102 protein-coding genes, 1 tRNA gene and 1 pseudogene (2 of these 104 running past the window's edge) are annotated in these 113,480 nt (G+C 63.1%); 46 read left to right on the forward strand and 58 right to left on the reverse strand.

The window, feature by feature from the left end; all coding sequences use genetic code 11:
• The 8 genes from AC07VU_RS08845 to AC07VU_RS08880 all read right to left on the reverse strand — a co-directional run.
• Positions 1-1,424 carry the 5' portion of an SPOR domain-containing protein gene (locus AC07VU_RS08845; protein WP_495029744.1) on the reverse strand. The gene continues 166 nt to the left of window position 1, outside the view, so 1,424 of the gene's 1,590 nt are visible here — the first part of the coding sequence; the start codon lies at positions 1,422-1,424; the stop codon falls past the left edge of the window.
• Positions 1,425-1,434: 10 nt separating this feature from the next.
• Positions 1,435-2,535 carry a 3-dehydroquinate synthase gene (aroB, locus tag AC07VU_RS08850; protein ID WP_087089784.1) on the reverse strand — a complete coding sequence of 367 codons (1,101 nt, stop codon included), beginning with the start codon at positions 2,533-2,535 and terminating at the stop codon, positions 1,435-1,437.
• 148 nt (positions 2,536-2,683) lie between these two features.
• Positions 2,684-3,202: a shikimate kinase AroK gene (gene aroK, locus AC07VU_RS08855; RefSeq protein ID WP_009041824.1), complete on the reverse strand. Its 519-nt coding sequence runs from the start codon at positions 3,200-3,202 to the stop codon at positions 2,684-2,686.
• A 4-nt stretch (positions 3,203-3,206) separates the two neighbouring features.
• Positions 3,207-5,279, reverse strand: a complete 2,073-nt coding sequence (locus AC07VU_RS08860) for a type IV pilus secretin PilQ (RefSeq protein WP_495029745.1) — start codon at positions 5,277-5,279, stop codon at positions 3,207-3,209.
• A gap of 13 nt (positions 5,280-5,292) precedes the next feature.
• Entirely contained in the window at positions 5,293-5,820 is a 528-nt protein-coding gene (locus AC07VU_RS08865; protein WP_274305308.1) for a pilus assembly protein PilP, read from the reverse strand.
• Positions 5,817-6,434 (reverse strand): type IV pilus inner membrane component PilO, encoded by a 618-nt coding sequence (locus AC07VU_RS08870; RefSeq protein WP_007925847.1) that lies wholly within the window; start codon positions 6,432-6,434, stop codon positions 5,817-5,819. The genes AC07VU_RS08865 and AC07VU_RS08870 overlap by 4 nt, the downstream gene beginning before the upstream one ends.
• Positions 6,431-6,997: a PilN domain-containing protein gene (locus AC07VU_RS08875; protein WP_277587696.1), complete on the reverse strand. Its 567-nt coding sequence runs from the start codon at positions 6,995-6,997 to the stop codon at positions 6,431-6,433. Before AC07VU_RS08875 ends, AC07VU_RS08870 begins: the two co-directional genes overlap by 4 nt.
• Entirely contained in the window at positions 6,997-8,049 is a 1,053-nt protein-coding gene (locus AC07VU_RS08880; protein ID WP_495029746.1) for a pilus assembly protein PilM, read from the reverse strand. Before AC07VU_RS08880 ends, AC07VU_RS08875 begins: the two co-directional genes overlap by 1 nt.
• A 216-nt stretch (positions 8,050-8,265) precedes the next feature.
• Here AC07VU_RS08880 and AC07VU_RS08885 point away from each other — a divergent pair, with 216 nt between their 5' ends.
• Positions 8,266-10,701, forward strand: coding sequence for a penicillin-binding protein 1A (locus AC07VU_RS08885; protein ID WP_172963018.1), 2,436 nt, complete (start codon positions 8,266-8,268; stop codon positions 10,699-10,701).
• 142 nt (positions 10,702-10,843) lie between these two features.
• Here AC07VU_RS08885 and AC07VU_RS08890 read toward each other — a convergent pair whose 3' ends face one another.
• From AC07VU_RS08890 to rpmE, 3 genes are all read right to left on the reverse strand, one after another.
• Positions 10,844-12,112, reverse strand: coding sequence for a malic enzyme-like NAD(P)-binding protein (locus AC07VU_RS08890; protein WP_495029747.1), 1,269 nt, complete (start codon positions 12,110-12,112; stop codon positions 10,844-10,846).
• 184 nt (positions 12,113-12,296) lie between these two features.
• A complete protein-coding gene (locus tag AC07VU_RS08895; RefSeq protein WP_274305305.1) occupies positions 12,297-13,079 on the reverse strand; it encodes a thermonuclease family protein in 783 nt (260 codons plus the stop codon).
• Positions 13,080-13,120: 41 nt separating this feature from the next.
• The gene (gene rpmE / locus AC07VU_RS08900) at positions 13,121-13,339 is read right to left on the reverse strand and encodes a 50S ribosomal protein L31 (RefSeq protein ID WP_007925855.1); all 219 of its coding nucleotides are present in this window, start codon (positions 13,337-13,339) and stop codon (positions 13,121-13,123) included.
• 169 nt (positions 13,340-13,508) lie between these two features.
• On the opposite strand from rpmE, the gene AC07VU_RS08905 reads away from it, so the two are divergent.
• From AC07VU_RS08905 to AC07VU_RS08950, 10 genes are all read left to right on the forward strand, one after another.
• Positions 13,509-15,728 (forward strand): primosomal protein N', encoded by a 2,220-nt coding sequence (locus AC07VU_RS08905; protein ID WP_150048581.1) that lies wholly within the window; start codon positions 13,509-13,511, stop codon positions 15,726-15,728.
• Between the two features lie 191 nt (positions 15,729-15,919).
• On the forward strand, positions 15,920-17,656 hold the full coding sequence (gene argS, locus AC07VU_RS08910; protein ID WP_495029748.1) for an arginine--tRNA ligase: 1,737 nt from the start codon (positions 15,920-15,922) through the stop codon (positions 17,654-17,656).
• A gap of 1 nt (position 17,657) precedes the next feature.
• Positions 17,658-18,377 carry an SPOR domain-containing protein gene (locus AC07VU_RS08915; RefSeq protein ID WP_007925864.1) on the forward strand — a complete coding sequence of 240 codons (720 nt, stop codon included), beginning with the start codon at positions 17,658-17,660 and terminating at the stop codon, positions 18,375-18,377.
• A gap of 200 nt (positions 18,378-18,577) precedes the next feature.
• Entirely contained in the window at positions 18,578-19,108 is a 531-nt protein-coding gene (gene hslV, locus AC07VU_RS08920) for an ATP-dependent protease subunit HslV (RefSeq protein ID WP_007925866.1), read from the forward strand.
• Between the two features lie 57 nt (positions 19,109-19,165).
• A complete protein-coding gene (gene hslU / locus AC07VU_RS08925) occupies positions 19,166-20,506 on the forward strand; it encodes an ATP-dependent protease ATPase subunit HslU (RefSeq protein ID WP_007925868.1) in 1,341 nt (446 codons plus the stop codon).
• Between the two features lie 79 nt (positions 20,507-20,585).
• Entirely contained in the window at positions 20,586-20,963 is a 378-nt protein-coding gene (locus AC07VU_RS08930) for a gamma-butyrobetaine hydroxylase family protein (protein WP_007925870.1), read from the forward strand.
• Positions 20,964-21,221: 258 nt separating this feature from the next.
• On the forward strand, positions 21,222-22,901 hold the full coding sequence (gene phaC, locus AC07VU_RS08935; RefSeq protein ID WP_087089764.1) for a class II poly(R)-hydroxyalkanoic acid synthase: 1,680 nt from the start codon (positions 21,222-21,224) through the stop codon (positions 22,899-22,901).
• Between the two features lie 96 nt (positions 22,902-22,997).
• Entirely contained in the window at positions 22,998-23,855 is an 858-nt protein-coding gene (phaZ, locus tag AC07VU_RS08940) for a poly(3-hydroxyalkanoate) depolymerase (protein WP_007925872.1), read from the forward strand.
• A 106-nt stretch (positions 23,856-23,961) separates the two neighbouring features.
• A complete protein-coding gene (phaC, locus tag AC07VU_RS08945; protein WP_457275476.1) occupies positions 23,962-25,644 on the forward strand; it encodes a class II poly(R)-hydroxyalkanoic acid synthase in 1,683 nt (560 codons plus the stop codon).
• A gap of 57 nt (positions 25,645-25,701) precedes the next feature.
• Positions 25,702-26,322 (forward strand): TetR/AcrR family transcriptional regulator, encoded by a 621-nt coding sequence (locus AC07VU_RS08950; RefSeq protein ID WP_277587693.1) that lies wholly within the window; start codon positions 25,702-25,704, stop codon positions 26,320-26,322.
• Positions 26,323-26,397: 75 nt separating this feature from the next.
• Here the strand turns inward: AC07VU_RS08950 and AC07VU_RS08955 are convergent, their stop codons facing one another.
• The 3 genes from AC07VU_RS08955 to AC07VU_RS08965 form a co-directional block, all read right to left on the reverse strand.
• Entirely contained in the window at positions 26,398-27,213 is an 816-nt protein-coding gene (locus AC07VU_RS08955) for a phasin family protein (RefSeq protein ID WP_274305302.1), read from the reverse strand.
• 10 nt (positions 27,214-27,223) lie between these two features.
• On the reverse strand, positions 27,224-27,646 hold the full coding sequence (locus AC07VU_RS08960; protein WP_007925877.1) for a phasin family protein: 423 nt from the start codon (positions 27,644-27,646) through the stop codon (positions 27,224-27,226).
• A gap of 207 nt (positions 27,647-27,853) precedes the next feature.
• Positions 27,854-28,129 (reverse strand): polyhydroxyalkanoic acid system family protein, encoded by a 276-nt coding sequence (locus tag AC07VU_RS08965; protein ID WP_007925878.1) that lies wholly within the window; start codon positions 28,127-28,129, stop codon positions 27,854-27,856.
• A 155-nt stretch (positions 28,130-28,284) separates the two neighbouring features.
• On the opposite strand from AC07VU_RS08965, the gene ubiE reads away from it, so the two are divergent.
• The 11 genes and pseudogenes from ubiE to AC07VU_RS09020 all read left to right on the forward strand — a co-directional run bounded on the left by ubiE (position 28,285) and on the right by AC07VU_RS09020 (position 36,422).
• Positions 28,285-29,055 (forward strand): bifunctional demethylmenaquinone methyltransferase/2-methoxy-6-polyprenyl-1,4-benzoquinol methylase UbiE, encoded by a 771-nt coding sequence (gene ubiE, locus AC07VU_RS08970; RefSeq protein WP_007925879.1) that lies wholly within the window; start codon positions 28,285-28,287, stop codon positions 29,053-29,055.
• The gene (locus AC07VU_RS08975; RefSeq protein ID WP_007925880.1) at positions 29,055-29,678 is read left to right on the forward strand and encodes a ubiquinone biosynthesis accessory factor UbiJ; all 624 of its coding nucleotides are present in this window, start codon (positions 29,055-29,057) and stop codon (positions 29,676-29,678) included. The genes ubiE and AC07VU_RS08975 overlap by 1 nt, the downstream gene beginning before the upstream one ends.
• Positions 29,675-31,279, forward strand: a complete 1,605-nt coding sequence (ubiB, locus tag AC07VU_RS08980) for a ubiquinone biosynthesis regulatory protein kinase UbiB (RefSeq protein WP_277587692.1) — start codon at positions 29,675-29,677, stop codon at positions 31,277-31,279. Before AC07VU_RS08975 ends, ubiB begins: the two co-directional genes overlap by 4 nt.
• An 81-nt stretch (positions 31,280-31,360) precedes the next feature.
• Positions 31,361-31,753, forward strand: a complete 393-nt coding sequence (hisI, locus tag AC07VU_RS08985; protein ID WP_007925882.1) for a phosphoribosyl-AMP cyclohydrolase — start codon at positions 31,361-31,363, stop codon at positions 31,751-31,753.
• Positions 31,754-31,755: 2 nt separating this feature from the next.
• Positions 31,756-32,088 (forward strand): phosphoribosyl-ATP diphosphatase, encoded by a 333-nt coding sequence (locus tag AC07VU_RS08990; protein ID WP_007925883.1) that lies wholly within the window; start codon positions 31,756-31,758, stop codon positions 32,086-32,088.
• 25 nt (positions 32,089-32,113) lie between these two features.
• Complete coding sequence (locus AC07VU_RS08995) at positions 32,114-32,392, forward strand: twin-arginine translocase TatA/TatE family subunit (protein WP_007925884.1); 279 nt, start codon at positions 32,114-32,116, stop codon at positions 32,390-32,392.
• Positions 32,393-32,402: 10 nt separating this feature from the next.
• Positions 32,403-32,843 carry a Sec-independent protein translocase protein TatB gene (gene tatB, locus AC07VU_RS09000; RefSeq protein ID WP_274305300.1) on the forward strand — a complete coding sequence of 147 codons (441 nt, stop codon included), beginning with the start codon at positions 32,403-32,405 and terminating at the stop codon, positions 32,841-32,843.
• Complete coding sequence (tatC, locus tag AC07VU_RS09005; RefSeq protein WP_053259344.1) at positions 32,840-33,634, forward strand: twin-arginine translocase subunit TatC; 795 nt, start codon at positions 32,840-32,842, stop codon at positions 33,632-33,634. Before tatB ends, tatC begins: the two co-directional genes overlap by 4 nt.
• Positions 33,631-34,338 carry a 16S rRNA (uracil(1498)-N(3))-methyltransferase gene (locus AC07VU_RS09010; RefSeq protein WP_009041803.1) on the forward strand — a complete coding sequence of 236 codons (708 nt, stop codon included), beginning with the start codon at positions 33,631-33,633 and terminating at the stop codon, positions 34,336-34,338. Before tatC ends, AC07VU_RS09010 begins: the two co-directional genes overlap by 4 nt.
• 167 nt (positions 34,339-34,505) lie before the next feature.
• Positions 34,506-35,567, forward strand: a pseudogene (locus tag AC07VU_RS09015) (methyl-accepting chemotaxis protein); the annotation flags it as partial.
• Positions 35,568-35,708: 141 nt separating this feature from the next.
• On the forward strand, positions 35,709-36,422 hold the full coding sequence (locus AC07VU_RS09020) for a methyl-accepting chemotaxis protein (protein ID WP_371858163.1): 714 nt from the start codon (positions 35,709-35,711) through the stop codon (positions 36,420-36,422).
• 168 nt (positions 36,423-36,590) lie between these two features.
• Here AC07VU_RS09020 and AC07VU_RS09025 read toward each other — a convergent pair whose 3' ends face one another.
• The 19 genes from AC07VU_RS09025 to hutC form a co-directional block, all read right to left on the reverse strand.
• Positions 36,591-37,325 (reverse strand): amino acid ABC transporter ATP-binding protein, encoded by a 735-nt coding sequence (locus tag AC07VU_RS09025; protein WP_087089752.1) that lies wholly within the window; start codon positions 37,323-37,325, stop codon positions 36,591-36,593.
• Positions 37,318-38,277, reverse strand: coding sequence for an amino acid ABC transporter permease (locus AC07VU_RS09030; RefSeq protein WP_371858164.1), 960 nt, complete (start codon positions 38,275-38,277; stop codon positions 37,318-37,320). The genes AC07VU_RS09025 and AC07VU_RS09030 overlap by 8 nt, the downstream gene beginning before the upstream one ends.
• A gap of 153 nt (positions 38,278-38,430) precedes the next feature.
• On the reverse strand, positions 38,431-39,228 hold the full coding sequence (locus tag AC07VU_RS09035; RefSeq protein ID WP_053259340.1) for a transporter substrate-binding domain-containing protein: 798 nt from the start codon (positions 39,226-39,228) through the stop codon (positions 38,431-38,433).
• A gap of 233 nt (positions 39,229-39,461) precedes the next feature.
• Positions 39,462-42,032 carry a glucans biosynthesis glucosyltransferase MdoH gene (gene mdoH, locus AC07VU_RS09040; RefSeq protein ID WP_037034706.1) on the reverse strand — a complete coding sequence of 857 codons (2,571 nt, stop codon included), beginning with the start codon at positions 42,030-42,032 and terminating at the stop codon, positions 39,462-39,464.
• The gene (locus AC07VU_RS09045) at positions 42,025-43,818 is read right to left on the reverse strand and encodes a glucan biosynthesis protein G (protein WP_007925899.1); all 1,794 of its coding nucleotides are present in this window, start codon (positions 43,816-43,818) and stop codon (positions 42,025-42,027) included. Before AC07VU_RS09045 ends, mdoH begins: the two co-directional genes overlap by 8 nt.
• Positions 43,819-44,095: 277 nt before the next feature.
• Positions 44,096-44,533: a D-aminoacyl-tRNA deacylase gene (gene dtd / locus AC07VU_RS09050; protein ID WP_457275472.1), complete on the reverse strand. Its 438-nt coding sequence runs from the start codon at positions 44,531-44,533 to the stop codon at positions 44,096-44,098.
• Positions 44,530-45,501 carry a prolyl aminopeptidase gene (gene pip, locus AC07VU_RS09055; RefSeq protein WP_007925901.1) on the reverse strand — a complete coding sequence of 324 codons (972 nt, stop codon included), beginning with the start codon at positions 45,499-45,501 and terminating at the stop codon, positions 44,530-44,532. Before pip ends, dtd begins: the two co-directional genes overlap by 4 nt.
• 282 nt (positions 45,502-45,783) lie before the next feature.
• Positions 45,784-46,587 (reverse strand): N-formylglutamate deformylase, encoded by an 804-nt coding sequence (gene hutG / locus AC07VU_RS09060; protein WP_495029749.1) that lies wholly within the window; start codon positions 46,585-46,587, stop codon positions 45,784-45,786.
• A 10-nt stretch (positions 46,588-46,597) separates the two neighbouring features.
• Complete coding sequence (gene hutI, locus AC07VU_RS09065) at positions 46,598-47,803, reverse strand: imidazolonepropionase (RefSeq protein WP_274305295.1); 1,206 nt, start codon at positions 47,801-47,803, stop codon at positions 46,598-46,600.
• A 16-nt stretch (positions 47,804-47,819) separates the two neighbouring features.
• A complete protein-coding gene (locus tag AC07VU_RS09070) occupies positions 47,820-49,229 on the reverse strand; it encodes an amino acid permease (protein ID WP_007925907.1) in 1,410 nt (469 codons plus the stop codon).
• Between the two features lie 155 nt (positions 49,230-49,384).
• The gene (gene hutH / locus AC07VU_RS09075; protein WP_495029750.1) at positions 49,385-50,917 is read right to left on the reverse strand and encodes a histidine ammonia-lyase; all 1,533 of its coding nucleotides are present in this window, start codon (positions 50,915-50,917) and stop codon (positions 49,385-49,387) included.
• Positions 50,918-51,075: 158 nt separating this feature from the next.
• On the reverse strand, positions 51,076-52,599 hold the full coding sequence (gene hutH / locus AC07VU_RS09080) for a histidine ammonia-lyase (RefSeq protein WP_495029751.1): 1,524 nt from the start codon (positions 52,597-52,599) through the stop codon (positions 51,076-51,078).
• A gap of 99 nt (positions 52,600-52,698) precedes the next feature.
• Positions 52,699-53,529, reverse strand: a complete 831-nt coding sequence (locus AC07VU_RS09085) for a quaternary amine ABC transporter ATP-binding protein (protein WP_495029752.1) — start codon at positions 53,527-53,529, stop codon at positions 52,699-52,701.
• A complete protein-coding gene (locus AC07VU_RS09090) occupies positions 53,526-54,377 on the reverse strand; it encodes an ABC transporter permease (RefSeq protein ID WP_007925913.1) in 852 nt (283 codons plus the stop codon). Before AC07VU_RS09090 ends, AC07VU_RS09085 begins: the two co-directional genes overlap by 4 nt.
• Positions 54,378-54,448: 71 nt before the next feature.
• Complete coding sequence (locus AC07VU_RS09095; RefSeq protein ID WP_102678385.1) at positions 54,449-55,417, reverse strand: ABC transporter substrate-binding protein; 969 nt, start codon at positions 55,415-55,417, stop codon at positions 54,449-54,451.
• 74 nt (positions 55,418-55,491) lie between these two features.
• Entirely contained in the window at positions 55,492-56,955 is a 1,464-nt protein-coding gene (locus tag AC07VU_RS09100; protein WP_007925916.1) for a purine-cytosine permease family protein, read from the reverse strand.
• Positions 56,956-57,072: 117 nt separating this feature from the next.
• Positions 57,073-58,755 (reverse strand): urocanate hydratase, encoded by a 1,683-nt coding sequence (gene hutU / locus AC07VU_RS09105; protein ID WP_038582787.1) that lies wholly within the window; start codon positions 58,753-58,755, stop codon positions 57,073-57,075.
• 480 nt (positions 58,756-59,235) lie between these two features.
• Complete coding sequence (locus AC07VU_RS09110; protein WP_495029753.1) at positions 59,236-59,808, reverse strand: HutD/Ves family protein; 573 nt, start codon at positions 59,806-59,808, stop codon at positions 59,236-59,238.
• Positions 59,809-59,817: 9 nt separating this feature from the next.
• On the reverse strand, positions 59,818-60,486 hold the full coding sequence (gene hutC, locus AC07VU_RS09115) for a histidine utilization transcriptional repressor HutC (protein WP_238437480.1): 669 nt from the start codon (positions 60,484-60,486) through the stop codon (positions 59,818-59,820).
• A 188-nt stretch (positions 60,487-60,674) separates the two neighbouring features.
• On the opposite strand from hutC, the gene AC07VU_RS09120 reads away from it, so the two are divergent.
• Positions 60,675-62,039, forward strand: coding sequence for a formimidoylglutamate deiminase (locus AC07VU_RS09120; protein ID WP_495029754.1), 1,365 nt, complete (start codon positions 60,675-60,677; stop codon positions 62,037-62,039).
• Positions 62,040-62,082: 43 nt separating this feature from the next.
• Here AC07VU_RS09120 and AC07VU_RS09125 read toward each other — a convergent pair whose 3' ends face one another.
• A complete protein-coding gene (locus AC07VU_RS09125) occupies positions 62,083-62,652 on the reverse strand; it encodes a lipocalin family protein (protein ID WP_007925922.1) in 570 nt (189 codons plus the stop codon).
• A 36-nt stretch (positions 62,653-62,688) separates the two neighbouring features.
• Entirely contained in the window at positions 62,689-62,943 is a 255-nt protein-coding gene (locus tag AC07VU_RS09130) for a hypothetical protein (protein WP_007925924.1), read from the reverse strand.
• Between the two features lie 283 nt (positions 62,944-63,226).
• On the opposite strand from AC07VU_RS09130, the gene AC07VU_RS09135 reads away from it, so the two are divergent.
• The 3 genes from AC07VU_RS09135 (at position 63,227) to AC07VU_RS09145 (ending at position 65,811) form a co-directional block, all read left to right on the forward strand.
• Positions 63,227-65,119: a methyl-accepting chemotaxis protein gene (locus tag AC07VU_RS09135; protein ID WP_457275469.1), complete on the forward strand. Its 1,893-nt coding sequence runs from the start codon at positions 63,227-63,229 to the stop codon at positions 65,117-65,119.
• 90 nt (positions 65,120-65,209) lie between these two features.
• Positions 65,210-65,482: a type II toxin-antitoxin system Phd/YefM family antitoxin gene (locus tag AC07VU_RS09140; RefSeq protein WP_007925927.1), complete on the forward strand. Its 273-nt coding sequence runs from the start codon at positions 65,210-65,212 to the stop codon at positions 65,480-65,482.
• Positions 65,479-65,811: a type II toxin-antitoxin system RelE/ParE family toxin gene (locus AC07VU_RS09145; protein WP_277587685.1), complete on the forward strand. Its 333-nt coding sequence runs from the start codon at positions 65,479-65,481 to the stop codon at positions 65,809-65,811. The genes AC07VU_RS09140 and AC07VU_RS09145 overlap by 4 nt, the downstream gene beginning before the upstream one ends.
• A 124-nt stretch (positions 65,812-65,935) precedes the next feature.
• On the opposite strand, the gene AC07VU_RS09150 is transcribed toward AC07VU_RS09145, so the two are convergent.
• The 3 genes from AC07VU_RS09150 to AC07VU_RS09160 all read right to left on the reverse strand — a co-directional run bounded on the left by AC07VU_RS09150 (position 65,936) and on the right by AC07VU_RS09160 (position 70,200).
• Positions 65,936-66,538: a DUF924 family protein gene (locus AC07VU_RS09150; protein ID WP_053259326.1), complete on the reverse strand. Its 603-nt coding sequence runs from the start codon at positions 66,536-66,538 to the stop codon at positions 65,936-65,938.
• Between the two features lie 3 nt (positions 66,539-66,541).
• On the reverse strand, positions 66,542-67,552 hold the full coding sequence (locus tag AC07VU_RS09155; protein ID WP_007925933.1) for a class 1 fructose-bisphosphatase: 1,011 nt from the start codon (positions 67,550-67,552) through the stop codon (positions 66,542-66,544).
• A gap of 197 nt (positions 67,553-67,749) precedes the next feature.
• Entirely contained in the window at positions 67,750-70,200 is a 2,451-nt protein-coding gene (locus AC07VU_RS09160) for a glycogen/starch/alpha-glucan phosphorylase (RefSeq protein ID WP_457275467.1), read from the reverse strand.
• A 265-nt stretch (positions 70,201-70,465) separates the two neighbouring features.
• Between AC07VU_RS09160 and AC07VU_RS09165 the strand changes: the two genes are divergently transcribed.
• The gene (locus AC07VU_RS09165) at positions 70,466-70,909 is read left to right on the forward strand and encodes a YkgJ family cysteine cluster protein (RefSeq protein WP_023970087.1); all 444 of its coding nucleotides are present in this window, start codon (positions 70,466-70,468) and stop codon (positions 70,907-70,909) included.
• A gap of 268 nt (positions 70,910-71,177) precedes the next feature.
• Here the strand turns inward: AC07VU_RS09165 and typA are convergent, their stop codons facing one another.
• Entirely contained in the window at positions 71,178-72,998 is a 1,821-nt protein-coding gene (gene typA / locus AC07VU_RS09170) for a translational GTPase TypA (protein ID WP_009041779.1), read from the reverse strand.
• 139 nt (positions 72,999-73,137) lie between these two features.
• Positions 73,138-74,592, reverse strand: coding sequence for a tRNA uracil 4-sulfurtransferase ThiI (thiI, locus tag AC07VU_RS09175; protein WP_007929954.1), 1,455 nt, complete (start codon positions 74,590-74,592; stop codon positions 73,138-73,140).
• Positions 74,593-74,922: 330 nt separating this feature from the next.
• Here thiI and glnA point away from each other — a divergent pair, with 330 nt between their 5' ends.
• The 4 genes from glnA to AC07VU_RS09195 all read left to right on the forward strand — a co-directional run bounded on the left by glnA (position 74,923) and on the right by AC07VU_RS09195 (position 79,771).
• Positions 74,923-76,329, forward strand: a complete 1,407-nt coding sequence (gene glnA, locus AC07VU_RS09180; protein WP_007929953.1) for a glutamate--ammonia ligase — start codon at positions 74,923-74,925, stop codon at positions 76,327-76,329.
• A gap of 175 nt (positions 76,330-76,504) precedes the next feature.
• Positions 76,505-78,538: a toxin-antitoxin system YwqK family antitoxin gene (locus tag AC07VU_RS09185; protein ID WP_457275466.1), complete on the forward strand. Its 2,034-nt coding sequence runs from the start codon at positions 76,505-76,507 to the stop codon at positions 78,536-78,538.
• A gap of 86 nt (positions 78,539-78,624) precedes the next feature.
• Entirely contained in the window at positions 78,625-79,167 is a 543-nt protein-coding gene (locus AC07VU_RS09190; protein ID WP_053259323.1) for a chorismate mutase, read from the forward strand.
• A gap of 88 nt (positions 79,168-79,255) precedes the next feature.
• Positions 79,256-79,771, forward strand: a complete 516-nt coding sequence (locus AC07VU_RS09195; RefSeq protein WP_274305287.1) for a DUF4124 domain-containing protein — start codon at positions 79,256-79,258, stop codon at positions 79,769-79,771.
• Here AC07VU_RS09195 and AC07VU_RS09200 read toward each other — a convergent pair.
• The 6 genes from AC07VU_RS09200 to AC07VU_RS09225 all read right to left on the reverse strand — a co-directional run bounded on the left by AC07VU_RS09200 (position 79,743) and on the right by AC07VU_RS09225 (position 87,566).
• Positions 79,743-80,858 (reverse strand): bifunctional transcriptional activator/DNA repair enzyme AdaA, encoded by a 1,116-nt coding sequence (locus AC07VU_RS09200; protein WP_495029755.1) that lies wholly within the window; start codon positions 80,856-80,858, stop codon positions 79,743-79,745. The two genes, AC07VU_RS09195 and AC07VU_RS09200, sit on opposite strands and share 29 nt — an antisense overlap.
• Positions 80,859-80,998: 140 nt before the next feature.
• Entirely contained in the window at positions 80,999-82,201 is a 1,203-nt protein-coding gene (locus AC07VU_RS09205) for a 3-oxoadipyl-CoA thiolase (RefSeq protein ID WP_495029756.1), read from the reverse strand.
• A 35-nt stretch (positions 82,202-82,236) separates the two neighbouring features.
• On the reverse strand, positions 82,237-83,763 hold the full coding sequence (locus AC07VU_RS09210; protein WP_495029757.1) for a 3-hydroxyacyl-CoA dehydrogenase: 1,527 nt from the start codon (positions 83,761-83,763) through the stop codon (positions 82,237-82,239).
• A complete protein-coding gene (locus AC07VU_RS09215) occupies positions 83,760-84,554 on the reverse strand; it encodes an enoyl-CoA hydratase (protein WP_274305283.1) in 795 nt (264 codons plus the stop codon). Before AC07VU_RS09215 ends, AC07VU_RS09210 begins: the two co-directional genes overlap by 4 nt.
• A gap of 70 nt (positions 84,555-84,624) precedes the next feature.
• The gene (locus AC07VU_RS09220) at positions 84,625-85,812 is read right to left on the reverse strand and encodes a CaiB/BaiF CoA transferase family protein (protein WP_274305282.1); all 1,188 of its coding nucleotides are present in this window, start codon (positions 85,810-85,812) and stop codon (positions 84,625-84,627) included.
• A gap of 32 nt (positions 85,813-85,844) precedes the next feature.
• Positions 85,845-87,566, reverse strand: a complete 1,722-nt coding sequence (locus AC07VU_RS09225) for an acyl-CoA dehydrogenase family protein (RefSeq protein WP_274305281.1) — start codon at positions 87,564-87,566, stop codon at positions 85,845-85,847.
• Between the two features lie 112 nt (positions 87,567-87,678).
• Between AC07VU_RS09225 and AC07VU_RS09230 the strand changes: the two genes are divergently transcribed.
• The 4 genes from AC07VU_RS09230 to ntrC all read left to right on the forward strand — a co-directional run bounded on the left by AC07VU_RS09230 (position 87,679) and on the right by ntrC (position 93,064).
• Positions 87,679-88,578, forward strand: coding sequence for a LysR family transcriptional regulator (locus AC07VU_RS09230; protein WP_274305280.1), 900 nt, complete (start codon positions 87,679-87,681; stop codon positions 88,576-88,578).
• A gap of 196 nt (positions 88,579-88,774) precedes the next feature.
• Positions 88,775-90,187 carry an MFS transporter gene (locus AC07VU_RS09235; protein WP_277587676.1) on the forward strand — a complete coding sequence of 471 codons (1,413 nt, stop codon included), beginning with the start codon at positions 88,775-88,777 and terminating at the stop codon, positions 90,185-90,187.
• Between the two features lie 358 nt (positions 90,188-90,545).
• Positions 90,546-91,631, forward strand: a complete 1,086-nt coding sequence (glnL, locus tag AC07VU_RS09240; RefSeq protein ID WP_007929942.1) for a nitrogen regulation protein NR(II) — start codon at positions 90,546-90,548, stop codon at positions 91,629-91,631.
• Positions 91,628-93,064 (forward strand): nitrogen regulation protein NR(I), encoded by a 1,437-nt coding sequence (ntrC, locus tag AC07VU_RS09245; protein ID WP_007929941.1) that lies wholly within the window; start codon positions 91,628-91,630, stop codon positions 93,062-93,064. The genes glnL and ntrC overlap by 4 nt, the downstream gene beginning before the upstream one ends.
• Positions 93,065-93,875: 811 nt before the next feature.
• Here the strand turns inward: ntrC and AC07VU_RS09250 are convergent.
• Positions 93,876-94,316 carry a hypothetical protein gene (locus AC07VU_RS09250; RefSeq protein WP_101336593.1) on the reverse strand — a complete coding sequence of 147 codons (441 nt, stop codon included), beginning with the start codon at positions 94,314-94,316 and terminating at the stop codon, positions 93,876-93,878.
• Between AC07VU_RS09250 and trmL the strand changes: the two genes are divergently transcribed.
• Positions 94,315-94,770 carry a tRNA (uridine(34)/cytosine(34)/5-carboxymethylaminomethyluridine(34)-2'-O)-methyltransferase TrmL gene (trmL, locus tag AC07VU_RS09255; protein ID WP_274305278.1) on the forward strand — a complete coding sequence of 152 codons (456 nt, stop codon included), beginning with the start codon at positions 94,315-94,317 and terminating at the stop codon, positions 94,768-94,770. The two genes, AC07VU_RS09250 and trmL, sit on opposite strands and share 2 nt — an antisense overlap.
• A gap of 214 nt (positions 94,771-94,984) precedes the next feature.
• On the opposite strand, the gene secB is transcribed toward trmL, so the two are convergent.
• The 3 genes from secB to AC07VU_RS09270 are packed head-to-tail and all read right to left on the reverse strand — an operon-like array spanning position 94,985 to position 96,193.
• Positions 94,985-95,467 (reverse strand): protein-export chaperone SecB, encoded by a 483-nt coding sequence (secB, locus tag AC07VU_RS09260; protein WP_007930826.1) that lies wholly within the window; start codon positions 95,465-95,467, stop codon positions 94,985-94,987.
• A gap of 56 nt (positions 95,468-95,523) precedes the next feature.
• Entirely contained in the window at positions 95,524-95,778 is a 255-nt protein-coding gene (gene grxC, locus AC07VU_RS09265; RefSeq protein WP_007930824.1) for a glutaredoxin 3, read from the reverse strand.
• A gap of 1 nt (position 95,779) precedes the next feature.
• Entirely contained in the window at positions 95,780-96,193 is a 414-nt protein-coding gene (locus AC07VU_RS09270; protein ID WP_007930821.1) for a rhodanese-like domain-containing protein, read from the reverse strand.
• A 415-nt stretch (positions 96,194-96,608) separates the two neighbouring features.
• Here AC07VU_RS09270 and gpmI point away from each other — a divergent pair, with 415 nt between their 5' ends.
• The 4 genes from gpmI (at position 96,609) to AC07VU_RS09290 (ending at position 101,828) form a co-directional block, all read left to right on the forward strand.
• Entirely contained in the window at positions 96,609-98,138 is a 1,530-nt protein-coding gene (gpmI, locus tag AC07VU_RS09275; RefSeq protein ID WP_007930819.1) for a 2,3-bisphosphoglycerate-independent phosphoglycerate mutase, read from the forward strand.
• 136 nt (positions 98,139-98,274) lie between these two features.
• Entirely contained in the window at positions 98,275-99,561 is a 1,287-nt protein-coding gene (locus tag AC07VU_RS09280; RefSeq protein WP_495029758.1) for a murein hydrolase activator EnvC family protein, read from the forward strand.
• A 31-nt stretch (positions 99,562-99,592) separates the two neighbouring features.
• Positions 99,593-100,903: a S41 family peptidase gene (locus AC07VU_RS09285; protein WP_009041761.1), complete on the forward strand. Its 1,311-nt coding sequence runs from the start codon at positions 99,593-99,595 to the stop codon at positions 100,901-100,903.
• 166 nt (positions 100,904-101,069) lie between these two features.
• Positions 101,070-101,828 (forward strand): divergent polysaccharide deacetylase family protein, encoded by a 759-nt coding sequence (locus AC07VU_RS09290; protein ID WP_495029759.1) that lies wholly within the window; start codon positions 101,070-101,072, stop codon positions 101,826-101,828.
• Between the two features lie 151 nt (positions 101,829-101,979).
• On the opposite strand, the gene AC07VU_RS09295 is transcribed toward AC07VU_RS09290, so the two are convergent.
• From AC07VU_RS09295 to AC07VU_RS09325, 7 genes are all read right to left on the reverse strand, one after another.
• Positions 101,980-102,735 carry a substrate-binding periplasmic protein gene (locus tag AC07VU_RS09295; protein WP_009041759.1) on the reverse strand — a complete coding sequence of 252 codons (756 nt, stop codon included), beginning with the start codon at positions 102,733-102,735 and terminating at the stop codon, positions 101,980-101,982.
• A 63-nt stretch (positions 102,736-102,798) separates the two neighbouring features.
• On the reverse strand, positions 102,799-103,569 hold the full coding sequence (hisF, locus tag AC07VU_RS09300; protein WP_007921812.1) for an imidazole glycerol phosphate synthase subunit HisF: 771 nt from the start codon (positions 103,567-103,569) through the stop codon (positions 102,799-102,801).
• A 9-nt stretch (positions 103,570-103,578) separates the two neighbouring features.
• Positions 103,579-104,316, reverse strand: a complete 738-nt coding sequence (hisA, locus tag AC07VU_RS09305) for a 1-(5-phosphoribosyl)-5-[(5-phosphoribosylamino)methylideneamino]imidazole-4-carboxamide isomerase (RefSeq protein ID WP_019093879.1) — start codon at positions 104,314-104,316, stop codon at positions 103,579-103,581.
• Positions 104,317-104,358: 42 nt separating this feature from the next.
• On the reverse strand, positions 104,359-104,616 hold the full coding sequence (locus AC07VU_RS09310) for a DUF2164 domain-containing protein (RefSeq protein WP_009041757.1): 258 nt from the start codon (positions 104,614-104,616) through the stop codon (positions 104,359-104,361).
• Positions 104,617-105,255, reverse strand: coding sequence for an imidazole glycerol phosphate synthase subunit HisH (gene hisH / locus AC07VU_RS09315; protein WP_025808284.1), 639 nt, complete (start codon positions 105,253-105,255; stop codon positions 104,617-104,619).
• Positions 105,255-105,848 carry an imidazoleglycerol-phosphate dehydratase HisB gene (gene hisB, locus AC07VU_RS09320; protein ID WP_007921806.1) on the reverse strand — a complete coding sequence of 198 codons (594 nt, stop codon included), beginning with the start codon at positions 105,846-105,848 and terminating at the stop codon, positions 105,255-105,257. Before hisB ends, hisH begins: the two co-directional genes overlap by 1 nt.
• Before the next feature lie 332 nt (positions 105,849-106,180).
• Positions 106,181-107,842 (reverse strand): OFA family MFS transporter, encoded by a 1,662-nt coding sequence (locus AC07VU_RS09325; RefSeq protein WP_087089685.1) that lies wholly within the window; start codon positions 107,840-107,842, stop codon positions 106,181-106,183.
• Between the two features lie 378 nt (positions 107,843-108,220).
• Between AC07VU_RS09325 and AC07VU_RS09330 the strand changes: the two genes are divergently transcribed.
• The 5 genes from AC07VU_RS09330 to AC07VU_RS09350 all read left to right on the forward strand — a co-directional run bounded on the left by AC07VU_RS09330 (position 108,221) and on the right by AC07VU_RS09350 (position 112,440).
• Positions 108,221-108,631: an acetyl-CoA sensor PanZ family protein gene (locus AC07VU_RS09330; RefSeq protein ID WP_495029760.1), complete on the forward strand. Its 411-nt coding sequence runs from the start codon at positions 108,221-108,223 to the stop codon at positions 108,629-108,631.
• 68 nt (positions 108,632-108,699) lie between these two features.
• Positions 108,700-110,928, forward strand: a complete 2,229-nt coding sequence (locus AC07VU_RS09335; protein ID WP_053259305.1) for an AsmA family protein — start codon at positions 108,700-108,702, stop codon at positions 110,926-110,928.
• Entirely contained in the window at positions 110,925-111,992 is a 1,068-nt protein-coding gene (gene mutY / locus AC07VU_RS09340) for an A/G-specific adenine glycosylase (RefSeq protein ID WP_495029761.1), read from the forward strand. Before AC07VU_RS09335 ends, mutY begins: the two co-directional genes overlap by 4 nt.
• The gene (locus AC07VU_RS09345) at positions 111,989-112,261 is read left to right on the forward strand and encodes an oxidative damage protection protein (RefSeq protein ID WP_007921798.1); all 273 of its coding nucleotides are present in this window, start codon (positions 111,989-111,991) and stop codon (positions 112,259-112,261) included. Before mutY ends, AC07VU_RS09345 begins: the two co-directional genes overlap by 4 nt.
• Before the next feature lie 103 nt (positions 112,262-112,364).
• Positions 112,365-112,440 (forward strand) — tRNA-Phe (locus AC07VU_RS09350).
• An 88-nt stretch (positions 112,441-112,528) separates the two neighbouring features.
• On the opposite strand, the gene AC07VU_RS09355 is transcribed toward AC07VU_RS09350, so the two are convergent.
• Positions 112,529-112,987 (reverse strand): hypothetical protein, encoded by a 459-nt coding sequence (locus AC07VU_RS09355; protein WP_007921797.1) that lies wholly within the window; start codon positions 112,985-112,987, stop codon positions 112,529-112,531.
• A gap of 365 nt (positions 112,988-113,352) precedes the next feature.
• Between AC07VU_RS09355 and AC07VU_RS09360 the strand changes: the two genes are divergently transcribed.
• A protein-coding gene (locus AC07VU_RS09360; RefSeq protein WP_495029762.1) for an alpha/beta hydrolase family protein crosses the window boundary here: on the forward strand, positions 113,353-113,480 show its start. Its footprint extends 841 nt past the window's final position; the window shows 128 of its 969 coding nt (coding positions 1-128); the start codon lies at positions 113,353-113,355; its stop codon lies beyond the right edge, outside the window.

Below are 113,480 nucleotides of genomic sequence, written 5' to 3' on the forward strand. Positions count from 1 at the left end.
TTGAAATAACGGTACTGAGCACCCTGTTCCTTGACGAAGCTCTGCGCCGCGGCTTCGGAACTGGTGCCCAGGATCTGCACGACGTAGTTGCCTGGCGCCTGACCGGCGTACCAGCTACCGCCGGTGGCGGCCTTGGCTACGGTGACAGGTTTCTCGGCTGGTTTGGCGGCCGGTGCAGCCGGCTTGCTGACCGGAGCAGGCGCAGGCTTGACCACTGGAGCCGGCTTGGCAGCAGCGACCTGGGTCGGTGCCGGGGTCGGACGGGCTTCAGGCGTCGGCGCCGGACCGGCCGGCACGCCGGCTGGCGGTGCAATGGTGGTCACGGTCGGCGGCGTGGCGCTGGAGCCTTCCACCGGCACGCCATCGTCACCCTCGGTGATCCCGCCGGCGGCTTCGGCCAGAGGGCCGCGCATCACCGGTTGCGACTGGCCGACCAATGGCAGCGGCATTGGCTGGGAAGAACCGGCGAACTCGACAGCCGGGCTGCCATTGCTGTTCGGTTGCGGTGTCTGGCCCAGCGGCAGCTGCGCCTGTTCGTTGGCTGGCGCACCGGTGGTACTTGGTGCCTTGCTGCGACCCGGCATCAGCCAGGCAGCGGCAACGGCCACCACTACGACTGCGGATATCGCCAATACGTGTTTCTTCGGCATGTTGAACCCCATACTTGGACGCTTGACCGCTGAGCGGCTGGCAATCATGGCTTCGATCATTGCATCCCGGGCGACCTGGTTGATGTTGCCAGGCCAGCCATCGGAGCCTTCGTGAATATCACTGATCTGATCCGCGGAGAAAAGTTCGATACCCCGTCCTGCGCCTTCGAGACGCTGCGCCAGGTATTCGCGGGTTTCCTCTTCGGTGTAAGGCTGCAGTTCGATGACATGGAAGCGCTCTTCTTCCGCGCTCAGCAGCTCCAGGCCGGCAATCAGCGACGACTCGCCGAACAGGAACACATGCGGACGACCTTCCGGTGCGCCGGCGGCGAGCGCCAGCAGTGCCTCGAGCGCCGACTCGTCGAGCTGCTCAGCGTCATCCACCAGCAGATAGACTTCCTGGCCGGTCAGGGCCAGTTGCACCACTTGCGCCAGGATCGGGCCGATTTCGGCCTGCTCGACGTTCAGCGCCTGGGCCACCTGCCGCAGCACGCCCGCCGCGTCGCCGGCACCACGGGCGGAAACCACCACGCTCTGCACCGACTGCTTGTTGGTGCTGGCTACCAGCGCCTGACGCAGCAGCGTCTTGCCGCTGCCCTGCGGGCCGGTCACGACCAGCAGCAGCTGGCTGTAGCGCGCCAGGTGATGCAGCTGCCCCAGCACCGGCTTGCGCTGGGCGGGGAAAAACTTGAAGCCAGGCACCCGTGGAGCGAAAGGGTCATGGCTCAATTGATAGTGGCCGAGGAAAGCCTCGTCGGCATGCAAACTAGTCATGGGGATCTTATTAACCTTTAAGCTGAGCCAGGGCGCGGTAATCCGCTCCCAGCGTGGCCTGTAAAACCTCTTTCGGATAATCGTCGGTCACTACGGCTTCGCCCATACGGCGCAACAGCACCAGACGCAAACGACCATCGATCACTTTCTTGTCAATTGCCATGTGTTCGAGAAAATCCGCTTCGGTCATTTCCTCGGGCGGAATGACCGGCAAGCCTGCGCGCTGGAACAGGCGAATGCCGCGGTCACGCTCCTCGGCGGTGATCCAGCCAAGGCGTGCGGACATCTCCAGCGCCATTACGGTGCCAGCAGCAACCGCTTCACCATGCAGCCAGACACCATAGCCCATGTGGGTTTCGATGGCGTGGCCGAAGGTATGCCCCAGGTTCAGCGTGGCGCGCACACCGGACTCACGCTCGTCGGCGCCCACCACGGCCGCCTTGGCCGCGCAGGAGCGTTCGATGGCATAGGTCAGCGCCTGCTGGTCCAGGGCTCGCAAGCGGTCGACGTTGTCTTCGAGCCAGGTAAGGAACGGCTCGTCGCAGATCAGACCGTATTTGATAACTTCCGCCAGGCCGGCCGATAACTCCCGAGGCGGCAGGGTATTGAGCGAGGCAGTGTCGATCAGCACCACGTTCGGCTGATAGAAGGCGCCGACCATGTTCTTGCCCAGCGGATGGTTGATACCGGTCTTGCCGCCCACCGACGAGTCGACCTGGGACAGCAAGGTGGTAGGAATCTGGATGAAATCGACGCCACGCTGGTAGCAGGCGGCGGCAAAGCCGGCCATGTCGCCGATCACCCCGCCGCCGAGGGCGATGATCGTGGTGCGGCGATCGTGGCGTGCGGTCAGCAGGCCATCGAAAATCAGTTGCAGGGTTTCCCAGTTCTTGAACGCTTCGCCGTCGGGAAGAACCACCGAGATCACCGAGAACTGGGCGAGGCTGCGTTTCAGACGCTCAAGGTACAGCGGCGCTACGGTTTCATTGGAAACGATCGCCACTTGTCGCCCGGCGATGTGCGGAGCCAGCAACTCGGGCCGGTCCAACAAACCTTCGCCAATATGAATCGGGTAGCTGCGCTCGCCTAGATCGACCTTAAGTGTCTGCATGTGTCCCCACAGTGAAGATGGAAGCTGGTGTCCTGCCTTGCATTAACGACTGGCATCGCCTGGCTTTCTGACGCCGCGCAATAGCCATGCGCCACAACCGCGAGCGATCATGGCAAGGCGCCGAGGATAGCGCATTTCACGCTGCGCATTAACGGGGAGGCAGTTGCTGCAGGCGGTCCAGTATGTCCAGCACCACCATGCGCGGTGGCCGTTCATCGGTTTCAACCACCAGGTCGGCGATTTCCCGATAAAGCGGATCGCGAATCGCCAACAGGTCCCGCAGGGTCTTCGCCGGATCGGCCGTGCGCAGCAGCGGTCGATTGCGATCCCGTGCGGTGCGACCGACCTGCTGCTCCACAGAAGCATGCAGATAGACCACACGCCCCCCGGCATGCAGCGCCAGACGGTTGGCTTCGCGCATCACCGCGCCGCCGCCGGTCGCCAGGACCACGCCATCGGCGGAGCACAGCTCGGCGATCATGGCCTGTTCCCGATCACGAAAGCCCGGCTCACCTTCTTTATCGAAGATCCACGGGATATTGGCACCCGTGCGCAACTCAATTTCCTTATCGGAATCTTTGAATGGCAGGCGCAGCTCTTTGGCCAGCAAGCGACCAATGGTGCTTTTTCCAGCCCCCATTGGCCCAACAAGAATCAAATTTCGCACAGAATCAACGACTCACAGCAATCGCCTGGTTGTTCATGATACGCGGAGTGAGAAATACCAGCAGCTCGGATTTTTTCTCCGACACCACGTCACGCCGGAAAAGGCGGCCAAGATACGGCACATCGCCGAGAAATGGCACCTTATCTACAACCTTGCTTTGCGTATTGGAGAAAACTCCACCGATGACGATGGTCTCTCCATCGTTGATCAGGACCTTGGCGTTGACCTCGTTCTTCTTGATCGGCGGCACGTCCTGGACTTTGTTCAGGTAGTCCGGCTCGTCCTTGGTGACCTTGACCTCCATGATGATGCGGTTATCCGGGGTGATCTGTGGCGTCACCTCCAGGGACAGCGAGGCCTCCTTGAACGACACCGAGGTCGCCCCGCTGGAGGCGGCTTCCTGATAGGGGATTTCCGTGCCCTTGAGGATCTTCGCCGTCTCCTTGTCGGACGTGACGACCTTGGGCTGGGAGACGATTTCCCCGTTACCGGTCTTTTCCATGGCTGTCAGCTCAAGGTCCAGCAACACATTGTCGGTGATAAAGGCGATACCCAGGCCGGAGGTATTGGCGGTAGTGCCCAGGTCGACGAACGGTGAGTTGCTGCTGGTGCTGCCCGGCGTGCCTATGGTGGAGGAACCGTTGGTGCCGTTGCTGACCCCCGAGGCATTCCAGTTGCCCTGGTTCTGGATCGAGCCACCCCAGCGCACGCCCAGGCTTTTGTCGTAGTCGACGTTGGCCTCGACGATCCGCGCTTCGATCATCACCTGGCGCACCGGGATATCCAGCTGGCTGACGATCCGCCGCAGCTCGTCCAGGCGCTCCCGGGTCTGGTAGGCGATGATGTTGTTGGTCCGCTCATCGACAGTGATCGACCCGCGCTCGTCGGACTTGTCTTCGGCGCGGGTGACCGACTGGAACAGCTTGGCGATCTCCGCGGCCTTGGCGTAGTTGACCTGCAGCAGTTCGCGCCGCAATGGTTCCAGGTCGGCGATCTGCTTCTGCGACTCCAGTTCCTGGCGTTCGCGGGCAGCGATTTCATCGGCCGGCGCCACCAGCAACACGTTGCCCACCTTGCGCTTGTCCAGCCCCTTGGTCTTGAGCACCAGATCGAGGGCCTGGTCCCACGGCACATTCTGCAGGCGCAAGGTAATGCCGCCCTGCACCGTATCGCTGGCCACCAGGTTGAGGTTGGTGAAATCAGCGATCAATTGCAGCACCGAGCGGACCTCGATGTCCTGGAAGTTCAGCGAGAGCTTTTCGCCGTTGTAGGCCGAGCGCTCGGCGTTGCGTTTCTGCAGGTCGCCCGAGGTCATCGGCCTGACGCTCACCGTGAGTTTGTTGTCCGTCTGGTAGGTCGAGTAATCGAAAGTGCCGCCGGGCTCGATGGTGACGATGGCCTTGCCGGACTCCGCCCGGGCGCTGACGAACTGCACGGGGGTGGCGAAATCCTTGACGTCCAGCCTGACCCGCAGGGGCTCGGGCAGGCGAGCCTTGGCGAAGGTGAGGACGAGCTTGCCGCCGCGCTCCTGTATATCCGGGCTCATTCCCGAGTCGGAGAGATCGATCAGCACATTACCTTCGCCTTGCTCGCCGCGCTGGAAATCCACGCTGCGAATCGACCGCCCCACGGAAGCCACGGCCTTGGCCCGTCCGGACGCGACAGCCGGCTGCCCCGGCGCACTCAGCGCCGCCGTCGCCCCCTGGCCGATCACCACAAACAGCTGATTGCCGGCGACCCGAGTGCTGTAGGGCGCCAGCGCGACCAGATTGACGACGACCCGGGTACGCTGCCCCGATTCGACCACCGTCACGCTGCGCGCATTGCCATTGCCCAGGTCACGACTCTTGTCTGCCAGCTGGCTGACAACACCAGGCAGATCAAGGGCGATCCGCGCCGGCTGGTCGGTGGTATAGCCGCGCGGCTCGGGCACCGGCCCATCGAAGGTGAGTTTCAACTCCAGGCGATCCCCCGGCAGTGCCGCGACATCCAGGGCCTTGAGGCTGGCCGCCATGGCCATCGGTGAAAGCAGCGCCATCCATAGCGCAATACCGAAGGCTGAAAAGATCCTGTTCATGATGCGAGTTCCACTATGAGTGTTCTTTTAATGGAATGGTCCGTGGTCGCTCCAGCCACGCTCCCGCTCCATCGGGAACAATCTCGACCACCTCGACCTGTGAATCGCTGATCGCGACAATCCGCCCGTCGTTACGCCCCAGGTAATCGCCGACCTTCAGCCGATGCACGCCACCGGCGCCACGCAACAGCGCAAAGAAGCCGGAAGCATTGGAAAGAGTGCCCACCATCTCGAACTGTTCGATGCTGAAGCCCTCGAGATACTGCTTGCTGCGGTTCGGATCCGGCTTGACCGCAGGCGAGCCTGCCCGACGTGCCGCCAGGTCCACCCTGACCGCAGGCTGAAACGGGCTGCGCAAGGGTGCGGCGTTATAGGTGAACGTTGGGTAAGACCCGAATGCCGGCATTGGTTCAATCTCGCCGGGCGACTGCAACCGCGCCTCATTCATGTAGGCATCCAGATCACTGAAGTCGTCATCGTTGCCACAACCAACCAGCCCGACAAATGCCAGCACCAGCAACAAGCCGTGAGCGCGCTTCATGGGCGTGGCACCTTGTAGCGGTAAGTCCTGGCCAGAATGTTCATGCGCAGGTTCGAACCGACCTGCGGCGTGACCGGTTTGATCTCGAAATCATGCAGGGTGACGATTCGCGGCAAACCAGCCACGCCGCTGACGAAAGTCGCCAGTGCGTGATAGCCGCCGGTAACCCTGATCTGGATTGGCAATTCGACGTAAAACGGTTGGACCACCTCCGGCAACAGCTTGATCTCTTCGAACTCCAGCCCGCTGCCAAGCCCGGTGCGGCTGATGTCTTCAAGCAGGCCCGGCACCTCGGTATCGCTGGGCAACTGACGCAGCATGAGGTCAAAGGCGGTTTCCATGGCCTTCATCTGTTCGGTGTAAGGCCCGAGGTTGGCCACCAGGCGCGCCTTGCTGGCGAACTGCTGTTTCAGCACGGCCTCGTCCGCCCGGCGCTGGTCGAGTTGCAGCAACAGGTCCTTGAGGTACAGGTTGTAGCCGAGGGCCAGTACCAGCAACATGACCAGCGCCACGACCACGCCTTTGACCAGCGCCGGCCACGCCCCCATGTTGCTCATTTCCAGCTCGCCGAGATCGATCCGGCGCATCTGCGCCCACCCGCCGGACAGGTTCATTGCCCTTCCTCGCCCAGGGCGGGCCGGGTCTGATGGACGGTCAGCTGAAACACATTGACCTGGTCGGCGTTGTCCGCCCCGGCGGCCTTGACCTCTGTCAGGCTCGGCGCGTCGAACCAGTCGGAGGCGTCCAGGTTGCGCATCAGGTCCGAAACACGATGGTTCGATTCGGCCGCCCCGGTGATGGAAAGAGTCTGCCCGCTCATCCTGACATCGGTGAAATACACCCCGTCCGGCAGGGTGCGGGCCAATTGGTCGAACACCCGCGCACTGGTGGAGCGATTGCCTTGCAGGTCCTGGATGATCTTCATCCGCTCCACCAGTTGCTCGCGATGCAGCTTCAGCTCGCCGATCTTGGCGATCCGTTGATCAAGCAAGGTGATTTGAGCGCCTACGTGATTGTTGCGCGCCAGTTGCCTGTCGATCGCCCGGTCGATGATCCTGTCGCCCACGAACAACACACCCAGGGCCACCGCCGCAGCCGCCGCCAGGGCCAGGAAAAAGTGGCGACGCCGCTGTTCGCGCCGCGCCTCGCGCCAGGGAAGAAGATTGATCCGCGCCATCAGTCGAAACTCCGCAAGGCCAGCCCGCAGGCGATCATCAAGGACGGGGCTTCGCTGGCCAGGGCCGCGGCGTCGACCCTAGCGCCGATGCTCATGCCAACGAAGGGGTTGGCGATCAGCGCAGGCAAGCCCAGGCGCTGCTCGATCAACGGGACAAGCCCCGGAACCGAGGCGCTACCACCCGCCAACAGGATGGAATCGACCTGGTGTTGCGGGGCAGAAGCCTGGAAAAACTGCAACGAGCGCGAAACCTGTTGCACGACCGCCTCCTGAAAAGGTTGCAGCACCTCACTGGCGTAATCGTCCGGCAGGCCACCCTGTTTTTTCGCCAGACCGGCCTCCTCTTTCGACAGCCCGTAGCGACGCTGGATGTGTTCGGTCAGTTGGTGTCCGCCGAACAACTGCTCACGGGAATAGACGATCTGCCCTTCATGCACGACGCTCAGGGTGGTCAGGGTGGCGCCGATATCGACCACCGCCACGGTCCGGGCAGCCGGCGAGCCGGCCGCCAGGGCGAACGACCGCTCCAGCGCGCAGACTTCCAGGTCCACCACCCGCGCAGTCAGGCCCGCAAGCTCGAGCGCCGCCTCGCGAACTTCGATGTGCTCCTTGCGGCAGGCCGCCAACAGCACATCGACGCGTTCGGGATTGCGAGCCGAATAGCCGAGGACGTCGAAATCGATGGCGGCCTCGTCCAGCGGATAGGGAATGTACTGGTCGGCGTCGACCTTGAGCTGGCTTTCCCGATCGTCGTCGGACAGCCCGGCCTCCATCTCGATGACCTTGCTGATCACCGCCGAGCCGGCCATCGCCAGCGCCGCGTGCTTCGCACCCGGCCGGGCCCTGGCCAGCAGGCGAGACAGGGCATGCCCAACCCCTTCAGGCTCGACGATGTTTTTTTCGACCACGGCGTTGGCCGGCAACGGCTCCACGCCATAGGCCTCGACCCGAAAACGGCCACCGACACGGCTCAATTCAAGAAGCTTGACCGAGGTGGAGCTGATATCGATCCCCAGAAGGGAACTCGCCTTTTTACTGAAGAGTCCTAGCACTACCAATTCCCTATGACTATCCGTGACTTACGGACTCTGGAATGTCCATTGCGTTCAATCACCACGCCTTGACAGACGGGCAAATGACGCCCTTGGCGGAAAAATGCTTATAATGCCCAGCGATTTTTCCGCGATTTATCTGCTGCGTGAGCCGATTCCTGACTGTGAATACCTGACGCCCAATTCATTCCTTTCTCTGGAAATCCAAAAGCCTTGATTCGTCTGCTGAAGTTTTTCGGGTGGTCCATCGTCGCTGTGTTCTGCGGGCTGCTCCTCGCTCTCTCCGGCGCGTTTCTCTATCTTAGTCCTGGGTTACCGTCGGTAGAGGCGCTCAGAAGTATCCAGTTGCAGATTCCCCTGCGGGTGTACAGCAGCGACGGCAAGTTGATTGCAGAATTCGGCGAAATGCGCCGCACTCCAATCCGTTTCGCCGACATTCCCCCCAACTTCATTAATGCGTTACTAAGTGCTGAAGACGATAATTTCGCCAACCACTACGGCGTCGATCCCAGCAGCCTGATGCGTGCCGCGACCCAGCTGGTCAAGAGCGGGCACATCCAGTCCGGCGGCAGCACCATCACCATGCAGGTGGCGAAGAACTTCTTCCTGAGCAGCGAACGCAGCTTCTCGCGCAAGACCACCGAGATCCTCCTGGCCCTGCAAATCGAGCGCCAACTGACCAAGGACGAGATCCTCGAGCTGTACGTCAACAAGATCTACCTGGGTAACCGCGCCTATGGCATCGAGGCCGCGGCCCAGGTGTATTACGGCAAGTCGATTCGCGATGTCAGCCTGGCGCAGATGGCGATGATCGCCGGCCTGCCCAAGGCACCGTCGCGCTTCAACCCGCTGGCCAACCCGGCGCGCAGTAAAGAGCGCCGCGACTGGATCCTCGGGCGGATGTACAAGCTCGGCAAGATCAGCGAGGCGGACTACACGGCGGCGATCAACGAGCCGCTGAACGCCAGCTATCACGTGCCGACGCCGGAAGTGAACGCACCGTACATCGCCGAGATGGCCCGCGCCGAGATGGTCGGTCGTTACGGCAGCGATGCCTATACCGAAGGTTTCCGCGTCACCACCACGGTACCGAGCGACCTGCAGGAACTGGCCAACACCGCCGTCCATGAAGGCCTGATCACCTACGACCAGCGCCATGGCTATCGCGGCCCCGAATCGCGCCTGCCCGGCAAGACCCACGCCGCCTGGGCCCAGGAACTGACCAAGCAACGCAGCATCAGCGGCCTGGAACCGGCGATCGTCACCCAGGTCGACAAGAACGGCCTGCAGGTACTGACCCGCACCGGCGAAGAGCACGTAGGTTGGGACAGCATGAAATGGGCGCGCCCGTTCCTGAACACCAACAGCATGGGCGCCGCTCCCAAGCAGCCAAGCGATGTCGCCCAGGTCGGCGACCTGATTCGCGTGCAGCGCCAGGCAGACAACTCGCTCAAGTTCCGCCAGATCCCGGTCGTTCAGGGCGCACTGGTGTCCCTCGATCCGCAAAACGGCGCCATTCGCTCGCTGGTGGGCGGCTTCGCCTTCGAGCAGAGCAACTACAACCGGGCGCTGCAGGCCAAGCGCCAACCCGGTTCCAGCTTCAAGCCGTTCGTCTATAGCGCCGCGCTGGACAATGGCTACACCGCCGCCAGCCTGGTGAACGATGCGCCGATCGTGTTCGTCGACGAGTACCTAGACAAGGTCTGGCGTCCGAAAAACGACACCAACACCTTCCTCGGCCCGATCCGCATGCGCGAGGCGCTGTACAAGTCGCGCAACCTGGTTTCGATCCGCCTCCTGCAGAGCCTGGGCGTGGACCGCACCATCGACTACATCAGCAAGTTCGGCTTCAACAAACAGGACCTGCCGCGCAACCTGTCGCTGGCCCTGGGCACCGCGACCCTGACCCCGATGGAGATCGCCACCGGCTGGAGCGTGTTCGCCAACGGCGGCTACAAGGTCACGCCGTACATCATCGACAAGATCGAAAGCCGCAACGGCGAAACCCTGTTCACCGCCAACCCGCCGAGCGTACCGGCTGGCGACACGGCCAGCAGCGGGATCGCGGCACCGGCGCAGCAGGGCTTCACGGTGGACAACGTCCCTGGCGAAACCCCGAGCCAGGCCCCTGTACAGGCACCCGCGGTGGCTGAACGCATTATCGATGGCCGCACCACCTACATCCTCAACAGCATGCTGGAAGACGTGATCAAGCTCGGCACCGGGCGGCGCGCCCTCGCCCTGGGCCGCACCGACCTGGCCGGCAAGACCGGGACCACCAACGAATCCAAGGATGCCTGGTTCTCCGGCTACAACGCCGACTACGTGACCACGGTCTGGACCGGTTTCGACCAGCCGGAAAGCCTGGGACGCCGCGAGTACGGCGGCACCGTGGCCCTGCCGATCTGGATGAACTACATGGGCGCCGCCCTCAAAGACAAGCCGGCCCATACCCAGGCCGAGCCGGAAGGCATTCTCAGCCTGCGGGTCGACCCGGTCAGCGGCCGCGCCGCGACACCGGGCACACCGAACGCCTACTTCGAACTGTTCAAGAGCGAAGACACGCCGCCTTCGGTCAACGAACTAGGCAATGGCTACGCCCCTGGCAGCCCGCTGCCGGCGGACGAGTCGGCGCCGATCGATCTGTTCTGACCGCCTTCGCGGGCAGACCTCTCCACTGGAACGAGGTCTACCCGTGACAAAGCCGCCACGGATCTCCCCCCGATCCAAAGCGACACCCACAAAAAAGCCCCGACTCTCGCGAGCCGGGGCTTTTTTTCAACGCATCTTCGGCTTAGCCGTTGAACACGTCATCCACGCTTTTGAGCGGGTAGTTCTTCGGATACGGCAGGGTCGCCACGCCGGTCTCGATAGCGGCCTTGGCCACGGCATCGGAGATCACGGTGATCAGACGGGCATCCATTGGCTTCGGAATGATGTACTCACGACCGAATTCCAGCTTGATGCCGCCGTAGGCGTCGCACACTTCCTGAGGCACCGGCAGCTTGGCCAGTTCGCGCAGGGCGTTGGCCGCGGCCACTTTCATTTCTTCGTTGATGCGCTTGGCGCGAACGTCCAGGGCACCACGGAAGATGAACGGGAAGCCCAGCACGTTGTTGACCTGGTTCGGGTAGTCCGAACGACCGGTGGCCATGATCACGTCGCTACGGGTGGTGTGTGCCAGTTCCGGGGCGATTTCCGGATCAGGGTTCGAGCAGGCGAACACGATCGGGTTGGCAGCCATGGAGCTCAGGCCTTCGGCGCTCAGCAGGTTCGGGCCGGACAGGCCAACGAACACGTCGGCACCTTTGAGGGCGTCAGCCAGGGTGCGCTTGTCGGTCGTGTGGGCGAAGACCGCCTTGTACTGGTTCAGGTCGTCGCGCTCGGAGTGGATCACACCGGTACGGTCGACCATGAAGATGTTTTCGATCTGGGCGCCCATGCTCACCAGCAGCTTCATGCAGGAGATGGCGGCGGCACCGGCGCCCAGGCAGACGATCTTCGCGTCCGACAGGGTTTTGCCAGCGATTTCCAGGGCGTTGATCATGCCGGCCGCGGTCACGATAGCGGTGCCGTGCTGGTCATCGTGGAATACCGGAATGTCGCACTGCTCGATCAGGGCGCGCTCGATCTCGAAGCACTCTGGCGCCTTGATGTCTTCCAGGTTGATGCCACCGAAAGTGATGGAGATGCGCTTGACGGTGTCGATGAAGGCTTGCGGGCTTTCGGAGTCGACTTCGATGTCGAATACGTCGATGCCGGCGAAGCGCTTGAACAGCACGCCCTTGCCTTCCATCACCGGCTTGGAGGCCAGCGGGCCGAGGTTACCCAGGCCGAGAATCGCGGTGCCATCGGAAATGACTGCAACCAGGTTGCCCTTGCCGGTGTATTTGTAGGCCAGCTCAGGATCGCGGGCGATTTCGCGTACTGGTTCGGCTACGCCGGGGCTGTAGGCCAGCGACAGGTCGCGGGCGGTAGCGGTGGCCTTGGTGAGCTCGACACTCAGTTTCCCTGGACGGGGATTGGCGTGATATTCGAGAGCGGCAGTTTTCAAATCAGACATGTGGGCATTCCGCTTTTTACTGTTGGACAGACGGACCGCCGAGGATACGCGTGTCGCAAAGTCCCTACAAGACTGACCAGTCACCCCTGTCAAGGCCCGCAGGCTACGACTTTGGGCCAAGAGCCACGGAACACAAGGGGTGGACTGTTCACAATCGAAATAAAAAATGTCTACAATTTTTTATTTATTGAACCAGCTGGAACATTCCGGGATGGGTCAACGGCAACATCCAACGCGCCTGACCCGATTTCAAGCCACCCTTGCGTGAACGGTCGAGCACCCAGCCGCGCGCCTCGATCTGCCGCCCCGGCAGGCGGTCCAGCTGCACGCCAGCGAATTGGCCAAGCAGATTGGGTGCAATGCGCAATACAACCGAATCCTGCAATTCGATCCAGACACCGCCCCGATTGCGTTGCACCTTGCTCACCCGACCACTGAGCAGCGCAAATCCGGAGGCCTTTATCTGATCCGCTTTCAGTACAGAGGATTGCCGCCACAGCCCCAGCCGGGCCTGCCGGGCGCTACGCTCGGCGGCTTGCTGGCAGCTGAACAAATCGACGTTCGGCGCAACCGCCACCTGGTAGCCCAGGCCTTCGGCAAGCAATTGCGCCTCAAGGTTGGCGCCATCGGCACCATAGACATGGGCCAGGGTCCGCCCATAGTGATCCCTGCTTTCCCGACCGGGAAGCAGGCCGACCCGACCGTTGCTGGCCTTCACCAGCGCCTGCAGGCGCTGACGGGCGGCAGCCGCGAAGGGCTCGTCGGTGCGGCCTTTCTTGCCCAGTTCCGGCGCATTGAGGCCAATCATGCGCACGCTGCGGCCATCGACGAGACGCAAGGTGTCGCCATCGACCACCCGCTGGACCTGCACAGAGGCCAGCCCGACCGGCGCCGGGCAGAACGCCTGGGCGCTGGAGAGCCAAATCGCGGACACAAAAAAGGCGCCCGCAAGGGACGCCTTTTTCATCAGCGAGGAGAAGCTGAAACAGCTTTCCAGACCGATCAGCCTTAGGCCTTTTTCGCGCCGAAAGCGCCGAAACGGTCGGCGAACTTCTGAACGCGGCCGCCGGTATCCAGAGTCTTCTGCTTACCGGTGTAGAACGGGTGGCATTCGTTGCAAACGTCGATCGCCAGCGGCTTAGCGAAGGTCGAACGAGTTTCGAACTTGTTGCCGCAGCTGCAGGTTACGGCAACTGCTGGGTATTCTGGATGGATATCGGCTTTCATGGTGTCTTCCTCAGGCTAGCGTGCCGCCACCCAACACTATTGTTGAATACCGCACGTAATTAGGCCGCGGATTCTACCAGACCTTTGCGATCACGCAAGCTGTCCCTTGCACCGACCGTCTGCTAGGCTCCGGGCCTTCTTCACCGCCCGTTCAATGAGATTTCCCCGCGTGCCCGACGCCATTTTGCGCCTCGCCCTGCCCTCCCCCCTGCGCCGCCTGTTCGATTACCGGGCCCCTGCCGGCGTACTGCGCACCCAGCTGCATCCGGGCATGCGCCTGCGAGTGCCGTTCGGTCGCCGGGAAATGATCGGCATCCTGGTCGAGGTCACGGACAGCAGCGAAGTCCCGGCCGAGAAACTCAAACCGGCACTGGCCCTGCTGGACGCCACCCCGCCGCTGCCGCCTGCGCTGTTCAAGCTGTGCCTGTGGACCGCGCAGTACTACCAGCACAGCCTCGGCGACACCCTGAGCTGGGCGCTGCCGGTCCTGCTGCGCCAGGGCGAGCCGGCCGAGGCTCGGCAGGAACGCTTCTGGTCGGTCAGCCCCGGCGCCAGTCTCGACGACCCTCGCATCGCCCGCGCCCCACGCCAGCGCGAAGCCCTGGCGACCCTGGCCCAGCACCCTCACGGCGTCGCCCACCAGTTACTGAGCAAGCTGATGCTGAGCAAGGACAGCCTGGACCTGTTGCTGGCCAAGGATCTGGTGCAGGTGGAAGTCCGTCGGCACGCCCCGGGCGAACGCCACGAACATTGGCTGGCCCAGCCGGAGCTGCCACTCAACAGCGAACAGCGCGCCGCCTATGAGGCCATCCGCTCCGGCTTCGACAGCTATCACGCCTTCCTGCTGGCCGGGGTCACCGGCAGCGGCAAGACCGAAGTCTATCTGCAGCTGATCCGCGAAACCCTGGAAGCCGGCAAGCAAGCGCTGGTGCTGATCCCGGAAATCAACCTCGGCCCGCAGACCCTGGCGCGCTTCGAACAACGTTTCAACGCCCGCATCGCCCTGCTGCACTCGGCGGTCAACGACCGCGAGCGCCTGGATGCCTGGCTGGCGGCCCGCGACGGCGAGGCCGACATTATTATCGGCACCCGCTCGGCGCTGTTCACGCCGATGAAGAACCCCGGGCTGATCATCATCGATGAAGAACACGACGGCTCCTATAAACAGCAGGAAGGCCTGCGCTACCACGCCCGCGACCTGGCCCTGGTCCGCGCCCGCCAGGAAAACATTCCTATCGTGCTGGGCTCCGCCACCCCGTCGATGGAAAGCCTGCACAACGCCTACACCGGCCGTTATGGCCTGCTGCGGCTGAACGAGCGGGCCGGAGGCGCCAAGCAGCCGCGCTTCCTGCGCCTGGATGTGAAGAGCCGGCCGCTGGACAGCGGCATTTCCGGCCCCATGCAACAAGCCATCGGCCAGACCCTGGCGGCAGGCCAGCAGGTGCTGGTGTTCCTCAATCGCCGTGGTTTCGCGCCGACCCTGCTGTGCCACGACTGCGGCTGGATGTCCGAGTGCGAACGCTGCGACGCGCGGATGACCGTGCACCAGCGCTACGGCGAACTGCGCTGCCACCACTGCGGTCACTCCGAGCGCGTGCCGCGGCATTGCCCGAAATGCGGCAAGGTCGACCTGCGCCCGGTCGGCGCCGGCACCGAGCGCGCCGAGGAGCGGCTGGCAATCCTGTTCCCGGACTACCCGGTGCTGCGGGTCGATCGCGACAGCACCTCGCGCAAGGACGCGATGAACCAGTTGTTCGCCACCATCCAGAAGGGCCAGCCCTGCATCCTCGTGGGCACCCAGATGCTCGCCAAGGGACACCACTTCCCGCGGGTAACCCTGGTCTCGATCCTCGATGCCGACGGCGGCCTGTTCTCCGGCGACTTCCGCGCCAGTGAACGCATGGCGCAGCTGATCGTCCAGGTCGCCGGGCGGGCCGGACGGGCCGAAGAGCCGGGCAAGGTGATCATCCAGACCCACCTGGCCGACCATCCGCTGCTGGTACAACTGACCGAGCAGGGTTACTTCGCCTTTGCCGAACAAGCCTTGAGCGAACGTCGCGCCGCCGGCCTGCCGCCGTTCGCCCATCTGGCGCTGCTGCGCGCCGAGGCGCACAAGCCGGGACAGGCCGAAGGCTTCCTCGACGAAGCCTGCGGCGAGGCCGAGCGCTTGCTGGCCGAGATGAACCTGGGTGGTATTGAATTGCTGGGGCCGGTACCGGCGCCCATGGAGCGCCGCGCCGGGCGTTATCGCGCGCAACTGCTGTTACAGGCCAATGCCCGGGCGCCGCTGCACAAGCTGCTGAGTCACTGGCTGCTGGTGCTGGAACAGATGCCCAGCGGGCGCCAGGTACGCTGGTCGCTGGATGTTGACCCTGTGGACCTGTATTGATAGAAAAACCGCCATCTTGGGCAAGCACACTTCTGTAGGAGCGAGCGGCGATCCGACTTGCCCGCGATAAGGCCCGAATAGCCACCGCACAGCCGGCTATAGTTGGCAAGCCCGTCTTCGCAACGGATAATGCCCAGTTTTTCCACCTGCGCATCGAAGCGCCGCCGCGCCAGCGGTTGAAAGAGAAGACCATGAAAGACACCATTCGCCAGCTCATCCAGCAAGCCATCACCCAACTCGTCACCGAAGGTGTGTTGCCAGAAGGCCTGACGCCGGCGATCCAGGTAGAAAACTCCCGCGACAAGACCCACGGCGACTTCGCCAGCAACATCGCCATGATGCTGGCCAAGCCGGCCAGCATGAAACCACGCGACCTAGCGGAAAAGATCATCGCCGCCCTGCCCGCCGACGAACAGGTCAGCAAGGCCGAGATCGCTGGCCCCGGCTTCATCAATTTCTTCCAGAACACCCAGGCCCTGGCCACCCGCCTGGATGCCGCCTTGGCCGACGCCCACCTTGGCGTGCGCAAGGCCGGCGCATTGCAGCGCACCGTGGTCGACCTGTCGGCACCGAACCTGGCCAAAGAGATGCACGTCGGCCACCTGCGCTCGACCATCATTGGCGACGGCGTGGCGCGGGTCCTGGAGTTTCTCGGCGATACCGTGATCCGCCAGAACCATGTGGGCGACTGGGGTACCCAGTTCGGCATGCTGATGGCCTACCTGCAGGAAAACCCGATCACTAGCGACGAGCTGTCGGACCTGGAAAACTTCTACCGCGCCGCCAAGCAGCGCTTCGACGAATCCGAAGAGTTCGCCGACCGTGCCCGCGGCCTGGTAGTCAAGCTGCAGGCCGGTGACGCGGACTGCCTGGAACTGTGGACCAAGTTCAAGGACATCTCCCTGTCCCACTGCCAGAAGATCTACGAACTGCTGAACGTCAAACTGACCATGGCCGACGTGATGGGCGAAAGCGCCTACAACGACGACCTGATCAACGTGGTCAACGACCTCAAGGCCAAGGGCATGCTGGTCGAGAGCAACGGCGCCCAGTGCGTGTTCCTCGACGAATTCAAGAACGCCGAAGGCGAGCCGCTGCCGGTGATCATCGTCAAGGCCGACGGCGGCTACCTGTACGCCACCACCGACCTGGCCGCCGTGCGCTACCGCAGCGGCAAGCTCAAGGCCGACCGCGCACTGTACTTCGTCGACCAGCGCCAGGCCCTGCACTTCCAGCAAGTGTTCGCGGTGGCCCGCAAGGCCGGCTTCGTGACCCACCCGATGGACATGGAGCACATGGGCTTCGGCACCATGAACGGCGCCGACGGCCGTCCGTTCAAGACCCGCGACGGCGGCACCGTGAAGCTGATCGACCTGCTGACCGAAGCCGAAGAGCGCGCCTACAGCCTGGTCAAGGAAAAGAACCCGGAGCTGGCCGAGGCCGATCTGCGCAACATCGCCAAGGTGGTGGGCATCGACTCGGTGAAATACGCCGACCTGTCCAAGCACCGCACCAGCGACTACAGCTTCAACTTCGACCTGATGCTGAACTTCGAAGGCAACACCGCGCCTTACCTGCTGTACGCCTACACCCGCGCCGCCGGTGTGTTCCGCAAGCTGGGCAAGGACTTCAGCGAAGTGCAGGGGCAGATCACCCTCGAAGCCGCCCATGAGCTGGAGCTGGCGGCCAAGCTGGCGCAGTTCGGCGAAGTGCTGAACGGCGTGGCCGACAAGGGTACGCCGCATATCCTGTGCACCTACCTGTACGACGTGGCCGGGCTGTTCTCCAGCTTCTACGAGAACTGCCCGATCCTCAGTGCCGAATCGCCGACGCAGATGCAGAGCCGCTTGCGCCTCACCGAGCTGACCCGTCGTACCCTCAAGCAAGGTCTGGAATTGCTGGGCCTGAAAGTTCTGGAGCAAATGTAAGTTGGCTGCCAAGAAAAAACCTGCACCCAAGCGTGGCGCCAGCCGTTACCAAGCTCCTGCGAAGCAACCGATTCCGGGTTGGTTGTGGATGGCCATCGGCCTGGCCGTGGGCGCCTTCATCGTGTTCCTGATGAAGCTGGAGCCAGGCAAGGGCGGTGACAGCGTCAAGCGCGAGCGGCTGGAGCAACAGAAAACCACCAAGATCGCCGAGGCCAACAAGACCCCGCCGAGCCCACAGCAACCGGTGAAGCCGAAGTACGACTTCTACACCCTGCTGCCGGAATCGGAAGTGATAGTGCCGCCGGAAGCGGTGCCGGAAAAAACCCTGCCAACACCGCAGACCGCACCGGTGGTTCCAACCACGCCGGTGACCCCGGCGGAAGCGGCGAAGATCGATACCGCGCGAGCCCAGGCCGCCCTGGCCGGCATCACCCCGCCGCCCGCACCACCGGTGGCGCAGGTGGCGAAGGCCGCGCCTGTGACCAGGTTCTTCCTGCAGGCCGGTTCGTTCCGCAAGCAGACCGATGCCGACAAGGTCCGCGCGCAGATCATCCTGCTGGGGCAATCGGTGTCCGTCGAGTCCGGCACCGTCAAGGACGAGACCTGGTACCGCGTACTGGTCGGCCCGTTCAGCAACCGCGAACAGCTGACCACCGCGCAGAAGCAATTGGCCGGCGCCGGCTTCAGCAACCTGCTGTTACAACAGCGCCAGAGCCGCTAAAGCGGCTGATCGCGAGCAAGTCCGCTCCGCATCCCCTGCAGGAGCGGACTTGCCCGCGATGGCGTCCTCCCCCGGCGTCCACTCTCCCGCCAAGAAATACCGCTCGTCCCACAACCCCCAGCGCAGTTGAAAAACCCCGCGTCACCCCCATATGAGTTCCCATCAGGGCATTTTCGCCCCGCAGCGTGGAGACTCTCCCCTTGACCACCATCGTTTCAGTCCGCCGCTTCGGCAAAGTCGTCATGGGCGGCGACGGCCAGGTTTCCCTCGGCAACACCGTGATGAAAGGCAACGCGAAAAAAGTTCGCCGCCTGTATCACGGCCAGGTCATCGCCGGCTTTGCCGGGGCCACCGCTGACGCCTTCACCCTGTTCGAACGCTTCGAAGGCCAGCTTGAAAAGCATCAGGGGCATCTGGTACGCGCCGCCGTCGAACTGGCCAAGGAATGGCGTACCGATCGCTCCCTCAGCCGCCTCGAAGCCATGCTCGCGGTCGCCAACAAGGACGCCTCCTTGATCATCACCGGCAACGGTGACGTGGTCGAGCCGGAAGACGGCCTGATCGCCATGGGCTCCGGCGGCGCCTACGCCCAGGCCGCGGCCAGCGCCCTGCTGAAGAAAACCGACCTGTCGGCCCGCGAAATCGTCGAAACCGCCTTGGGCATCGCCGGCGACATCTGCGTATTCACCAACCACACCCAGACCATTGAGGAGCAGGATCTCGCGGAATAAGCCTGTTTCGGCCATCGCGCCACGGCATTCATTCTTGCTTGAGGACCGCCAATTACTATGCCCATGACTCCCCGCGAAATCGTCCACGAACTCAACCGCCATATCATCGGCCAGGACGATGCCAAGCGCGCCGTCGCCATCGCGCTGCGTAACCGCTGGCGCCGCATGCAGTTGCCTGAAGAGCTGCGTGTCGAAGTGACCCCGAAGAACATCCTGATGATCGGCCCGACCGGTGTCGGCAAGACCGAGATCGCCCGGCGCCTGGCCAAGCTGGCCAACGCTCCGTTCATCAAGGTCGAAGCGACCAAGTTCACCGAAGTCGGTTATGTCGGCCGCGACGTTGAATCGATCATCCGCGACCTGGCCGATGCCGCGATCAAATTGTTCCGCGAACAGGAAATGACCCGCGTGCGCCACCGCGCCGAAGACGCCGCCGAAGAACGCATCCTCGATGCCCTGCTGCCGCCGGCACGCATGGGTTTCAGCAACGAGGACGCCGCCCCGGCCCAGGACTCCAACACCCGCCAGCTGTTCCGCAAGCGCCTGCGCGAAGGCCAGCTGGACGACAAGGAAATCGAGATCGAAGTGGCTGAAGTCAGCGGCGTCGACATTTCCGCGCCACCGGGCATGGAAGAGATGACCAACCAGCTGCAGAGCCTCTTCGCCAACATGGGCAAGGGCCAGCGCAAGAACCGCAAGCTCAAGATCAAGGACGCGCTCAAGCTGATCCGCGACGAAGAAGCCAGCCGCCTGGTCAACGATGAAGAACTCAAGGCCAAGGCCCTGGAAGCGGTCGAACAGCACGGCATCGTGTTCATCGACGAAATCGACAAGGTTGCCAAGCGCGGTAACTCCGGTGGCGTCGACGTATCCCGCGAAGGCGTCCAGCGCGACCTGCTGCCGCTGATCGAGGGCTGCACCGTCAACACCAAGCTGGGCATGGTCAAGACCGACCACATCCTGTTCATCGCTTCCGGCGCGTTCCACCTGAGCAAGCCAAGCGACCTGGTGCCCGAGCTGCAAGGCCGCCTGCCGATCCGCGTCGAGCTCAAGGCGCTGTCGCCGGAAGACTTCGAGCGGATTCTCAGCGAGCCTCACGCCTCCCTGACCGAGCAATACCGCGAGTTGCTGAAAACCGAAGGCTTGGTCATCGAGTTCCAGGCGGACGGTATCAAGCGCCTGGCGGAGATCGCCTGGCAGGTCAACGAGAAGACCGAAAACATCGGTGCCCGTCGCCTGCACACCCTGCTCGAGCGCTTGCTCGAAGAGGTGTCATTCAGCGCCGGCGACCTGGCCAGCGCCCACAACGAAGAGCCGATCCGCATCGACGCCGCCTACGTCAACAGCCACCTGGGCGAATTGGCGCAGAACGAAGACCTGTCCCGTTACATCCTCTAAGCGGCAAGCCATAAGCTTCAAGCTGCAAGTTGACCGCCGTCATCTTGTAGCTTGCGGCTTGCAGCTTTAAGCTGCCCCCATGACCAGACTTCCCACCGCCATCAACCTGCACAAAGCCTCGAAGACCCTGACGCTGACCTACGCGCCAGACGAGGTCTATCACCTGCCCGCCGAATTCCTGCGGGTGCACTCCCCCTCCGCCGAGGTCCAGGGCCACGGCAAACCCATCCTGCAATTTGGCAAGATCGGCGTCGGCCTGACAAAGGTCGAACCGGCCGGTCAGTACGCACTGAAATTGACCTTCGACGACGGGCATGACAGCGGCCTGTTCACCTGGGACTACCTGTACCAGTTGGCGGTGCGTCAGGACGATCTGTGGAAGGATTATCTTGCCGAACTTCAAGCAGCCGGAAAGTCCCGCGATCCAAATGAGTCTATCGTCAAGCTGATGCTCTAGATCAGACCTCTGAAGCTTTAGAGGGCATTTTCTAGATTCATCTGTTTGAATGCTGGGCTGCATGGCTAACGATTGGCCTGCTTGCGAAAAAAATTAAACTCGGGTAACCAATGGAGCTGGCAAGTTCCCTGCAGTGTTCTCTGAACAAAAAAGCAGTAATGCAGAATCAACGGTCACCCGAGCAGTAGTACCTGGCATTTTTGCTGTGTGACTACACAGCAGGTCCGGTACTCGTCTCAGGACAATGGAGCGTCGTAGATGAGTAACAAGAATAACGATGACCTGAAACGCCAAGCCTCGGAAAACACTCTGGGCCTGAATCCTGTCATCGGTTTACGTCGGAAAGATCTGCTTACCTCTGCTCGTATGGTGCTGACCCAGGCCATCAGACAACCGCTGCACAGCGCCAAACATGTGGCCCATTTCGGCGTCGAATTGAAGAACGTGATGTTCGGAAAATCGACGCTGCAGCCGGAGAGCGATGACCGTCGCTTCAACGATCCGGCCTGGAGCCAGAACCCACTGTACAAGCGTTATCTGCAAACCTACCTGGCGTGGCGCAAGGAGCTTCACGACTGGATCGGCCAGAGCAACCTTTCCGAACAGGACATCAGTCGCGGCCACTTCGTCATCAACCTGATGACCGAAGCCATGGCGCCGACCAACACCGCCGCCAACCCCGCGGCGGTCAAACGCTTCTTCGAAACCGGCGGTAAAAGCCTGCTCGATGGCCTCTCCCATCTGGCCAAGGACCTGGTGCACAACGGCGGCATGCCGAGCCAGGTCAACATGGACGCCTTCGAGATCGGCAAGAACCTGGGCACCAGTGAAGGCGCAGTGGTGTTTCGCAACGACGTGCTGGAACTGATCCAGTACCGCCCGGTGACCGAACAGGTGCACGAGCGCCCGCTGCTGGTGGTGCCGCCACAGATCAACAAGTTCTATGTCTTCGACCTCAGCCCGGACAAGAGCCTGGCGCGCTTCTGCCTGCGCAACGGCTTGCAGACCTTTATCGTCAGTTGGCGCAACCCGACCAAGGCGCAGCGCGAGTGGGGCCTGTCGACCTACATCGAAGCGCTGAAAGAAGCGGTCGACGTGGTCACCGCCATCACCGGCAGCAAGGACGTGAACATGCTCGGAGCCTGCTCCGGCGGCATCACCTGCACCGCACTGCTGGGGCACTACGCAGCCCTGGGCGAGAAGAAGGTCAATGCCCTGACCCTGCTGGTCAGCGTGCTCGATACCACCCTCGATACCCAGGTGGCGCTGTTCGTCGACGAGCAGACCCTGGAGGCCGCCAAGCGTCACTCCTATCAGGCCGGCGTGCTGGAAGGCCGCGACATGGCCAAGGTCTTCGCCTGGATGCGGCCCAACGACTTGATCTGGAACTACTGGGTGAACAACTACCTGCTGGGCAACGAGCCGCCGGTGTTCGACATCCTGTTCTGGAACAACGACACCACCCGGTTGCCCGCGGCCTTCCACGGCGACCTGATCGAAATGTTCAAAAACAATCCGCTAATCCGCCCCAACGCACTGGAAGTGTGCGGCACGCCGATCGACCTGAAGCAGGTCACCGCCGACATCTTCTCCCTGGCCGGCACCAACGACCACATCACCCCGTGGAAGTCCTGCTACAAGTCCGCCCAGCTGTTCGGCGGCAAGGTCGAATTCGTCCTCTCCAGCAGCGGGCATATCCAGAGCATCCTCAACCCGCCAGGCAACCCCAAGTCGCGCTACATGACCAGCGAAGAGATGCCGGCCAGCGCCGACGTCTGGCAGGAAAACTCGACCAAGCACACCGACTCCTGGTGGCTGCACTGGCAGGCCTGGCAGGCGGAGCGTTCGGGCAAACTGAAAAAGACGCCGAGCATTCTCGGCAACAAGGCGTATCCAGCGGCCGAGGCGGCGCCGGGTACTTATGTTCATGAACGTTAGCCGATAGCAAGCCTGTAGGATCGGGCCGCTTGCGAGCATGCGGCTGCGCAAGCGACTCTCTCCTACAGGCAACGATTCCACCAACAGGGCCAAGGCATGCCTCAACCGTTCATCTTTCGCACCGTCGACCTGGATGGCCAGACCATCCGCACCGCGGTACGCCCAGGCAAGCCTCACTTGACACCCTTGCTGATCTTCAATGGTATCGGCGCCAACCTGGAGCTGGTGTTTCCATTCGTCCAGGCTCTGGACCCGGACCTGGAAGTCATCGCCTTCGACGTACCGGGCGTGGGTGGCTCCTCGACGCCAAGCCGCCCCTACCGGTTTCCCGGCCTGGCCAAGTTGACCGCGCGCATGCTCGATTACCTCGACTACGGGCAGGTCAATGTGGTCGGGGTGTCCTGGGGCGGGGCACTGGCCCAGCAGTTCGCCTACGACTACCCCGAACGCTGCAAGAAACTGGTGCTGGCCGCCACCGCCGCAGGCGCCTTCATGGTGCCGGGCAAACCCAAGGTGCTGTGGATGATGGCCAGCCCGCGGCGCTACATCCAGCCCTCCCATGTGATCCGCATCGCCCCCCTGATCTACGGCGGCTCGTTCCGCCGTGATCCCAACCTCGCCGCCGAACATGCCAGCAAGGTCCGCTCGGCGGGCAAGCTGGGCTACTACTGGCAATTGTTCGCCGGCCTCGGCTGGACCAGCATCCACTGGCTGCACAAGATCCACCAGCCGACCCTGGTGCTGGCCGGCGACGACGACCCGCTGATCCCACTGATCAACATGCGCATGCTGGCGTGGCGCATTCCCAATGCCCAGCTACACATCATCGACGACGGGCATCTGTTCCTGATTACCCGGGCCGAAGCCGTGGCGCCGATCATCATGAAATTCCTCGAGGAGGAACGACAACGGGCAGTGATGCACCCGCATCCGACGCCGTTCAGCGGTACGTAGCAAAAAGCGTCTGCCGACAGGATCGTCGCGCGCAGGATGGTTCAGGACCGACTATGGTGTTTGTCTTGGTGTGCTTGTTGATGGCTTGACGAAGGAGTGTTGAAGCATGCGAGACAAACCAACGGCGGGCTCGCTGCCCACGCCCGCCACCTACATCACTGCCCAGAGTGCCATCACCGGCCTGCGTGGCCGTGACTTGTTGTCGACTCTGCGCAGCGTGGCCACTTATGGCCTGCGCAACCCGGTGCACAGCGCCCGCCATGCCTTGGCGCTAGGTGGCCAATTGGGCCGTGTACTACTGGGCGAAACACTGCACAAACCCAACCCCCAGGACAGCCGGTTCTCCGATCCGACCTGGAGCCTGAACCCGTTTTACCGACGTGGCCTGCAGGCCTATCTCAGTTGGCAGAAGCAAATCAAAAGCTGGATCGACGACAGCGGCATGAGCGCGGACGACCGAGCCCGCGCGCACTTTGCCTTCAACTTGCTCAACGATGCGGTGGCACCGTCCAACACCCTGCTCAATCCGCTGGCGATCAAGGAAATCTTCAACTCCGGCGGCAACAGCGTGATCCGCGGCATCAGTCATCTGGTCGACGACCTGCTGCATAACAACGGCCTGCCCAGCCAGGTCACCAAACAGGCCTTCGAGGTCGGCAGGAGCCTGGCCACCACCCCCGGTTCGGTGGTGTTTCGCAACGAGCTGCTGGAACTGATCCAGTACAAGCCGATGAGCGAAAAACAGTACGCCCGGCCCTTGCTGATAGTGCCGCCACAGATCAACAAGTTCTATATCTTCGACCTCAGCCCCACCAACAGCTTCGTGCAGTTCGCCCTGAAAAACGGCCTGCAGACCTTCATCATCAGCTGGCGCAACCCCGATGTCCGGCATCGTGAATGGGGCCTGTCGAGCTATGTCGAGGCCGTGGAGGAAGCCATGAATGCCTGCCGGGCGATCACCGGCAGTCGTGACGTGAACCTGATGGGTGCCTGTGCCGGCGGCCTGACCATTGCCGCCCTGCAAGGCCACCTGCAAGCCAAGCGACAACTGCGTCGGGTCGCCAGCTCCACCTACCTGGTCAGCCTGCTGGATAGCCAGCTGGACAGCCCGGCGACCCTGTTCGCCGACGAACAGACCCTGGAGGCAGCCAAGCGCCGCTCCTATCAACGCGGCGTGCTTGACGGTCGCGACATGGCCAAGGTGTTCGCCTGGATGCGACCCAACGACCTGATCTGGAACTACTGGGTCAACAACTACTTGCTGGGCAAAGAGCCGCCGGCATTCGACATCCTCTACTGGAACAACGACAACACCCGGCTGCCGGCTGCCTTTCATGGCGATCTGCTGGATTTCTTCAAGCACAACCCGATGAGTCATCCCGGGGGCCTGGAAGTGTGCGGCACGCCAATCGACCTGCAAAAGGTTACGGTCGACAGCTTCAGCGTCGCCGGCATCAACGACCACATCACCCCCTGGGATGCGGTGTATCGCTCGACCCTGCTGCTGGGCGGCGACAAGCGCTTTGTGCTGTCCAACAGCGGGCATGTGCAGAGCATCCTCAACCCGCCGAGCAACCCCAAGGCCAACTACGTCGAAAACGGCAAGCTCAGCAGCGATCCGCGGGCCTGGTACTACGACGCCAAGCACGTCGACGGCAGTTGGTGGACGCAATGGCTGGAGTGGATCCAGCAGCGTTCCGGCGCCCAGCGCGAAACCCTGATGACCCTGGGCAACCAGAACTACCCACCGATGGAGGCGGCGCCTGGCACCTACGTGCGCGTCCGCTGAATTTCCCCGCGCCGCGGCCCGAGGGTCGCGGCCTGACTGAACAACCAAGAAGACTGGATGAAAACCCGCGACCGGATACTCGAATGCGCCCTGCAGCTGTTCAATCACAAGGGCGAACCCAATGTCTCGACCATGGAAGTTGCCAACGAAATGGGGATCAGCCCCGGCAACCTCTACTACCACTTTCACGGCAAGGAGCCGCTGGTCCTCGGGTTGTTCGAGCGCTTTCAGAATGAGCTGGCGCCCCTGCTCGATCCGCCCGCCGATGTGCACCTGGCTCCCGAAGACTACTGGCTGTTCCTGCACCTGATCGTCGAGCGCCTGGCGCACTACCGCTTCCTGTTCCAGGACCTGTCCAACCTGGCCGGACGCCTGCCGAAGCTGGCCAAGGGAATTCGCAACCTGCTCAACGCCCTGAAGCGCACCCTGGCCTCGCTGCTGGCCAGGCTCAAGGCTTCAGGTCAACTGGTCAGCGATACCCAGGCACTGGGACAACTGGTGGAACAGATCACCATGACCCTGCTGTTCTCGCTGGACTATCAGCGCATTCTCGATCGCGAGGGCGAGGTACGGGTGGTGGTCTACCAGATCATGATGCTGGTGGCGCCGCACCTGCTGCCACCGGCGAAACTGGCCACCGAGCAGATGGCCCTGCATTACCTCGACGAGCACGATTGACCGACGTCGCAAGAGCCCCACGAACAAAAACGCCCGACCTTTGCAGGCCGGGCGTTTTTGTATGCCCCGAAAAACTCAGGACTGACTGGTTGGCGTCGCGGGTGCTGGCGCGGCAGTCGGGGTGACGGCAGGGGTTGGCGCCACTGCGGAGTTCGCAGGGCTGACCGGTGCTGCCGGCTTGGCGGCAACCGCAGGCTTCGGTGCAGCGGCCTTGGGTGCTGCCGGTTTCTTCACTGCTGGTTTCTTCGCCGCCGGTTTCGCAGCGGGCTTGGCCGCTGGTTTTGCCGCTGGCTTGGCGGCTACCGGCTTGGCGGCAGGTTTTGCAGCCGGCTTGGCCGCCGCAGTTTTGGCTGCCGGTTTCGCCGCAGGCTTGGCTGCTGCCTTGGCCGGAGCCTTGGCTGCCGGCTTGGCCGCTGCTTTAGCCAGAGGCTTGGCCGCCGGTTTGGCCGCTGCAGTCTTGGCCGCGATCGGAGCCACCTTGGCGCCTGTGAGTTTTTCGATCTGTTTGGTCAGGGTGTCGACCTTGCTGTGCAGCGCCTTGACTTCATTGCGGCTAGGCACGCCCAGACGCGAAATGGCACTGTTCAAGCGCTTGTCGAATGCACCTTCCAGCTCGTCCCACTTGCCCAGCGCGCGGTCCTTGACGCCACTGATGCGCGATTTTGCCGAGCTCGCGGAGTCCTTGGCGGCGTCGACTTTCTTGCCGACAGCGCTTTTGGTGAGCTTCTCGGCTTTCTCGCCATCCTTGACCAGCGACTCGAAAAGCTTGCTGCCGTCAGTGTCGATTTTCGAGTACACGCCTAAACCAGCAAGCCAGATTTTACGGGAGTAGTCTTCGACCTTCCCGATCCACGAGCTGCCTTCTTTTTCAGTATTCTTTTTACCAGCCATCCCGTTCTCCTTAATGTTTACGCGCGACACGTTCGAGCAATGCCGTCAGCTCATCGAGCTTAGCAGAGAGTGTCTCAACGTCATGTTTAGACGGAATGCCGATGCGATTCAAGGCACTTGCGACGCGCGTGTCAAAAGCCTTCTCGACTTTATCCAGTTGCACTTCGACTTTGCCTCTGAGACTGGTGACATCCCCCTTCACACTATCAATCTGACTGTTGGCGGCCTCAAGTTGTTCAGTCACAACTTTTTTGCCTTTCTTTTCAACAGTTTGACCAGCCTTAACGAGTTCTTGAAAGTACTCGCTGCCCTCTTGGCCAACCTTGGTGTAGGCACCCAGGCCTGCCAGCCAGATCTTGCGGGCATAGGATTTGACTTCACTCAGAGTGGTTGATGCGGCATCAACTTTTTTCTTCAGAATTACTTTGGCCATAGTGCACCTCACGCGCAGAAGGTTTGAGGAACTGCCCGCAGGAAAGTGGGCTCAGGCACAAAGTAGTGAGAAAAATTAGAATCGGCACCCTAACCAATGTCATAAAAGAGTGGACGGTTATTGGAAAAGCCAACTCGCCAACGATGCTTTCCCAGGCGTCATGACAACACCCGAAATCGCCGGCAAGCCGACTTCCGCGAAAGCGCCTCAGACCAGGGCTTTATCCAGCGCCTTTTCGATTTCCGACTTGATCATGCCGCTCATGGCGGACATCAACAGGCCCAGCTCGACATCGACCCTGATCGAATCGTCGCCCACCTGCACCGCACCTTTGACCCCCGAACGCTTGAGGTTCAGGGTATCGCCCGACCACTGCGGCTCCAGGCCATACTGATCGGCCAGTTTCTGCGCCAACTGGTCAGCCTTTTCGCGGGCTGCCTCCTTACCCAGGCCGTGGGCACGCTCAACACTTATACGGGCCATTGAATGACTCCTGATTTATCGGGACTTGCCTTGAGCGTCTTGAGCTGCGCTGCGTCAAAACGCCCCGGCGCTTCACTATCTTACATTCAGCCTTGCCAAGACAAAGACCGCCACCGGGATTAGAATGTCCCGCATTCTCTTTTGGTGACAGCGATATGACTGATCAGCGCAAAGGCAGCGATGCCGAACCCACCACTCACTTCGGCTTCAAAAACGTTCCGGAAAGCCAGAAGGCGGAAAAAGTCGCTGAGGTGTTCCACTCGGTAGCCGCCAAGTACGACCTGATGAACGACGTACTGTCCGGTGGCATGCATCGCCTGTGGAAACGCTTCACGATCGAATTGTCCGGCGTTCGCCCCGGTAATCGGGTGCTGGACATTGCCGGCGGCACCGGTGACCTGACCCGCAAGTTTTCCCATCTGGTGGGCCCTACCGGCCAGGTGGTTCTGGCCGACATCAACGCCTCCATGCTCAAGGTCGGTCGCGACCGCCTGCTCGACAAGGGCGTGGCCGGCAACATCGAGTTCGTTCAGGCCGACGCGGAAAAACTGCCGTTCCCGGACAACCATTTCGACGTCGTGACCATCGCCTTCGGCCTGCGCAACGTGACCCACAAGGAAGATGCCCTGCGCTCGATGCTGCGGGTACTCAAGCCCGGTGGCCGCCTGCTGGTGCTGGAATTCTCCAAGCCGACCAACGCCCTGATGTCCAAGGTCTACGACGCCTACTCGTTCGCCTTCATGCCACTGGCCGGCAAGCTGATCACCAACGACTCGGAAAGCTATCGCTACCTGGCCGAATCGATCCGCATGCACCCGAATCAGGAAACCCTGAAGTCGATGATGGTCGAGGCCGGTTTCGATCGCGTGACCTACCACAACATGACCGCGGGCATCGTCGCCCTGCACCGCGGCATCAAACCCTGATGTTGTTCAGCGGCCTGCTCGCCAGCGTCGAACACGGCCTCAACCGTGTACTGCGTCTCGACAGCACGGCTTTGCCACGCTTGCAGCCTTTGAACGGCAAGGTCATTGCCGTCGATTGCCGCAGCCCGAGCGTGCAGTTGTTCGTCATTCCCGGCGATGAGGGCCTGACCCTCGCCACGCATTGGGCCGCCGACGCCGACTGCACCCTGCGGGCGCCGGCCTCGAGCCTGGTGCGCCTGGCCCTGAGCCAGGACAAGACCGCGGTGCTGCACGGTCCCGAGGTCGAGCTGGAAGGCGACAGCGGCGTGCTGCTGGAACTGGCGGCCGTCCTCCAGGACCTGGAGCTGGACTGGGAATACGAACTCTCGCGCTGGCTCGGCCCGGTGGCCACCCAGCTGTTCAGCGGCCATATCCGTAGCCGCGCGCGCTGGTATCGCCAGGGTTTCGCCAGCCTGAACCAGAACCTTGCCGAATACCTGGCCGAAGAGTCGCGCACCCTGGTGGGCCAGCGCGAAGCCGAAGCCCGTTTCAGCGAACTGGACCGGGTCAAGCTCGACCTGGAACGCCTCGAGGCGCGCTTCGAGCGCCTTTCCCGATCCCTTGACCCAAGCGATAACGCATGAAGCTGCTTGCCGTCCGCCGTTTGTTGCGCATCCAGCGCGTCGTGATCCGCTACCGCCTCGATGACCTGCTGTTCGCCCTGCCGCTGCCCTGGTTCCTCCTGGCGCTGCGCTACGCCTTGCCCTGGCGCTGGTTCCCGCGCAAGCCACTGGAGCTAAGCCGCGGCGCGCGCCTGCGCCTGGCCTTGCAGGACCTGGGACCGATCTTCATCAAGTTCGGGCAGATTCTCTCGACCCGCCGCGACCTGCTGCCCGAAGACATCGCCGACGAGCTGATGCTGCTGCAGGACCGCGTACCGCCCTTCGACTCGAAGAAGTCGGTGGCGCTGATCGAGGAACAATTGGGCAAGAAAATCAGCGAGGTGTTCAGCCGCTTCGATATCGAGCCCCTGGCCTCCGCCTCGGTGGCGCAAGTCCATGCCGCCCAGCTCAAGAGCGGCGAAGAAGTGGTGGTCAAGGTCATCCGCCCAGGCCTCAAGCCGGTCATCGCCCAGGATCTGGCCTGGCTGTTCATCCTCGCCCGCGCCGCCGAGAAGGTCTCGGCCGACGCCCGCCTGCTGCACCCGGTGGACGTGGTCAGTGACTACGAAAAGACCATCTACGACGAACTCGACCTGTTGCGTGAAGCGGCCAACGCCAGCCAGCTCAAGCGCAACTTCGAAGGCTCGCCACTGCTCTACGTGCCGCAGGTCTACTGGGACTGGTGCCGGCCGAAAGTGCTGGTCATGGAACGCATCTACGGGATCCAGGTAACCGACCTGGCCACCCTCGCCGACCAGCGCACCGATATGAAAATGCTCGCCGAGCGCGGCGTGGAAATCTTCTTCACCCAGGTGTTCCGCGACAGTTTCTTCCACGCCGACATGCACCCGGGCAACATCTTCGTCAGCACCGTTCAGCCCTGGAGCCCGCAGTACATTGCCATCGACTGCGGCATCGTCGGCAGCCTGACCCCTGAAGACCAGGACTACCTGGCCCGCAACCTGTTCGCGTTCTTCAAGCGCGATTACCGGCGCGTGGCGCAGTTGCACATCGATTCGGGCTGGGTGCCGGCAGAGACCAAACTCAACGAATTCGAAGCGGCGATCCGTACCGTGTGCGAGCCGATCTTCGAAAAACCGTTAAAGGATATTTCCTTCGGCCAGGTGCTGATGCGCCTGTTCCAGACCGCTCGCCGCTTCAACATGGAAGTGCAGCCGCAGCTGGTGCTGCTGCAAAAGACCCTGCTGAACATCGAAGGCCTGGGCCGCCAGCTGTACCCGGAGCTGGACCTGTGGAACACCGCCCAGCCGTTCCTCGAACGCTGGATGCGCGAGCGCGTCAGCCCGAAAGCCTTGCTGGGCAACCTGCACAGCCAGGTCGAGCAACTGCCGCACCTGGCCAACATGACCCGCGACCTGCTCGAACGCATGTCCCAGCGCCATGCCCAGGACCCTTCGCCGCCCTGGAAACGGCGCAAGGACGACTGGTTCCTGCGTCTTCTCGGCGCGGCGCACCTGGGCGGTGGCGCGATCCTCGCGGCCGGCGGACCGCTGAACGGGCTGGGTCACTGGCCGGCTGGAATCATGATTGCCGTGGGCTTGTATCTGGTCGTGCGCCGATAGCCAGCCGGGCTAGCGGCTGGCACACTGTTTCCCATCGCCGAGGCTCGACGAGCGCGTCGAGCCCTGTTGTCGGAGTCGAAGATGAAAGATTGGCTGGACGAGATCAAATGGGACGCTGACGGCCTGGTGCCAGCCATCGCCCAGGATCACAAGACCGGGCGCGTGCTGATGATGGCCTGGATGAACCGCGAGGCGCTGAGCCTGACCGCTGCCGAAAACCGTGCCATCTACTGGTCACGTTCGCGTGGCAAGCTATGGCGCAAGGGAGAAGAGTCCGGGCATGTGCAAAAGCTCCATGAAATGCGCCTGGACTGCGATGCCGACGTCATCATCCTGATGGTCGAACAGATCGGCGACATTGCCTGCCATACAGGCCGCCAGAGCTGCTTCTACCGCGTTTATGAAAACGGCGACTGGAAAACGGTCGATCCGGTACTCAAAGACCCGCACGCGATCTATCAAGCAGGACACTGAACATGAGCGATACCCTGACCCGTCTGGCCCAGGTGCTGGAAGAGCGCAAAGGCGCCGCCGCCGACACTTCCTATGTCGCCAGCCTGTACCACAAGGGCCTGAACAAGATTCTGGAAAAAGTCGGCGAGGAATCGGTGGAAACCATCATCGCCGCCAAGGACGCCGCCCACAGCGGCGACTGCAGCGATGTGATCTACGAAACCGCCGACCTGTGGTTCCACACCATGGTCATGCTCGCCCAGCTGGGGCAGCATCCGCAGGCCGTTCTCGATGAACTGGACCGGCGCTTCGGTTTGTCCGGACACGCCGAGAAAGCCTCGCGTCCGTCCGCCTGAACATCATTTAGAGAGGAAACGCAGCATGGGCATTTTTGACTGGAAACACTGGATCGTCATCCTGGTTGTCGTGGTGCTGGTGTTCGGCACCAAGAAACTGAAAAACCTCGGCACCGACGTCGGCGAATCGATCAAGGGCTTTCGCAAGGCCATGAACGACGACGAAAAACCCGCCGAACCCGGCGTGCCACCGACCGCACAGCCTGCTCCGCCGGTCCAGCCGCAAAGCGCTCCGTTGAACCAGCCGCACACCATCGACGTGCAGGCGCAAAAAGTCGAAGAGCCGACCCGCAAAGACTCGTGAGCACTGACTAATGTTTGGTATCAGCTTCTCTGAACTGCTGCTCGTCGGCCTGGTGGCCCTGCTGGTGCTCGGCCCCGAGCGTCTGCCGGGTGCCGCGCGCACGGCAGGCCTGTGGATCGGCCGCTTGAAGCGCAGCTTCAATGCGATCAAGCAGGAAGTTGAACGGGAAATCGGTGCCGATGAAATTCGTCGGCAACTGCACAACGAACACATTCTGTCGCTGGAACAGGAAGCGCGGAAGATCCTCAATCCGACCCTGCAACAGCCGACACCGGTCGAGCCCGTGGCCGAGCAGAGCATTCATGCGCCCGCCGCGGCGCCTGAAGCGCCAGCCAGCGCGACCACGGCGAGCCCCACTGCCGCAACTGCACCGGCCGAACCGGCTGCGCCCGTGACAACGCCTGTCACGCCAGCCCCCCACGACCCTACTTTGCCGCCGCGAGCCCCATGAGCGATATTCCGGAAAACGACCAACATATGCCGCTGGTGTCGCACCTCACCGAGTTGCGCACCCGGTTGCTGCGCTGCGTGGCGGCGATCTTCCTGATCTTCGGCGGGTTGTTCGCCTTCACCCAGCAGATCTACACCATCGTCTCCACGCCGCTGCGCCAGTACCTGCCGGCGGGCGCAACGATGATCGCCACCGACGTGGCGTCGCCGTTCCTGACCCCGCTCAAGCTGACAATGATGGTCTCGCTGTTTCTGGCGATCCCGGTGATCCTGCACCAGATCTGGGGTTTCATCGCCCCCGGCCTGTACAAGCATGAAAAGCGTATCGCCGTACCGCTGCTGGTCTCCAGCATCCTGTTGTTCTACATCGGCATGGCCTTCGCCTACTTCCTGGTGTTCCCGCTGATCTTCAAGTTCTTCGCCGCGGCCACCCCGGCCGGCGTGGAAATGATGACCGACATCACCAGCTACCTCGACTTCGTCATGACCCTGTTCTTCGCCTTCGGCGTGGCGTTCGAGATCCCGGTGGCGGTGGTGCTGCTGGTGTGGATCGGCGTGGTCAACGTCGCCTACCTGAAGAAGATCCGCCCGTACGTGATCATCGGCTGCTTCGTGGTCGGCATGATCCTGACCCCGCCGGACATTTTCTCCCAGACCTTGCTGGCAGTACCGATGTGGCTGCTGTTCGAGATCGGCATCCTGTTCGGCAGCCTGATCAGCAAGCGCGGCGACCATCCGGACGACCAGCCGGCTGAAGACCACAACGACCAGCCGCCAGCGACCCAAGCGTGAACCTGCTGCTGCTCGAGGAGGCCGACTTCATCGCGGCCGACCGGGTGATCCTGCGCGATCGCCGCCTGACCCACATGCAGGAAGTCCATCGTGCTGCGGTAGGCGACAGCCTGCGGGTCGGCCGTATCGGCGGCCTGATGGGCTCGGCCGAACTGCTGCGCCTGGAGCCCGGGGAGGCCGAACTGCGAGTCAGCCTCGACCAGCCGCCGCCGACCAAGCTGCCCCTGACCCTGGTGCTGGCCCTGCCCCGTCCGAAAATGCTCCGCCGCGTGCTGCAAACCGTCGCCGCCATGGGTGTGCCCCGGCTGGTGCTGGTGAACAGCTATCGGGTCGAGAAAAGCTTCTGGCAAACCCCTTTCCTCGAACCCGAGGCGATTCGCGAGCAACTGATTCTTGGCCTGGAACAGGCCCGCGACAGCGTGCTGCCGGAAGTGGTCATCGAAAAGCGCTTCAAACCTTTCGTCGAAGACCGTCTGCCAGCGCTGGTCGAAGGCACCCTCGGCCTGGTCGGCCATCCCGGCCAGTACCCGGCCTGCCCTCGCGGCCTGGATGAGCCGGTGACCCTGGCCATCGGCCCGGAAGGCGGCTGGATCCCCTACGAAATCGACCTGCTGGGTAAGTCCGGCCTGCAACCGGTGCAGCTCGGCGAGCGCATCCTGCGGGTCGAAACCGCCGTCACCGCCCTTCTCGCCCGCCTCTTCTAAATTAGCCCCACTACTCGTAGGAGCGAGGCTTGCCCGCGATAGCGCTGTGCCTGACACGGCACCATCGCCGGCAAGCCTCGCTGCTGTTGCACGGATGCTTCAGATTAATCTGACGCAGCCGATAGCCTTGGTACAAAACCTATTAATAGCCCAAGGGAGTTCGCGGCATGTACCGTTGGTTAGCCCAGAGTCTGGGAAATGTGAGCGTCAACCTCAAACTCGGCGTTGGCTTCGGCCTGGTGCTGCTACTGACCCTGTTGATCACCGCGACCGGCTGGTTGGGCCTGGGCAATGTGATCGAGCGCGGCGACAAGCTGGGCTACATCTCCAGCCTCAACGAGCTGACCAAGGACCTGCGCAACGCGCGCCTGGACTATGAAATGCGCCGTGGCGAACAAGGCCCGGGACCGGTCAGCGAGTTGCTGACCAAGCTCGACGAAGGCTTGCAAAGCGCACGCAAGATGCTGGAAATGCCTGAAAGCATCGCCATGATCGACCAGCAGATCGCCGCCGTCAGCGAGTACAAGCTGGCCTTCGCCGACATGACCCGCGCCACCGCCAGCCGTGAAGCCGCCCGCGCCAAACTGGGCGCCACCGCCGATAACGCCGTGGCCCGGGTAGCCGAAGTGGAGAAATCCATGCTGCAGGGCGACAGCGTGGCGCAGTTCAATAGCGTCATCGACCTGAGCAAACTGATCCAGCAGGCGCGTTTCCAGGTCCGCGGCTACACCTACAGCGGCAAGGCCGAGGCCGAGCAGCCGGCGCTGGACGCCATCGACAATGCCCTGAACAACCTCGCCAGCCTGCCGGCCAAGCTGCCGGAACAGCACCTGGCCAACCTGCAACAGGCCACCGACGCCCTGAAAGGCTATCGCTCGGCGGTCAGCGACTTCCGCGACTCCCAGGTGGCCAGCGCCGCCGCCCTCAAACGCATGGCGGCCCAGGGCGACCGCCTGATGGACGTCAGCAAGCAACTGACCGCCGCGCAAACTCACAAACGCGACAGCGACGCCGCCCAGGCCAGAAGCACCCTGGCCATCGTCACCGCGCTGGCCCTGCTGTTCGGCCTGGTTGCCACCTGGAGCATCACCCGGCAGATCGTCATCCCGCTGCGCCAGACCCTCAAGGTGGTCGAGCGTGTCGCTTCGGGCGATCTCAGCGAGAACCTGCAGGTCGAGCGGCGCGACGAGCTCGGCCAGCTGCAACGGGCCATGCAACGCATGACCCTGAGCCTGCGCGAGCTGATCGGCGGCATCAGCGATGGCGTCACCCAGATTGCCAGCGCCGCCGAGCAGCTGTCGGCGGTGACCGAACAGACCAGCGCCGGGGTCAACAGCCAGAAAGTCGAGACCGACCAGGTCGCCACCGCCATGAATGAAATGGCCGCCACGGTCCAGGAAGTCGCGCGCAACGCCGAAGAAGCCTCGGAAGCGGCGGTCGCCGCCGATCAGCAGGCCCGCGAAGGCGACAAGGTGGTCGGCGAGGCCATCGCACAGATCGAGCGCCTGGCCGCCGAGGTCGGCAACTCCACCGCCGCCATGGGCCACTTGAAGCAGGAAAGCGACAAGATCGGCAGTGTGCTCGACGTGATCAAGTCGGTCGCCCAGCAGACCAACCTGCTGGCCCTCAACGCCGCCATCGAAGCCGCCCGCGCGGGCGAAGCCGGTCGCGGTTTCGCCGTGGTCGCCGACGAGGTACGCAGCCTGGCGCAGCGCACCCAGAAGTCCACCGAGGAGATCGAGGAGCTGATCGTCGGCCTGCAGAACGGCACCCAGGAAGTGGCCAACATCATGGACAACAGCCGCAGCCTGACCGACAGCAGCGTCGAACTGACCCGCCGTGCCGGTGGCTCGCTGGAAAACATCACCCGCACCGTCTCGGCGATCCAGGCGATGAACCAGCAGATCGCCGCCGCGGCCGAACAGCAAAGCGCTGTGGCCGAGGAAATCAACAGAAGCGTGCTGAACGTGCGCGACGTGTCCGAGCAGACCTCGGCAGCCAGTGAAGAGACAGCGGCCTCCAGCGTCGAGCTGGCGCGCCTGGGGACCCATTTGCAGACCCTGGTCGGGCGCTTCCGGGTTTGATCCGCACCCTGTAGCCGCTGCCGCAGGCTGCGATCGCCCCGAAGGGGCGCAGCGATCTCAAGGCCGTCAGATGTTCGGCCTGAGATCGGGAACCAAGGCCCTTCGGGCCTTATCGCAGCCTTCAGCAGCGGCTACAGGGCGTATTGCCAAACAGGGTATCGGGGTGGGTTACAGGACCTGACGCAAAAACGCCTGGGCCCGCGGGTCTTTGGGCGCATCGAAGAACGCCGCTGGCGAGGCGTCTTCCAGCAGTTTGCCGTGATCGAAGAACAGCACCCGATCCGCCACCTCCCGGGCGAAGCCCATTTCGTGGGTCACGCAGACCATGGTCATGCCTTCCAGGGCCAGGGTCTTCATCACATCCAGCACTTCGCCGACCATTTCCGGGTCCAGCGCCGAAGTCGGCTCGTCGAACAGCATGACCTTGGGTTCCATGGCCAGCGCCCGGGCGATGGCCACGCGCTGCTGCTGGCCGCCAGAGAGCCGCGACGGGAATTCGTTGGCCTTCTGCGCGATACCGACCTTCTCCAACAACGCCAGGGCCTTGGCCTCGCGCTCCTGCTTGCCGCGCTTGCGCACCACCTTCTGCGCCAGGCAGAGGTTTTCCAGCACGGTCATGTGCGGGAACAGGTTGAAGTGCTGGAACACCATGCCGACTTCGCGGCGATAGGCATTCACATCGGTCTTCGGATCGGCCAGTTGCAGGCCGTCGATGCTCACCGAACCGGAATCGAACTGCTCCAGACCGTTGAGGCAACGCAGGAAGGTCGACTTGCCGGAACCGGACGGACCGATCACCACCAGCACTTCGCCCTTGGCCACGCGGGTGGTGACGTTATCCACCGCGCGGACCACCTGGCCCCGGGTGTCGAAGACTTTTACCAGATCGCGAACTTCAATCACTTTGCGCGAGCCTCCGCTCAAGCCGGCTGGCCATCTTCGACAGCGGCAGGTTGATCAACAGGTACAGGGCCGCCACGCAGAACAGGATCTCGAACGGCGAGAACGAGGTGGTGATGACTTCACGTCCGCTCTTGAGCAGCTCGGTGATGGCGATCACCGATACCAGCGAGGTGTCCTTCACCAGGCTGATGAACTGCCCGGCCAGCGGCGGCAGCACGCGCTTGAAAGCCTGTGGCAGCACCACATGGCGCATCGACTGGCTGGCGTTCAGGCCCAGGGAACGGGCCGCTTCATTCTGGCCGCGAGCGATCGACTGCACGCCGGCGCGGACGATTTCCGCCACATAAGCACCGGTGAACAACGAGAGCGCGGCGATCCCGGCGAACTCGCGGGACAGGTTCAGCACCGTGCCGATGAAGAAATAGAAAATGAAGATCTGCACCAGCAGCGGCGTGCCGCGTACCAGTTCGACATAGATGGTCGACAGATCGCGCAGGGTCGGGTTGTTCGACAGCCGGCAAAGCCCGGTCGCCAGGCCGATGAACAGCCCCAGCACCCCGGATACCACCGACAGCCACAAGGTGGTCCACAGGCCCAGCAGCAGCGGTCCGGCCGCCCAGTGACGGGTCACGCCGATCACATCACCTTCGGCCACATCGTCGCCACGGGCAACTTGCAGGCTGTTCTCGTCGACCGTCAGCTGTTGCTCGTCGCCCGCGTCGTTGCGCAGCGTGACTTCGGCCTTGCCGCCTTTGCGCACCAGCTCGCTGACGGTGGAGATGTCCGCCGCCCGCTGCGATTCCTCGGCCTGGTAGGCGAAGTACTGTGGTACGCGGTTCCAGCGCCACTCGTAGGACATCAGCGAGGTGGCGTAGTACAACGCGCCGGCCAGGCCGATCAGCACCAGCACGGTCAGTACGTGCCAGGGCCATTGGGCTTTTTTATGTTTGATCACTTTGCAGGTTCCAGCCGTTTGCAGCGGGGAGGTTCGGTATTGCCGATCAGGACGCCATCGCGAGCAGGCTCGCTCCTACAGGGATTGCATGAATCCGTAGGAGCGAGGCTTGCCCGCGAATGGGGGCGACTCGGTCTGTCTGACCGAGTGTTATTCCATGTCCTTGAGCCACTCGGTGCTCTTGAACCACTTGTCATGGATGCGATCGTAGGTGCCGTCTTCGTGGATCTGGTGCAGGAAGTTGTTGATGAAGTTGAGGCTGTCGTAGTCCCCCTTCTTCAGGCCGAACGCCAGGGGCTCGTAGGTGAACGGCTTGTCGAGGAACGTAAGCTTGCCGTTGCCGACCTTGCTCAGCGCCACCACGTTGTACGGGGCGTCGTAGATGAAGGCGTCGGCCTTGCCGTTGACCACGTCGAGCACGGCTTCCTGCTCGTTGTCGTAGCCGTGGTACTTGGCCTTGGCAATCAGCTTCTTGGCGACCATTTCGCCAGTGGTGCCCAGCTTGGAGGTGATGCGGTAATCGGCGCTGTTCAGGTCTTTATAGGACTTGATGGTGCCTTCCAGCTCCTTGCGGATCAGCAGGGTCTGGCCGACCACGATGAAGGGTTCGCTGAAGTTCAGGCGCAGGTTGCGTTCCTGGGTCAGGGTCATGCCGCTGCCGATCATGTCGAACTTGTCGGTCAGCAGGGCCGGGATGATGCCGTCGTAGCCGGTGGAAACCAGCTCCAGCTTGACGCCCATGGCCTTGGTCATGGCCTTGAGGATGTCGACCTCGAAACCGATGATCTCGCCGCGCTTGTTGGTCATCTCGAACGGCATGTAGGTCGGGTCCATGCCGACTTTCAGCGTGCCGCGCTTGACCGCATCATCGATGGCGCCAGCCTGGGCTGCATTGACCGCCAGCATTGCCGTGACGCCGAGCAGCAGCATCGAGAGATACTTCTTCATCTTCAAGTCCCCTGAACCCATTTTATTGTGAGGTGAACCCGCGGCCGGTTTTCCCTTGGAAAACCGGCAGATACGGACACCATGGGCCCGCTCGCGGCAATTCGGGGTGCGATGCTAACTCACCCGCCTATTTGCACAAGGGCTTGACCAGGATTTGTTGTTACAGAGCGGACGACAAAAAACGGACGCCACAAACAACAACGCCCTTGAGAGCACTCTCAAGGGCGTTGTCATCAGGCCGGTTGGGCGATTGTCGTTGGCGGTCGCAACGGCAACAACGGTGCATGAGGATCTTCATCCACCGATTGCCGCCAGGCGCTCAGCCAGTCGGCGTGGCCTTCGCTCCAGACCTGCTCGTGCAGGCGGGCCAGGGCCACCGGATCGCTCAGCAGCGCCAGGCGCTCGCCGTTGTTCAGCGCCGCCGGCCCGACTTTCAGGGCATGGCGGACACGTTCGATACGCAGCCACTCGATCGGCTCGGCCAGGCCGTGCCGGGACGTTGCCAGGGCACAGGCCAGGGCGTTCTGCTGCGGATCGACCACTGCCCGGATGAAACCGTCGTTCAGCGCATGCCAACGGTTTTCATGGGTGTACTGGTCGGTGGACAGCAGTTCCTGGGGCGGCGCGTATTCCTCGGGGATCAGGAACAGGCTTTCGTCACGGGACTTCAGGCCCAGGCCGACGCGACTGGAAATCACCGACACCGGGATCGACAGCATCAGCGAACCGACGATCGGCACCAGCCACCAGAGGAAGCTCGGGTTCAGCCAGATCACCAGCAGCGCCCAGCAGAAGCCCAGCAGGGTCTGCGGACCATGGCGGCGCACCGCTTCGCTCCACGGCGTAGAGTCGTCGTCACGTTGTGGCGAGTTCCAGGTCGCGGCCCAGCCCAGGAACGCGGCCAGCACGAAACGGGTGTGGAAGATCATCCGCACCGGCGCCAGCAGCATGGAGAACAGCATTTCCAGCAGCATCGACAGGGTCACCTTGAACTTGCCGCCGAACTCTTTCGCGCCCTTGGCCCAGATCAGGATGATGCTCAACAGCTTCGGCAGGAACAGCAGCACGATAGTGGTCGAGAACAGCGCGATCGCCTTGTCCGGATGCCATTGCGGCCACAGCGGATACAGCTGGCGCGGCTCCAGGAAGTACTGCGGCTCCATCAGTGTGTTGACCGCCAGCAGCGCCGTCGACAGCACCAGGAAGAAGAACCACAACGGCGCCGACAGGTAGGACATCACCCCGGTAAGGAACACCGCACGGTGCACCGGGTGCATGCCCTTGACCAGGAACAGGCGGAAGTTCATCAGGTTGCCGTGGCACCAGCGCCGGTCGCGCTTGAGCTCGTCCAGCAGGTTCGGCGGCAGCTCTTCGTAGCTGCCCGGCAGATCGTAGGCAATCCACACGCCCCAGCCGGCGCGACGCATCAGCGCCGCTTCGACGAAGTCGTGGGACAGGATCGCACCGGCGAAGGCGCCTTTACCGGGCAACGGCGCCAGGGCGCAGTGCTCGATGAACGGCTTCATGCGGATGATCGCGTTATGGCCCCAGTAGTGGGATTCGCCCAGCTGCCAGAAGTGCAGGCCGGCGGTGAACAGCGGGCCGTAGACGCGGGTGGCGAACTGCTGCATGCGCGCATACAGGGTGTCCATGCCCGAGGCTTTCGGCGCGGTCTGGATAATACCCGCGTCCGGTGTGGCCTCCATCAGGCGCACCAGGCTGGTCAGGCATTCGCCGCTCATCACGCTGTCGGCGTCGAGCACCACCATGTACTTGTAGTCGCCACCCCAACGGCGGCAGAAGTCGTCGAGGTTACCGCTCTTGCGCTTCACCCGACGGCGGCGACGGCGATAGAAGATCTTGCCGAACCCCTTGGTTTCGCGGCAGACGTCCAGCCAGGCCTGTTGCTCGGCCACGCAGATATCGGTCTCGTTACTGTCGCTGAGCACGAAGAAGTCGAAGCGGTCCAGGTCACCAGTGGCCGCGACCGACTCGAAGGTCGCCCGCAAGCCGGCGAATACCCGCGGCACGTCTTCGTTGCAGATCGGCATGACCAGCGCGGTACGGGCATCCTTGGGGATCGGCTCGTTACCGGCGCTTTTGCCGGAAATGCGGTATTTGTCATGCCCGGTGAGCAGCTCAAGGAAGCCCATCAGCGCGGTCCAGAAACCGGCCGAGACCCAGCAGAACAGGATGCCGAACATGATCAGGATGCTGGTCTGCAGGGCATACGGCAGTACCTGGGTGGCGGTCTGCATCAATGGCTGATGCATGACTTCTTCCAGGTCGACGAACGACCAGCCCTGGTACGGCATGATGCCTTTCATGTACCAGCCGGCGACGATGGTCTGGCCAAGCATCAGCAGCAACAGGATGTAGCGACGGATCGAACCGACGGTGCGCCAGCGGGCGGCCGGCAGCACGTTCTGATCTTTCGGTGGCTGCGGCGGATTGGTCCGACCGGTCAGGCGCCGCCAGCCACGCACCAGGATATTGGTGCGCCATGGCTCGGGAACCACCTTGGTCCGACGGATCGGCGGCGTGGCCTTGAGGCAAACGCGACCGCTGGCGTCGAGCGCCAGCATCTCGGCATCGATCAGCTCCTCGGCGGAACCCAGGGTCAGCCGGCGGCCCACCGAGGCCTGGGCGGCATCGGCGGGCGCGTCGAACGTCGACGACGACAGGCGTTCGTGCAGTTCACTGAAGGACTTGCAGCCCGCGAGTTCCGCGCGCTGCTCATCGGTCATTGGCAGGTGCGCCAGATACTCGGCAAGAGTCTCTGGCTGTACTTGAGCGTTACTCATCGGCAGGCAACTGGTAGCTCCAGGTCTCGGTCAGGACTTGCTCGGTCGGGACAGATTCCGGTGTGGCTGGGGCCGCCTCGGCAGCCGCAGGCTGCTTGGCGTCTTTGTGGTTCTTGGCGTCCTTGGCCGGCTTGGCGTCGGCTTGCTTGGCATCCGCCTCTTTCTTCTCCTGCTGCTTGGCGGCGACTTTGTCGGCCTTGGCAATGGAGGCGCTGGAGGCTGGCGACACGGCCTTGGCCGGCTCGACAGGGGTGGCGTTCTTGACCAGGGCCGCGCGCATCTCGGTGGATTTGCTCGGGTCCTTGATCTTCATCCGCAGGGTCAGGCGCCAGCCCTTGGTTTCAGGGTTGTAGCGCACGCTGTTTTCCACCAGCTCGGCGTTGTCGCCGACACTGACCTGGCTGCGCACCTCGGTGTCTTCCGGCAATGCCGCCAGGGATGGACCTTCGAAGTCCACCAGGTAGGCCACGCTGCCGTCCGGTTGGCGGATCAAGTTGGATTGCTTGACGTCACCGGTGGAGCGCAGGGTCTGCTCGACCCAGGAGCTGTCCGGCGAATGCAGGGAAGCTTCGTCCATGGTCCAGTGCAGGCGATAGGCGAAATCGAACGGCTGGCCTGGCTCAGGCTGCTTTTCCGGGCTCCAGAACGCCACGATGTTGTCGTTGGTTTCGTCCGCGGTCGGGATCTCTACCAGGTCGACGGTGCCTTTGCCCCAGTCGCCCTTCGGCTCGATCCAGGCGCTTGGACGCTTGTCGTAGCGGTCGTCGAGGTCTTCGTAGTGGCTGAAGTCGCGGCCACGCTGCAGCAGACCGAAACCACGCGGGTTTTCCACCGAGAAGTTGCTCACGGCCAGGTGTTTCGGGTTGTTCAGCGGACGCCAGATCCACTCGCCGTTGCCGGCATGGATCGACAGGCCGCTGGAATCGTGCAGCTCGCGACGGTAGTTGAGGACTTTCGACGGCTGGTTGGCGCCGAACAGGAACATGCTGGTCAGCGGGGCGATGCCCAGCTTGCCGACCTTGTCACGCAGGAACATCCGGGCCTTGACGTCGACGATGGTGTCGCTGCCCGGACGCAGGGTCAGGCGATAGGCACCAGTGGCGCGCGGCGAATCCAGCAGGGCGAAGATCACCAGGTGCTTGTCGGTCGGCTTGGGTTGCTGGATCCAGAATTCGGTAAAGCGCGGGAATTCCTCACCGGACGGCAGCGCGGTGTCGATGGCCAGGCCACGGGCCGACAGACCATAGACGTGCCCCTTGCCGACGACGCGGAAGTAGCTCGCGCCGAGCATGGTCATGATTTCGTCCTGCTTGTCCGCCTTGTTGATCGGGTACAGCACGCGAAAGCCCGCATAACCGAGCTGCTCGGTGGCCTTGGGATCGAACTTGAGGTCGCCGAAGTCGAAGCGAGTCGAGTCGTATTTGATCTCTTCGACGGTGTTCGTGGTGATTTCGTTGATTTTCACCGGCGTGTCGAAATGCATGCCCTGATGATAGAAGGACAGCTTGAATGGGGTTTTCTGCTTGGCCCACTCGGCCTTTTCAGGCAGGAAGCGGATTTTCTGATAGTCCGCGAACTTCATCTCACGAAATTCGTTCGGCAGGTTACTGCGCGGAGCCTCGTACTTCTGCCCGGCCAGATCCTTAGCCTTGGCCGATACATCATCCAGATTGAATGCCCAGAGTTGGCCGGCGCTAAGCAGGCAAAGCAGTGCAGAGCCTGTCACCAGTGCGTTTCGTAACCGTTTGGCAGACAATTTTGGTGCATTACAGGGACTAACAATCACGAGCAACCCTCGCCGAAAACAGATCAAAAAACCAACGGCCAGCTATCTATATGCCAGGTTGGCGAGCATTGTTCCGACTCCGATGGGGCTAAATGATTCCCCAAACGGTCCCGAACAAGTCTCTACCTAAGTCAAAAACGGACCAACGAACGCTGATCCCCGTAGCGCGCGATTATCTAGTAGCCCGCGTTACAACGCATCAGGGGCGACCAAGTATTTATCGCGAAAAACGCCTATTTTCGGCCGGTTCCGGCCGAAAAAGATGTTTCAAGCACTTTCAGGTCTGTAACAGGAAGGTTACCGGGCCATCATTGACCAGATGGACCTGCATATCCGCCCCGAAGCACCCTGATGCTACTTTGCCATGCAACTGTTGCGCCTTGCATAACAGATAATCAAAAAGTTCTTCACCGAGGGCCGGCGGTGCCGCCGTGGAAAAGCTCGGGCGCAGGCCGTTCTTGGTGTCCGCGGCCAGAGTGAACTGCGAGACCAGCAGCAAACCGCCGTCCACATCGGCCAGGGACAGGTTCATCTTGCCCTCGGCATCACTGAATACCCGATAGTTAAGCAGCTTGTGCAGCAGTTTGTCGGCACTGGCCCGAGTGTCCTCGGGCTCCACCGCCACCAGCACCAGCAAACCCTGGTCCACCGCCCCGACGATTTCCCCCGCCACTTCGACCCGCGCGCCACGCACGCGCTGCAACAGCCCCTTCATGCTTCTTCGGGCGGCAGGTCGAGCAGGCGCCGGGCCATCTGATCAGCGGCACGCACCAGCGCATCGGTGATGCCCGGTTCGGACGCAGCGTGACCGGCATCGCGGATCACCTGCAGCTCGCTGTTCGGCCAGGCCTGATGCAATTCCCAGGCATTGTCCAGCGGGCAGATCACGTCGTAGCGACCATGCACGATCACGCCCGGCAGGTGGGCGATCTTGCCCATGTCGCGAATCAGCTGGTTCGGCTCGAGGAACGCATGGTTGGTGAAGTAGTGGCATTCGATCCGGGCAATCGACAGCGCGCGCTGCGGCTCGGAGAAACGATCGACCACCAGCGGGTTCGGCCGCAGGGTCGCGGTCCGCCCTTCCCAGATCGACCAGGCCTTGGCCGCATGCATCTGGGCGATCTGGTCGTTGCCGACGAGACGCTTGTGGAAGGCGCTGAGCAGGTCGTCGCGCTCGTCCAGCGGGATAGGCGCCACGTAGTCCTGCCAGTAGTCGGGGAACAGACGGCTGGCACCGGCCTGGTAGAACCATTCGATTTCCTGCGGACGGCACAGGAAGATCCCACGCAAAATCAGACCATGAACACGTTCAGGATGGGTTTGTGCATAAGCCAGGGCCAGGGTCGAACCCCAGGAGCCGCCGAACACCACCCATTTTTCGATGCCCAGGTGCAGGCGGATCCGCTCGAGGTCGGCGACCAGGTCCCAAGTGGTGTTGTTTTCCAGGCTGGCGTGCGGGGTGGAGCGCCCGCAACCACGCTGGTCGAAGGTGATGATGCGGTACAGGTTCGGGTCGAAGTAACGGCGACTCTGGGCATCGCACCCGGCTCCCGGGCCACCGTGGATGAACACTACCGGCAAGCCTTCCGGGGATCCGCTCTCATCGACATACAGTACATGGGGTTCGTCGACAGCCAGATCGTGCCGGGCATAGGGTTTGATCTGCGGGTACAAAGTCTGCATTGCGCGCTCCGTAAGGGGTCGAGGTCATCCCTGGGGGGACTTCAATTATTCTGCCGTCCGGCATCATAAACCCGAATTACGCAATGAGCATGTCCTTGGAGACATTAGGGTTGTTTGCGCGTTTTGCGTTGTTGTCGAAGGGCTTGCTGCAGACAGACTCGCTCCTGTAGCCGCTGCCGCAGGCTGCGATCGCTCCCGAAGGGAGCGCAAGGTCTGAAGGACGTCGAAGGCCTTCGGCCTTATCGCAGCCTGCGGCAGCGGCTACAGGGCTTCCTGTCGGCTTCAGCGCCCGTAACGCTTCTGCCCCCAGGCCAGCAGCCCTTGCAGCAGCTGCTTGAGCACCACCTGGGTCGGCGCCGCCAGATCGTCGCGGTAGCGGAACGGCTCGAACTCTTCCATATAGGTGCTCTGCGCCAGCTCCAGCTGCACGGCATGGATGTTCTCGGCCGGGTTGCCGTAGTGCCGGGTGATATGGCCGCCCTTGAAACGGCCGTTGAGCACATGGCTGTAGTCGGCATGGCGGGCGCAGATCGCTTCCAGCTGGCTGGCCAGTTCGGCATCACAGCTGGCGCCATTGAAGGTGCCCAGGTTGAAGTCCGGCAGCTTGCCTTCGAACAGATGCGGGATCAGCGAGCGGATCGAGTGCGCATCGAACAGCAAGGCATAGCCGAACTCGGCCTTCAACCGTGCCAGCTCCTGCTGCAAAGTGCCGTGATAAGGCGTCCAGACCTTCTCCAGGTAAGTCGCCCGCTCCTGCTTCGACGGCTCCAGCCCCTCACGGAACAGCGGCACGCCATCGAACAGCGTGGCCGGGTACAACCCGGTGGTGGCACCGACATAGAGAGGCTTGTCGTCGGATGGGCGATTGAGGTCGATGACGAAACGCGAATACTCGGCCGCCAGGGTGCTGACGCCCAGCTCCTCGGCGAACGCGTAGAGCTGGGGAATGTGCCAGTCGGTATCCGGCAGGCTTTGCGCCTCGGGGATCAGCCCGGCCTCGACCGCCGGTGTCAGGCGCAGGCCAGCGTGGGGCATGCTGATCAGCAGCGGCACCCGGCCTTGTTTGAAGTTCAGAACCTTATCCACAACCCTTCTCCTATAAATCCACTTCAACGCCGTGGCGCACGACGCGTTTTTCCAGGTCACCGCCCAGCCAGTAGGCCAGGTCGGCGGGACGATCGATCTGCCAGGCGACGAAGTCCGCCACCTTGCCGACCTCCAGCGAACCGTGGGTCTGTTCCATGCCCAGCGCGGTGGCCGCATGCAGGGTCACACCGGCCAGGGCCTCTTCCGGGGTCATACGGAAACAGGTGCAGGCCATGTTCAGCATCAGGCGCAGGGACAGCGCCGGCGAAGTGCCGGGGTTGAGGTCACTGGCCACGGCGATCTTCACCCCGTGCTTGCGCAGCGCCTCCATCGGCGGCAACTGGGTTTCGCGCAGGAAATAGAACGCGCCCGGCAGCAGCACGGCGACGGTGCCGGCCTCGGCCATGGCGACGGCGTCCTCCTCGGTCATGAACTCCAGATGGTCGGCCGACAGCGCGTGATAACGCGCTGCCAGGCTGGAGCCATGCAACGACGACAGCTGCTCGGCGTGCAGTTTCACCGGCAGGCCAAGCTTGTGCGCGGCGATGAACACCCGCTCCACCTGCTCCGGCGAGAACGCCAGGTATTCGCAGAACGCATCCACCGCGTCCACCAGGCCCTCGGCCGCCAGGGCCGGGAGCATTTCGTGGCAGATGTGCTCGATGTAGTCGTCCGAGCGCTCGGCGTATTCCGGCGGCAAGGCGTGGGCCGCCAGGCAGGTGCTACGCACACTGACCGGCAGCTCGGCGCCCAGGCGCCGGATCACCCGCAGGATCTTGCGTTCGCTGGCCAGGTCCAGGCCGTAGCCGGACTTGATCTCGACGCTGGTCACACCGTCGCGCAGCAGGCTTTTCAAGCGCTTGCGGGCGCTGTCGAACAGTTCGTCCTCGCTCGCCGCGCGGGTGGCCCGCACGGTGCTGGCGATACCGCCACCGGCGGCGGCGATTTCGGCGTAGCTCACCCCTTGCAGGCGTTGCTCGAATTCGCCGCTGCGGTTGCCGCCGAATACCGTGTGAGTGTGGCAGTCGATCAGGCCCGGGGTGACCCAGGCCCCCGCCAGGTCATGCAGCTCGGCATAGTTACCAGCCGGGACCTGATCGCGCGGGCCGATCCACTCTATGAGCGCTCCTGACGTCACGATGGCGGCATCCTCGATGATCGAGTAAGCACCTTGCGCCATGCTTGCGACGTGACAGTGTTGCCAGAGAGTTTTCATCCGAGGACTCCGTTAGTTATCGATGGGACAAAGAAGGGTCGCGGTGCACCTGGACCGCCTGACCGGCGGCCGGCTTGACCCACAACAGATAAGCGATCACCAGCAGCACGATCCACACCGCCCCCACCGCCAGCGCCGCCTGGGTTTGCGGGAAATAACCCAGCACACCGAAGACGAACAGCATGAACACAATGGCGGCTGCCGGTGCCCAGGGCCAGAACGGCACCGGGAACTTCAGTTGGGCAACCTGCTCGGCGCTCATCGAGCGACGCATGGCCACCTGGGTGACCAGGATCATCAGCCAGACCCAGACCGTGGCGAAAGTAGCGATCGAGGCAATCAGCAGGAACACGTTTTCCGGAATCAGGTAGTTCAGCAGCACACCGCCCAGCAGCGCGGCGCCCATGACCACCACGGTCATCCACGGCACACCGTGTTTCGACAGTTGGGCAAAGCCTTTGGGCGCCTGCCCTTGCTGGGCCAGGCCGTACATCATGCGTCCGGCGCCGAAGATGTCGCTGTTGATCGCCGACACCGCCGCCGAGATCACCACGATATTGAGGATGGTCGCCGCCGAGCCGATGCCCAGGTTGTCGAAGATCTGCACGAACGGGCTGCCCTGGCTGCCGATCTGCGGCCATGGATAGATGGCCATCAGTACGAACAGGGTCAGCACATAGAACAGCAGGATGCGCATCGGCACCGCGTTGATCGCCTTGGGGATGACCCGCTGCGGGTCCTTGGCTTCACCGGCGGTGATACCGATGATCTCGATGCCGCCAAAAGCGAACATCACCACCGCGAATGAAGCGATCAGGCCGCCGATGCCGTGGGGCATGAAGCCGCCGTGGGCCCAGAGGTTGGCCACCCCGGTGGCCTGCTCGTTGCTGGCCGAACCGATACCGAACAACATGATGCCGAAGCCGGCGAGGATCATCGCGACAATCGCGCCGACTTTCAGCAGCGACAGCCAGAACTCCATTTCGCCGAAGACCTTGACGTTGCACAGGTTGAGGCCGCCGATCAGGAACACGATGCCGAGCACCCAGACCCAGCGCGCCACTTCCGGAAACCAGAAGCCCATATAGATGCCGAAGGCCGTGACGTCGGCCAGGCAGACGATGATCATTTCAAAGGCATAGGTCCAGCCGAGGATAAAGCCCGGCAGTGGTCCCAGGTAATTGCTCGCGTAGTGGCCAAACGAGCCGGACACCGGGTTGTGCACGGCCATCTCGCCCAGCGCGCGCATCACCATGAACACCGCGGCGCCACCGATCAGGTAGGCCAGGAGGACCGCGGGACCGGCCATCTGGATGGCCGAGGCAGAACCATAGAACAGCCCGGTGCCGATCGCCGACCCCAGCGCCATGAAGCGAATATGTCGGGCGGACAGCCCGCGTTTCAATCCTTGAGCTTGCTGTTGCATTTCTCGTTCCTAATTATTTTTATCGGAGAAAACCGGAACCACCTGTAGCCGCTGCCGAGGCACGAGGCTGCGATGGGCTGCGCAGCAGCCCCCGACGGCGGTCCTGCGGACCGCTTCGCAGCTTCGTACCTCAACAGCGGCTACGGGCATGGTCGTTACAGGCTCGGCAGCAACTTGGCCGGCAGCAGCTCGTTCAGGCAACGGGACGCCAGCAGTTCGCTCGCGGCATTGATGTCCGGGGCGAAGAAGCGGTCTTTCTCGTAGAACGGCACTTTGCTACGCAGGGTGGCACGGGCTTTTTCCAGCTTGGTCGAGGTCTTCAGGCCGTCACGCAGGTCCAGGCCCTGGCAGGCCGCCAGCCATTCCACGGCGAGGATGCCACGGGTGTTTTCGGCCATTTCCCACAGGCGCTTGCCAGCGGCGGGCGCCATGGACACATGGTCTTCCTGGTTGGCGGAAGTAGGCAGGCTGTCCACCGAGTGCGGATGGGCCAGCGCCTTGTTTTCGCTGGCCAGGGCCGCGGCGGTCACCTGGGCGATCATGAAGCCGGAGTTGACCCCGCCATTGGCCACCAGGAACGGCGGCAGCTGGGACATGTGCTTGTCCATCATCAGCGAGATGCGGCGCTCGCTCAGGGAGCCGATTTCGGCGATGGCCAGGGCCATGTTGTCGGCGGCCATGGCCACCGGCTCGGCGTGGAAGTTGCCACCGGAGATCACATCGCCCTCGGCGGCGAACACCAGTGGGTTATCCGACACCGCGTTGGCTTCGACCACCAGCACCTCGGCGGCCTGGCGGAACTGGGTCAGGCAGGCGCCCATGACCTGTGGCTGGCAGCGCAGGGAGTACGGGTCCTGCACCTTGTCGCAGTTCTGGTGCGACTTGGAGACTTCGCTGCTGTCGCCCAGCAGGTCGCGGTAAGCCGCGGCGGTGTCGATCTGGCCTTTCTGGCCACGGGCGGCATGAATCCGCGCATCGAACGGCGAACGCGAGCCCAGCACCGCCTCGACGGTCAGGCCGCCGCAGGCCAGGGCGCCGGCGAACAGGTCTTCGCCTTCGAACAGGCCGCGCAGGGCAAAAGCGGTGGAAACCTGGGTGCCGTTGAGCAGCGCCAGGCCTTCCTTGGCCGCCAGGGTCAGCGGCTTGAGGCCGGCCACGCTCAGGGCTTCGGTGGCGTCCAGCCATTGGCCTTTATAACGGGCCTTGCCTTCACCCAGCAGCACCAGGGACATATGGGCCAGCGGCGCGAGGTCGCCGGAAGCGCCCACCGAACCCTTGAGCGGGATATGCGGGTAGACCTCGGCGTTGACCAGGGCGATCAGCGCGTCGATCACCTGGCGACGGATACCGGAGAAACCACGGCTCAGGCTGTTGACCTTGAGCACCATGACCAGGCGCACCAAGGCGTCGCTGATCGGCTCGCCGACACCGGCGGCATGGGACAGCACCAGGGAGCGCTGGAGGTTTTCCAGGTCTTCGCTGGCGATACGGGTCGAGGCCAGCAGGCCGAAACCGGTGTTGATGCCGTAGGCGGTGCGGTTCTCGGCAAGGATCTGCTCGACACAGGCGACACTGGCGTCGATCTGTGCCGAGGCGCTGTTATCGAGGCCGAGGGTTACCGGCTGGTGGTAGACGGCACGCAGTTGGGCCAGGGTCAATTGGCCGGGAATCAGATTTAGCGCAGTCACATTTATGCTCCTTTTGAGAGTTTGTTATTAACTACCAGTCGCTCCGGAAGCTTCCGTTGTCCGTCGCAGCCCGCCGTTTGTGAGCGAGTGGCGCCTTGGCACGCTGGTTTTTCGTGGAAACCGTTGTCTTGGAAAATCCTGTTCTTGCAGGGCGCGCTTCAGTGCACGCCCGGTAAAACCTCCTGCAGCAAGGCCGGAGCCTTGAGCAGCGCCGCCGCGCTGGCGATGTCCGGGGCCAGCCAGCGATCCTGGTCATAGGCCGGAACCCGCTGGCGCAGGAGCTTCCAGGCCGCCTCGGTGCCGGCACCGAAACGCTGTTCCTTGAGAAATTCGAAGGCCTGGGCCGCCAGCAGGTATTCGATGGCGAGGATCTGGGTGCAGTTTTCCAGCGCGCGGGAAAGCTTCAGCGCGGTGTTGGTGCCCAGGCTCAGGTGGTCTTCCTGCAGGCCGGAGGTGACGTAGTTGTCGAGCACCGCCGGTTGCGCCAGCTGGCGGTTTTCCGCGCACAGCGAGGCAGCGACGTACTGGACGATCATCATTCCGGAGTTGACCCCGGGGTTGCTCACCAGGAACGCCGGCAAACCGCTGACATGGGGGTTGATCAGGCGGTCCAGGCGGCGCTCGGCGATCGAGCCGATCTCGGCCATGGCGATCGCCAGCAGGTCCGCCGCCAGTGCCACCGACTGGCCGTGGGGGTTGGCCTGGGACATCACCCGGTAGTTGTCCGGAGTGCCCAGCACCATCGGGTTGTCGGTGACCGAGTTGAGCTCGGTTTCGACCTGCTGCGTCGCGTGCGCCAACTGATCGCGGGCGGCGCCGTGAACCTGCGGGATGGAACGGATGCTCAGGGCATCCTGGGTGCGGATGCCTTTGCTGGTGGCAATCACTTCACTGCCGTCGAGCAAGGCGCGCAGGTTGATGCCGACCTGCTGCATGCCGGGGTGCGGCTTGAGCGCAATGATCTCGGCATCGAAGGCGGCGATCTGCCCGCGCTGGGCCTCGAAGCTCATGGCGCCGATCACGTCGGCCCACTGCAGCAGGCGCGTGGCGTCGGCCAGGGCCAGGCAGCTCAGGCCGGTCATGCACGGCGTACCGTTGACCAGGCACAGACCGTCCTTGGCCCCCAGTTGCACCGGCTTCAGGCCTTCCGCCGCCAGCGCCTGCTCGGCCGACACGACCTGCCCGCGATAGCTGACCTGGCCGACACCAAGCAAGGCGATGCTGATATGGGCCATGTGGGTCAGGTAACCCACCGAGCCCTGGGACGGCACTTGCGGGGTGATACCGCGATTGAGCAGGGCCAGCAGCGCCTCGACCACCCGGCGATGCAGGCCGGACTTGCCGTGGCTGTAATTGACGACAGCCGCGCAGATGATCGCCCGGGTCTGCTCGTCGGCCAGCGGCGCGCCCACGCCACAGGCATGGCTGAGCAGGGTGTTGCGCGACAGCTGGCTGAGCTGTTCGTCCTGCAGCGAAACGTTGCACAGCGCGCCAAGGCCGGTGTTGATGCCATAGGCGCGTTCGCCGCTGACGACGATGCGCTGGACGATGGCCTGGGCATTCTCGATGCGCGCCCAGGCCTGGGCCGACAGCTCGAGCTGTGCGCCATGCCGGGCCACGGCGACCACATCCTGCCAACGCAGCGGGGCGTCGGCGATAACGATTTTTTCAGCCTGCGACATCTTCGACCTCACGGGTACAACCTGAACATTGATGCAGCTTTACCGCCGCCTTCGCGGGCAAGCCTCGCTCCTACAGGGGAAGAGGCCCGCCCCAAGCCTTTAAACCACCGCCGCTCGTCGCTGCACGAAACGGTCGACATACTCGTCCGCCGGCGAATGCAGGATCTCTTTCGGCGTGCCGACCTGGATCAGCCGGCCGTCCTTGAGGATCGCGATGCGGTTGCCGATGCGCACGGCCTCGTCGAGGTCGTGGGTAATGAAGACGATGGTCTTGTGCAGGGTCTTTTGCAGCTCCAGCAGCTGGTCCTGCATCTCGGCGCGGATCAGCGGGTCGAGGGCGCTGAAGGCCTCGTCCATCAGGATGATGTCGGTGTCCGCCGCCAGGGCGCGGGCCAGGCCGACGCGCTGGCGCATGCCGCCGGACAGCTGGTGCGGGTACTTGTTCTCGTAGCCCTTGAGGCCCACGGTGTTGATCCAGTGCAGCGCGCGCTCGGAGCAGACTTCCTTGCTCTCGCCCCGCACCTTGAGGCCGTAGGCGGTGTTTTCCAGCACGGTCTTGTGCGGCAGCAGGCCGAAGCTCTGGAACACCATGCTGATCTTGTGCCGGCGAAATTCGCGCAGGGCTTCCATGTCGTATTGCAGGATGTCCACGCCATCCACCAGGATCGCGCCGCTGGTCGGGTCGATCAGGCGGTTGAAGTGGCGCACCAACGTCGACTTGCCGGAGCCGGACAGGCCCATGATCACGAAGATCTCGCCAGTGCCGATGCTCAGCGACAGGTCGTTGACCCCGACCACGCAGCCGGTCTCGGCCAGCACCTGGTCCTTGGTCTTGTTCTGGCGAATCATGTTCAGCGCGTCGGCCGAACGGTTGCCGAAAATCTTGAAGACGTTCTTGACTTCGATCTTGCTCACGATTGCGTCGTTCATTTGCTCACCTCATGGCGTGGACGACCATAGGCTTGGGTAATACGGTCGATGACCACGGCCAGAATCACGATCGCCAGGCCGGCTTCCAGGCCACGGCCGACGTTGAGGGTCTGGATGCCCACCAGCACGTCTTCGCCCAGGCCACGGGCACCGATCATCGAGGCGATCACCACCATCGACAGGGCCATCATGGTGGTCTGGTTGATCCCGGCCATGATGCTCGGCAGGGCCAGCGGCAGTTGCACGCCGAACAGTTGCTGCCAGCGGTTGGCGCCGAAGGCGTTGATCGCCTCCATGACTTCGCCGTCGACCTGGCGAATGCCCAGGTCGGTCAGGCGGATCAGCGGCGGCGCGGCGTAGATCACGGTGGCGAAGATCGCCGGCACCTTGCCCAGGCCGAACAGCATCAGCACCGGGATCAGGTACACGAAGCTCGGCATGGTCTGCATGATGTCCAAGAGCGGCATCAGCACCGAACGCAGGCGATTGCTGCGCGCCGAGAGAATCCCCAGGGGAATGCCGATCAGCACCGAAATGAAGGTCGCCACCAGCATCAGCGCCAGGGTCTGCATCAGCTTGTCCCACAGGCCGACCGCGCCCACCAGGAACAGCAGGCCGACGATCACCGCGGTGGTCACCAGCTTGCGGGTCGAATGCCAGGCGATGCCGCCGACAATCGCCAGCATCAGCCACCAGGGCGCCAGGCGCAGCAGGCCTTCGAGGTTGACGATGGCCCACAGCAGGGTGTCGGAGATGTGGCGGAACACATCGCCGTAGTTGGTCACCAGCGAATCGACCCAACTGTTGACCCAGTCGGCGATGGAAAAGGTGAAGCTTTCAGGAAACATAGAGAGGCTCTCGATCAAATGGGTTGCGGCAAGGCTCCCGGCTGCGCTTCAGGCAGCCGGGAAGGCTCTACCTACAAGGCCGCGTCGATTTTCTTGGCTGCGTCGTCGCTCACCCATGCGTGCCAGACTTCAGGATGTTCCTTGAGGAAAATTTTCGCCAGCTTCGGCGATTCGATACGTTCCTTCGCCATGCGGCCCAGGTTCTGGTTGAGCAGATCGATCGGCAGGTTGACCTTTTCCAGCACGGCCACCAGCTCGGGCGCTTCCTCGTGGAAGGTCTTGGACAGGCCGACCTTGATGGTCACGCTCTTGTCCACGCCCGGTTTTTCTTCCAGCTTCACCAGGTCGACCTGGCCCATCAGCGGGGTTGGCGACCAGTAGTAGAACAGGATCGGCTCGCCACGCTTGTAGCTCGACAGTACCGCGGCATCCAGCGCCGGGCCGGTGCCTGGGCGGAAGTTGGTGTAGCTGCTTTCCAGGCCGTAGCTTTTCAGCATCTCGCTGTTGTCCAGCTCGCAGGTCCAGCCGGCCGGGCAGTTATAGAAACGGCCCTTGCTCGGCTCTTCCGGGTCCTTGAATACGCTGGCGTACTTGCCCAAATCGGCAATGTTCTTCAGGTCCGGGGCCTTGGCTTCCAGCTTGCGCTTGGCATCGCCTTCGATCACGTAGCGCGGCACGTACCAGCCTTCGATGGCGCCCACCACCGGGGCGCCGACGCCGACCACCTTGCCGGCCTTCTCGGCCTTGTTCCAGACCTCGCTGCGACCGACCCATTCCTCGGCGAAAACCTGGATGTCATTGCTGCTCAGGGCGTTCTCCATGGTGATGGAGTTGCCTGGCAGGCTGTCGGTCTTGCAGCCGTAGCCTTTTTCCAGGACCACTTGCAGCACGTCGGTCAGCAACATGCCGCTTTCCCAGTTCAGGCCGGCGAATTTCACCGGTTTACCGGACTCGCACCAGCCGGCCGCCTGGGTAGCGCCGGCGCTGGCCAGCAGGCCCATGGAAAGCAAAGTGGTCAGCAGGGTCTTATGCATTTTCATTGTGTGACGCTCCCAATCATTGAAATGGATTACGGCAGTCAAGAGGCATCCAGCCCGTCCACGTCCAATCAGGTCTAGACCGCAGTAGCGCGGCCTGCCCCACTCAGCTTTTGTTCTGTGATCGAGTCCTGCTCTACCGGCAGGATCAGGCGATCGGGTACGGCGCCATGCCATTTCTTCGCGCAGACGTAATACAGCGCCGCGGGAACCACCAGGCCGACGATCCAGGAGATATCCACGCCACCCAGGGTTTCCACCAGCGGGCCGGTGTAGAACTTGGTGGCGATGAACGGCAGCTGCACCAGCACACCGATCACATAGACGCTGATACCGAGGATGTTCCAGCGGCCGTAGCGACCGTTCGGATCGGCCAGCGCCGGCACGTCATAGTGCTCGCGGGTGATGCAGTAGTAATCCACCAGGTTGACCGCGCTCCACGGGGTGAAGAAGGCCAGCAGGAAGAGGATGAAAGACTTGAACGCACCGAGGAACGAGTGCTGGCCGAGCAAGGCGATCAGGGTCGCAGTACCGACGATGACCAGCACGAACACCAGGCGTTGCAAGCGCGTCACTTCCAGGTGGCCACGAAAGCCACTGATGATGGTGGCAATGCACATGAAGCTGCCGTAGGAGTTCAGCGTCGAGATGGTGACTTTGCCGAAGGCGATGCTGAAGTACAGCAGCGCGGCGGTGGCACCGCTGCCGCCCAGGCCGACGATGTAGGCCACTTCGTGGCCGGCGAACTGCCCGTCGGCCATGGCCGCGGCGAACACGCCGAGGATCATCGCCACCTGCGCGCCGATCACCGAGCCCGCGCCAGCGGCGAGGAAGGTTTTCACCGAAGAGGTCTTGCTCGGCAAGTAGCGCGAATAGTCGGCCACGTAGGGGCCGAAGGCGATCTGCCAGGACGCGGCGAGCGACACCGCGAGCAGGAAGCTGCTCCAGCTGAAGTGGCGGATTTCCAGGAGTGCGCCAACGTCGGTCTGGCTCATCAGGCGACTGAACAGATAAACGAAGGCGATCACGCCAATAACGCTGGCGGCACGCCCGATGAAATGGATCACCCGGTAACCGAGCACCGTGACCAGCACGATGACGCTGGCGAAGATCAGGATGCCGACGCTGTCGCTGACCCCGAACAGCTGGCCCAGCGCCTGGCCGGAAAGCACCGTGCCGGTGGCGGTGAAGCCCAGGTACATCAGGCAGACCAGGACGATCGGAATGGCCGCGCCATAGACGCCGAACTGAACCCGGCTGGAGATCATCTGCGGCAGGCCGAGCTTGGGCCCTTGCGCCGCGTGCAACGCCATCACACCGCCGCCCAGCAGTTGCCCGATGAGCAGGCCGATCAGCGACCAGAACACATCACCGCCCAGCACCACCGCCAGAGCGCCAGTGACGATGGCCGTGATCTGCAAGTTAGCCCCCAACCACAGGGTGAACTGGCTGTAGAGCTTGCCGTGGCGTTCGGCTTCGGGGATGTAGTTGATCGACCGCCGTTCGATCAGGGGTTTGGAGCTATCGCTGGCCGTGGACATCGTTATTGTTCTCCCGGGAGATTCTTGTCATGTCAAAGCACTGCTACATGGACCGAGCCGCCGCACTGCAGCGTGCGACGGCTTCTTCCCTAATCCTGGCGGCAATCCGCCGGGAGCTTACTTGCCAGTGATCATCGGCAGGTTCAGGCCCTGTTCCTTGGCGCAGTCGATGGCGATCTGGTAACCGGCATCGGCGTGACGCATGACACCGGTACCCGGGTCGTTATGCAGCACACGGGCGATACGCTCGGCCGCTTCGTCGGTACCGTCGCAGACGATCACCATCCCGGAGTGCTGGGAGAAGCCCATGCCGACGCCGCCGCCGTGGTGCAGGGAAACCCAGGTCGCGCCGCTGGCGGTGTTCAGCAGGGCGTTGAGCAGTGGCCAGTCGGACACGGCGTCGGAACCGTCCTGCATCGATTCGGTTTCGCGGTTCGGGCTGGATACCGAGCCGGAGTCCAGGTGGTCGCGACCGATGACGATCGGCGCCGACAGCTCGCCGCTGCGCACCATTTCGTTGAACGCCAGGCCGAGCTTGGCGCGCAGGCCCAGGCCAACCCAGCAGATACGCGCCGGCAGGCCCTGGAAGCTGATGCGCTCGCGCGCCATGTCCAGCCAGTTGTGCAGGTGAGCGTCGTCCGGGATCAGTTCCTTGACCTTGGCGTCGGTCTTGTAGATGTCCTGCGGGTCGCCCGACAGCGCGGCCCAGCGGAACGGACCGATGCCGCGGCAGAACAGCGGACGAATATAGGCCGGCACGAAGCCTGGGAAGTCGAAGGCGTTCTCGACGCCTTCTTCCTGGGCCATCTGACGGATGTTGTTGCCGTAGTCGAAGGTCGGGATGCCCTGCTTCTGGAAGTCGAGCATGGCTTTGACGTGCACCGCCATCGATTGCTTGGCCGCCTTGACCACCGCCGCCGGCTCGGTCTTGGCGCGCTCGCGGTACTGCTCCCAGGTCCAGCCGGCTGGCAGGTAGCCGTTGAGCGGGTCGTGAGCGCTGGTCTGGTCGGTGACCATGTCCGGACGCACGCCGCGACGGACCATTTCCGGGAGGATTTCAGCCGCGTTGCCGCACAGGGCGATGGAGATCGCCTTGCCTTCGGCGGTGTACTTGGCGATACGCGCCAGGGCGTCGTCCAGGTCTTTGGCCTGCTCGTCGACATAGCGGGTCTTGAGGCGGAAATCGATGCTGCTTTGCTGGCATTCGATGTTCAGCGAGCAGGCACCGGCCAGGGTCGCGGCCAGAGGCTGGGCGCCGCCCATGCCGCCGAGGCCGGCGGTCAGGACCCAGCGGCCCTTGAGGTCATCGTTGTAGTGCTGGCGACCGGCTTCGACGAAGGTTTCGTAGGTGCCCTGGACGATGCCCTGGCTGCCGATGTAGATCCAGCTGCCGGCGGTCATCTGGCCGTACATGGCCAGGCCCTTGGCATCCAGTTCGTTGAAGTGTTCCCAGGTGGCCCAGTGCGGTACCAGGTTGGAGTTGGCGATCAGCACGCGCGGGGCGTTGCTGTGGGTCTTGAATACGCCGACCGGCTTGCCGGATTGCACCAGCAGGGTCTCGTCGTCATTCAGGTTGGTCAGGCTCTCGACGATCTTGTCGTAGCACTCCCAGTTGCGCGCGGCGCGGCCGATGCCACCGTAGACCACCAGCTCTTTCGGGTTCTCGGCGACTTCCGGATCGAGGTTGTTCATCAGCATGCGCAGCGGTGCTTCTGTCAGCCAGCTCTTGGCGGTCAGCTTGTTGCCGCGGGCAGCGCGAATTTCGACGTTCCGGTATTTCGTAGGTTTATTCTCAGTCACGAAAAAACTCCTCAGCGATCAATCCAAACCAACCCAGGCAGTGGGCGAGCGTGCCTGCGCGCAGGGCGCTGCGCAGCAAGCGAATCAGGGGACGCTGCGAAGAGTCTTCAGTGACTCATACGCATACGTCTTTACTTGTACATACAAGCATATGCAATCGATCGGCCAACTCGTTGAATGAGCCTTCAAGAAAATCTCTGGAAATGCTGGAGAGGCCCTTGGATCAAGGGTTTCAGCGTCGATTATTTTTTCGCGGGGGATATGACGAGAGGAGTGAGAGCTGTTACTTCGCCAGGGCTTTGCGCCACGCTGGGGCGTTCGGTAACAAATTGGTGCGCGAGGGAAACAACATCAGGAAGGGAGAGAAACAAGCCTTGTGTAGCCGCTGCCGAAGGCTGCGATCGGCTCCGAAGGAGACGCGCCCTTGCAGGCCCCGGAGGCTCTTCGAGCCTCATCGCAGCCTGCGGCAGCGGCTACAGGTCAGATGGCTGTCAGCTCGATCACGCAGCAAGCGCCACTGACGCTGACTTCCCGCAGGCCGGGGTTACCGAGCAGTTGCAGGCAGTCATGGCGCTCCAGCAAGGCGGCGACACCGCCACCCAGGTCGGCGCGCATTTCCTCGGCCACGCTGAATACCAGCACCGTGCCGGCCTGGGTGAAGAAGCGCTGGCCACCCTGCAGCCATTGCAGGCGAGCGCTGTAGCGGTCCGGCGCGTAGATCAGGTTGAAGTCGCGAATCGGCCCGTCGATCAGGGTGCACGCGACCTGGCTGGCGCCACTGAAGGCAAAGGGGTCCAGCGGTAACAGTGCGCGGGTGTCCTCGCCGTCCACCGTCAGGGTCATGCCCGCGCCTTGCAGCACGGTAATGACCCGCTGGTAGCCGGCGAAGCTGGAGAAGCCACCGGACTCGCCGATATCGGCGATCGACAGCCGCCAGCCGAAACCTTCCAGGCCGACGCCGGCGTCCCGGGTGATCTCTTCGGTACTGCCGCCACCGTTCTTCCATGGCATGCGCGGGTAGTTGGCCGCGCGCAAAACGTTCAACTGAGTCATTGATGCCCCTTACTTATGAAACCGCCCTTCCAGGCTGTGACGAGAACCCGGGTGGATCAGGCGCGCGGCGGTCACCGGCTGGCGGCCGGACCAGGTCCGGCGGCGAATCAGCAGGCACGGCTCGCCGCGCTCGATCTGCAGCAACTTGCATTCTTCCGGCTCGGCCAGAATCGCCTCGACCACGTGCTCGCCCTCGGTCAGCGGCGCGACCTGGTTCAGGTAGGCGTAGGGGGTCTGCAGGGTGAAATCCTGTTTGAGGTAATCCGGCGCCACCAGCGCGTTGACGAAACGGTCCTCGATCTGCACCGGGATATCGTTCTCGAAGTGCACGATCAGCGAGTGGAAGACCCTCTGCCCTTCGCGCATTTCCAGGGCCACGGCGCGCTCGGAACCGGCCGCCTCTTCACCCAGGGTGATGACCTTGCAGGTATGGCGATGACCGCGCGAGGCGATCTCGTCGGCAATGTTGTGCACCTCGAACAGCGCCGACTGGCTTTTCGGTTCGGCGACGAAAGTCCCCACGCCCTGCATGCGCACCAGCAGGCCTTCGGCGGTCATCTCGCGCAGGGCGCGGTTGATGGTCATGCGGCTGAAACCCAGCTGGCTGACCAGCTCGCTTTCCGAGGGCACGCGGTAATGCGGCGGCCAGTTTCCACTCTCGATCTGCTGGGTGATCATCTGCTTGACGCGGGCGTACAGGGGCGCCGGACTATCGCCCAGATGGGCGGCCAGCGGGGAGTTGGCGGGCGGAGTCGGCACGGGAAATCCTTGTTGGCTGAAGAAAGAGGCTAGCTTGCCGGAGTTTACCGAGCAGGCAAACGTCTGTATATGTATATACAAATAACACACGACGGGGTGCTTGAACCATGTCCGCCTTCTTTGCCGAACGCGCACTGCTGCCTAACGGATGGGCCAACAACGTACGTCTTGAGGTCAGCGCCGACGGCCTGTTGACCCACATCCAGGCCGATGCCAGCGCAGAAGGCGCCGAGCGGCTACAAGGCCCGCTGCTGCCGGGCATGCCCAACCTGCACTCCCATGCGTTCCAGCGGGCGATGGCCGGGCTGGCGGAAGTGGCCGGCAACCCCAACGACAGCTTCTGGACCTGGCGCGACCTGATGTATCGCCTGGTGGGCAAGATCAGCCCGGACCAGCTGGGCATCATCGCCCGTCAGCTGTACATCGAAATGCTCAAGGCCGGTTACACCTCGGTCGCCGAATTCCACTATGTGCATCACGACACCAACGGCCAGCCCTACGCCGACCCGGCCGAGCTGTCCCTGCGCATCAGCCAGGCCGCCAGCGCCGCCGGCATCGGCCTGACCCTGCTGCCAGTGCTGTACAGCCACTCCGGTTTCGGCGGCCAGGCGCCCAACGAAGGCCAGCGCCGCTTCATCAACAGCACGGAAAACTACCTCAAGCTGCAAAGCCGCCTGCAACCGCTGCTGGCCCGGCAACCGGCCCAGCAGCTGGGGCTGTGCTTCCACTCGTTGCGCGCGGTCACCCCGCAGCAGATCAGCGAAGTGCTGGCCGCCAGCGACAAGCAGTGCCCGGTGCATATCCACATTGCCGAACAGCAGAAGGAAGTCAACGACTGCCTGACCTGGAGCGGGCGCCGGCCGCTGCAATGGCTGTATGAAAACACCGCGGTCGATCAGCGCTGGTGCCTGGTCCATGCCACCCACGCGAATGCCGAAGAAGTCAGCCTCATGGCGCAGAGCCGAGCGATTGCCGGCCTGTGCCTGACCACCGAAGCCAACCTCGGCGACGGGATTTTCCCGGCGGTGGATTTTCTCGCCCAGGGCGGCCGCATGGGTATCGGTTCCGACAGCCATGTGTCGCTGAGCGTGGTGGAAGAATTGCGCTGGGCGGAATACGGCCAGCGCCTGCGCGATCAACGCCGCAACCGCCTGTATCGCAACGACCAGCCGATGGTTGGCCGGACCCTGTACGACGCCGCGCTGGACGGCGGCGCCCAGGCCCTGGGGCAGCCGATCGGCGCCCTGGAAGTGGGCAAGCGTGCCGACTGGCTGGTGCTTGACGGCAGCGATCCTTACCTGGCCACCGCCGAGGGCGACGGCATTCTCAACCGCTGGCTGTTCGCCGGCGGCGATCGCCAGGTGCGCGATGTGCTGGTCAACGGTCAGTGGGTCGTGCGCGACGGACGTCACGCAGGCGAAGAAGAAAGTAATCGGGCCTTTACCCAGGTGCTGCGCGACCTGCTCGGCTGAAGCCCGTCACCGCGGGAGCCAGCACGCTGGCTCCCGCATGGATTCACTTCGAGGTCTTGGCCATCGCCTTGTCCGACACTCGCCAGATCAGACGGGTGGTGTCATAACCCTGCTGGCGCGCCCTGCTCAGCAGGTCCTCGCGAACCGCCTCGCTGACATTCGGCCGGCGCGACAACAGCCACAGGTATCGACGATCCGGGTTGCCGACAATGGCTGTCTTGTAGTCGTCGCTCACATACAGCACCCAGTAGTCGCCCTTGGCCAGGCCCGGGATCAACCGGGAAAACCAGGTATCGAACTCGACCCACAGCTTGTCGGTTTTGTCCGGCGCCTGCGGCGTTGCCGTGCCCCGCACCTCTTCCCATTGCCAGTTGGCGGTCAGGCAGCGGTTGAGCACCGCCATATTGCCTTCGGGCAGCAAGGTGTAGCGGGCTTCGGATTGCGCGCAGTTACGTTGGAAATACATCGGCAAACGCGCCAGCTCGTACCAGGTCCCTTGGTAACGCTTGAGATCGACGTGATTAGCGGTCTTGGGCGCCAGTGAATCGTCCCGGGAAGTGGCGCAGCCGGCCAACAACAGGCCGGCCAGAAGAGTGACTAGCAAACGCATCATTATTTTTCTCCCGTGGGCACGTGGCCCCGGTTTTTTTTACTTCAGGCCTTGCCCGGAAAACATCAGCACTTTGTCACCGGCGTACTGCACGCTGATAAAGCTGTTCTTGTCACCCCAGGTGCAGCTGGACATGCCCAGCGCGCCGGAACAATCGGTTGGTTTGCCCAGCAGTTTTTCAACTTCGGCCTTGGGCATGCCGGCCGACAGCTTGGAATAGTTTTCCTGATTGATCTTGCCGCATGCAGCCAACAGCACGCAGAACGACAACAGAGCGAGAGAACGCAGGGACATGGTGAAACTCCTGGGCGAACGGGGGGATGGCATGCTGCCAACCAGAAGCTTAGAAGAGAAAAGCCCCATCTGGTTCCCCAGCCAGACGCCTATTTATTGTGACGCAGCGCCCAGCATTTCCTCCGGAATCAACCACTTTGCGGGGGCAAAACGCATTTCGTCGGGCAGACGTCGGCGTGCCTCATTTTTCATGATGGCCAGTCGACATAAAAGCAGCGCAAAAGCTGCCGTTATGGCAAATTGACGCCCCCTCGCTGACCACCCTTTCGCGGTAGTTCACCTAATGACCAGAAACATGAAATTCAGCCATAAGATCCTGCTTGCCGCCGCTCTTGTGGTCGCCGTTGCGTTCGCCTGTTTTATCCTGTTCAACGACTATCGACAGCGCGAGGCCCTGCGCAGCAGCAACGAGTCCTCCATGCAGGAACTCGGCAGCCTGACCAGCAGCAACATCCAGACCTGGCTGGAAAGTCGCATCCAGTTGCTGCACACCCTGGCCCAGCAGATCGCCGTGGACGGCAGCGGCGCCGACGGCCTGAAACGCAGCGTCGGCCTCCCCGCCTATGCCAGCAACTTCCAGCTCAGCTACTTCGGCGGCCAGGACGGCGCGATGTTCTCGGTCCCGGCGGGCAACCGCGCGCCCGACTACGACCCACGTGCCCGCGGCTGGTACAAGGCGGCCAACTCGGCCCAGCAGACCATCGTCACCGAACCCTACATCGCCGCCTCTTCCGGCAAGCTGGTGATCACCGTCGCCACCCCGGTGCAGCACCAGGGCAGCTTCATCGGCGTCGCCGGAGCCGATATCGACCTGTCCAACGTCAGCGCCATCATCAACTCGCTGAATTTCGGCGGCCATGGCCAGGCGTTCATCGTCAGCGCCGGCGGCAAGATCCTGATCCACCCGGACAGCAAGCTGGTGCTCAAGAACCTCAGCGACGCCTACCCCAATGGCGCCCCGCAGGTCGGCCCGGGCCTGAAGGAAGTCGAGCTGGACGGCAAGACCCAGCTCATCTCCTTCACCCGCGTCAACGGCGTGCCGGCGGCGGACTGGTACGTGGCGCTGGTGCTGGACAAGGACACCGCGTTCTCGATGCTCAGCGAGTTCCGCACCTCAGCGATCATCGCCATGCTGATTGCCGTAGTGATCATCATCAGCCTGCTGGGCATGCTGATCCGCGTGCTGATGCAGCCGCTGCACCTGATGGGCCGCGCCATGCACGACATCGCCGAGGGTGAGGGCGACCTGACCAAGCGCCTGACCATCCATGGCCACGACGAGTTCGGCACCCTGGGCGTGTCGTTCAACCGTTTCGTCGAGCGGGTTCACGGTTCGATCCGCGAAGTCGCCTCGGCCACCGGCCAGGTCAACGAAGTCGCCCTGCGGGTGGTCAGCGCCTCGAACTCGTCGATGTTCAACTCCGGCCAGCAGGCCTCGCGCACCAGCAGCGTCGCCGCGGCCATCAACCAGCTCGGCGCCGCCGCCCAGGAAATCGCCCAGAACGCCGCCCTGGCGTCGCAGCACTCCAGCGATGCGCGCAACCTGGCTGGCGAAGGCCAGGCCGTGGTCGACCAGACCATCGCCGCCATGCAGCAGCTGTCGGCGAAGATCAGCGACTCCTGCGGCCATATCGAAACCCTGAACAGCAACACGGTGAACATCGGGCAGATCCTCGAAGTCATCACCAGCATCTCCCAGCAGACCAACCTGCTGGCCCTCAACGCCGCCATCGAAGCCGCCCGCGCCGGGGAGGCCGGCCGTGGTTTCGCGGTGGTCGCCGATGAGGTGCGCAACCTCGCCCACCGCACCCAGGACTCGGCGCAGCAAGTGCAGAAGATGATCGAGGAACTGCAGGTCGGCGCCCGCCAGGCGGTGGACACCATGACCGAAAGCCAGCGCGAGAGCGCAAGCAGCGTCGGCATCGCCAACCAGGCCGGCCAGCGCCTGGGCAGCGTGACCCAGCGCATCGGCGAGATCGACGGCATGAACCAGTCCGTGGCCACCGCCACCGAGGAGCAGACCGCCGTGGTGGAGTCGATCAACGTCGACATCACCGAGATCAACACCCTCAACCAGGAAGGCGTGGAAAACCTGCAGGCGACCCTGCGCGCCTGCGCCGACCTGGAGCAGCAAGCGGCGCGGTTGCAGCAGTTGGTGGGCAGTTTCCGGATTTAACGATCAGCAACACTCAACTCGTCTGGCGCGGCGCACATAGGACTGAATAAAGACTAAACTCAGTCCTGCTTCCCCAGACGAGATGCTCCCATGAAGCTTTCCTCTCAGATCAAACCAATCAGTTACCTGAAAAGCCACACCGCCGAGATCGTCAAAACCATCACCGAAAGCCGTGAGCCCATGGTCATTACCCAGAACGGCGAGGCAAAACTGGTGGTCATGGATGTGAAAAGCTTCGAGCAGCAGGAAGAAACCATGGCGCTGCTGAAGATCCTCGCCCTCGGTAATCGTGAGATCGATGAAGGCCAATTCCGCGATGCCCAGGACGTGTTCGACGAACTGGACCAGGCCGACCAACCGTGACATTCAAGGTAGTGCTTCTGCATTCGGCGGAAACCGACCTCATCGAGTTGCGTACCTACCTCACCCAGCGGTTCTCCACCGCCACCTGGCACAACAGCTACAGCAGCCTGAAACAAGCCATTCGCCCACTGGCCACCCTGCCCTACGCCGGGGCGATTCCCGAAGAACTCGAACAACTGCATGTCGGCCACTACCGACAGATACTCTCGGGGATGAATCGAATCATCTATGAAGTACGAGACGCTACCGTCTACATCCATGTCATCGCCGATACTCGCCAAGACCTGCAAACCTTGCTGATGAAGCGGTTACTGCGCGCCAGGCGCTAAGTATTCATGGGTCCTGAAGCTCTATCGCGGGCAATCGAGCGTCGACCGGCCGCTCCTACGGATGCATACACGCGCCTGTAGGAGCGAGGCTTGCCCGCGATAGCGATTACAGAACGCAGAAGAACTAGAAGCTGGAACCCGGCTCGCGCAGGAATGCCAGTTCCTCCGGCGTCGATTCACGCCCGAGAATCTGGTTGCGATGAGGGAAGCGCCCGAAGCGGGCGATGATTTTCTGATGCCGTTCGGCGTAGTCCAGCAGATCGGCGAACACCGGTTGGTCGGCCAGCGGCTGCTCGTCGTGCAAGGCGGCGAACCTGGAGATCGCTTCGTTCTGCACCGCCAGGTTCTCGCAATGCTCGAACACCAGGTAGACGAAGCTGCGTTGCATCGGCGCCAACTGGCGGTCGAAATCCGCGGCAATACCCTGGGCCACCAGCGCCTGGGCACGTAGATCGCCGGCAAAGCTCTTGGGGGTTTCGCGATACAGCATGCGCGGCAGCTGGTCGAGCAGCAGCACCAGGGCCAGCCAACCTTGCGGGCGTTGCGCCCACTCGGTCAATCCGCCGGCCAAGGCCTGCTCCACCAGATCCCCGAAACGCTCGCGCGCCTCGAGGTCCTGGCTGTCGCGCTTGCCAAACCACAGCCTGCCCTTTTCAGCCTTGATATCCGCGGGCTTCTCGGCCGAACCGAACCACCAGTCGAGCAAGGGCTGCCAGGGCGCGGCCATGGGTTATTCCTTGTGGTAAGCGGTGACGCGGGCGACTTCTTCCTTCGAGCCGAGGAACACCGCTACGCGCTGGTGCAGGCCTTCAGGCTGGATGTCGAGAATGCGCTGGTGACCGTCGGTGGAAGCGCCGCCCGCCTGTTCCACCAGGAACGACATCGGGTTGGCTTCGTACATCAGGCGCAGCTTGCCCGGCTTGGATGGCTCGCGGCTGTCGCGTGGGTACATGAACAGGCCACCGCGGGTCAGGATGCGGTGCACGTCGGCGACCATCGCGGCCACCCAGCGCATGTTGTAGTTCTTGTTCAGCGGACCTTCTTCGCCTGCCAGCAATTCGCTCACGTAACGCTGCACCGGCGCTTCCCAGTGACGCTGGTTGGACATGTTGATGGCGAATTCCTGGGTGCTTTCAGGAATGGTGATGTCTTCGTGGGTCAGCACGAAGCTGCCCATTTCGCGATCCAGGGTGAAACCCTTGACGCCGTCGCCCAGGGTCAGCACCAGCATGGTCTGCGGGCCGTAGATGGCGTAACCGGCGGCAACCTGCTGGGTGCCTGGCTGCAGGAAGGCCTTTTCATTGAGCGGTTCGTTCTGGCTCAGGTATTCGTTCGGGCAACGCAATACCGAGAAGATCGTGCCGACCGGGGCGTTGATGTCGATGTTCGACGAGCCGTCCAGCGGGTCGAATACCAGCAGGTACGCGCCTTTCGGGTATTTGCCCGGGATCTGGTAGGCATTGTCCATTTCCTCGGACGCCATGCCGGCCAGGTGGCCGCCCCATTCGTTGGCTTCGAGCAGGATCTCGTTGGAGAGCACGTCGAGCTTCTTCTGCACTTCGCCTTGGACGTTTTCAGTGCCCATGCTGCCCAGAACACCGCCCAGGGCGCCTTTGGACACGGCATGGCTGATCTCCTTGCAGGCACGCGCCACCACTTCGATCAGGAAGCGCAGATCGGCAGGAGTGTTGTTGCTGCGGGTCTGCTCAATCAAATAGCGACTCAGGGTAACGCGGGACATGGACGGCTCCGGAGGAATGGGGGGCTAAAAACCCGCGCAGTTTAACGCGAGTCGGGGTGCATTTCCTCCTATGAGACGAGATCCGCCACAGAGAGTTCATGCATGGGGTTGAGCGTAGCCCGAAATCCGATCCGTAGACGTTGGCGCAGGCTGCGATAGCCTGCGCCCTTTAGACGCTACGGGGACCGCCGAGCGGCCTATTCCAGAGCCTTCCAGATCTCTGTGGCGTACTCGCGAATGGTCCGGTCCGAAGAGAACCAGCCCATGCGCGCGCTGTTGAGCACCGCCGAACGCCACCATTGATTGCTGTCGCGCCAGCGCTCTTCGACATGCAGCTGGGCATTCCAGTAGGAGTCGAAATCGGCGCACACATGGAAGCGGTCATAGTCGACCAGCGAATCGATCAGCCCAGAGTAACGGGCCGGATCGTCCGGCGAAAATACCCCGCCACGAATCGCCTGCAGCACATCGTTGAGACGATGGGAGGCGGCGATGTCCGGCACCGCGCTGAACTCGCCATTGCGTTTGCGTGCTTCCACCTGCTGGGCGCTGAGGCCGAAGATGAACATGTGCTCGGCGCCGACCCGCTCGCACATCTCGACGTTGGCGCCGTCCAGGGTGCCGATGGTCAGCGCGCCATTGAGGCCGAACTTCATGTTGCTGGTGCCCGAGGCCTCGAAACCGGCGGTGGAAATCTGCTCCGACAGGTCCGCCGCCGGGATGATGCTTTCGGCCAGGCTGACGTTGTAGTTGGGCAGGAACACCACCTTGAGCAGGCCGCGCACGGTCGGGTCGTTGTTCACCGTGCGGGCGATGTCGTTGCTCAGCTTGATGATCAGTTTGGCCTGGTGATAACTGGCCGCGGCCTTGCCGGCGAAGATCTTCACCCGCGGCACCCAGTCGATTTCCGGCTCGGCGCGGATCGCCTGGTACAGCGCCACCGTGTGCATCAGGTTGAGCAACTGGCGCTTGTACTCGTGGATCCGTTTGACCTGGACGTCGAACAGCGCCGCCGGATTGACCGCGATGCCCAGGCGTTCATGGATGATCGCCGCCAGCGCGCGCTTGCTGTGCAGGCGCTGCTCGGCGAACTGCTTGCGAAAGGCCGGCTTCTCGGCGAAGGGTTCGAGCTTGAGCAACAGCTCCTCGGGGTTGTCCAGCAGCTCCGGGCCCACGGCTTCGACCAGCATCGCCGTCAGCTTGGGGTTGGCCTGGTACAGCCAGCGGCGGAAGGTGATGCCGTTGGTCTTGTTGTTGATCCGCTCCGGGTACAGCTTGTGCAGCTCGGAAAACACCGTGCTGCGCATCAGCTGGGTGTGCAGGCCGGACACGCCGTTGACGCTATGGGAACCGAGAAACGCCAGGTTGCCCATGCGCACCCGGCGGCCGTTGTCTTCTTCGATCAGCGACACCGCGCGCAGCACGTCGAAGTCGTGGATGCCCTTGGCCCGCAGCGAATCGATGTGCTGGGCATTGATCAGGTAAATGATCTGCATGTGCCGCGGCAGCATGCGTTCCATCAGGCCCACCGGCCAGGTTTCCAGGGCTTCGGGCAGCAGCGTGTGGTTGGTGTAGGCCAGGGTCTCGACGGTGATCTGCCAAGCCGCTTCCCAGGCGATGCCGTGCAGGTCCACCAGCTGGCGCATCAGTTCGGCCACGGCAATCGACGGGTGCGTGTCGTTGAGCTGGATCGCCGCATGCTCGCCGAGGCTGAGCACCGAATCGTGCATGTTCTTGTGCCGGCGCAGCAGGTCCTGCAGGGACGCGGAGACGAAGAAGTACTCCTGGCGCAGGCGCAGTTCCTGCCCGGCTTCGGTGCTGTCCGCCGGGTAGAGCACCCGGGAGATGCTTTCGGCCCGGGCCACCTCGGCCACCGCGCCCAGGTGGTCGCCGGCGTTGAAGCGTTCCAGGTGCAGGTCTTCCATGGCCCGGGCGCGCCACAGGCGCAAGGTGTTGACGCTGGCACCGCGCCAGCCGACCACCGGGGTGTCGTAGGCCACCGCGCGCACGGTTTCCGCCGGCCACCAGACCTGCCGGGCGTGGCCGGCCTCGTCGGTGACGGTTTCGACGCTGCCGCCGAAGCCGATCGAATAGATCACTTCGGGGCGCTCGAACTCCCAGGGGTTGCCGAAGTCCAGCCAGTGCTCGGTCTGCTCCTGCTGCCAGCCATCGACGATGGCCTGGCGGAACAAACCGTGTTCATAACGGATACCGTAGCCGTGGCCGGCGATGCCCAGGGTCGACATGCTTTCCATGAAGCACGCCGCCAGGCGGCCGAGGCCACCGTTGCCCAGCGCCGCATCCGGCTCCAGCAGGCGGATGCGTTCCATATCGACGCCCAGGTCGTTCAGCGCATCGCGCGCCACGTCCAGCAGCCCGAGGTTGCTCAGGCTGTCGTAGAGCAGGCGGCCGATGAGGAATTCCAGGGACAGGTAATAAACGCGTTTCTGGCCTTTGCGGTAGATCTGCCGCGTATGGTCCATCCAGTGCTCGACCATGTGATCGCGCGCCGCCAGGGCGATGGCTTCGAACCAGTCATGGTCGAAGGCGTGGTCCGGGTCTTTGCCCACCGCGTAGGTGAGTTTGGTCAGGACGGCATCGCGAAAAGCGGCCACCTCAGCGTCACGAACTTGCAGTTCCTGAGTCATGAATACGACCTCGAGCGAGATAGACAGTGAGCATGGAATTGTCTGAGCCTAGTCGGTCTGACAGGAGCCAAAGACTCTGGTTCGGTGCGTCGTGCGATTGCCCGAGCAGAGGCGGCGTCTCCCGCGGCAGCTGGCAAAAATGATGCAGATGCCGTGCCGACCCTCGCACTCCCCTTGGGCAGGCGTAAATTCCGTTAAATGGTTGTTCAAAAATCCACCAGTACCGGTATGATCGCGCGCCCTGATACACACGCTGGAAACAAGCCTGATGAAGTCCAACCTGATCGCCGCCGCGGAAATCGACCGACTCGATACCTGGGCCAAGTATTCCGCGCCCATGTGCGGCTCCTGCATGTCCAGCTGCTGCACCCTGCCGGTGGAGGTCAAGATCAAGGATCTGATCCGCATCGGCATCGTCGACGAATTCGAACGCGGCGAGCCGGCGAAGAACATCGCCAAGCGCCTGCAGAAGGAAGGCATCGTCGAGCGCTACAACCAGAAGTCCGAAATCTTCACCCTGCAACGCATGAGCAACAACGACTGCCTGTATCTGGATCGTAAGAGCCGCCTGTGCACCATTTATGACAAGCGCCCGGACACCTGCCGCAACCACCCGAAGATCGGCCCGCGCCCGGGCTATTGCGCGTACAAGCCCAAGCCGGTGGAGCGCCCGACCAACACCAGCAGCCGGACCCTGGAACGCTTCTGAGCCTCGACCTGCGCCCGCAACCCCATTCCCCGCGTAACCCTGCCGCCCTGTAGCCGCTGCCGAGCCTTGGCGAGGCTGCGATCGGCTGCAAAGCAGCCGCAATCCGGGCCACCGCAGAGTTTCAGATCTACCGCTTGACGACCGCTACGCGGCCGATCGCAGCCTCGCGGGCTCGGCAGCGGCTACAGGACCCGAGCTTTTTCACAGATCAAAAAAAACGCCCCCGGCCTTTCGACCGGGGGCGTTTTCATTCAGCCGGAACTAAAGATCAGTTCTTGGCTTTTTTGGCAGCGCGGGTACGCTCGCCTTCGTCAAGAATCTTTTTACGCAGGCGAATCGACTTTGGAGTCACTTCGCACAATTCATCGTCCTGGATGAATTCCAGAGCCTGTTCCAGGGTGAAACGAACCGGCGGAACCAGGGCGATGGTTTCGTCCTTGCCCGAAGCACGCATGTTGTCGAGCTTCTTGCCTTTGGTTGGGTTCACACCCAGGTCGTTGTCACGGCTGTTCAGACCAACGATCTGACCGTTGTAGATTTCCTGGCCGTGCTCGACGAACAGCTTGCCGCGCGCCTGCAGGGTTTCCAGGGAGTAGGTCAGGGCCTTGCCGGTTTCGACCGAAACCAGTACGCCGTTCTGACGACCGGACATGTGGCCGGACTTCATCGGAGCGTAGCGATCGAAGATCGAGGTCAGGATGCCTGCACCGTTGGTCAGGGTCAGGAACTGGTTACGGAAACCGATCAGACCACGGGCTGGAATGTTGTATTCCAGGCGTACACGGCCCTTGCCATCCGGAACCATGTTGCTCAGGTCGCCCTTACGCAGACCCATTTCTTCCATGACCTTGCCCTGGGATTCTTCAGGGATGTCGATGGTGACGTTTTCGAACGGTTCCTGCTTCACGCCGTCGACTTCACGGATGATCACTTCAGGACGGCCAACGCCCATTTCGAAACCTTCGCGACGCATGGTTTCGATCAGTACCGACAGGTGCAGCTCACCACGGCCGGAAACCTTGAACTTGTCGGCCGAGTCGCCTTCTTCAACGCGCAGTGCAACGTTGTACAGCAGCTCTTTGTCCAGACGTTCCTTGATGTTACGGCTGGTCACGAACTTGCCTTCTTTACCGCAGAATGGCGAGTCGTTGACCTGGAAGGTCATGGAAACGGTCGGCTCGTCGACGGTCAGCGGCTTCATCGCTTCGACAGCGGTCGGATCGCACAGGGTGTCGGAGATGAACAGCTCGTCGAAACCGCTGATGCAGACGATATCGCCGGCAGCGGCTTCTTCAACGTCCACACGGTGCAGACCGTGGTGACCCATCAGCTTCAGGATACGGCCGTTGCGCTTCTTGCCATCGACGTCGATAGCCACAACCGGAGTGTTCGGCTTGACGCGACCGCGAGCGATACGGCCAACGCCGATCACACCCAGGAAGCTGTTGTAGTCCAGAGCGGAGATCTGCATCTGGAACGGACCGTCACGGTCAACGGCCGGAGCCGGAACGTTGTCGACGATCGACTGGTACAGCGGGGTCATGTCTTCGGCCATGTCGGTATGGTCCAGACCGGCAATGCCGTTCAGGGCCGAGGCGTAGACGACTTTGAAGTCCAGCTGTTCTTCGGTGGCGCCCAGGTTGTCGAACAGGTCGAAGATCTGGTCCAGAACCCAGTCAGGACGCGCGCCTGGACGGTCGACCTTGTTGATGACCACGATCGGACGCAGGCCGGCTTCGAACGCCTTCTTGGTCACGAAACGGGTTTGCGGCATAGGGCCGTCTTGAGCGTCGACCAACAGCAGAACGGAGTCGACCATCGACATTACGCGTTCAACTTCGCCGCCGAAGTCGGCGTGGCCCGGGGTGTCCACGATGTTGATGTGGTAGCCGTTCCAGTTGATGGCGGTGTTTTTCGCCAGGATGGTAATACCGCGCTCTTTTTCCTGGTCGTTGGAGTCCATCACGCGCTCGTCGTTGAGCTCGTTGCGCTCCAGGGTGCCGGATTGACGCAGGAGTTTGTCTACCAGGGTGGTTTTACCGTGGTCAACGTGAGCAATGATGGCGATGTTGCGTAGATTTTCGATCACTTGTGTATCTCGATCAGAGGATTCGGTGTGCTGACAACTGCTGGCAGCGATTAACAATAGAGTCCGGCAAGGCCGTTACAGCTTGACGGTGGCGTCGGGGGGCCGGTGACGCAAGCCACAGGCAAACAGCCCCGGGCACTTAGCTCGGTCTATAAACGCGCACATTGGCATGTCCCTCACTGAGCAGATGGTGAGCATGCAGGCGACTCATGACGCCTTTGTCGCAATACAGCAGGTACTGGCGAGTAGGGTCCAGTTCCTTGAAGCGTGCATTCAATGCATAGAACGGCAGCGCTTTTATCTCGATGCCAGAAAGTGTCAGCGGGTCGTCTTCCTGAGCATCCGGATGACGGATGTCGATCACGATCTGGCCCGCCAGCGCCTCGCTGACTTCTTCGATCTGCAAATCCTGGCCCAGTTCGTCGATCACCCGATCGATCGGCACCAGTTTGGCCCGCTCGATCGCACGCTCGAGCACCGCCATGTCGAATTCTTTCTCTTCATGCTCCACGCGATGGCGCTTGGCATGGGTCTTGGGGTTCACCGAGATGACCCCGCAGTACTCCGGCATGTGCTTGGCGAAGTCGGCGGTGCCGATTTCGTTGGCCAGGTCGATGATGTCCTGCTTGTGGCTGGCGATCAGCGGGCGCAGCACCAGCTTGTCGGTCACGCAGTCGATGACCGAGAGGTTCGGCAGGGTCTGGCTCGACACCTGGGAAATCGCCTCGCCGGTGACCAGCGCGTCGATGTGCAAGCGGTCGGCGATGCTCGACGCGGCACGCAACATCATACGCTTCAAAATGACGCCCATATGACTGTTGTCGACTTTGCCGAGGATTTCGCCGAGCACTTCCTCGAACGGCACGCTGACGAACAGCACGCGCTGGGAGCTGCCGTACTTCTTCCAGATATAGTGCGCGACTTCCATCACGCCCAATTCGTGGGCACGCCCGCCCAGATTGAAGAAGCAGAAGTGGCTCATCAAGCCGCGACGCATGATCTGGTAGGCCGCCACCGTGGAATCGAAACCGCCGGACATCAAAACCAGGGTCTGCTCCAGGGCGCCCAGCGGGTAACCGCCGATGCTGTTGTGCTGGCTGTGGATCACGAACAACCGTTGGTCGCGAATTTCCATCCGCACTTCGATTTCCGGCTCTTTCAGGGAAATCCCGGCGGCGCCGCACTGTCGGCGCAGCTGGCTGCCGACGTATTTCTCCACGTCCATGGAGCTGAATTCATGCTTGCCGGCACGCTTGCAGCGCACGGCGAAAACTTTCCCCGACAGCGCCTCGCCAAAGTGCTGCTTGCACTTGGCGACGATGTCGTCGAAGTCGCCCAGCGGGTATTCATCGACCTGCAGGAAATGCGCGATGCCCGGCATGCAACTCAGGCGCTCGGTCATCTCCTTCAAGGCTTTCGGCTCGCTGACGGCGGTTTCCAGCTCGAGGTTGTCCCACACACCATTGACCACCACAGCCGGGTCCAGATCGCGGAGCACGGCACGGATGTTCTTGGCCAACTGACGGATGAAACGCGTCCGTACCGGGCGGCTCTTGATGGTGATTTCCGGGAAAACTTTAACGATTAGTTTCATGAAAACAGCGCGCGCTGGGCCAGCCGAAAAAGGGGGGCGCGGATTATAGCGGAAATTGCTCAAGGTTTAACCAATTAATGTGCACTCGGTTTTTAGCGCACCAAAACAGGTCATCGCCAGATAAAAACGCAACATTGCGGTGCGCCGGTTTGCCAATCTGGCCCAAATAGCGCCCGGAATGCGTGAGTTTGGGGCATAAAACCCAACTCGGGGCACTGGCATGCAATTTGCTCCCTTGTGAGGCAGGTTGCCATGGCAGAGTATCTGCGCCGGCATCACCCACATTCTAAGGGCACACCAACACTCGCCCGAAGCCACCCGGAGGACACTATGTCGAAGTCGGTTCAACTCATCAAAGATCATGACGTCAAATGGATTGATCTGCGCTTCACTGACACCAAAGGCACTCAGCACCACGTGACCATGCCGGCCCGTGATGCGCTGGATGACGATTTCTTCGAAATCGGCAAAATGTTCGACGGTTCCTCCATCGCTGGCTGGAAAGGCATCGAAGCCTCCGACATGATCCTGATGCCGGTTGACGAAACCGCCGTCCTGGACCCGTTCACCGAAGAGCCGACCCTGATCCTGGTCTGCGACATCATCGAACCTTCGACCATGCAGGGCTACGATCGCGACCCACGCGCCATCGCCAAGCGTGCCGAGGAATACCTGAAGTCCACCGGTATCGGCGACACCGTATTCGTAGGTCCAGAGCCTGAGTTCTTCATCTTCGACGAAGTGAAGTTCAAGTCCGACATCTCCGGCTCCATGTTCAAGATCTTCTCCGAGCAAGGCTCGTGGATGTCCGACCAGGACGTGGAAGGCGGCAACAAAGGCCACCGTCCAGGCGTCAAGGGCGGCTACTTCCCGGTTCCTCCGTTCGACCACGACCACGAAATCCGTACCTCCATGTGTAATGCCATGGAAGAAATGGGCCTGGTCATCGAAGTTCACCACCACGAAGTGGCGACTGCCGGCCAGAACGAAATCGGCGTGAAGTTCAACACCCTGGTCAACAAGGGCGACGAAGTTCAGACCCTCAAGTACTGCGTGCACAACGTGGCCGACGCCTACGGCCGCACCGCGACCTTCATGCCTAAGCCTCTGTACGGCGACAACGGCTCGGGTATGCACGTGCACATGTCCATCTCCAAAGATGGCAAGAACACCTTCGCTGGCGAAGGTTATGCCGGCCTGTCCGACACCGCCCTGTACTTCATCGGCGGCATCATCAAGCACGGTAAGGCCCTGAACGGTTTCACCAACCCTTCGACCAACTCCTACAAGCGTCTGGTACCAGGCTTCGAAGCTCCGGTCATGCTGGCCTACTCGGCGCGCAACCGTTCCGCTTCGATCCGTATCCCTTACGTGTCGAGCCCTAAAGCCCGCCGTATCGAAGCGCGCTTCCCGGATCCGGCTGCCAACCCATACCTGGCCTTCGCTGCCCTGCTGATGGCCGGCCTGGACGGTATCCAGAACAAGATCCACCCTGGCGACGCGGCTGACAAAAACCTGTACGACCTGCCGCCAGAAGAGGCGAAAGAGATCCCACAAGTTTGCGGCAGCCTGAAAGAAGCCCTGGAAGAGCTGGACAAAGGTCGGGCGTTCCTGACCAAAGGCGGCGTTTTCAGCGACGACTTCATCGACGCTTACATCGCCCTGAAAAGCGAAGAAGAAATCAAGGTCCGTACCTTCGTACACCCACTGGAATACGAGCTGTACTACAGCTGCTGATCCGGTAGCGCCGCCCCACGCGGCGTGACACGCTACGTAACAATAAAAAAGGCCTCCCTCGGGAGGCCTTTTTTATTGTCCGCCCATAGCCCCGGAGCATTCCCCCGGGTTATTCATCCATGGATAATCCGCGCCTCTGGCGCCCTCTGTCCGGCGCCTCGACGAAGGGATTCGTATGCAGTGGACTCGTTCTCTCGGCCTGATCGCCTGCCTGGCGTTCGGCAGCACCCAGGCCGCTCCTTTCTATGCCGGCAAGTCACTGGCCCACCCGCTGATCACCGGCCTGGCGGAAAGCTCGGCGACCCTGGCCTTTATCAAGCAGGGTGGCGGCGTCAAAGGTTATTACTCGGTCGACCCGGACGAGAGCCAGCCGCAGCTGCTGGACGACTTCGGCGATGCAACCATCGAGTCGGTGTTCAACATCGCCTTGGATGATGAGTCCCTGACCCGCCTGGTGCTGTTCAAACAGCGCGGCCAATACCGCGTGCATGCCTATCGCTATAACGAAAGCGACCACCTCTACCAGCGCCTGGAAAAACTGCAGCCCGCCCTGGAGCGCATCGCCAAAGACCACAAGAAACTCGATGCCCCGACGGTGAAACAGGCCCTGCGCCAACTGACACCGCTGAACTACAGCTACTTCTACGAAGACTCGGGTATCGAGGAATTCGACCGGCTCGACCATTCGGCCGGCACCCTGGTGGGTTACTTCGACCAGAACGGGCAGCCCATCACCGCCCATCCGCCCGGAGCTGAGCAGTACAGCTACAAAAAGACCTTCGCCGAAAAGGACGGACGCTTTCTCACCGCCACCTACTGGCGCGGCGAAACACCTGCGCTGGAGGGCGAGCCCCTGCTGTACAACTACCGGGCCAGCCGCATTGCCTGGGAAACCGAACCGCGACGCTTCACTGGCAGCGAGGACGGGGCCTGCGTGGAATACTCCGATTCCGGCGGTGCCGTTGCCGCCCAGGGTGCCTATGCCCACGGCCAACGCACCGGCGAATGGAGTTTTTCCAACCCGGACGATGGCTGGACCCATGGCCGTTATGTCGATGGCAAGCGCCAGGGGCAGTGGACCGAAACCTACCGCTGGCAATCCGTAACGGGCGAGTATCGGGACGATCTACGTGAGGGACGCTGGGTGCTGTCCTACGACGAAGGAGGCGAATCCGCTGTCACTGGCTTCCAGACCTATGTCCATGGCGTGCTCAACGGCCCGAGCGAAGAGAAGGTGGACGGCTTCACCGAAAGCGGCAGCTACCGCAACGACAAACGCGAAGGGCCATGGGTTACCCAAGCAGGTCGCGGCAACTTCGAGAACGACCTGAAAAGCGGCCCGTGGATACTCAAGACAGACAAGGGCCATAGCCAGAGCGTGAACTTCGTCGCCGATAAAAAAGAGGGCGAGTTGCGCGAAACCGACGCCAATGGCGTGCTGGTCCTGATCGAGCATTACCAGGCAGATGTGCTGTCCGGCACCCGCGAAGGCTATAGCCCCAGCGGCAACCTGCAGTACTCGCAGCACTATGAGAATGGCAAACGGGAAGGCCACTCACTGGGTTACAGCGAAGACGGCAAGCTGATCAGCGATATTTCCTGGCACAACGATCGGTACGAAGGCCCTCACCTGACCTTCCTGCGCGACGGGACGCCGGCCACGGTCGGGCGCTTCGAGGGAGGGCGCTTTGTCGGCCTGATGAAACAATACGATCAGGACGGAGTGCTTTATGAGGAAGCCAACTGGTGCCGCTTCGACAAGTTCGGCTCAACCGTCGAACGCTGTGGAAAACAACGGCGGTTCACCCACGGAAAGCTGTCCTGGGAAACGGACTTTCTCTTTGGCAGCCCCCAAGGCTCCATCGAGTACAACTATGAAACAGGCCAAAAGATCCGCGAGAAGATCATCGGCGACAATGACCAGATCACTCAGCGCACCTACTACGACAATGGGCAGGTCGAGTGCCAGAAAAACTCGGTGGGTTTCACCTGGATGACCATCAACCAGCAACAGGTGAAAAGTCATGAGTCCAACGGCCAACTGGTCGGCGAACAGTTGTGCTATCACCGCAACGGCGCGGTCAAGAGCCGCGAGCTGATCGACAACGGCTTGAGCGCCTGCCGGATCGTCTATGACGAAAGCGGCCAGCGACTCTCTTCCAGCCCAACCGGTTGCGCGGCGCCCGCGACTGCCGCGGCCGGCCAGTGACCCACCTTGCACCCGGCGCTTGCCAGGCACTGCGGTTTTGCGTGCATCATGGCCGCCGACTTGTCCCCAGGAAACCGAGACTGCCCATGACTTCGCGATTCTGCCTTGCCCTGTTGACCCTGTTGCTGGCCGGTAATGCCTGCGCCGCCCCCGCCACCCTCGGCCCTCTGCTGGCCACCCTCGAAGAACGCCTGGCCATTGCCGACCAAGTGGCCCTGAGCAAATGGGACAGCCACAAACCGGTGGAAGACCGCCCGCGCGAGCGTGAGGTGATTGCCGGCGCGGTGGCGCAGGCGCCGGCCTACAAACTCGACGGCGCGGCGGTGGAACAGTTCTTCGCCGCGCAGATCGAGGCCAACAAGCTGGTGCAGTACGCCCATCTGTCCGAATGGACCTTGCAAGGCCAGGCGCCGGACACGCCGCGCCCGGACCTGGTGGGGCAGATCCGCCCGCAACTCGACCGGTTACAAAAACGCCTGCTGCAGCAACTGGCGGATTTCAGCCCCTACCGCAACGACCCGCAGTGCCCGCAATGGCTGGCCCAGGCCACCCACGGCGGCGACCGCCCGGCGCTGCGCCAACTGGCGCTGGTCCGCGCCACCGCCGAGCTTTGTGTGTCCAAAGGTTGAAGTGACGAACCTGGGCCCGGTTCGCGACTCTATGCTGGAGGCAGTTTCATTTTTGCAGCCGCCGACCCATGCGCCCAGGAAAGCCGCCATGCGTGTGCACTGTCTCTACCTGCTGTTGCTGACCGCCCTGCCGGCCGCCGCGCAGATCTACCGCTACACCGACGCCCACGGCAATACCGCCTACAGCGACCAGCCGCCGGCCGGCGTGCCCGGTCAGGCCGTCGAGCTGGCGCCGCTGAACCGCATAGAGGCGCCCAGGCCGCTCACACCGCCCGGCGTCGAGCCTGAACAGACGCCACCCTCCAACGCGCCGGCCTACACCACCCTGGAGCTGAGCGGCGTACCGAACGGCGGTGTGATCCGCGCCAACAACGGCTCCTTCAATGTCGAGGTCAGCCTGCAACCGTCCCTGCACAACGAACATCGCCTGCGCCTGCTGCTGGACGACCAACCCTATGGCCAGCCCGGCAACCTGCCGAGCCTGCAACTGGTGAACATCGATCGCGGCGAGCACCGCCTGGCGGTGCAGGTGCTCGATGGCGAGCGGGTGGTGCAGCAAAGCCCGACGCTGACCTTCACCCTGCAACGGGTTCATCGGCCCTGAGGTTCTGGCGCGCCGAAATCTGCGGGTACAAGCGCCGCTCATGCTCAAGCAGCCAGCGTTTGCGCCAGAGCCCGCCGCCATAACCGGTGAGCGAACCGTCGGAACCTATCACCCGGTGACAGGCAATCACGATGGCGATCTGATTGGCGCCATTGGCCCGGGCCACGGCCCGCACGGCGGAGGCCGAACCTATGCTACTCGCCACCTCGGCGTAACTGCGGGTGGTGCCTGGCGGTATCGCCCTGAGGGCCTGCCACACCGTGCGGGTAAAGGCCGAAGCATTCAGCGCCAGCGGCGTGGCAAAGCTCGCCGACTCCCCAGCGAAAAACCGTCGCAATTCGCTCTCGATCTGGTCGATGGGGGCAAAACGCCCGAAACCGATGGTCGAGCCAGTGTGCTCTTGCAGGCGCTTCAGCTCAGTGGCCAATGCCGGGCGGTCGAAGAACTCCAGCAGATGCAGGGCCTGCGCATCGGCCACTGCCAGCATCACGCCGATCGGGGTTTGCAGCCAGTCGGCCTTGAGCAGTTCGCGGCCGCGCAGGTTCGACGGTGGCTGGCCGAGCAACCGGGTGAAGGCACTGCGAAAGCCGCTGTCGGAATCGAAACTGGCGCTGATCTGCGCATCAATCACGCTGGCGCCGCCCGCCAGTTGCTGCATGCCCTCGCCGATCCGCCGCAGCCGGGCCATTTCCAGGAAGGTCACGCCGAAGTGACGCTTGAAGGCCCGGCGCACCGTGGAAGGGTCGAAGCCGAGTTCGATCAGGTCGCCTTCATACCAGCGCCTGTCGGCATTGTTTTCCAGCAAGGCCAGCAGCTGTTTGACCAGCGGCTCCTGGGTACCTGCCTGCTCCAGCGGACGGCAGCGCAGGCAGGCGCGAAAACCGGCCTCGATACAGGCCTTGATAGAGCTGAAGAACACTGTGTTTTCGCGCTTGGGCTTGCGCGCCGCGCAAGTCAGCCGACAGAACACGCCCGTGCTCTTGACCCCGACGAAAGCGAACCCGTCATAGGCCGGGTCGCGTTCGAGCAAGGCGCGGTACAGGGTGTCGTCATCGGGCAGTTGGAACAGCAAGGGGGCATTATCCATGGCCGTCTCCAGCACCAGAAGGAATGTCTGTGCACTGTAGAGCAGCGCCGCAGCGGATGCCGCCGCAAATCAGGCGTTGATTCGCCAACGACGCCCCGCCTTGCGCCCGGCGTGAAACAACGCCAAGCGATAGATCAGAATCAGGCGCGCTCGATCACCATGGCCACGCCCTGGCCCACGCCCACGCACAGGCTGACCACGGCGTAACGCTGGTGGTTGCGTTGCAGGGTACGGCAGGCGCTCAACACCAGCCGGGCCCCGGACGCGCCCAGTGGGTGGCCGATGGCGATGGCGCCGCCATTGGGGTTGACCCGCGGATCGTCGAAATCCAGGTCCAGGGCCTTGAGGCAAGCCAGCACCTGTGGCGCGAATGCCTCGTTGATCTCGATCAGGTCGAGCTGCTCCAGGCCGATGCGGGCCCGCTGCAACGCCAGCAGAATCGCCCCGTGCGGGCCGATACCCATGAACTGCGGCTCCACGCCGACCGACGCCGACGAGAGGATGCGCGCCATGGGCGCGACCCCATGTTCCCTCCCGATCTCACGGCTGCCGAGCAGCAACACCGCCGCGCCATCGTTGATCCCCGAAGCGTTGCCGGCGGTCACCACGCCCTCCGCGAACAGCGTCGGCAAGCGCGACAGGGCCGCCAGGTCGGAGCGAGGGCGCGGGTGTTCGTCATCGCAGACGGTCAAGGCCGGGCCCTTGCGCCCGGCCGCCAGCTCGACGGCCATGATCTCGCCGTCCAGCACTCCGGCCTGCAAGGCCGCCTGGTAGCGCGCCTGGGAAGCGGCGGCGAAGCGATCGGCGTCCTCGCGGCTGATGGCATAGAGTCGGGCCAGGTTATCGCCGGTCTCGGGCATGCTGTGGTTGCCGTAGCGTTCGACCAGCCGCGGGTTGGCGAAGCGTGCGCCAATGGTGCTGTCGGCCACCTCCTGGGTCCGGCTGTAGGCACTCTCGGCCTTGGCCATGATGAAGGGCGCCCGGGACATGCTCTCGACCCCGCCGGCCAGGTACAGTCGGCCCTCGCCGCAGGTGATCGCCCGGGCCGCGTCGATCACTGCCGACAGGCCGCTGGCGCACAGGCGGTTGACCGTCTGCCCGGGCACGCGCCAAGGCAGCCCGGCGCTGAGCAAGGCATTGCGCGCCAGGTTGCGGCTGTCCTCGCCGGCCTGGTTGGTACACCCGAGGATCACCTCTTCCAGCGCCTCGGCCGGTAGCCCCGAGGTTTCCAGCAAACGCGCCAGCAAAGGCCCCATCAGATCGTCCGGGCGCACGCTGGCGAGGCTGCCGCCATGCCGGCCGAAGGGGGTTCGCAAGCCGCTGTAGATATAGGCATCAAGCATGAAAGGACTCTCGCAGCAGTAGGGATCGGCAGGCCTCAGGCCGGCAGCGGGTTTTCCGGCTGGCGCAGGGACAGGCCCAGCAGGGCCCGACGGCGCAACCAGCCGCTGGGGCGATAACGCGGGTCGCCCGTGAGGGTGTGCAGGCGCTCGAGGATCTGCAGCAGGCGCTCGGGGCCCAGTTGGTCGCCCCACTCCAGCGGTCCCAGCGGATAGCCGAGGCCCAGGCGTACCGCGGCGTCGATATCGGCCACCGAGGCGATGCCCTGCTGGGCGATGTCGCAGGCCAGGTTGACGATGGACGCCAGGGTGCGCTGGACGATGAAGCCGCAGCTGTCGCGGATCAGCGTCACCGTGCCGCCGTCGGCGCTGAACAGCGCGTGGGCGGCGTGCTGCATGTCTTCGCGGGTCGCCGGGTTGAGCATCAGGCAACGCTGGCTGTCGAGCGCGGTCAGGGTGTCGATCGCCACGGTGCGCGACGGGTCCATGGCATGACGCAGGGCCGCTTCGCTGGCGTCATCGCCCAGTGGCGCCACCAGGCACAAGGCCGAGGTGGAAGGTCGCAGGCCGTTCTCGACCCGGGCCCCCAGGCGTTCGAGCAGGTCCAGCAGACGCAGCCGGCCGACCTCGTCGTCGGCGGCGATCCACACCGGCGGCAGCACCGCGCAAGAGGGCACGGCCTGTGGCGGGCGCCGCGTATCGCCTGGCTCGTCGTAGAGGTAGAAGCCCTGCCCGCTCTTGCGCCCCAGGTGCCCACCCGCCAGCATCAGCCGCAGCACGGGGTGAGGCCGATAACGCGGCTCCTCATAGAACTGCCGGTAGACCGACTCCATCACCGGCACGCTGACATCCAGGCCGATCAGGTCGAGCAGCTCGAACGGCCCCATGGCGAAACCGGCGCTGTCGCGCAGCAGCGCATCGATCCGCCATGCAGGGGCCACGCCCTCGCTGAGGATGCGCAGCGCCTCGGTACCAAAGGCCCGTCCGGCATGATTGACGATAAAGCCGGGAGAGTCCTTGGCCCGCGCCGGGTAGTAGCCAATGGCGCGGACCAGCTCCTGCAAGCGCGCGCCGACGCGGGTGGCGAGGCCGTCGATCACCTCGACAATGCGCATCCGCGGCACTGGATTGAAGAAGTGCAGCCCGGCGACGCGTTCCGGATAGCGGCAAGCCGAGGCAATCGCGGTGATCGACAGCGACGAGGTATTGCTCGCCAGGATCGCATCCGGCGCCAGCACCTCCTCCAGTTGCCGAAACAACTGCTGCTTGGCCGCCAGGTCCTCGACTATCGCCTCGATCACCAGTTGACAGTCATGCAGCGCTTGCAGGCTGTCGACCACTTCCAGATTGAGCATGGCCGCCGCGGCGTCCTGCGGGGTGATGCGGGCCTTCTCGATCTGCTGGGCAAAGATCGTCGCCAGCTGCTCCCGGGCCGTGCCCGCGGCACCCGGGCGCACATCGAACAAAAATACCTTGAGCCCGGCCATGGCCATGACCTGGGCGATGCCCCGGCCCATGGCGCCGGTGCCGACCAGGCCGATGCGTTGCAATGCTTGTGTGGTCATTTCCCCTGGTACTCCGGTTTGCGTTTCTCAAGAAAGGCCTGCATGCCTTCGCGTTGGTCATGGGAGCCGAACAGCAGCTGGAAAGCCTTGCGCTCCAGCACCAACGCCTGCTCCAACGGCAGGTCCATGCCGGCCAGCACCACCTCCTTGATCTGCGCCACGGCCAGCGGCGGCATGCCGGCGATGCTGGCGGCCAGGGCCAGGGCTCGCGGCAGGGTCTCGCTGTCTGCCACCACCTCGCTGACCAGGCCCAGGCGCAGCGCCTCGTCGGCCGGTACCTGGCAGCCGGTGAGCAACAGACGCAGCGCCTGGAACTTGCCGATGGCGCGCAGCAGGCGCTGGGTGCCGCCCGCCCCGGGCATCACCCCGACCTTGATTTCCGGCTGGGCAAAACGCGCCGAGTGGCCGGCGACGATCAGGTCGCAATGCATCGCCAACTCACAGCCACCGCCCAGGGCGTAGCCATTCACCGCGGCGATGACCGGCTTGCGGCACGCCGAGATGGCTTGCCAGTGGCGCTCGGCATGCCGGGCATAGAGCTGCAGCGCGCTGGCGTTCACCAGCTCGCTGAGGTCGGCGCCGGCGGCAAACACCGTATCGCCGCCAGTGAGCACCACGACCCGGGTATCCGGGCAGGTGTCCAGGCGGCGAAAGTGCTCGGCCAGCTCCTCGCGCAGCGCCATGTTCAGCGCGTTGAGCGCCTGCGGGCGGTTCAGCCGCAGCAGCGCCACGCCCGATGCGGGGCGCTCCAGCAGGACCAGGGGTTGGGGGCTAACGGACTCGGGATTCATGGAATCTCCTGATGCAGGTAGGGATCCGGAAGCGCTGCCAGAACCCCGGCCGGGGCTCTGGCAGCGCCCCTCAGCTGCGGACGATGCCGTGCTCGAACAGGTTTTCGATCGTCTGGTTGTCGAGGCCCAGGCCTTCGAGAACCTCGCGGGTATTCGCGCCCAATGCCGGCGGAGCACTGCGATAGCTGGCCGGGGTCCGCGACAGCTTCACCGGCGAGCCGACGCCGCGGTAGTCGCCGATCTCCACCAACAGGCCGCGATGCCGGGTATGCGGGTGCGCGACCACCTTGTCGATCGAGGCAATCGAGCCGCAGGGCACGCCCAGGCGGATCAGCCGTTGCGCCAGGGCCGTGCCGTCGTGCTCGGCCAGGCGCGCCTCCAGCGCCTGCTTCAGCGCCTCGCGGTTGACCGAGCGGCAGCCGTTGTCGGCAAAGCGCGGGTCGTCCAGCAAGGCGCCGGCGTCCAGCTGTTCGCACAACTTGGCGAACTGCCGGTCATTGCCGACCGCCAGGAAGATCGGCTCGGTGCCGGTGCGGTAACTGTCGTAGGGCGCGATATTCGGATGGGCGTTGCCGGTGCGCTGCGGGGTCTTGCCAGCGGCGAAATAGTTGGCCAGATGCGGGTGCAGCAGGGACACGCCGCAGTCGTACAGAGTGATGTCGAGGGACTGCCCCAGGCCGCTGCGGTGGCGTTCGTTGAGCGCCAGGAGAATCCCCGCCAGGGCATTGAGCCCGGTGACCATATCGACGATCGGCAGGCCGATGCGCAGCGGGCCGCTGTCGGCTTCGCCGTTCACGCTCATCAGCCCGGCCATCGCCTGGATCACCGCGTCGTAGCCGGGCAACCCGCCCAGCGGGCCGTCACTGCCAAAACCGGAAACCGCGCAGTGGATCAGGGTCGGGAAACGCTGGCTCAGCACCTCGGCATAACCGATGCCCCAACGCTCCAGGGTGCCGGGCTTGAAGTTCTCCATCAGCACGTCGGCGTCTTCCAGCAGGCGCATCAGCAGCTGGATGCCCGCGGGTCGGGACAGGTCCACGGCGATCCCCTGCTTGTTGCGGTTCACGCCCCTGAAATACGAAGCGTCGGCGCCCTCGAAAGGCGGGCCCCAGCCGCGGGTCTCGTCACCGTTCAGGGGCTCCAGCTTGATCACTTCGGCGCCGTGGTCGGCCAAGGCCTGGGAGCAGTAGGGTCCACCCAGCACGCGGCTGAGGTCGATGACTTTCAGGCCGGCCAGGGCCCCTTTTGAATGGTTCATGGCAGTTCTCTGACAAAAATGGGCAGGGCCGTTCAGGCCGGCAACAGCTGCATCGCATCGGCTTTCGACAGCGCGCTTTCCTGGGCCAGGAGCGCCAGCAGCTCAGGCTCAATCGATGCCTCCGGACGCAGCGGATCGCGGGGCAGCAGCTTGTGCTGGAGCAGCAGGTGGGCCAGGGCCAGGCGCCGGTAATCGGGGGCCTGGCGGCTCGCTTCCCAGGCCATGAAGATCGCCGTGGCGGTGTGATAAAGGGCACTGCCGGCCAGGCGCACCTGGTCGTCGCGGCGCTCTTGCGCGACCTTTTCGATGGCCGCGACCGCACGTTGCAGGACCGTCTCGAACAGGCGCTGGCTGGCCGCCGGCAGGTCAGCCTCGGCGAGCAGGCCGGCGAGGTAGTGCCGCAGCGGCTCCAGGGCCTGCTCGCGGGTCACGGCGCGGGCGATATCCAACGCGACGATGTTGCTGGTGCCCTCCCAGATCGAGCCCAGGTGGGCATCGCGCACCAGCCGCGCATCGCTCCACTCCTCGATGTAGCCAACCCCGCCGCGTACTTCCATGGCGTCCCCGGTGACCCGACGCGCATCGCGGCAGGCGCGGAACTTGACCAGCGGGGTGAGGATGCGCACGCACTTGCGCGCCGCCTCGTCACCGGCATCGGCCTTGGGCAGCAGCGTGGCGATCTGCATGAACATCGAACGGGCCTGCTCGGCGGGCAGCATCATTTTCAGCAGCTGGCGCTGCATCAGCGGCATCTCGATCAGATGGCGGCCAAAGGCCCGGCGCTGGCGGGCGACATACAGCGCCTCGTTGACCCCGCGACGCATCAGCCCGGCGGCCCGCACCCCGTTGGACAGGCGCGACATGTTGATCATGTCGGCCATCTGCTGGAAGCCGCGGCCGACCTCGCCGATCAGGTAGGCGGTGGCGCCGTCCAGGCTGATTTCGCCGCTGGCCATGGAGCGGCTGCCCAGCTTGTCCTTCAGGCGCAGGATCCGGTAGGCGTTGCGCGAGCCATCGGGGCGGACCTTCGGCAGCAGGAACAGGCTGACCCCCTTCAGGCCTTCCGGTGCGTCTTCCGGACGGGCCAGGACCATGGCCAGGTCGGCGTCCGGGTTGGAGCAGAACCACTTGTCGCCGAACAGCCGCCACTCGCCGTTCTCCAGGCGCGCGCGGGTTTCGGTGCACGACACGTCGGAGCCGGCCGCCTGTTCGGTCATGAACATCGCGCCCTGGAACAAGCGGTCGAAATCCCGCGAGGCCAGGGACGGCAGATAGCGCGCCACCAGCTCCGGCGAGCCGAACTTGCGCAGGGTACGGGTCAGCGAGTCGGTCATGCTCACCGGGCAGCACAGGCCGAACTCGGCCTGCACGAAAAGGAAGGTCAGGGCGTACTTGACCAGCGGCAGCACCGGCTCGGCGCAATGACTCATGGAGGCCAGGCCCAGCTCGGCATAGGCGGCGCGCTCCAGGGCGATGAAGTCCGGGTGCTTGTAAATGCTCTGCAGGTCTTCGCCACGGCGGGTGCGCGGCCGCAGTTGCGGCGGGTTCTTGTCCGCCGAGAGTGCCAGCACATCCAGCTCGCCACCGGCCCGCGCACCGAGCTGGCGCAGGCTCGGCAACCACTGGGCGTACAGTTGCGGCGCCAGGTAGACCTTGAGCAGGGCCGCCAGCCCGGCGTCGCAATCGAACAGGTTCAGGCCCCGGCTATCGGGGATATTCAGGGTGTCTTGGATAGGTTCAGGCAGGGCAGTCATGGCGTCTCTCCAGGCTCTTGTGCCCCGAGACTAGAGTCGCCATCAATAAGTATCTAATACAAAATCAATCCACTACGATAAGAAAACCAGATCGTAAAGCGAGGACGCCAGCATGGATCTCAAACAGCTTCGTTACTTCGTCGCGGTCGCCGAAGAGCTGCATTTCGGTCGGGCCGCCACTCGCCTGTTCATCTCTCAGCCGGCCCTGAGCTTCGACATCAAGAAGCTCGAGAGCCAGCTGGACGTGCAGTTGCTGAGCCGCAACAACAAGTCGGTGAGCCTGACCAACGCCGGCCAGGTGCTGCTCGACGAAGCCCGTTACCTGCTGCTGCGGGCCGAGCAGGCGCGGCGCCTGACCCTGCGTTCGGCCCAGGGTTTCGTCGGCCGGCTGAGCATTGGCTTCGTCAACTCGATCCTGCACCGTGGCCTGCCGCAAGCGGTGAAGACCTTCGAGCAGGATCACCCGGACACCGAGATCGTGCTGATGGAGATGAACAGCGCCGAGCAGGCCCAGGCACTGCAGCGCGGGCAGATCGATATCGGCTTCGTGCACTGGAGCCACTTTCCCGAGAGCATCCGCGGCGAGCCGGTCCTCGCCGAGCCCTTCCTCTGTTGTCTGCCCCAGGGTCACCGGCTGGCGGACAAGGCGCGCATCGACCTGGCGCAGCTGGCCAACGACGACTTCATCCTGTTCCCACGCAATGTCTCGCCGCACTACCACGACCTGATCATCGCGCGCTGCGTGGCAGCCGGGTTCAGCCCGCGTATCCGCCACGAAACCCGGCTCTGGCAAACGGTGGTGGCGATGGTGGCGTATGAAATGGGCGTGGCCCTGGTCCCGCAGACCCTGGCCGGCACCTGGAAAGAGGGTGTGCATTACTGCGAAATCAGCGGCGACGGGGCGTTGTCCGAGGTCCACGCCATCCGCCATGCCGACAAACCGTCGGCCGCCGCGGAGAGTTTCCTGACCGTGCTCAAGGCCCTGCAAAAGCCCGTGGCGCCGGGACTTTGAGGGCTGTCGACCATACGAAATCCCGTATCACACAATAAGATTTAATCATTATTTTTTTCATTCCTGCCTGTATAGGCTCCGTGCCGTCGGACCTTGCAAGTACGTGATGCGCCCATTCGTGCAACGAGTATCCGGAGCCGTCGTCAGACGAACCTCCCGCGGCGCAAATAACAATAACAACATGCAGGAATTGAATATGAATGCCGCCCAGCACGCTGCCGCGCACAAGAAAGCCCGCAAGGCGGGAATCGCTTCGTTCATCGGCACGACCATCGAATGGTATGACTTCTACGCCTACGGAATCGCCGCCGCGCTGGTCTTCGGCAAGGTGTTCTTCCCCGCCGACCTGCCTGCGGGCACCGCCACCCTGCTGTCGTTTTTGACCCTCTGGGCCGGCTTCATCGCCCGCCCCATCGGCGGCATCATCTTCGGCCACTTGGGCGACAAGATCGGGCGCAAGACCACCCTGGTGATCACCCTGATCATGATGGGCGTGGCCACCACCTGCATCGGCCTGCTGCCGACCTACCTGCAGATCGGCATCTGGGCGCCGATTGCCCTGGTGGTGCTGCGCATCGTCCAGGGCATCGCGGTGGGTGGCGAATGGGGCGGCGCCATCCTCATCGCCAGCGAAAGCGCGCCCAAGGGCAAAGGCATTCTGTATGCGGCGTTCGCCCAACAGGGCTCGCCGGCCGGCAACCTGCTGGCGACCCTGGTGTTCTTCGGCCTCAGCGCCCTGCCCGCGCCGGACTTTTTGCTGTGGGGCTGGCGCATTCCGTTCCTGCTCTCGGCGGCACTGGTCCTGGTGGGCATGGTGATTCGCCTCAAGCTCGAAGAGTCGGACGACATGAAGCGCCTGATCCAGCAGAAAAAGACCGTCAAGCTGCCGATCCTGGAGGTCCTGCGCAAACACTGGCAGATCGTGCTGCTGGGGGCCGGCGTGCTGCCGATCATCCATGTCACCTACTTCAAGAGCACCTTTGCCCTGTCCTGGGCCACCAAGGAGCTGGGCTACAGCCAGAGCACCTTTCTCAGCGTGATCGTCATCGCCCTGGTAGTGCAGTTCATCACCCAGCCCCTGGGCGCGGTGCTGGTTTCCAGGATGGACATGCGCAAGGCCGTGGTGCTGATGCTGCTGCCGGAGTTCTTCCTGATGCCGGCGATGTTCTTCGCCGTGGAAACCGGCGTCTACTGGATCGCCGTGCTCGGCATGTGCCTGGCCACCGTGCCGCACTCGATGTTCTATGGCGCCGTCGGCGGCATCCTGGCCCGCGCCTTTCCGACCAGGGTGCGCTACAGCGGTCTGTCGATTTCCTACCAGCTCTGTTCCTTGCTGGTGGGCGGCGCCACGCCGGTCCTGGCCCAGGGCATTCTCAACAACACCGGAAGCATTCTCGGCGTGGCCATCGCCTCCGCTGGCTATGCCCTGGTGTCCCTGGTGTGCATGCTCCTGCTGCTCAAGCGCATCGGCCACAACGCCGCCGACCTGTCCACCGCCGAGCAGGCGGACGCCGACGAACTGGCCCGGGAACCCCGCGCCACGCTACCGGACGAGGAGCCGATCGCGACGCAGCAGGCTATCGACAAGGCCCCACATCCCGCCCACTGAGACGCTATCCGCCGCACACTTCCAGGCCCGCCAGCACGCGGGCCTTTTTGCGTGCGCGGCGAATTCTGGACCGGCGCGCGGCTAGCCATTCTTTAGCGCAACCCCGGACAAATCGCACTATATTGGTGCATCAGGCTGCACCTTCCCCCATCCACAGCCCATTTTGGTTCGAAAGTACCCAGCGCAGCCGGCAAAACGCTGCGAAACACAACTTTAAACGTCCGTTTCAGGGCTCGAGCGCTTCTTTTCGGAGCCTTGGTTTGGTTTTTGCATTTTCTCGATACCAGCGCCTTATTCGCGCGCGCAATCCTGGGCCGGCCCGGGATTGCCTTGTTTCAAAAGAGGTCAACATTTACCCATGACCATCAGCGATCAACTGCACCGCTTGCTACTCGACAACCTGACCACCGCGACCATCCTGCTCAACGCCGACCTGCGCCTTGAGTACATGAACCCGGCGGCGGAGATGTTGTTGGCCATCAGTGGCCAGCGCAGCCATGGGCAATTCATCAGCGAACTGTTCACCGAGTCGGCCGAAGCCCTGAGCTCCCTGCGCCAGGCGGTGGAACAGGCGCACCCGTTCACCAAGCGCGAAGCCATGCTCACCGCGCTGACCGGCCAGACCCTGACCGTGGACTACGCGGTGACGCCGATCCTGAGCAATGGCGACACCCTGCTGTTGCTGGAAGTCCACCCCCGCGACCGCCTGCTGCGGATCACCAAGGAAGAGGCCCAGCTGTCCAAGCAGGAAACCAGCAAGATGCTGGTGCGCGGCCTGGCCCACGAGATCAAGAACCCCCTCGGCGGGATTCGCGGTGCCGCCCAGTTGCTGGCCCGCGAACTGCCGGACGAGAACCTCAAGGACTACACCAACGTCATCATCGAAGAGGCCGACCGCCTGCGAAACCTGGTGGACCGCATGCTCGGCTCCAACAAGCTGCCGTCGCTGGCCCTGTGCAACGTGCACGAAGTGCTGGAGCGCGTGAGCAGCCTGGTGGAAGCCGAAAGCCAGGGCTGCATCACCCTGGTGCGCGACTACGACCCGAGCATTCCCGATGTGCTGATCGACCGCGAACAGATGATCCAGGCGGTGCTCAACATCGTGCGCAACGCCATGCAGGCCATCAGCAGCCAGAACGAGCTGCGCCTGGGCCGCATCAGCCTGCGCACCCGCACCATGCGCCAGTTCACCATCGGCCACGTGCGCCACCGCCTGGTGACCAAGATCGAGATCATCGACAACGGCCCGGGGATCCCCGCAGAACTCCAGGAAACCATCTTCTTCCCCATGGTCAGCGGCCGTCCGGACGGTACCGGGCTGGGCCTGGCCATTACCCAGAACATCATCAGCCAGCACCAGGGCCTGATCGAGTGTGACAGCCATCCCGGCCACACCACGTTCTCGATCTTTCTGCCACTGGAACAAGGAGCCCCATCGACATGAGCCGTAGTGAAACCGTGTGGATCGTCGATGACGACCGTTCTATCCGTTGGGTTCTGGAGAAAGCCTTGCAACAGGAAGGCATGACCACCCAGAGCTTCGATAGCGCCGATGGTGTGATGAGTCGCCTGGCCCGCCAGCAACCGGACGTGATCATTTCCGACATCCGCATGCCCGGCGCCAGTGGCCTGGACCTGCTGGCGCGGATCCGCGAGCAGCACCCGCGCCTGCCGGTGATCATCATGACCGCGCATTCCGACCTGGACAGCGCTGTCGCCTCCTATCAAGGCGGCGCCTTCGAGTACCTGCCCAAGCCGTTCGATGTTGACGAAGCGGTGTCCCTGGTCAAGCGCGCCAACCAGCACGCCCAGGAGCAGCAGGGCCTGGAGGTGATCCCGGCGCTGGCTCGTACCCCGGAAATCATCGGTGAAGCGCCGGCGATGCAGGAGGTGTTCCGCGCCATCGGTCGCCTCAGCCACTCCAACATCACCGTGCTGATCAACGGTGAGTCCGGTACCGGTAAAGAGCTGGTGGCCCACGCCCTGCACCGCCACAGCCCGCGGGCGGCTTCGCCGTTCATCGCGCTGAACATGGCGGCGATCCCCAAGGACCTGATGGAATCCGAGCTGTTCGGCCATGAAAAAGGCGCCTTCACCGGCGCGGCCAACCTGCGGCGCGGGCGCTTCGAACAGGCCGACGGCGGCACCCTGTTCCTCGACGAGATCGGCGACATGCCGGCCGACACCCAGACCCGCCTGCTGCGGGTGCTGGCCGATGGCGAGTTCTACCGGGTCGGCGGGCATACGCCGGTCAAGGTCGATGTGCGCATCATCGCCGCGACCCACCAGAACCTGGAAACCCTGGTGCACGCCGGCAAGTTCCGCGAGGACCTGTTCCATCGCCTGAACGTGATCCGCATCCATATCCCGCGCCTGTCGGACCGTCGCGAAGACATTCCGACCCTGGCCAAGCACTTCCTCAGCCGCGCCGCCCAGGAGCTGGCCGTCGAGCCCAAGCTGCTGAAAAGCGAGACCGAGGAATACCTGAAGAACCTGCCGTGGCCCGGCAACGTGCGCCAGTTGGAGAACACTTGCCGCTGGATCACCGTGATGGCTTCGGGTCGCGAGGTGCATATCAGCGACCTGCCGCCGGAACTGCTGAGCCTGCCGCAGGATTCGGCGCCGGTGACCAACTGGGAGCAGGCCCTGCGCCAGTGGGCCGACCAGGCCCTGGCACGCGGCCAGTCGAGCCTGCTGGACAGCGCGGTGCCGAGCTTCGAGCGGATCATGATCGAGACCGCCCTCAAGCACACCGCCGGCCGCCGCCGCGACGCCGCCGTGCTGCTGGGCTGGGGCCGCAACACCCTGACGCGCAAGATCAAGGAGTTGGGGATGAAGGTCGACGGCGGGGATGACGACGACAGCGACGAGGGCTGAGCCGCGTAATCCCCTGTAGCCGCTGCCGCAGGCTGCGATAAGGCCGAAGGCCTTCAGCGATCTTGAGATCCTGCGCGCCCTTCGGTCGCGAGCGCAGCCTTCGGCAGCGGCTACAGGGCAAGACATTCGTGTTGTGCCGAATGACAGATCCAATCGCGGGCAAGCCTCGCTCCTACAGATGAAGGTGTTCTGTAGGAGCGAGGCTTGCCCGCGAAGCTTTTTGTGCACCGCAATGGTGAGCCTGCACTGCCCGAATGCGCGGCTGGACGTGGGATTTCCCCCGTGGGCGATCTCGATTTCTCTCGCAAAAACATATCCGCACAACGGCGAAAGCCCCGTAAACCGGAGCTTTCAGCTTTTCTTGAAAATTCGCTTAACCGTTTAAGCCGAAATTGGCACGCCCCCTGCAAAGACAAGATCATGAGTGCAGTCACTCACCCGTTTTGGGGACCTTGGTACAGGCAGGCCGAGAATCCCCTTCTTTACACCCGGAACCCATACCGCTCGCAGCGACGGGTTCCACCCGGTTTGGGGAACCCTGGTACAGGCAGGCCAGGGATTCCCTCTTTAACACCCGGGCTCATCACGCTCACAGCGACGAGCCCCACCCGTTTCGGGAACCTTGGTACAGGCAGGCCGGGGATTCCCTCTTTACACCGGGCCCAGCGCAATCAGCGCGGCCCTCACGCTTTTGGGAACCTTGGTACAGGCAGGCCGGGGCTTCCCCTCTTTACACCAGGCCCGGCGCAATCAGCGCCCAGCCCTCACGCTTTTGGGGACCTTGGTACAGGCAGGCCGGGAATCCCCTCTTTTATTCCTCGCGCAGCTGGACTTCCAGGCGCCAGCGCCCGTCGACCTCGCTGCCCGACCACTCGGCGTGCAGCGCTCTTGCTGCGACCACATTCAACAGCAACCCTTCCTCAGCCGCCCGCACCCGCCAGTTGGCATCCTTGTCGTTGATCTTCAACTGGCCCTTCTGCGCTCGCCCCTCGGCTTCGAACAACAGCGCCACGGCCCCGTCGATGTGCTCGCCATGAACCTTGGGCTCGTTGTTGAACCACACCACCAAGGCATTGGGCTGGGCCTGCACTTCCTGCAGCTCGGTGGGGTCCGGGGTGGTGAGGCGACCGATCATCAACCCGACCATCACGCCAAAGATCGCCAGCGAGCCGAATACCCGCAGCATTAGCTTCGGCCGGACGTCCGCTTCAGGCGTAGAATGCGGCCTGTCTTTTTCTTCGGAGCCGTGCATGTTTCACGTCATCCTTTTTCAACCAGAAATTCCGCCGAATACCGGCAACGTAATCAGGCTGTGCGCCAATAGCGGCTGCCACCTGCATTTGATCGAACCGCTGGGTTTCGAAATGGACGACAAGCGCCTGCGCCGGGCCGGCCTCGACTACCACGAGTACGCCACCCTGCAGCGCCATGCCGACCTCGCCAGCTGTCTTGAAAGCCTAGGCCATCCGCGCCTGTTCGCCTTCACCACCAAGGGCTCGCGACCTTTCCACGACGCCAGCTTCGCCGAGGGCGATGCCTTCCTGTTCGGCCCGGAAAGCCGTGGCCTGCCCGCCGAGGTACTGCACGCCCTGCCCGCCGAACAACGCCTGCGCCTGCCCATGCGCGAAGGCTGCCGCAGCCTGAACCTGTCCAACACCGTGGCGGTGGCCGTCTACGAAGCCTGGCGCCAGCTGGGCTTCAAATAAGCCCCCACCTCCGACTCCTTGTAGCCGCTGCCGCAGGCTGCGATAAGGCCGAAGGCCTTCAGCGTGCTCAAGACCTGGCGCCCCCTTCGGAGGCGATCGCAGCCTTCGGCAGCGGCTACAGGTTTGGCTCCGGTCTCGGCGTCAACCTCGAAACCTTGGGCCCGAACATGAAAAAAGCGCCTGAAACGGCGCTTTTTTCATGGAACCCGGCAGCTTATTGAACGGTGCCTTCACCGGCCGCCTGCAGGCGTTGCAGCTCTTGCGCGTACAGCGCGTCGAAGTTCACCGGAGCCAGCATCAGGGCCGGGAACGAACCGCGGGTCACCAGGCTGTCCAGCGCTTCGCGAGCGTACGGGAACAGGATGTTCGGGCAGAACGCGCCCAGGGTGTGGCTCATCGAAGCGTCGTCCAGGTTCTTGATCAGGAAGATACCGGCCTGTTGCACTTCGGCGATGAACGCCACTTCGTCGCCGTTCTTCACGGTGACCGACAGGGTCAGCACGACTTCGTGGAAACCCTCTTCCAGCGCCTTCTGACGGGTGTTCAGGTCCAGGCCGACGCTCGGCTCCCACTGCTGGCGGAAGATCGCCGGGCTTTTCGGAGCTTCGAAAGACAGGTCACGCACATAGATACGCTGCAGCGAGAATTGCGGTGCGGATTCGTCTTCGGTCGCAGCGGTGTTCTGTTGGTCAGTCATCTCAGATCCTTCTTGATCTCGGGGTCATGTAGGGTTTGCTGAACTTGGGTGGTCAGTCAGGCCGCGAGCAGCGCGTCGAGCTTGCCGGCGCGCTCCAGGGCGAACAGATCGTCACAACCGCCCACATGGGTGCTGCCGATCCAGATCTGCGGCACGGACGTACGCCCGGCCTTCTGGGCCATTTCGGCGCGAACCTGCGGCTTGCCGTCGACCTTGATCTCTTCGAAGGCTACGCCTTTGTTCTCGAGCAGGTACTTGGCCCGCGAGCAGTAGGGGCAGTAATCGCTGGAATAGACGACGACGGCAGCCATATCACTTCACCAGCGGCAGGTTGTCGGCTTTCCAGCTGCCAACGCCGCCGGACAGCTTGGCGGCGGTGAAGCCGGACTTCATCAGCTCGCGAGCGTGGGTGCCGGCGTGCTGACCCAGGGCGTCGACCAGAATGATGGTCTTGGCCTTGTGCTTTTCCAGCTCGCCCACGCGGGCGGCCAGTTTGTCTTGAGGGATGTTCAACGCGCCGACGATATGGCCCGCGGCGAAGTCCTTGGTCGGACGGATATCGATCACCACGCCCTGCTCGCTGTTCACCAGCGCGGTCAGTTCACGGGTGCTGAGGCTGCGGCCGCCGCGGCTCAACTCGTGAGCGATCAACAGAGCCAGCAAGATGACGAAGGCGCCGACGAGCAAGTAGTGTTCAGTGGCGAATTGAATCAGGTGAGCAACCATCAAGGAGGTTCCAGGGCGTTAAAATGTCGGCCAGTATACACAGCCCTCCGGGTCGGCCAAACCCCGCCCGGCGGTGACGCCACCGGAACTTGGCTGTAGGACGTGTTGACCCTCAATGGCGATCGCGCCGCCGCCCCGTAAAACGCAAGACTAGGCATGAGGAGCGTGGTTTGGCGTTTCAAATAAGCGACGAATAACGACGGATTGCGCTTTACGGGGCGCGGCCCTCCGGGTTTGCGCTGTGAGCGCGCCAGGCTGCGTTGCGGGACTTGGCAAGGAAACAACCCTTACCCTCGTCCCGCGCCTTGCCTGGCACGCTCACAGCGTAAACGCGACTCGCCATTGAGGGTCAACACGTCCTAAACTGCCACTCCCTTTTTCCAACATTCTCCCAATCCAGCCACGAGTGGAATCTATGACTACCACGCCTAAACCTTTGGTCCTGATGATTCTGGATGGCTTCGGTCACAGCGAGAGCCACGAATCCAACGCTATCTATGCGGCCAAGAAGCCGGTCCTCGACCGCCTGTGCGCCAGCGTGCCGAACGGCCTGATCTCGGGTTCGGGCATGGATGTCGGCCTGCCGGACGGCCAGATGGGCAACTCCGAAGTCGGCCACATGAACCTCGGTGCCGGCCGCGTGGTGTACCAGGATTTCACCCGTGTCACCAAAGCCATCCGCGATGGCGAGTTCTTCGAGAATCCGACCATTTGCGCCGCCGTGGATAAAGCCGTGGCCGCCGGCAAGGCCGTGCATATCCTCGGCCTGCTGTCCGATGGTGGCGTGCACAGCCACCAGGACCATCTGGTGGCCATGGCCGAACTGGCCTTCAAGCGTGGCGCCGAGAAGATCTACCTGCACGCCTTCCTTGACGGCCGCGACACCCCGCCAAAAAGCGCCACTTCGTCGATCGAACTGCTGGATGAAACCTTCAAGACCCTGGGCAAGGGCCGCATCGCCAGCCTGATCGGCCGCTACTTCGCCATGGACCGCGACAACCGCTGGGACCGCGTGGCCCAGGCTTACAACCTGATCGTCGACGGCAAGGGCGAATTCAACGCCGCCACCGCCCAGGAAGGCCTGCAGGCCGCCTACGAGCGTGGCGAAAGCGACGAGTTCGTCAAGGCCACCACCCTCGGCGAGCCGGTGAAAGTCGAGGACGGCGACGCCGTGGTGTTCATGAACTTTCGCGCCGACCGCGCCCGCGAGCTGAGCCGGGTATTCGTCGAGGACGGTTTCAAGGAATTCGAGCGCGCCCGCCAGCCGAAACTGGCCGGTTTCGTCATGCTGACCCAGTACGCGGCAAGCATTCCGGCCCCTTCGGCCTTTGCCCCGGGCAGCCTGGAAAACGTGCTGGGCGATTACCTGGCGAAAAACGGCAAGACCCAGCTGCGCATCGCCGAAACCGAAAAATACGCCCACGTGACCTTCTTCTTCTCCGGCGGCCGCGAAGAGCCGTTCCCGGGCGAAGAACGCATCCTGATCCCGTCGCCGAAAGTCGCCACCTACGACCTGCAGCCGGAAATGAGCGCGCCGGAAGTCACCGACCGGATCGTCGACGCCATCGAAAACCAGCGCTACGACGTGATCGTGGTCAACTACGCCAACGGCGACATGGTCGGCCACAGCGGCGTGTTCGACGCGGCAGTCAAGGCCGTCGAGTGCCTGGACCTGTGCGTCGGCCGCATCGTCGATGCCCTGGAAAAGGTCGGCGGCGAAGCCCTGATCACCGCCGACCACGGCAACGTCGAGCAGATGTCCGACGCCTCCACCGGCCAGGCCCACACCGCCCACACCAGCGAGCCGGTGCCGTTCATCTATGTAGGCAAGCGCGACCTGAAAGTCCGTGAAGGCGGAGTCCTGGCCGATGTGGCGCCGACCATGCTGAAACTGCTGGGCCTGCCGCAGCCCGCGGAAATGACTGGCACTTCGATACTGGTCTGATATCAAAAAGACCGAATAATGGGCCGTAAACGGCTTTTTATGACGAACGCCTCAAAGCAGTTGGCTTTGAGGCGTTTTTTTTGCAGCGAGGGGCGGGCATACTAGGCCGTCCCTTTCCCTGGTGTCGCCCGCCTCTATGCTTCGCGCCCTGATTACCCTTGCTCTGATCTGCCTGCTCCAACCGGCCTTCGCCGACGAGCGCGCGCAAACCCAACAGCAGTTGGACGCCACGCGTCAGGATATTGCCGAGCTGAAAAAGCTGCTGGGCAAGCTGCAGGAAGAAAAATCCGGCGTGCAGAAAGACCTGCGCGGCACCGAAACCGAGATGGGCAAGCTGGAAAAGCAGGTCGATGCCCTGCAAAAAGAGCTGAAGAAAAGCGAATCCGAGCTGCAGCGACTCGATGAGGAGAAAAAAAAACTCCAGAGCGCGCGCATTGAACAGCAACGACTGATCGCCATCCAGGCCCGCGCGGCCTACCAGAATGGCCGCCAGGAGTACCTCAAGCTGCTGCTCAACCAGCAGAACCCGGAAAAATTCGCCCGCACCCTGACCTATTACGACTACCTGAGCCAGGCCCGCCTGGAGCAGTTGAAGAATTTCAACGAGACCCTGCGCCAGCTGGCCAATGTCGAAAAGGAAATCTCCCTGCAGCAAGCCCAGCTGCTGGTGCAGAAAAGCAGCCTCGACACCCAGCGTGAAGAACTCGACAAGGTCCGCAAGGAACGCCAGGTGGCCCTGGCCAAGCTCAATGACGACGTGAAGGCCCGTGGCGACAAGCTCAAGGCCCGCGAACAGGACCAGGCCGATCTGGGCAAGGTACTGAAAACCATCGAGGAAACCCTGGCCCGCCAGGCCCGAGAGGCGGAAGAAGCGCGACAGAAAGCGCTGATTGCCCAGCAGGAAGCCGAAAAAAAGCGTTTGCGTGAGGCCCAGGCCAGTGCCGACGATAGCCCGAGCAAGCCGCCCCGAGCGACGCCCGGCCCCTTGGTTTCCAGTGCAGGCGCCTCCTATGGAGGCCCTTTTGCTTCATCCCGGGGAAAACTTCCATGGCCGGTTGATGGTCGACTGCTGGCGCGCTTCGGCGAAAGCCGCGGCGACGATGCCCGGACCAAGTGGGACGGGGTGATGATCAGCGCCTCGGCCGGCAGCCAGGTGCATGCCGTCCATGGCGGCCGTGTAGTGTTCGCCGACTGGTTGCGCGGCGCCGGCCTGCTGGTGATCCTCGACCATGGCAACGGCTACTTGAGCCTCTACGGACACAACCAGACGCTGCTTAAAGAAGCGGGCGATATCGTCAAGGCCGGCGAATCCATCTCCACTGTCGGTAGCAGTGGCGGACAGGGCGCGCCTGCACTGTACTTCGCTATTCGCCAGCAGGGTCGCCCAAGCGACCCGGCACAATGGTGCCGCGCGCAAGGATAAGCGCGCCATCTCATTCAGGAGTTCGTTCGACATGCTGCATTTGTCCCGCCTCACCTCGCTGGCCCTGACGATCGCTCTGGTGATCGGTGCGCCCCTGGCGTTCGCCGCCGAAACCGCTCAGTCGGCAGCCGCCACGACCACCAAGGCGCCATTGCCGCTCGAAGAGCTGCGCACCTTCGCCGAGGTCATGGACCGGATCAAGGCCGCCTATGTCGAACCCGTCGACGACAAGACCCTGCTGGAAAACGCCATCAAGGGCATGCTCAGCAACCTCGACCCGCATTCGGCCTACCTCGGCCCTGAAGACTTCGCCGAGCTGCAGGAAAGCACCAGCGGCGAGTTCGGCGGCCTGGGCATCGAAGTCGGCGCCGAGGACGGCATCATCAAGGTGGTGTCGCCGATCGACGACACCCCGGCGTCCAAGGCCGGCATCCAGGCCGGCGACCTGATCGTCAAGATCAACGGCCAGCCGACCCGCGGCCAGAGCATGACCGAAGCCGTGGACAAGATGCGCGGCAAGATCGGCCAGAAGATCACCCTGACCCTGGTACGCGACGGCGGTGCGCCGTTCGACGTGACCCTGGCCCGCGCCACCATCCAGGTGAAGAGCGTGAAGAGCCAGCTGCTGGAGTCGGGCTACGGCTACATCCGCATCACCCAGTTCCAGGTCAAGACCGGCGAGGAAGTCTCCAAGGCCCTGGCCAAGCTGCGCAAGGACAACGGCAAGAAGCTCAACGGCATCATCCTCGATTTGCGCAACAACCCGGGCGGCGTGCTGCAATCGGCGGTGGAAGTGGTCGACCACTTCATCACCAAGGGCCTGATCGTCTACACCAAGGGCCGCATCGCCAACTCCGAGCTGCGCTTCTCCGCCACCGGCAAGGACGAAAGCGAAGCGGTGCCGATGGTGGTGCTGATCAACGGCGGCAGCGCCTCGGCTTCGGAGATCGTCGCCGGCGCCCTGCAGGACCAGAAACGCGCGGTGCTGATGGGCACCACCAGCTTCGGCAAGGGCTCGGTACAAACCGTACTGCCGCTGAACAACGACCGTGCGCTGAAGATCACCACCGCGCTGTACTTCACGCCGAACGGCCGCTCGATCCAGGCCCAGGGCATCGTGCCGGACATCGAGGTGCGCCGCGCCAAGATCACCAGCGAAGCGCAGGACAACGAGTACTTCAAGGAAGCCGACCTGCAAGGTCACCTGGGCAATGGCAACGGCGGCGCCGACAAGCCGACCGCTTCCGGCAGCAAGCCCAAGCCGATGCCACAGGACGACGACTACCAGCTGGCCCAGGCCCTCAGCCTGCTCAAGGGCCTGAGCATCACCCGCAGCAAGTGATGGAAGCCATCGCGAGCAAGCCCGCCGCCTCCTCTGCAGGAGCGAAGCTTGCTCGCGATAGCGCCCTGATGACCGCCACACCCCGCCAAGGCTTTACCCGAACCCTATGCTTCAAACTTCCATGATCACTCACCGCCAACCCCTCCCACGGTTGTCGTGGAGGCTCATGATCGGGCTTCTGTGCCTCCTCGCCGTCACCTCGCTCCAAGCCGCCGAGCCCGCCCCGCGCAAGGCCTACCTGAGCCTGATCATCGACGACCTCGGGCAGAACCTGCCCCGCGATCGCCGCGTACTGGCCCTGCCCGGCCCGGTGACCACGGCGATCATGCCCGACACACCCCACGCCGCCGAGTTCGCCCGCGAAGCCCATCGCGCCGGCAAGATCGTCATCCTGCACATGCCCATGGACCCGGCTACCGGGCCCTTCGCCTGGCACCCCGAGCTGCCCATCGAAGAGCTGGAAAAGCGCCTCAACGCCGCCTTCAAGGCCGTGCCCTACACCAGCGGCATCAACAACCACATGGGCAGCCGCATGACCTCCCAGCCCCAGGCCATGGCCTGGCTGATGGCCGAGTTGCAGCGCCGCCACAAGTTCTTTGTCGACAGCCGCACCAGCGCCAAGACCGTGGCCGCCGCCGAGGCGCAGAAGATCGGCCTGGCCAGCGTGTCCCGCGATGTGTTCCTCGACGACGAACGCACCGAAGCGGCGATCGGCACCCAACTGCAGACCGCGATCAACCTGGCGCGCAAGCAGGGTTCGGCGGTGGTGATCGGCCATCCCTACCCGCAGACCCTGGCGGTGCTCGAACGCGAACTGCCCAGGCTCAAGGCCCAGGGCATCGACTGGATCGATATCAAGTTGATGATCAGCGTGCGCAGCAACAAGGCCATGGCCGGGCACGGCAAGGATGGGGTTTACCGCTGATGCCAGCATGCCCTGTAGCCGCTGCCGCAGGCTGCGATCGGGCGCGCAGTGGCCGCTAATGCGGCCAGCACATAATCCTGGGTGGCGTGGAATATCGTTGGCGACGGCTGCGCCGTCGATCGCAGCCTGCGGCAGCGGCTACAGGAGGTGGTCAGAGGTAGCGCCCCATGATTTCTTCCACCACGCCTTCCTCGCGCAGTTGATCCAGCGCGGCCTGCAGCCGGGCGACGGTCTCGTCCGGGACCTCTTTGTTCAGCGCCAGGTACAGCTGGGCGCTGTGGAAGCGCAGCACGGTCTTGAGCCCGGTCACGCCTTCCTGCCTGGCCAGATAGCGCCCGGCGGGATCGCCGGTGGCCCATAGGTCGATCTGGCCGCCGACCAGCTTCCTGGCGTTGTCCTGGTCCCTCAGCACCACCAGCGGCTTGAGTCCTTGCTTGGCCAGGGTCTCGGCAATGGCGTCGCCCTTGTAGGCGCCAATCCGGTATTTGCGCGCCTGCTCCAGAGATTGCAGGGCGATCTTGCTATCGCCCCGGGCCAGCATGATCCAGTCATCCGGGCCGATGGGGCCGACCCATTTGAACAGCGGCTCCCGGTCCGGCAGCCGCGCCATGACAAACACGCCGTACCCCGGCTGCTCCAGGGCGAGCTTGTAGATGCGCTCCCAGGGAAAACGCAGGGTCAGGCTGTAATTGATCCCGGCACGCTTGAACATTTCGCGGACGATATCCACGGCGATGCCGTTGATATTCTCGCCCTGGGCGAAGTTCTTGCCGTTCTTGGCCATGTTGTAGGGGGGGAAGTTTTCCGTCAGCAGCACCAGGGAGGTGCCTGGCGTTTGCGCTGCGCAAGCGCCTGCGGCGAAGAGGACCGAAGCGCTGGCAAGAACAAGAAGAAGACGTTTGAACATGACGGGCTACCGGAATCCATGGCGTGCCCAAGAGTGCCGCGAGCCCGCCATGCTGTCCAGTGGCTACCGCACGACGATGCCGCGGTGCGCCATATAAGCCTTGGCTTCCGGAACCGTGTATTCACCGAAGTGGAAGATACTTGCCGCCAGCACCGCGCTGGCGTGGCCTTCGAGGATGCCGTCGGCCAGGTGCTGCAGGTTGCCGACCCCGCCCGAGGCGATCACCGGAATGCCCAGGGCATCGCTGATGGCGCGGGTCACACCCAGGTCGAAGCCGTTCTTCATGCCGTCCTGGTCCATGCTGGTCAGCAGGATTTCGCCGGCGCCCAGGCCTTCCATCTTCTTCGCCCACTCCACCGCGTCCAGCCCGGTAGGTTTGCGCCCGCCGTGGGTGAAGATTTCCCAGCGCGGGGTTTCGCCCGGCCCGGAAACCTTCTTCGCATCGATGGCGACGACGATGCACTGCGAGCCGAAATGCTGCGCCGCTTCGCCGACGAACTCGGGGTTGAACACCGCCGCGGTGTTGATCGAGACCTTGTCCGCCCCGGCATTGAGCAGGTTGCGGATGTCCTGCACGGTGCGCACGCCACCGCCCACGGTCAGCGGGATGAACACCTGGCTGGCCATGCGCTCGACGGTATGCAGCGTGGTGTCGCGGCCATCGACGCTGGCGGTGATGTCGAGAAAGGTAATCTCGTCCGCGCCCTGCTCGTCGTAGCGACGGGCGATTTCCACCGGGTCGCCGGCGTCACGGATGTTCTCGAACTTGACGCCCTTGACCACCCGGCCGTTGTCCACGTCCAGGCAAGGGATGATGCGTTTAGCCAGCGCCATGGTGAGTCCTCAGCCTTGGTACGAATCGCAGAAGGCTTGCGCCTCGGCGACGTCGAGGGTGCCTTCGTAGATCGCGCGGCCGGTGATGGCGCCAATGATCCCCGGAGCCTTGGCGTCCAGCAGGGCCTTGATGTCGCCCAGGTTGTGGATACCGCCGGAAGCGATCACCGGGATCTTGGTGGCAGCGGCCAGGGCGGCGGTGAAGGGTACGTTGCAGCCCTGCATCATGCCGTCTTTGGCGATGTCGGTATAAACGATGGCGGACACGCCGTCGGCTTCGAAGCGCTTGGCCAGGTCGATGACCTGCACGCTGCTGACCTCGGCCCAGCCGTCGGTGGCGACGAAACCGTCCTTGGCGTCCAGGCCGACGATCACTTTGCCCGGGAAGGCGCGGCAGGCTTGCGCAACGAACTCCGGCTCTTTCACCGCCTTGGTGCCGATGATCACGTAGCTCACGCCGGCCTTGACGTAGTGTTCGATGGTTTCCAGCGAGCGGATGCCGCCACCGATCTGGATCGGCAGGTTCGGGTAGCGCTTGGCGATGGCGGTGACCACTTCACCGTTGACCGGCTGGCCTTCGAAGGCGCCGTTCAGGTCGACCAGATGCAGACGGCGGCAGCCGCCCTCCACCCACTTGGCAGCCATGCTCACCGGGTCATCGGAGAACACCGTGGAATCTTCCATGCGGCCCTGGCGCAGACGTACACAGGCACCGTCTTTGAGATCGATAGCGGGGATAATCAGCATCTGGCAAACCTTCAAATTCGATTGTTCAGCTTCACTCGGAAATCAGTTTTTCTCGAGCGCCCACAGGTCGCTTTCGATGCTTTCGAACCGCTCTTTGAGCTGGGCCTGCACATCGAAAATCGCCCTGTTGTAATAGTGCGGAGCAATTTCGCGGGTAAAGAGTTCAAGAATCTCGGCCGCCTCGAACGAGCCCAGGTCGAGCTCGAAGCGATCTGCCATGAAGCGCTGGATCTTGTGATTGGCCTCACTCTCCTGCTCGGGGGTGAGGGTCAGGATCGGCGCCTTCTTCTTGACCGCCATTTACCAGCGACCGTCCCACGCCGCGAAGTTCTGCAGCAATTGCAGGCCATGGGTATGGCTTTTCTCCGGGTGGAACTGCACGGCGAAGCGCGAGCCCTCGGCCAGCGCCGCGGCGAAATCGACGCCGTAGTGGCCGCTACCTACCACCTGCCGCGCGTTGCCGGCGGCGATGTAGTAGCTGTGCACGAAGTAGAAGCGCGCCAGGTCCGGGATGTTGTGCCACAGCGGATGGCTCACCGCCTGTTTCACTTCGTTCCAGCCCATGTGCGGGACTTTCAGGTGCTCGCCGTCCTCATGCAGGCCCTTGCCGAAGAACTTCACCTGGCCGGGGAACAGGCCGATGCAGTCGACGCCGTCGTTCTCTTCGCTGTGGTCGAGCAAGGCTTGCATGCCCACGCAGATACCGAGGAACGGGCGGTCCTGGCTGACTTCACGCACCAGCGCGTCGAAGCCCAAGCGACGGATCTCCGCCATGCAGTCGCGAATCGCGCCGACGCCGGGGAATACCACCCGGTCGGCTTCGCGAATCACATTGGCATCGCTGGTGATCAGCACCTTGCCGGCGCCAACGTGCTCGAGGGCCTTGGCCACCGAGTGCAGGTTGCCCATGCCGTAATCGATAACCGCGACCGTCTGCATTACAGCACGCCCTTGGTCGAAGGCATCTGCCCGGCCATGCGGTCATCCAGCTCCACGGCCATGCGCAGCGCGCGGCCGAAAGCCTTGAACACGGTTTCGATCTGGTGGTGGGTGTTGTGCCCACGCAGGTTGTCGATGTGCAGGGTGACGTTGGCGTGGTTGACGAAGCCCTGGAAGAATTCCTGGAACAGGTCGACATCGAAGCCGCCCACGGTGGCGCGGGTGTAAGGCACATGCATCTGCAGGCCAGGGCGGCCGGAGAAGTCGATCACCACGCGCGACAGCGCTTCATCGAGCGGCACGTAGGCGTGGCCGTAGCGACGGATGCCCTTCTTGTCGCCGATGGCTTTGGTGAAGGCCTGACCCAGGGTGATACCGACATCCTCCACGGTGTGGTGGTCGTCGATATGCAAGTCGCCTTTGCTTTCGATATCCAGGTCGATCAGCCCGTGACGGGCGATCTGGTCCAGCATGTGCTCAAGGAAGGGAACCCCGATATCGAATCGGGCCTTTCCGGTGCCATCCAGGTTGATCGAGGCTTTGATCTGGGTTTCCAGAGTGTCGCGCTCGACGGACGCCTTACGTTCGGCCATCACCAGCTCCGCAAAATCATTGGGCGAAAAAGGCGATCATTATAGGCCGGACGGCGGCTAAACAGGAACACGCAGGACAAGATCCTGACGGGCTGAAGCCAATAAAGCCGGGGCTGTACCTGTCATGACAAGCAATATGAAATCGCTGGCCGCTACCGAAGCCTCCCGAAAGCCCACGGCCGATCGCAAATCTTCTGTAGGAGCGAGGCTTGCCCGCGAACAGGATCGCGCGGTGCATCAGGTATACCCCGCTATCGTTCGCTCATCGCGGGCAAGCCTCGCTCCTACAGAAAAAGGTCGATGCGCCTGGCAGCAATACCAGGCGCAATCACTTAGTGGAACAACACCGCGGTCTTCTGCAGGGTGACCCACACGCCCCACGCCAGCGGAATACCCACCACCAGCCAGGCGGCGACCGCCAGCGGCACGCTGCCGGACGAGGCCTTCCACTCCAGCACGGTGGTGCTGTCCGCGCCCTTGTCATGGCCCAGCGCCTGTTCGGCGGCCAGCTCGGCGTCGCTCATGAAGTACTTGTCGGCCACCGGACGCACCAGCAGGTTGCACAGGAAGCCCAGCACCAGCAGGCCGGCAAGGATGTACAGGGTGATGTCGTAGGCCGCGGCGCGCTCGACACCGATGCTCAGCTGATACTCACGCAGGTAGTTCACCAGCACCGGACCCAGTACGCCTGCCGCCGCCCAGGCGGTCAGCAGGCGACCGTGGATTGCGCCCACCATCTGGGTGCCGAACAGGTCCGCCAGGTAGGCCGGAACCGTGGCGAAACCGCCGCCGTACATCGACAGGATGATGCAGAACGCTGCCACGAACAGCGCGACATTGCCCAGGTGCCCGAGGTTCGGGATCAGCGCATACAGGGCAAAACCCAGGGCGAAGAACACGAAGTAGGTGTTCTTGCGTCCCAGGTAGTCGGAGAACGACGCCCAGAAGAAACGGCCACCGATGTTGAACAGGCTCAGCAGGCCGGTGAAGCCGGCGGCGATCGCAGCGATCGACGCCAGTTGCGAGGCATCCAGCTGACCGAAGGCCAGTTCATTGCCCAGCAGCTTGCCGGCGAAGACTTCCTGCAACAGCGGCGAAGCCATGCCGAGGATGCCGATACCCGCGGAAACGTTCAGGCACAGCACCAGCCATACCAGGCGGAACTGCGGGGTTTTCCAGGCCACATTCACATGCACGTGACGGTGGGTGATCATCGCGTTCGCGGCTTTTTTCGCCGGCGGGGTCCAGCCCTCGGGCTTCCAGCCGGTCGGCGGCACGCGGTACGACAGCGCGCCACCGATCATGAACACGAAGTAGATCGCCGCCATCACCAGGAAGCTCTGCCAGACGCCGACGCCGGTTGGCGAAGCGAAATGGCTCATCAGTGCCGCCGCCAATGGCGCACCGACCATCGCGCCACCGCCGAAGCCCATGATCGCCATGCCGGTGGCCATGCCGCGCTTGTCCGGGAACCATTTGATCAGGGTCGACACCGGCGAGATGTAACCCAGGCCCAGGCCGATACCGCCGATCACGCCGGAGCCGAGCCACATCAGCCAGATCTGGTGGGTATAGATACCCAGCGCCGAAATCAGCAGGCCGCCGCACCAGCACAGCGCCGACACCACACCGGCCTTGCGCGGGCCGGCGTGCTCCAGCCAGCCGCCCCAGATCGCCGCGGAGCAGCCGAGGAAAATGAAGAACAGGGTATAGATCCAGCCGAGCATCGAGATCGGCCAATCGCACTGGGACGAAAAGACCTGCGCGATAAAGCTCATGTCCGGGGCGCAGGCCACCGGGGCGGTCACGCCCAGGGCCTTGGACAGCGGCAACCAGAACACCGAGAAGCCGTAGGCCATGCCGATGCACAGGTGGATGGCCAGGGCGGCCGGTGGAACCAGCCAACGGTTGAAACCGGGCTTGGCGATGATGCGTTCTTTGGACAAGAACGCCGGCTGGGCGGCAATCGCGCCCGCCTCGGTGCTAGTGCTCATGAGTGTTTCCCCCAATTATTGGAATTATTCGCCGGCCACTCTCCACTCACGACCTTTGCACGCAGACGTGGCCGTTTTATCGAGTGAAGCTCCATAGAGTGCGACTTTTGGTCGCGGAAGGGCAGATGAACTGCGAGAGATTACCATTTGCTCGTGACAGAAAAAGCAAACTGCCATCACCTTTTCAGCGTCATCTGCTCCGAAAGACGGCAATAACGCTTCTGTAGGAGCCAGGCTTGCCGGCGGTGGGCGTTATGCGGTGTGTCAGACAGAACGCTTCGCGGGCAAGCCTCGCTCCTACAGAAGCCTGCCCCTCGCCAGCCCGCGCGCTGCTGTCGATAATGGCCAGCCATTCCTTCGCTCTGCACAGGATTCCCCATGCCCATCGTTGTCGAGTCGCTGAAACAAGCCAGCTATCAGGATCAACAGGACCTGCAGAAGGTCTACCGCGACGCCCCGCCCTGGCTGTTCGCCCCGCAGCGCGACGATATGGAACTGATCGAGACCGCCCTGGGCGACGGCAGCCTGATCGCCGGGCGCTTCAACGACCGTCTGCTGGGCGCCGCCCGCCTGCAACGGCACCAAGACGCCTGGCACCTGTCCCAAATGTGTGTGCGCAAGATCACCCGGCGTCGCGGCGTGGCCGAGCGACTGGTGAGCGAAGCCCGGACAATGGCCGCCCGGCATGGCGCCACCTTGCGCCTGCTGGCCCCCGCCGGGCACCTCGAAGCCCAGGCGCTGGCGGCCAAGCTGCAGATACCGCTGGATGTGCTGCAAAGCGATCAGTGACCAGTGGCCAGGCCCGGGGCGTTATACTCCCTGGCTAAATTCGAATTCGACACTACAAGGACTCGCCCATGAAAGCGTTCGGCAAAATCCTGGGTCTGGTACTTCTCGGGCTGTTGCTGATCATCGTGGCTCTCGGCTTCGCCCTGACTCACCTGTTTGATCCCAACGACTACAAAGAAGAAATTCGCCAGATAGCCCGCGACAAGGCCCACATCGAGCTGACGCTCAATGGCGATATCGGCTGGAGCCTGTTCCCCTGGCTCGGCCTCGAACTGCATGAAGCCGGGGTCGCCACCCTGGCCAACCCGACCCAGCCGTTCGCCGATTTGCAGATGCTCGGCTTGTCGGTCCGCGTGCTGCCGCTGCTGCGCCGCGAAGTGCAGATGAGCGATGTGCGTGTCGAAGGCCTGAACCTGCGCCTGACCCGCAACAAGGATGGCCACGGCAACTGGGAAGACATCGGCAAGGTCGCCCCCGCCGACAAGCAGGCCGCAACCCCGGCCACCAGCACCGGCGAAACCACGACCACGACCCCGGCCACCACGGAAAAACCGGCGCAGCCGATCCGCCTGGATATCGACAGCCTGACCGTGAACAACGCCCGGGTGGAATACAACGACGAGCAGAGCGGCAAGCAGTTCACCGCCGAAAGCATCCAACTGAGCACCGGCCCGATCCACGAAGCGACCAATACCCCGGTCAAGCTCACTGCCTTCCTCGCCAGCACCCAGCCGGCCGTGCGCGTGCGCACCGAGTTGAAGGGCGAGCTGCGCTTCGACCGCGTCCTCAAGCGCTACCAGTTCGAAGACATGAAACTGTCCGGCGAAGCCGCCGGCGATCCGCTGCAAGGCAAGACCCTGACCTTCGCCGCCCAGGGCCAGCTGCTGCTGGACAAGGCCGCCAACGTCGCCGAATGGAACAGCCTGAAGCTCTCGCTCAACCAGCTGCGCGCCATCGGCGAGCTCAAGGTCAACGACCTGGACAAGACCCCGCAGCTCAACGGCGGTATCTCCATCGCCCAGTTCGACCTGGCCAAGTTCGTCGACAGCATCGGCCAGACCCTGCCGGCCATGGCCGAAGGCAGCCTGAGCAAGGTCGAGCTGGTCAGCCGCCTGTCCGCCACGCCGAACAGCATCGCCCTGGAAAACATCAACCTGAAACTCGACGACAGCAGCTTCAGCGGCCGCCTGGCGGTCGAAGACCTGGCCAAGCAATCGCTGCGCGCCCAGCTCAAGGCCGACACCTTCGACGTCGACCGCTACCTGCCGCCGAAATCCGCCGAAGCCAACAGCGCCGCGGTCGCGCGCAAGGCCGAAGTACAGAGCAGCGAAGCCAGCGCCGTCGCCGGGGCCGGCAACTCGCCGCTGCCGGACGCGCCGACCAAGGGCGCCTGGAGCACTGAGCGCCTGCTGCCGGTGGAGCGCCTGAGCAAGCTGGATGTGGACGCCGACCTGAGCTTCGGCCAGTTGACCCTGGACAAGCTGCCGATCCAGAACGCCACGCTCAAGGCCAACGGCCAGGGCGGCCTGCTGAAACTCGAAGGCCTGCGCGGCGAGCTGTACAACGGCAGCTTCGAAGCCAACGGCAACCTCGATGTGCGCCAGCCAACGCCGCAGCTGAGCCTGCAGACCAGGATCAACCGGGTACCGGTGGAACGCATCCTGGAAAGCCAGGGGCAGAACCCGCCGGTCAAGGGCCTGGTGACCCTCGACAGCAACCTGACCAGCAGTGGCAACAGCCAGAAGGCGCTGGTCGACGGCCTCAACGGCAACGCCAGCTTCGTCGTCAACAACGGCGTGCTGCTCAATGCCAACCTCGAACAGCAAGTGTGCCAGGGCATCGCCACGCTGAACCGCAAGACCTTGAGCAGCGAGCCGCGGGGCAAGGACACACCCTTCCAGGAACTCAAGGGCAACCTGACCCTGCGCAACGGCGTGGCCAGCAACCCGGACCTGAAAGTGCGGATCCCGGGCATGAGCGTCAAAGGCAATGGCGACATCGACCTGCGCGTACTGGGCATGGATTACCGGGTCGGCATCGTCGTCGAAGGCGACAAGAGCGACATGCCGGACCCGGCCTGCCAGGTCGGCGAGCGTTTTGTCGGCATCGAACTGCCGCTGCGCTGCCGCGGCCCGCTGGAGCTGGGCGCCAAAGCCTGCCGCCTGGACCGTGACGGCCTGGGCCAGGTCGCGGCCAAGCTGGCCGGCGATCGCCTCAGCGAAAAACTCGATGAGAAGCTGGGCGACAAGGTCAGCCCGGAACTGAAAAACGCGCTCAAAGGGCTGTTCAAACGATGAGGGCCGAGCAGTTCGCACCGGCAGTACTGGACTGGTACGACCGCCATGGCCGCCATGACCTGCCCTGGCAGCAAGAGATCAATCCGTATCGGGTATGGGTCTCGGAAATCATGTTGCAGCAGACCCAAGTCAGCACCGTGCTCAACTACTTCGACCGGTTCATGGCCTCGCTGCCGACGGTCCAGGCCCTGGCCGCCGCGCCGGAAGACGAAGTGCTGCACCTGTGGACCGGCCTGGGTTACTACACCCGCGCGCGCAACCTGCAAAAGACCGCGAAGATCGTGGTCGCCGAGTACGGCGGCGAGTTTCCCCGCGACGTGGAAAAACTCACCGAACTGCCGGGCATCGGCCTGTCCACCGCCGGCGCCATCGCCAGCATCAGCATGGGCCTGCGCGCGCCGATCCTCGACGGTAACGTCAAGCGGGTGCTGGCGCGCTTTACCGCGCAGGAGGGCTACCCGGGCGAACCCAAGGTGGCCAAGCAGCTATGGGCCGCGGCCGAGCGCCTCACCCCGCAGACCCGGGTGAACCATTACACCCAGGCGATGATGGACCTGGGCGCCACCCTCTGCACCCGGAGCAAACCCAGCTGCCTGCTGTGCCCCCTGGAAAGAGGCTGCGAAGCGCACATGCTGGGCCTGGAAACCCGCTACCCGATTCCCAAGCCACGCAAGACGGTCCCGCAGAAACGCACGCTGATGCCGATGCTGGCCAACCACGAAGGCGCCATCCTGCTGTACCGCCGGCCTTCCAGCGGCCTGTGGGGCGGTTTGTGGAGCCTGCCGGAGCTGGACGACCTGGCGGACCTGGAACACCTGGCTTCGCAGCACTCGCTGGAGCTGGGCAAGCAACAGGAAATGCCCGGGCTGGTGCACACCTTCAGTCACTTCCAGCTGGCCATCGAGCCCTGGCTGGTGCAGGTCCAGGCATCCACCCATCACGTGGCCGAGGCCGACTGGCTCTGGTATAACCTCGCCACCCCGCCGCGCCTGGGCCTTGCCGCCCCGGTGAAAAAGCTGCTCAAACGCGCGGCCGACGTATTGAACGCAGGAGAGTTGCAATGACCCGCACCGTAATGTGCCGCAAGTACAAAGAACAATTGCCGGGCCTGGAGCGTCCTCCGTACCCGGGTGCCAAGGGCCAGGAGATTTTCGAGCACGTGTCCGCCAAGGCCTGGGCCGACTGGCAGAAACACCAGACCCTGCTGATCAACGAAAAACGCCTGAACATGATGAACGCCGAAGACCGCAAATACTTGCAGGGCGAGATGGACAAGTTCTTCTCCGGCGAGGAATACGCCAAGGCCGACGGCTACGTGCCGCCGTCCGAGTAATTGCGTTCAAATCGGGGCGGGAACGTAAGCGGCGGTAATAATTAAACTTTTTTTCAAAACTTGCTTGACGCCCCCCCGAAAAACCCGTTTAATGCGCCCCGTTGCCCAGATAGCTCAGTCGGTAGAGCAGGGGATTGAAAATCCCCGTGTCGGCGGTTCGATTCCGTCTCTGGGCACCACTAATACCGAAACCCCTGAATCGCAAGATTCAGGGGTTTTTTATTGCCTGCGATTTGATGTGCCTGTTTTCAGCATTGCAGCCTTCACTCAATAACCTTCATTCCAATGCAGGTTGAGGTCGCGAATGCCCGCCACTTTCATATCCACCGCGCTGCGCTCGGTACGCCCGCCACGGGTGGCGACAACCTGGTACTTGCCGGCCGGCAGTTGCACAAAGACGATGGGGCCCACCTGATTCAGGGTCAGGACCGGCTGCCCTTGCGGATTCTGGATCGCCAGGTCGACATCCGAGGTGTATTTGTTTTCCGGGCCGACGGAAAAGGTCATGTGCAGGTTGTACCCCTTGGTCTGCAAGAGCGTCCGCGATTCGTCCAGGCCGATACCGCCGGACAGATAGGTAATGCCGTTCTGCTGTTGAGGTTCCAGCTGCACGCCCGCCGGGTCGATGGGTTCGTTGCTGGGGGTGGCGGACTGTACGCTGAACGGCGCGAGTGACAGGAACGCCGCGAGAACGCCTGTTACGACACACAAGTAAAAGGACTTCATGATGAGCACTCCCGGGTTCGTCTCGAACCACTGAATGGGAACGCCACCGCCAAGAGCCCAGCCCCAGAACGGCAGCGTCCGGGTCTCCCCTTTTCATCTTGAATAGCCCAGCTACGCCTCAGGCAAACGATGCTCGAATGAACAGCCCGTAAGCGTCATGCATCCGTGATCGCCCCCAGGCCCTGATATTCAGTGTACGCCCCGATGCCAGGCCGTTTAGATCGATTCGGTGTGATGCTTTTAACCAAAAGTACCTAGCAGCGGCGCCAATCCCGACGGTTGCCACGGAGCGGACAAGGCGGTTATTAATGCTTGCACCTAAAAAGAGCCGACACGCCTTTTCGCCCGCAAAGGAATACGCGCCGATGACCGTGCAATCCCCACCCTCGCCCCTGCACCCGGCCAGCACCGTGACCAGCAGCCCCGGCACGGCTTTCCACGAGCCTGCCGCCGATGGCTTTATCCTGGGTGGTTTCATCTGGCGCCATGCCGA

This window comes from Pseudomonas sp. GW821-FHT02B10, assembly GCF_059421865.1.

What these genes read in the sequence shown, in the direction of transcription:
- aroB (WP_087089784.1), bottom strand. Translation starts at nt 2,535, where the DNA reads ATGCAGACACTTAAGGTCGATCTAGGCGAGCGCAGCTACCCGATTCAT.
- AC07VU_RS08860 (WP_495029745.1), bottom strand. Translation starts at nt 5,279, where the DNA reads ATGAACAGGATCTTTTCAGCCTTCGGTATTGCGCTATGGATGGCGCTG.
- AC07VU_RS08865 (WP_274305308.1), bottom strand. Translation starts at nt 5,820, where the DNA reads ATGAAGCGCGCTCACGGCTTGTTGCTGGTGCTGGCATTTGTCGGGCTG.
- AC07VU_RS08870 (WP_007925847.1), bottom strand. Translation starts at nt 6,434, where the DNA reads ATGAACCTGTCCGGCGGGTGGGCGCAGATGCGCCGGATCGATCTCGGC.
- AC07VU_RS08875 (WP_277587696.1), bottom strand. Translation starts at nt 6,997, where the DNA reads ATGGCGCGGATCAATCTTCTTCCCTGGCGCGAGGCGCGGCGCGAACAG.
- AC07VU_RS08890 (WP_495029747.1), bottom strand. Translation starts at nt 12,112, where the DNA reads ATGTCTGATTTGAAAACTGCCGCTCTCGAATATCACGCCAATCCCCGT.
- AC07VU_RS08895 (WP_274305305.1), bottom strand. Translation starts at nt 13,079, where the DNA reads ATGAAAAAGGCGTCCCTTGCGGGCGCCTTTTTTGTGTCCGCGATTTGG.
- rpmE (WP_007925855.1), bottom strand. Translation starts at nt 13,339, where the DNA reads ATGAAAGCCGATATCCATCCAGAATACCCAGCAGTTGCCGTAACCTGC.
- argS (WP_495029748.1), top strand. Translation starts at nt 15,920, where the DNA reads ATGAAAGACACCATTCGCCAGCTCATCCAGCAAGCCATCACCCAACTC.
- hslU (WP_007925868.1), top strand. Translation starts at nt 19,166, where the DNA reads ATGCCCATGACTCCCCGCGAAATCGTCCACGAACTCAACCGCCATATC.
- AC07VU_RS08930 (WP_007925870.1), top strand. Translation starts at nt 20,586, where the DNA reads ATGACCAGACTTCCCACCGCCATCAACCTGCACAAAGCCTCGAAGACC.
- phaC (WP_087089764.1), top strand. Translation starts at nt 21,222, where the DNA reads ATGAGTAACAAGAATAACGATGACCTGAAACGCCAAGCCTCGGAAAAC.
- phaZ (WP_007925872.1), top strand. Translation starts at nt 22,998, where the DNA reads ATGCCTCAACCGTTCATCTTTCGCACCGTCGACCTGGATGGCCAGACC.
- phaC (WP_457275476.1), top strand. Translation starts at nt 23,962, where the DNA reads ATGCGAGACAAACCAACGGCGGGCTCGCTGCCCACGCCCGCCACCTAC.
- AC07VU_RS08950 (WP_277587693.1), top strand. Translation starts at nt 25,702, where the DNA reads ATGAAAACCCGCGACCGGATACTCGAATGCGCCCTGCAGCTGTTCAAT.
- AC07VU_RS08955 (WP_274305302.1), bottom strand. Translation starts at nt 27,213, where the DNA reads ATGGCTGGTAAAAAGAATACTGAAAAAGAAGGCAGCTCGTGGATCGGG.
- AC07VU_RS08960 (WP_007925877.1), bottom strand. Translation starts at nt 27,646, where the DNA reads ATGGCCAAAGTAATTCTGAAGAAAAAAGTTGATGCCGCATCAACCACT.
- AC07VU_RS08965 (WP_007925878.1), bottom strand. Translation starts at nt 28,129, where the DNA reads ATGGCCCGTATAAGTGTTGAGCGTGCCCACGGCCTGGGTAAGGAGGCA.
- ubiE (WP_007925879.1), top strand. Translation starts at nt 28,285, where the DNA reads ATGACTGATCAGCGCAAAGGCAGCGATGCCGAACCCACCACTCACTTC.
- AC07VU_RS08975 (WP_007925880.1), top strand. Translation starts at nt 29,055, where the DNA reads ATGTTGTTCAGCGGCCTGCTCGCCAGCGTCGAACACGGCCTCAACCGT.
- ubiB (WP_277587692.1), top strand. Translation starts at nt 29,675, where the DNA reads ATGAAGCTGCTTGCCGTCCGCCGTTTGTTGCGCATCCAGCGCGTCGTG.
- hisI (WP_007925882.1), top strand. Translation starts at nt 31,361, where the DNA reads ATGAAAGATTGGCTGGACGAGATCAAATGGGACGCTGACGGCCTGGTG.
- AC07VU_RS08990 (WP_007925883.1), top strand. Translation starts at nt 31,756, where the DNA reads ATGAGCGATACCCTGACCCGTCTGGCCCAGGTGCTGGAAGAGCGCAAA.
- AC07VU_RS08995 (WP_007925884.1), top strand. Translation starts at nt 32,114, where the DNA reads ATGGGCATTTTTGACTGGAAACACTGGATCGTCATCCTGGTTGTCGTG.
- tatB (WP_274305300.1), top strand. Translation starts at nt 32,403, where the DNA reads ATGTTTGGTATCAGCTTCTCTGAACTGCTGCTCGTCGGCCTGGTGGCC.
- tatC (WP_053259344.1), top strand. Translation starts at nt 32,840, where the DNA reads ATGAGCGATATTCCGGAAAACGACCAACATATGCCGCTGGTGTCGCAC.
- AC07VU_RS09020 (WP_371858163.1), top strand. Translation starts at nt 35,709, where the DNA reads ATGAATGAAATGGCCGCCACGGTCCAGGAAGTCGCGCGCAACGCCGAA.
- AC07VU_RS09035 (WP_053259340.1), bottom strand. Translation starts at nt 39,228, where the DNA reads ATGAAGAAGTATCTCTCGATGCTGCTGCTCGGCGTCACGGCAATGCTG.
- mdoH (WP_037034706.1), bottom strand. Translation starts at nt 42,032, where the DNA reads ATGAGTAACGCTCAAGTACAGCCAGAGACTCTTGCCGAGTATCTGGCG.
- dtd (WP_457275472.1), bottom strand. Translation starts at nt 44,533, where the DNA reads ATGAAGGGGCTGTTGCAGCGCGTGCGTGGCGCGCGGGTCGAAGTGGCG.
- pip (WP_007925901.1), bottom strand. Translation starts at nt 45,501, where the DNA reads ATGCAGACTTTGTACCCGCAGATCAAACCCTATGCCCGGCACGATCTG.
- hutI (WP_274305295.1), bottom strand. Translation starts at nt 47,803, where the DNA reads ATGAAAACTCTCTGGCAACACTGTCACGTCGCAAGCATGGCGCAAGGT.
- AC07VU_RS09070 (WP_007925907.1), bottom strand. Translation starts at nt 49,229, where the DNA reads ATGCAACAGCAAGCTCAAGGATTGAAACGCGGGCTGTCCGCCCGACAT.
- hutH (WP_495029751.1), bottom strand. Translation starts at nt 52,599, where the DNA reads ATGTCGCAGGCTGAAAAAATCGTTATCGCCGACGCCCCGCTGCGTTGG.
- AC07VU_RS09085 (WP_495029752.1), bottom strand. Translation starts at nt 53,529, where the DNA reads ATGAACGACGCAATCGTGAGCAAGATCGAAGTCAAGAACGTCTTCAAG.
- AC07VU_RS09090 (WP_007925913.1), bottom strand. Translation starts at nt 54,377, where the DNA reads ATGTTTCCTGAAAGCTTCACCTTTTCCATCGCCGACTGGGTCAACAGT.
- AC07VU_RS09095 (WP_102678385.1), bottom strand. Translation starts at nt 55,417, where the DNA reads ATGAAAATGCATAAGACCCTGCTGACCACTTTGCTTTCCATGGGCCTG.
- AC07VU_RS09100 (WP_007925916.1), bottom strand. Translation starts at nt 56,955, where the DNA reads ATGTCCACGGCCAGCGATAGCTCCAAACCCCTGATCGAACGGCGGTCG.
- AC07VU_RS09110 (WP_495029753.1), bottom strand. Translation starts at nt 59,808, where the DNA reads ATGACTCAGTTGAACGTTTTGCGCGCGGCCAACTACCCGCGCATGCCA.
- hutC (WP_238437480.1), bottom strand. Translation starts at nt 60,486, where the DNA reads ATGATCACCCAGCAGATCGAGAGTGGAAACTGGCCGCCGCATTACCGC.
- AC07VU_RS09120 (WP_495029754.1), top strand. Translation starts at nt 60,675, where the DNA reads ATGTCCGCCTTCTTTGCCGAACGCGCACTGCTGCCTAACGGATGGGCC.
- AC07VU_RS09125 (WP_007925922.1), bottom strand. Translation starts at nt 62,652, where the DNA reads ATGATGCGTTTGCTAGTCACTCTTCTGGCCGGCCTGTTGTTGGCCGGC.
- AC07VU_RS09130 (WP_007925924.1), bottom strand. Translation starts at nt 62,943, where the DNA reads ATGTCCCTGCGTTCTCTCGCTCTGTTGTCGTTCTGCGTGCTGTTGGCT.
- AC07VU_RS09135 (WP_457275469.1), top strand. Translation starts at nt 63,227, where the DNA reads ATGACCAGAAACATGAAATTCAGCCATAAGATCCTGCTTGCCGCCGCT.
- AC07VU_RS09140 (WP_007925927.1), top strand. Translation starts at nt 65,210, where the DNA reads ATGAAGCTTTCCTCTCAGATCAAACCAATCAGTTACCTGAAAAGCCAC.
- AC07VU_RS09150 (WP_053259326.1), bottom strand. Translation starts at nt 66,538, where the DNA reads ATGGCCGCGCCCTGGCAGCCCTTGCTCGACTGGTGGTTCGGTTCGGCC.
- AC07VU_RS09155 (WP_007925933.1), bottom strand. Translation starts at nt 67,552, where the DNA reads ATGTCCCGCGTTACCCTGAGTCGCTATTTGATTGAGCAGACCCGCAGC.
- AC07VU_RS09160 (WP_457275467.1), bottom strand. Translation starts at nt 70,200, where the DNA reads ATGACTCAGGAACTGCAAGTTCGTGACGCTGAGGTGGCCGCTTTTCGC.
- thiI (WP_007929954.1), bottom strand. Translation starts at nt 74,592, where the DNA reads ATGAAACTAATCGTTAAAGTTTTCCCGGAAATCACCATCAAGAGCCGC.
- glnA (WP_007929953.1), top strand. Translation starts at nt 74,923, where the DNA reads ATGTCGAAGTCGGTTCAACTCATCAAAGATCATGACGTCAAATGGATT.
- AC07VU_RS09185 (WP_457275466.1), top strand. Translation starts at nt 76,505, where the DNA reads ATGCAGTGGACTCGTTCTCTCGGCCTGATCGCCTGCCTGGCGTTCGGC.
- AC07VU_RS09190 (WP_053259323.1), top strand. Translation starts at nt 78,625, where the DNA reads ATGACTTCGCGATTCTGCCTTGCCCTGTTGACCCTGTTGCTGGCCGGT.
- AC07VU_RS09195 (WP_274305287.1), top strand. Translation starts at nt 79,256, where the DNA reads ATGCGTGTGCACTGTCTCTACCTGCTGTTGCTGACCGCCCTGCCGGCC.
- AC07VU_RS09200 (WP_495029755.1), bottom strand. Translation starts at nt 80,858, where the DNA reads ATGGATAATGCCCCCTTGCTGTTCCAACTGCCCGATGACGACACCCTG.
- AC07VU_RS09205 (WP_495029756.1), bottom strand. Translation starts at nt 82,201, where the DNA reads ATGCTTGATGCCTATATCTACAGCGGCTTGCGAACCCCCTTCGGCCGG.
- AC07VU_RS09210 (WP_495029757.1), bottom strand. Translation starts at nt 83,763, where the DNA reads ATGACCACACAAGCATTGCAACGCATCGGCCTGGTCGGCACCGGCGCC.
- AC07VU_RS09215 (WP_274305283.1), bottom strand. Translation starts at nt 84,554, where the DNA reads ATGAATCCCGAGTCCGTTAGCCCCCAACCCCTGGTCCTGCTGGAGCGC.
- AC07VU_RS09220 (WP_274305282.1), bottom strand. Translation starts at nt 85,812, where the DNA reads ATGAACCATTCAAAAGGGGCCCTGGCCGGCCTGAAAGTCATCGACCTC.
- AC07VU_RS09225 (WP_274305281.1), bottom strand. Translation starts at nt 87,566, where the DNA reads ATGACTGCCCTGCCTGAACCTATCCAAGACACCCTGAATATCCCCGAT.
- AC07VU_RS09230 (WP_274305280.1), top strand. Translation starts at nt 87,679, where the DNA reads ATGGATCTCAAACAGCTTCGTTACTTCGTCGCGGTCGCCGAAGAGCTG.
- AC07VU_RS09235 (WP_277587676.1), top strand. Translation starts at nt 88,775, where the DNA reads ATGAATGCCGCCCAGCACGCTGCCGCGCACAAGAAAGCCCGCAAGGCG.
- glnL (WP_007929942.1), top strand. Translation starts at nt 90,546, where the DNA reads ATGACCATCAGCGATCAACTGCACCGCTTGCTACTCGACAACCTGACC.
- ntrC (WP_007929941.1), top strand. Translation starts at nt 91,628, where the DNA reads ATGAGCCGTAGTGAAACCGTGTGGATCGTCGATGACGACCGTTCTATC.
- trmL (WP_274305278.1), top strand. Translation starts at nt 94,315, where the DNA reads ATGTTTCACGTCATCCTTTTTCAACCAGAAATTCCGCCGAATACCGGC.
- AC07VU_RS09250 (WP_101336593.1), bottom strand. Translation starts at nt 94,316, where the DNA reads ATGCACGGCTCCGAAGAAAAAGACAGGCCGCATTCTACGCCTGAAGCG.
- secB (WP_007930826.1), bottom strand. Translation starts at nt 95,467, where the DNA reads ATGACTGACCAACAGAACACCGCTGCGACCGAAGACGAATCCGCACCG.
- grxC (WP_007930824.1), bottom strand. Translation starts at nt 95,778, where the DNA reads ATGGCTGCCGTCGTCGTCTATTCCAGCGATTACTGCCCCTACTGCTCG.
- AC07VU_RS09270 (WP_007930821.1), bottom strand. Translation starts at nt 96,193, where the DNA reads ATGGTTGCTCACCTGATTCAATTCGCCACTGAACACTACTTGCTCGTC.
- gpmI (WP_007930819.1), top strand. Translation starts at nt 96,609, where the DNA reads ATGACTACCACGCCTAAACCTTTGGTCCTGATGATTCTGGATGGCTTC.
- AC07VU_RS09280 (WP_495029758.1), top strand. Translation starts at nt 98,275, where the DNA reads ATGCTTCGCGCCCTGATTACCCTTGCTCTGATCTGCCTGCTCCAACCG.
- AC07VU_RS09285 (WP_009041761.1), top strand. Translation starts at nt 99,593, where the DNA reads ATGCTGCATTTGTCCCGCCTCACCTCGCTGGCCCTGACGATCGCTCTG.
- AC07VU_RS09290 (WP_495029759.1), top strand. Translation starts at nt 101,070, where the DNA reads ATGATCGGGCTTCTGTGCCTCCTCGCCGTCACCTCGCTCCAAGCCGCC.
- AC07VU_RS09295 (WP_009041759.1), bottom strand. Translation starts at nt 102,735, where the DNA reads ATGTTCAAACGTCTTCTTCTTGTTCTTGCCAGCGCTTCGGTCCTCTTC.
- hisF (WP_007921812.1), bottom strand. Translation starts at nt 103,569, where the DNA reads ATGGCGCTGGCTAAACGCATCATCCCTTGCCTGGACGTGGACAACGGC.
- hisA (WP_019093879.1), bottom strand. Translation starts at nt 104,316, where the DNA reads ATGCTGATTATCCCCGCTATCGATCTCAAAGACGGTGCCTGTGTACGT.
- AC07VU_RS09310 (WP_009041757.1), bottom strand. Translation starts at nt 104,616, where the DNA reads ATGGCGGTCAAGAAGAAGGCGCCGATCCTGACCCTCACCCCCGAGCAG.
- hisH (WP_025808284.1), bottom strand. Translation starts at nt 105,255, where the DNA reads ATGCAGACGGTCGCGGTTATCGATTACGGCATGGGCAACCTGCACTCG.
- hisB (WP_007921806.1), bottom strand. Translation starts at nt 105,848, where the DNA reads ATGGCCGAACGTAAGGCGTCCGTCGAGCGCGACACTCTGGAAACCCAG.
- AC07VU_RS09325 (WP_087089685.1), bottom strand. Translation starts at nt 107,842, where the DNA reads ATGAGCACTAGCACCGAGGCGGGCGCGATTGCCGCCCAGCCGGCGTTC.
- AC07VU_RS09330 (WP_495029760.1), top strand. Translation starts at nt 108,221, where the DNA reads ATGCCCATCGTTGTCGAGTCGCTGAAACAAGCCAGCTATCAGGATCAA.
- AC07VU_RS09335 (WP_053259305.1), top strand. Translation starts at nt 108,700, where the DNA reads ATGAAAGCGTTCGGCAAAATCCTGGGTCTGGTACTTCTCGGGCTGTTG.
- mutY (WP_495029761.1), top strand. Translation starts at nt 110,925, where the DNA reads ATGAGGGCCGAGCAGTTCGCACCGGCAGTACTGGACTGGTACGACCGC.
- AC07VU_RS09345 (WP_007921798.1), top strand. Translation starts at nt 111,989, where the DNA reads ATGACCCGCACCGTAATGTGCCGCAAGTACAAAGAACAATTGCCGGGC.
- AC07VU_RS09355 (WP_007921797.1), bottom strand. Translation starts at nt 112,987, where the DNA reads ATGAAGTCCTTTTACTTGTGTGTCGTAACAGGCGTTCTCGCGGCGTTC.